The organism is Rhodovulum bhavnagarense, assembly GCF_004343505.1.
In the GTDB taxonomy this organism is placed as follows: domain Bacteria; phylum Pseudomonadota; class Alphaproteobacteria; order Rhodobacterales; family Rhodobacteraceae; genus Rhodovulum; species Rhodovulum bhavnagarense.
Window position 1 is genome coordinate 219,396 of the sequence record NZ_SLXU01000001.1, and the last position, 110,496, is coordinate 329,891.

At 64.3% G+C, this 110,496-nt stretch carries 116 protein-coding genes, 1 tRNA gene and 2 riboswitches (2 of these 119 running past the window's edge); of the genes, 75 read left to right on the plus strand and 42 right to left on the minus strand.

The window, feature by feature from the left end; translation table 11 throughout:
- The 4 genes from mgtE to EV663_RS01135 form a co-directional block, all read left to right on the plus strand.
- Positions 1–195, plus strand: partial view of a magnesium transporter gene (gene mgtE / locus EV663_RS01120; RefSeq protein ID WP_132949921.1) — the final stretch only. Its footprint begins 1,191 nt before the window's first position; the window shows 195 of its 1,386 coding nt (coding positions 1,192–1,386); its start codon lies beyond the left edge, outside the window; it ends in the stop codon at positions 193–195.
- Positions 192–743 carry a 5-formyltetrahydrofolate cyclo-ligase gene (locus EV663_RS01125; RefSeq protein WP_279432530.1) on the plus strand — a complete coding sequence of 184 codons (552 nt, stop codon included), beginning with the start codon at positions 192–194 and terminating at the stop codon, positions 741–743. Before mgtE ends, EV663_RS01125 begins: the two co-directional genes overlap by 4 nt.
- Before the next feature lie 63 nt (positions 744–806).
- Entirely contained in the window at positions 807–1,619 is an 813-nt protein-coding gene (locus EV663_RS01130) for a TIGR00282 family metallophosphoesterase (RefSeq protein ID WP_132949923.1), read from the plus strand.
- 86 nt (positions 1,620–1,705) lie between these two features.
- Positions 1,706–3,484, plus strand: coding sequence for an SLC13 family permease (locus tag EV663_RS01135; protein ID WP_132949924.1), 1,779 nt, complete (start codon positions 1,706–1,708; stop codon positions 3,482–3,484).
- A gap of 78 nt (positions 3,485–3,562) precedes the next feature.
- Here EV663_RS01135 and EV663_RS01140 read toward each other — a convergent pair whose 3' ends face one another.
- The gene (locus tag EV663_RS01140) at positions 3,563–5,344 is read right to left on the minus strand and encodes an SLC13 family permease (RefSeq protein ID WP_132949925.1); all 1,782 of its coding nucleotides are present in this window, start codon (positions 5,342–5,344) and stop codon (positions 3,563–3,565) included.
- 124 nt (positions 5,345–5,468) lie between these two features.
- Between EV663_RS01140 and EV663_RS01145 the strand changes: the two genes are divergently transcribed.
- The 4 genes from EV663_RS01145 (at position 5,469) to EV663_RS01160 (ending at position 8,166) form a co-directional block, all read left to right on the plus strand.
- Positions 5,469–6,209 (plus strand): YebC/PmpR family DNA-binding transcriptional regulator, encoded by a 741-nt coding sequence (locus EV663_RS01145; protein ID WP_132949926.1) that lies wholly within the window; start codon positions 5,469–5,471, stop codon positions 6,207–6,209.
- A gap of 100 nt (positions 6,210–6,309) precedes the next feature.
- Positions 6,310–7,227: a DMT family transporter gene (locus EV663_RS01150; protein WP_132949927.1), complete on the plus strand. Its 918-nt coding sequence runs from the start codon at positions 6,310–6,312 to the stop codon at positions 7,225–7,227.
- Positions 7,228–7,269: 42 nt separating this feature from the next.
- Complete coding sequence (locus tag EV663_RS01155) at positions 7,270–7,836, plus strand: hemerythrin domain-containing protein (RefSeq protein ID WP_132949928.1); 567 nt, start codon at positions 7,270–7,272, stop codon at positions 7,834–7,836.
- 84 nt (positions 7,837–7,920) lie between these two features.
- Complete coding sequence (locus EV663_RS01160) at positions 7,921–8,166, plus strand: HP1242/YdcH family protein (RefSeq protein ID WP_132949929.1); 246 nt, start codon at positions 7,921–7,923, stop codon at positions 8,164–8,166.
- Between the two features lie 41 nt (positions 8,167–8,207).
- Here EV663_RS01160 and EV663_RS01165 read toward each other — a convergent pair whose 3' ends face one another.
- Entirely contained in the window at positions 8,208–8,693 is a 486-nt protein-coding gene (locus EV663_RS01165; protein WP_132949930.1) for an SRPBCC family protein, read from the minus strand.
- Positions 8,694–8,751: 58 nt separating this feature from the next.
- Positions 8,752–10,155, minus strand: coding sequence for a helix-turn-helix domain-containing protein (locus tag EV663_RS01170; RefSeq protein ID WP_132949931.1), 1,404 nt, complete (start codon positions 10,153–10,155; stop codon positions 8,752–8,754).
- Between the two features lie 468 nt (positions 10,156–10,623).
- Between EV663_RS01170 and EV663_RS01175 the strand changes: the two genes are divergently transcribed.
- The 6 genes from EV663_RS01175 (at position 10,624) to EV663_RS01195 (ending at position 16,417) form a co-directional block, all read left to right on the plus strand.
- Positions 10,624–12,156, plus strand: a complete 1,533-nt coding sequence (locus EV663_RS01175; protein ID WP_132949932.1) for an acyl-CoA carboxylase subunit beta — start codon at positions 10,624–10,626, stop codon at positions 12,154–12,156.
- Between the two features lie 11 nt (positions 12,157–12,167).
- A complete protein-coding gene (locus EV663_RS01180; protein WP_132949933.1) occupies positions 12,168–12,926 on the plus strand; it encodes a class I SAM-dependent methyltransferase in 759 nt (252 codons plus the stop codon).
- A 286-nt stretch (positions 12,927–13,212) separates the two neighbouring features.
- Positions 13,213–13,344 (plus strand): hypothetical protein, encoded by a 132-nt coding sequence (locus tag EV663_RS15935; RefSeq protein ID WP_279432531.1) that lies wholly within the window; start codon positions 13,213–13,215, stop codon positions 13,342–13,344.
- 69 nt (positions 13,345–13,413) lie between these two features.
- Positions 13,414–13,773: a hypothetical protein gene (locus EV663_RS01185; protein WP_132949934.1), complete on the plus strand. Its 360-nt coding sequence runs from the start codon at positions 13,414–13,416 to the stop codon at positions 13,771–13,773.
- Positions 13,774–14,083: 310 nt separating this feature from the next.
- A complete protein-coding gene (locus EV663_RS01190) occupies positions 14,084–14,284 on the plus strand; it encodes a hypothetical protein (RefSeq protein WP_132949935.1) in 201 nt (66 codons plus the stop codon).
- Between the two features lie 132 nt (positions 14,285–14,416).
- Positions 14,417–16,417, plus strand: a complete 2,001-nt coding sequence (locus EV663_RS01195) for an acetyl-CoA carboxylase biotin carboxylase subunit (RefSeq protein WP_132949936.1) — start codon at positions 14,417–14,419, stop codon at positions 16,415–16,417.
- 70 nt (positions 16,418–16,487) lie between these two features.
- Here the strand turns inward: EV663_RS01195 and EV663_RS01200 are convergent, their stop codons facing one another.
- Entirely contained in the window at positions 16,488–16,949 is a 462-nt protein-coding gene (locus tag EV663_RS01200; RefSeq protein WP_132949937.1) for a DUF4174 domain-containing protein, read from the minus strand.
- Positions 16,950–17,045: 96 nt separating this feature from the next.
- Here EV663_RS01200 and scpA point away from each other — a divergent pair, with 96 nt between their 5' ends.
- The gene (gene scpA, locus EV663_RS01205) at positions 17,046–19,178 is read left to right on the plus strand and encodes a methylmalonyl-CoA mutase (protein WP_132949938.1); all 2,133 of its coding nucleotides are present in this window, start codon (positions 17,046–17,048) and stop codon (positions 19,176–19,178) included.
- A 136-nt stretch (positions 19,179–19,314) separates the two neighbouring features.
- Here the strand turns inward: scpA and ygfZ are convergent, their stop codons facing one another.
- Positions 19,315–20,073: a CAF17-like 4Fe-4S cluster assembly/insertion protein YgfZ gene (ygfZ, locus tag EV663_RS01210; RefSeq protein WP_132950395.1), complete on the minus strand. Its 759-nt coding sequence runs from the start codon at positions 20,071–20,073 to the stop codon at positions 19,315–19,317.
- Between the two features lie 60 nt (positions 20,074–20,133).
- On the minus strand, positions 20,134–21,939 hold the full coding sequence (locus EV663_RS01215; protein ID WP_425057099.1) for an ABC transporter ATP-binding protein: 1,806 nt from the start codon (positions 21,937–21,939) through the stop codon (positions 20,134–20,136).
- Positions 21,940–22,093: 154 nt separating this feature from the next.
- Here EV663_RS01215 and EV663_RS01220 point away from each other — a divergent pair, with 154 nt between their 5' ends.
- The gene (locus EV663_RS01220; RefSeq protein ID WP_132949940.1) at positions 22,094–23,293 is read left to right on the plus strand and encodes a pyridoxal-phosphate-dependent aminotransferase family protein; all 1,200 of its coding nucleotides are present in this window, start codon (positions 22,094–22,096) and stop codon (positions 23,291–23,293) included.
- Between the two features lie 69 nt (positions 23,294–23,362).
- Here EV663_RS01220 and EV663_RS01225 read toward each other — a convergent pair whose 3' ends face one another.
- Both EV663_RS01225 and EV663_RS01230 read right to left on the minus strand, forming a co-directional pair.
- Positions 23,363–23,755, minus strand: coding sequence for a DUF6858 family protein (locus tag EV663_RS01225; protein WP_132949941.1), 393 nt, complete (start codon positions 23,753–23,755; stop codon positions 23,363–23,365).
- A gap of 209 nt (positions 23,756–23,964) precedes the next feature.
- Positions 23,965–25,071, minus strand: coding sequence for a pyridoxal phosphate-dependent aminotransferase (locus EV663_RS01230; protein WP_132949942.1), 1,107 nt, complete (start codon positions 25,069–25,071; stop codon positions 23,965–23,967).
- A gap of 119 nt (positions 25,072–25,190) precedes the next feature.
- Between EV663_RS01230 and EV663_RS01235 the strand changes: the two genes are divergently transcribed.
- Positions 25,191–25,940: an alpha/beta hydrolase gene (locus EV663_RS01235; RefSeq protein ID WP_132949943.1), complete on the plus strand. Its 750-nt coding sequence runs from the start codon at positions 25,191–25,193 to the stop codon at positions 25,938–25,940.
- A gap of 76 nt (positions 25,941–26,016) precedes the next feature.
- Here EV663_RS01235 and phaZ read toward each other — a convergent pair whose 3' ends face one another.
- A complete protein-coding gene (gene phaZ, locus EV663_RS01240; protein WP_132949944.1) occupies positions 26,017–27,285 on the minus strand; it encodes a polyhydroxyalkanoate depolymerase in 1,269 nt (422 codons plus the stop codon).
- A 98-nt stretch (positions 27,286–27,383) separates the two neighbouring features.
- Here phaZ and EV663_RS01245 point away from each other — a divergent pair, with 98 nt between their 5' ends.
- The 4 genes from EV663_RS01245 to EV663_RS01260 all read left to right on the plus strand — a co-directional run bounded on the left by EV663_RS01245 (position 27,384) and on the right by EV663_RS01260 (position 31,451).
- A complete protein-coding gene (locus tag EV663_RS01245) occupies positions 27,384–29,186 on the plus strand; it encodes a PHA/PHB synthase family protein (RefSeq protein WP_425057100.1) in 1,803 nt (600 codons plus the stop codon).
- Positions 29,187–29,313: 127 nt separating this feature from the next.
- Positions 29,314–29,757, plus strand: a complete 444-nt coding sequence (locus tag EV663_RS01250; protein ID WP_132949945.1) for a phasin family protein — start codon at positions 29,314–29,316, stop codon at positions 29,755–29,757.
- Positions 29,758–29,909: 152 nt separating this feature from the next.
- A complete protein-coding gene (gene phaR, locus EV663_RS01255; RefSeq protein WP_132949946.1) occupies positions 29,910–30,458 on the plus strand; it encodes a polyhydroxyalkanoate synthesis repressor PhaR in 549 nt (182 codons plus the stop codon).
- A 27-nt stretch (positions 30,459–30,485) separates the two neighbouring features.
- On the plus strand, positions 30,486–31,451 hold the full coding sequence (locus EV663_RS01260) for a LysR family transcriptional regulator (RefSeq protein WP_132949947.1): 966 nt from the start codon (positions 30,486–30,488) through the stop codon (positions 31,449–31,451).
- A gap of 9 nt (positions 31,452–31,460) precedes the next feature.
- Here EV663_RS01260 and metG read toward each other — a convergent pair whose 3' ends face one another.
- The gene (gene metG / locus EV663_RS01265; protein WP_132949948.1) at positions 31,461–33,176 is read right to left on the minus strand and encodes a methionine--tRNA ligase; all 1,716 of its coding nucleotides are present in this window, start codon (positions 33,174–33,176) and stop codon (positions 31,461–31,463) included.
- Positions 33,177–33,527: 351 nt separating this feature from the next.
- Here metG and EV663_RS01270 point away from each other — a divergent pair, with 351 nt between their 5' ends.
- The 8 genes from EV663_RS01270 to EV663_RS01305 all read left to right on the plus strand — a co-directional run bounded on the left by EV663_RS01270 (position 33,528) and on the right by EV663_RS01305 (position 38,533).
- On the plus strand, positions 33,528–34,031 hold the full coding sequence (locus EV663_RS01270; RefSeq protein ID WP_132949949.1) for a type III secretion system chaperone family protein: 504 nt from the start codon (positions 33,528–33,530) through the stop codon (positions 34,029–34,031).
- Positions 34,032–34,062: 31 nt separating this feature from the next.
- Complete coding sequence (gene proC / locus EV663_RS01275; protein ID WP_132950397.1) at positions 34,063–34,884, plus strand: pyrroline-5-carboxylate reductase; 822 nt, start codon at positions 34,063–34,065, stop codon at positions 34,882–34,884.
- Positions 34,881–35,219 (plus strand): tRNA-binding protein, encoded by a 339-nt coding sequence (locus tag EV663_RS01280; protein WP_132949950.1) that lies wholly within the window; start codon positions 34,881–34,883, stop codon positions 35,217–35,219. Before proC ends, EV663_RS01280 begins: the two co-directional genes overlap by 4 nt.
- A complete protein-coding gene (locus EV663_RS01285; protein WP_132949951.1) occupies positions 35,219–36,169 on the plus strand; it encodes a 2-hydroxyacid dehydrogenase in 951 nt (316 codons plus the stop codon). Before EV663_RS01280 ends, EV663_RS01285 begins: the two co-directional genes overlap by 1 nt.
- A gap of 36 nt (positions 36,170–36,205) precedes the next feature.
- Entirely contained in the window at positions 36,206–36,604 is a 399-nt protein-coding gene (gene crcB, locus EV663_RS01290; RefSeq protein ID WP_132949952.1) for a fluoride efflux transporter CrcB, read from the plus strand.
- Positions 36,601–37,074, plus strand: a complete 474-nt coding sequence (locus tag EV663_RS01295) for a fluoride efflux transporter FluC (RefSeq protein ID WP_132949953.1) — start codon at positions 36,601–36,603, stop codon at positions 37,072–37,074. Before crcB ends, EV663_RS01295 begins: the two co-directional genes overlap by 4 nt.
- A gap of 3 nt (positions 37,075–37,077) precedes the next feature.
- Complete coding sequence (locus EV663_RS01300; RefSeq protein ID WP_132949954.1) at positions 37,078–37,428, plus strand: DUF190 domain-containing protein; 351 nt, start codon at positions 37,078–37,080, stop codon at positions 37,426–37,428.
- 139 nt (positions 37,429–37,567) lie between these two features.
- Positions 37,568–38,533 carry a calcium/sodium antiporter gene (locus EV663_RS01305; protein WP_132949955.1) on the plus strand — a complete coding sequence of 322 codons (966 nt, stop codon included), beginning with the start codon at positions 37,568–37,570 and terminating at the stop codon, positions 38,531–38,533.
- On the opposite strand, the gene EV663_RS15785 is transcribed toward EV663_RS01305, so the two are convergent.
- The 8 genes from EV663_RS15785 to bhcR all read right to left on the minus strand — a co-directional run bounded on the left by EV663_RS15785 (position 38,513) and on the right by bhcR (position 44,766).
- Positions 38,513–38,830, minus strand: a complete 318-nt coding sequence (locus EV663_RS15785) for a hypothetical protein (protein WP_243697844.1) — start codon at positions 38,828–38,830, stop codon at positions 38,513–38,515. The two genes, EV663_RS01305 and EV663_RS15785, sit on opposite strands and share 21 nt — an antisense overlap.
- Positions 38,831–38,840: 10 nt before the next feature.
- A complete protein-coding gene (locus EV663_RS15790) occupies positions 38,841–39,182 on the minus strand; it encodes a hypothetical protein (RefSeq protein ID WP_243697845.1) in 342 nt (113 codons plus the stop codon).
- 89 nt (positions 39,183–39,271) lie between these two features.
- Positions 39,272–39,400 carry a hypothetical protein gene (locus EV663_RS15940; RefSeq protein ID WP_279432532.1) on the minus strand — a complete coding sequence of 43 codons (129 nt, stop codon included), beginning with the start codon at positions 39,398–39,400 and terminating at the stop codon, positions 39,272–39,274.
- A 39-nt stretch (positions 39,401–39,439) separates the two neighbouring features.
- Entirely contained in the window at positions 39,440–40,123 is a 684-nt protein-coding gene (locus EV663_RS01320; protein ID WP_132949956.1) for a substrate-binding domain-containing protein, read from the minus strand.
- 279 nt (positions 40,124–40,402) lie between these two features.
- Positions 40,403–40,891: a lytic transglycosylase domain-containing protein gene (locus EV663_RS01325; RefSeq protein ID WP_132949957.1), complete on the minus strand. Its 489-nt coding sequence runs from the start codon at positions 40,889–40,891 to the stop codon at positions 40,403–40,405.
- A 117-nt stretch (positions 40,892–41,008) separates the two neighbouring features.
- Positions 41,009–42,850: a dihydroxy-acid dehydratase gene (gene ilvD / locus EV663_RS01330; protein WP_132949958.1), complete on the minus strand. Its 1,842-nt coding sequence runs from the start codon at positions 42,848–42,850 to the stop codon at positions 41,009–41,011.
- 103 nt (positions 42,851–42,953) lie between these two features.
- Positions 42,954–43,868, minus strand: a complete 915-nt coding sequence (locus EV663_RS01335) for a LysR substrate-binding domain-containing protein (RefSeq protein WP_132949959.1) — start codon at positions 43,866–43,868, stop codon at positions 42,954–42,956.
- Positions 43,869–43,920: 52 nt separating this feature from the next.
- The gene (gene bhcR / locus EV663_RS01340) at positions 43,921–44,766 is read right to left on the minus strand and encodes an HTH-type transcriptional regulator BhcR (RefSeq protein WP_132949960.1); all 846 of its coding nucleotides are present in this window, start codon (positions 44,764–44,766) and stop codon (positions 43,921–43,923) included.
- A 187-nt stretch (positions 44,767–44,953) separates the two neighbouring features.
- Here bhcR and bhcB point away from each other — a divergent pair, with 187 nt between their 5' ends.
- The 3 genes from bhcB to bhcD all read left to right on the plus strand — a co-directional run bounded on the left by bhcB (position 44,954) and on the right by bhcD (position 48,187).
- A complete protein-coding gene (gene bhcB, locus EV663_RS01345) occupies positions 44,954–45,925 on the plus strand; it encodes a beta-hydroxyaspartate dehydratase BhcB (protein ID WP_132949961.1) in 972 nt (323 codons plus the stop codon).
- A gap of 22 nt (positions 45,926–45,947) precedes the next feature.
- Complete coding sequence (bhcC, locus tag EV663_RS01350; RefSeq protein WP_132949962.1) at positions 45,948–47,111, plus strand: 3-hydroxy-D-aspartate aldolase BhcC; 1,164 nt, start codon at positions 45,948–45,950, stop codon at positions 47,109–47,111.
- A gap of 110 nt (positions 47,112–47,221) precedes the next feature.
- On the plus strand, positions 47,222–48,187 hold the full coding sequence (gene bhcD / locus EV663_RS01355) for an iminosuccinate reductase BhcD (RefSeq protein WP_132949963.1): 966 nt from the start codon (positions 47,222–47,224) through the stop codon (positions 48,185–48,187).
- A 245-nt stretch (positions 48,188–48,432) separates the two neighbouring features.
- Here bhcD and EV663_RS01360 read toward each other — a convergent pair.
- The 5 genes from EV663_RS01360 to fabA form a co-directional block, all read right to left on the minus strand.
- A tRNA-Arg gene (locus EV663_RS01360) sits at positions 48,433–48,509 on the minus strand.
- 42 nt (positions 48,510–48,551) lie between these two features.
- On the minus strand, positions 48,552–48,863 hold the full coding sequence (locus EV663_RS01365; protein WP_132949964.1) for an ETC complex I subunit: 312 nt from the start codon (positions 48,861–48,863) through the stop codon (positions 48,552–48,554).
- Between the two features lie 78 nt (positions 48,864–48,941).
- Positions 48,942–49,730: an enoyl-ACP reductase FabI gene (locus EV663_RS01370; protein ID WP_132949965.1), complete on the minus strand. Its 789-nt coding sequence runs from the start codon at positions 49,728–49,730 to the stop codon at positions 48,942–48,944.
- A 6-nt stretch (positions 49,731–49,736) separates the two neighbouring features.
- On the minus strand, positions 49,737–50,966 hold the full coding sequence (gene fabB, locus EV663_RS01375; RefSeq protein WP_132949966.1) for a beta-ketoacyl-ACP synthase I: 1,230 nt from the start codon (positions 50,964–50,966) through the stop codon (positions 49,737–49,739).
- 21 nt (positions 50,967–50,987) lie between these two features.
- Positions 50,988–51,497, minus strand: coding sequence for a bifunctional 3-hydroxydecanoyl-ACP dehydratase/trans-2-decenoyl-ACP isomerase (gene fabA, locus EV663_RS01380; RefSeq protein WP_132949967.1), 510 nt, complete (start codon positions 51,495–51,497; stop codon positions 50,988–50,990).
- A gap of 155 nt (positions 51,498–51,652) precedes the next feature.
- Here fabA and irrA point away from each other — a divergent pair, with 155 nt between their 5' ends.
- Entirely contained in the window at positions 51,653–52,099 is a 447-nt protein-coding gene (irrA, locus tag EV663_RS01385) for an iron response transcriptional regulator IrrA (RefSeq protein WP_132949968.1), read from the plus strand.
- 96 nt (positions 52,100–52,195) lie between these two features.
- On the opposite strand, the gene EV663_RS01390 is transcribed toward irrA, so the two are convergent.
- Positions 52,196–53,068 (minus strand): glycosyltransferase family 2 protein, encoded by an 873-nt coding sequence (locus tag EV663_RS01390; protein WP_132949969.1) that lies wholly within the window; start codon positions 53,066–53,068, stop codon positions 52,196–52,198.
- A 125-nt stretch (positions 53,069–53,193) separates the two neighbouring features.
- Between EV663_RS01390 and miaB the strand changes: the two genes are divergently transcribed.
- The 9 genes from miaB to trmB all read left to right on the plus strand — a co-directional run bounded on the left by miaB (position 53,194) and on the right by trmB (position 61,948).
- On the plus strand, positions 53,194–54,525 hold the full coding sequence (gene miaB / locus EV663_RS01395) for a tRNA (N6-isopentenyl adenosine(37)-C2)-methylthiotransferase MiaB (protein ID WP_132949970.1): 1,332 nt from the start codon (positions 53,194–53,196) through the stop codon (positions 54,523–54,525).
- Positions 54,526–54,749: 224 nt separating this feature from the next.
- A complete protein-coding gene (locus EV663_RS01400) occupies positions 54,750–55,271 on the plus strand; it encodes an OmpA family protein (RefSeq protein WP_132950398.1) in 522 nt (173 codons plus the stop codon).
- Between the two features lie 13 nt (positions 55,272–55,284).
- The gene (locus EV663_RS01405) at positions 55,285–55,584 is read left to right on the plus strand and encodes a hypothetical protein (protein ID WP_132949971.1); all 300 of its coding nucleotides are present in this window, start codon (positions 55,285–55,287) and stop codon (positions 55,582–55,584) included.
- Between the two features lie 150 nt (positions 55,585–55,734).
- Complete coding sequence (locus EV663_RS01410; RefSeq protein WP_132949972.1) at positions 55,735–56,745, plus strand: PhoH family protein; 1,011 nt, start codon at positions 55,735–55,737, stop codon at positions 56,743–56,745.
- A gap of 120 nt (positions 56,746–56,865) precedes the next feature.
- A complete protein-coding gene (ybeY, locus tag EV663_RS01415) occupies positions 56,866–57,387 on the plus strand; it encodes an rRNA maturation RNase YbeY (RefSeq protein WP_132949973.1) in 522 nt (173 codons plus the stop codon).
- 24 nt (positions 57,388–57,411) lie between these two features.
- Complete coding sequence (locus EV663_RS01420; RefSeq protein ID WP_132949974.1) at positions 57,412–58,302, plus strand: hemolysin family protein; 891 nt, start codon at positions 57,412–57,414, stop codon at positions 58,300–58,302.
- A gap of 49 nt (positions 58,303–58,351) precedes the next feature.
- Positions 58,352–59,821 carry an apolipoprotein N-acyltransferase gene (gene lnt / locus EV663_RS01425; RefSeq protein ID WP_132950399.1) on the plus strand — a complete coding sequence of 490 codons (1,470 nt, stop codon included), beginning with the start codon at positions 58,352–58,354 and terminating at the stop codon, positions 59,819–59,821.
- A 41-nt stretch (positions 59,822–59,862) separates the two neighbouring features.
- A riboswitch (SAM-SAH riboswitch) is annotated at positions 59,863–59,912 on the plus strand.
- Positions 59,913–59,919: 7 nt separating this feature from the next.
- Positions 59,920–61,086: a methionine adenosyltransferase gene (gene metK / locus EV663_RS01430; protein ID WP_132949975.1), complete on the plus strand. Its 1,167-nt coding sequence runs from the start codon at positions 59,920–59,922 to the stop codon at positions 61,084–61,086.
- Between the two features lie 145 nt (positions 61,087–61,231).
- The gene (gene trmB / locus EV663_RS01435) at positions 61,232–61,948 is read left to right on the plus strand and encodes a tRNA (guanine(46)-N(7))-methyltransferase TrmB (protein ID WP_207904387.1); all 717 of its coding nucleotides are present in this window, start codon (positions 61,232–61,234) and stop codon (positions 61,946–61,948) included.
- A gap of 109 nt (positions 61,949–62,057) precedes the next feature.
- On the opposite strand, the gene rpmB is transcribed toward trmB, so the two are convergent.
- The 3 genes from rpmB to meaB form a co-directional block, all read right to left on the minus strand.
- Positions 62,058–62,345 carry a 50S ribosomal protein L28 gene (rpmB, locus tag EV663_RS01440; RefSeq protein WP_132949976.1) on the minus strand — a complete coding sequence of 96 codons (288 nt, stop codon included), beginning with the start codon at positions 62,343–62,345 and terminating at the stop codon, positions 62,058–62,060.
- A 103-nt stretch (positions 62,346–62,448) separates the two neighbouring features.
- Positions 62,449–63,198 carry a glutamine amidotransferase gene (locus tag EV663_RS01445; protein WP_132949977.1) on the minus strand — a complete coding sequence of 250 codons (750 nt, stop codon included), beginning with the start codon at positions 63,196–63,198 and terminating at the stop codon, positions 62,449–62,451.
- Positions 63,195–64,178 carry a methylmalonyl Co-A mutase-associated GTPase MeaB gene (gene meaB / locus EV663_RS01450; RefSeq protein WP_132949978.1) on the minus strand — a complete coding sequence of 328 codons (984 nt, stop codon included), beginning with the start codon at positions 64,176–64,178 and terminating at the stop codon, positions 63,195–63,197. Before meaB ends, EV663_RS01445 begins: the two co-directional genes overlap by 4 nt.
- 111 nt (positions 64,179–64,289) lie before the next feature.
- On the opposite strand from meaB, the gene hrpB reads away from it, so the two are divergent.
- Positions 64,290–66,740 carry an ATP-dependent helicase HrpB gene (gene hrpB, locus EV663_RS01455; RefSeq protein ID WP_132950401.1) on the plus strand — a complete coding sequence of 817 codons (2,451 nt, stop codon included), beginning with the start codon at positions 64,290–64,292 and terminating at the stop codon, positions 66,738–66,740.
- Positions 66,741–66,910: 170 nt separating this feature from the next.
- On the opposite strand, the gene argF is transcribed toward hrpB, so the two are convergent.
- The 3 genes from argF to EV663_RS01470 form a co-directional block, all read right to left on the minus strand.
- Positions 66,911–67,837, minus strand: a complete 927-nt coding sequence (gene argF, locus EV663_RS01460; protein ID WP_132949979.1) for an ornithine carbamoyltransferase — start codon at positions 67,835–67,837, stop codon at positions 66,911–66,913.
- On the minus strand, positions 67,834–69,027 hold the full coding sequence (locus EV663_RS01465; RefSeq protein ID WP_132949980.1) for an aspartate aminotransferase family protein: 1,194 nt from the start codon (positions 69,025–69,027) through the stop codon (positions 67,834–67,836). The genes argF and EV663_RS01465 overlap by 4 nt, the downstream gene beginning before the upstream one ends.
- 206 nt (positions 69,028–69,233) lie before the next feature.
- Positions 69,234–70,007, minus strand: coding sequence for a ZIP family metal transporter (locus tag EV663_RS01470; protein WP_165910104.1), 774 nt, complete (start codon positions 70,005–70,007; stop codon positions 69,234–69,236).
- Between the two features lie 121 nt (positions 70,008–70,128).
- Here EV663_RS01470 and EV663_RS01475 point away from each other — a divergent pair, with 121 nt between their 5' ends.
- The 10 genes from EV663_RS01475 to trpB all read left to right on the plus strand — a co-directional run bounded on the left by EV663_RS01475 (position 70,129) and on the right by trpB (position 79,265).
- Positions 70,129–71,292: an alpha-hydroxy acid oxidase gene (locus EV663_RS01475; RefSeq protein ID WP_132949981.1), complete on the plus strand. Its 1,164-nt coding sequence runs from the start codon at positions 70,129–70,131 to the stop codon at positions 71,290–71,292.
- Positions 71,293–71,397: 105 nt separating this feature from the next.
- Complete coding sequence (locus EV663_RS01480) at positions 71,398–72,024, plus strand: 50S ribosomal protein L25/general stress protein Ctc (RefSeq protein ID WP_132949982.1); 627 nt, start codon at positions 71,398–71,400, stop codon at positions 72,022–72,024.
- Positions 72,025–72,172: 148 nt separating this feature from the next.
- Positions 72,173–73,525, plus strand: coding sequence for a 3-phosphoshikimate 1-carboxyvinyltransferase (gene aroA / locus EV663_RS01485; RefSeq protein WP_132949983.1), 1,353 nt, complete (start codon positions 72,173–72,175; stop codon positions 73,523–73,525).
- Positions 73,522–74,130, plus strand: coding sequence for a (d)CMP kinase (locus EV663_RS01490; RefSeq protein WP_132949984.1), 609 nt, complete (start codon positions 73,522–73,524; stop codon positions 74,128–74,130). Before aroA ends, EV663_RS01490 begins: the two co-directional genes overlap by 4 nt.
- A 222-nt stretch (positions 74,131–74,352) precedes the next feature.
- Complete coding sequence (gene rpsA, locus EV663_RS01495; protein ID WP_132949985.1) at positions 74,353–76,035, plus strand: 30S ribosomal protein S1; 1,683 nt, start codon at positions 74,353–74,355, stop codon at positions 76,033–76,035.
- Between the two features lie 280 nt (positions 76,036–76,315).
- A complete protein-coding gene (ihfB, locus tag EV663_RS01500) occupies positions 76,316–76,597 on the plus strand; it encodes an integration host factor subunit beta (RefSeq protein ID WP_132949986.1) in 282 nt (93 codons plus the stop codon).
- Positions 76,598–76,613: 16 nt separating this feature from the next.
- The gene (locus EV663_RS01505) at positions 76,614–76,964 is read left to right on the plus strand and encodes a lipopolysaccharide assembly protein LapA domain-containing protein (protein ID WP_132949987.1); all 351 of its coding nucleotides are present in this window, start codon (positions 76,614–76,616) and stop codon (positions 76,962–76,964) included.
- 22 nt (positions 76,965–76,986) lie between these two features.
- Positions 76,987–77,643 (plus strand): phosphoribosylanthranilate isomerase, encoded by a 657-nt coding sequence (locus EV663_RS01510; RefSeq protein ID WP_132949988.1) that lies wholly within the window; start codon positions 76,987–76,989, stop codon positions 77,641–77,643.
- A gap of 79 nt (positions 77,644–77,722) precedes the next feature.
- Entirely contained in the window at positions 77,723–77,977 is a 255-nt protein-coding gene (locus EV663_RS01515) for a hypothetical protein (protein ID WP_132949989.1), read from the plus strand.
- A gap of 58 nt (positions 77,978–78,035) precedes the next feature.
- The gene (trpB, locus tag EV663_RS01520) at positions 78,036–79,265 is read left to right on the plus strand and encodes a tryptophan synthase subunit beta (RefSeq protein WP_132949990.1); all 1,230 of its coding nucleotides are present in this window, start codon (positions 78,036–78,038) and stop codon (positions 79,263–79,265) included.
- Positions 79,266–79,285: 20 nt separating this feature from the next.
- Here the strand turns inward: trpB and pth are convergent, their stop codons facing one another.
- A complete protein-coding gene (gene pth / locus EV663_RS01525) occupies positions 79,286–79,963 on the minus strand; it encodes an aminoacyl-tRNA hydrolase (RefSeq protein WP_132949991.1) in 678 nt (225 codons plus the stop codon).
- A 209-nt stretch (positions 79,964–80,172) separates the two neighbouring features.
- On the opposite strand from pth, the gene EV663_RS01530 reads away from it, so the two are divergent.
- The gene (locus tag EV663_RS01530) at positions 80,173–80,652 is read left to right on the plus strand and encodes a copper chaperone PCu(A)C (RefSeq protein WP_132949992.1); all 480 of its coding nucleotides are present in this window, start codon (positions 80,173–80,175) and stop codon (positions 80,650–80,652) included.
- A gap of 13 nt (positions 80,653–80,665) precedes the next feature.
- Here the strand turns inward: EV663_RS01530 and EV663_RS01535 are convergent, their stop codons facing one another.
- On the minus strand, positions 80,666–81,358 hold the full coding sequence (locus EV663_RS01535; protein ID WP_132949993.1) for an NAD-dependent deacylase: 693 nt from the start codon (positions 81,356–81,358) through the stop codon (positions 80,666–80,668).
- A gap of 42 nt (positions 81,359–81,400) precedes the next feature.
- Here EV663_RS01535 and EV663_RS01540 point away from each other — a divergent pair, with 42 nt between their 5' ends.
- The gene (locus EV663_RS01540; protein ID WP_132949994.1) at positions 81,401–81,883 is read left to right on the plus strand and encodes a low molecular weight protein-tyrosine-phosphatase; all 483 of its coding nucleotides are present in this window, start codon (positions 81,401–81,403) and stop codon (positions 81,881–81,883) included.
- A 42-nt stretch (positions 81,884–81,925) separates the two neighbouring features.
- Here EV663_RS01540 and EV663_RS01545 read toward each other — a convergent pair whose 3' ends face one another.
- Both EV663_RS01545 and trhA read right to left on the minus strand, forming a co-directional pair.
- Positions 81,926–82,222, minus strand: a complete 297-nt coding sequence (locus tag EV663_RS01545; protein ID WP_132949995.1) for a hypothetical protein — start codon at positions 82,220–82,222, stop codon at positions 81,926–81,928.
- A gap of 111 nt (positions 82,223–82,333) precedes the next feature.
- The gene (gene trhA, locus EV663_RS01550) at positions 82,334–82,981 is read right to left on the minus strand and encodes a PAQR family membrane homeostasis protein TrhA (RefSeq protein ID WP_132949996.1); all 648 of its coding nucleotides are present in this window, start codon (positions 82,979–82,981) and stop codon (positions 82,334–82,336) included.
- 97 nt (positions 82,982–83,078) lie between these two features.
- Positions 83,079–83,173: riboswitch (TPP riboswitch) on the plus strand.
- 48 nt (positions 83,174–83,221) lie between these two features.
- On the opposite strand from trhA, the gene thiM reads away from it, so the two are divergent.
- The 11 genes from thiM (at position 83,222) to EV663_RS01605 (ending at position 94,175) form a co-directional block, all read left to right on the plus strand.
- The gene (gene thiM / locus EV663_RS01555) at positions 83,222–84,010 is read left to right on the plus strand and encodes a hydroxyethylthiazole kinase (protein WP_132949997.1); all 789 of its coding nucleotides are present in this window, start codon (positions 83,222–83,224) and stop codon (positions 84,008–84,010) included.
- Positions 84,007–84,615 (plus strand): thiamine phosphate synthase, encoded by a 609-nt coding sequence (gene thiE, locus EV663_RS01560; RefSeq protein WP_132949998.1) that lies wholly within the window; start codon positions 84,007–84,009, stop codon positions 84,613–84,615. The genes thiM and thiE overlap by 4 nt, the downstream gene beginning before the upstream one ends.
- Complete coding sequence (gene thiD, locus EV663_RS01565; protein WP_132949999.1) at positions 84,612–85,418, plus strand: bifunctional hydroxymethylpyrimidine kinase/phosphomethylpyrimidine kinase; 807 nt, start codon at positions 84,612–84,614, stop codon at positions 85,416–85,418. Before thiE ends, thiD begins: the two co-directional genes overlap by 4 nt.
- A gap of 146 nt (positions 85,419–85,564) precedes the next feature.
- On the plus strand, positions 85,565–86,635 hold the full coding sequence (locus tag EV663_RS01570) for a Hint domain-containing protein (RefSeq protein WP_132950000.1): 1,071 nt from the start codon (positions 85,565–85,567) through the stop codon (positions 86,633–86,635).
- 176 nt (positions 86,636–86,811) lie between these two features.
- On the plus strand, positions 86,812–87,432 hold the full coding sequence (gene rpsD / locus EV663_RS01575; protein WP_132950001.1) for a 30S ribosomal protein S4: 621 nt from the start codon (positions 86,812–86,814) through the stop codon (positions 87,430–87,432).
- 188 nt (positions 87,433–87,620) lie between these two features.
- Positions 87,621–88,706, plus strand: a complete 1,086-nt coding sequence (hisC, locus tag EV663_RS01580; protein WP_132950002.1) for a histidinol-phosphate transaminase — start codon at positions 87,621–87,623, stop codon at positions 88,704–88,706.
- Positions 88,703–89,623 carry a prephenate/arogenate dehydrogenase family protein gene (locus tag EV663_RS01585; RefSeq protein WP_132950003.1) on the plus strand — a complete coding sequence of 307 codons (921 nt, stop codon included), beginning with the start codon at positions 88,703–88,705 and terminating at the stop codon, positions 89,621–89,623. The genes hisC and EV663_RS01585 overlap by 4 nt, the downstream gene beginning before the upstream one ends.
- Positions 89,620–90,573 carry an extensin-like domain-containing protein gene (locus EV663_RS15795; RefSeq protein WP_243697846.1) on the plus strand — a complete coding sequence of 318 codons (954 nt, stop codon included), beginning with the start codon at positions 89,620–89,622 and terminating at the stop codon, positions 90,571–90,573. The genes EV663_RS01585 and EV663_RS15795 overlap by 4 nt, the downstream gene beginning before the upstream one ends.
- Positions 90,574–90,659: 86 nt before the next feature.
- Entirely contained in the window at positions 90,660–91,199 is a 540-nt protein-coding gene (locus tag EV663_RS01595; RefSeq protein ID WP_132950004.1) for a gamma-glutamylcyclotransferase, read from the plus strand.
- A 66-nt stretch (positions 91,200–91,265) separates the two neighbouring features.
- On the plus strand, positions 91,266–92,465 hold the full coding sequence (locus EV663_RS01600) for a biopolymer transporter ExbB (protein WP_132950005.1): 1,200 nt from the start codon (positions 91,266–91,268) through the stop codon (positions 92,463–92,465).
- A 3-nt stretch (positions 92,466–92,468) separates the two neighbouring features.
- The gene (locus EV663_RS01605) at positions 92,469–94,175 is read left to right on the plus strand and encodes a peptidoglycan -binding protein (RefSeq protein WP_132950006.1); all 1,707 of its coding nucleotides are present in this window, start codon (positions 92,469–92,471) and stop codon (positions 94,173–94,175) included.
- Here EV663_RS01605 and EV663_RS01610 read toward each other — a convergent pair whose 3' ends face one another.
- The 3 genes from EV663_RS01610 to gloB form a co-directional block, all read right to left on the minus strand.
- Positions 94,176–95,138 (minus strand): M23 family metallopeptidase, encoded by a 963-nt coding sequence (locus tag EV663_RS01610; RefSeq protein WP_132950007.1) that lies wholly within the window; start codon positions 95,136–95,138, stop codon positions 94,176–94,178.
- Positions 95,135–97,462: an ATP-dependent Clp protease ATP-binding subunit ClpA gene (gene clpA, locus EV663_RS01615; RefSeq protein WP_132950008.1), complete on the minus strand. Its 2,328-nt coding sequence runs from the start codon at positions 97,460–97,462 to the stop codon at positions 95,135–95,137. The genes EV663_RS01610 and clpA overlap by 4 nt, the downstream gene beginning before the upstream one ends.
- Positions 97,463–97,622: 160 nt before the next feature.
- A complete protein-coding gene (gene gloB, locus EV663_RS01620; RefSeq protein WP_132950009.1) occupies positions 97,623–98,390 on the minus strand; it encodes a hydroxyacylglutathione hydrolase in 768 nt (255 codons plus the stop codon).
- A 67-nt stretch (positions 98,391–98,457) separates the two neighbouring features.
- Here gloB and EV663_RS01625 point away from each other — a divergent pair, with 67 nt between their 5' ends.
- The 7 genes from EV663_RS01625 (at position 98,458) to EV663_RS01655 (ending at position 104,836) form a co-directional block, all read left to right on the plus strand.
- Positions 98,458–99,204, plus strand: a complete 747-nt coding sequence (locus EV663_RS01625) for a class I SAM-dependent methyltransferase (protein WP_132950010.1) — start codon at positions 98,458–98,460, stop codon at positions 99,202–99,204.
- A 251-nt stretch (positions 99,205–99,455) separates the two neighbouring features.
- A complete protein-coding gene (locus EV663_RS01630; RefSeq protein WP_132950011.1) occupies positions 99,456–100,016 on the plus strand; it encodes a F0F1 ATP synthase subunit delta in 561 nt (186 codons plus the stop codon).
- Positions 100,017–101,555: a F0F1 ATP synthase subunit alpha gene (gene atpA, locus EV663_RS01635; RefSeq protein WP_132950012.1), complete on the plus strand. Its 1,539-nt coding sequence runs from the start codon at positions 100,017–100,019 to the stop codon at positions 101,553–101,555. It begins immediately after the preceding gene.
- 21 nt (positions 101,556–101,576) lie between these two features.
- Positions 101,577–102,452 carry a F0F1 ATP synthase subunit gamma gene (locus EV663_RS01640; RefSeq protein WP_132950013.1) on the plus strand — a complete coding sequence of 292 codons (876 nt, stop codon included), beginning with the start codon at positions 101,577–101,579 and terminating at the stop codon, positions 102,450–102,452.
- Positions 102,453–102,470: 18 nt separating this feature from the next.
- Positions 102,471–103,895, plus strand: coding sequence for a F0F1 ATP synthase subunit beta (atpD, locus tag EV663_RS01645; RefSeq protein ID WP_132950014.1), 1,425 nt, complete (start codon positions 102,471–102,473; stop codon positions 103,893–103,895).
- A gap of 57 nt (positions 103,896–103,952) precedes the next feature.
- Entirely contained in the window at positions 103,953–104,363 is a 411-nt protein-coding gene (locus tag EV663_RS01650; protein ID WP_132950015.1) for a F0F1 ATP synthase subunit epsilon, read from the plus strand.
- A 122-nt stretch (positions 104,364–104,485) separates the two neighbouring features.
- Complete coding sequence (locus EV663_RS01655) at positions 104,486–104,836, plus strand: H-type lectin domain-containing protein (RefSeq protein WP_132950016.1); 351 nt, start codon at positions 104,486–104,488, stop codon at positions 104,834–104,836.
- Positions 104,837–104,840: 4 nt separating this feature from the next.
- Here the strand turns inward: EV663_RS01655 and EV663_RS01660 are convergent, their stop codons facing one another.
- A complete protein-coding gene (locus EV663_RS01660) occupies positions 104,841–105,860 on the minus strand; it encodes a ribose-phosphate pyrophosphokinase (RefSeq protein ID WP_132950017.1) in 1,020 nt (339 codons plus the stop codon).
- Between the two features lie 255 nt (positions 105,861–106,115).
- Entirely contained in the window at positions 106,116–106,985 is an 870-nt protein-coding gene (gene metF, locus EV663_RS01665; protein WP_132950018.1) for a methylenetetrahydrofolate reductase [NAD(P)H], read from the minus strand.
- Positions 106,986–107,087: 102 nt separating this feature from the next.
- Here metF and EV663_RS01670 point away from each other — a divergent pair, with 102 nt between their 5' ends.
- Positions 107,088–107,996: a LysR family transcriptional regulator gene (locus tag EV663_RS01670; protein ID WP_132950019.1), complete on the plus strand. Its 909-nt coding sequence runs from the start codon at positions 107,088–107,090 to the stop codon at positions 107,994–107,996.
- Positions 107,997–108,115: 119 nt separating this feature from the next.
- Positions 108,116–108,904, plus strand: coding sequence for an inositol monophosphatase family protein (locus tag EV663_RS01675; protein ID WP_132950020.1), 789 nt, complete (start codon positions 108,116–108,118; stop codon positions 108,902–108,904).
- Positions 108,905–108,907: 3 nt separating this feature from the next.
- Here EV663_RS01675 and EV663_RS01680 read toward each other — a convergent pair whose 3' ends face one another.
- The 3 genes in view from EV663_RS01680 to putA are tightly spaced (at most 31 nt apart) and all read right to left on the minus strand, a layout consistent with a single transcriptional unit that may run on beyond the window.
- A complete protein-coding gene (locus EV663_RS01680; RefSeq protein ID WP_132950021.1) occupies positions 108,908–109,276 on the minus strand; it encodes a GFA family protein in 369 nt (122 codons plus the stop codon).
- Entirely contained in the window at positions 109,273–110,013 is a 741-nt protein-coding gene (locus EV663_RS01685; protein WP_132950022.1) for a rhomboid family intramembrane serine protease, read from the minus strand. Before EV663_RS01685 ends, EV663_RS01680 begins: the two co-directional genes overlap by 4 nt.
- Before the next feature lie 31 nt (positions 110,014–110,044).
- Positions 110,045–110,496, minus strand: the 3' portion of a protein-coding gene (putA, locus tag EV663_RS01690) for a bifunctional proline dehydrogenase/L-glutamate gamma-semialdehyde dehydrogenase PutA (protein ID WP_132950023.1). 3,010 nt of this gene lie beyond the right edge of the window; 452 of the gene's 3,462 nt are visible here — the last part of the coding sequence; its start codon lies beyond the right edge, outside the window; the stop codon is at positions 110,045–110,047.

The window sequence follows — 110,496 nt, forward strand, 5'->3', positions numbered from 1 at the left end:
GCGCTCGGTGGGGTGATCGCGGCGGCAATGGTGATCAACCTTGGGGTCGCGGCGCTGGCGGGTATCCTGATTCCCGTGACGCTGGACCGGCTTGGGGTCGATCCCGCCCTGGCCTCTGGAACATTCGTGACCACGGTTACCGACGTGGTCGGCTTCTTTGCCTTTCTCGGGTTGGCCTCGGTGGTTTTGTTGTGAGCGCGGAAAAGGCAGCGCTGAGGCGCATGGCACGGGAACGCCGCGCTGCGGCGCATGGTGGGGTGCGGGGGGCGGCGGCCTGTGCGCGGCTGATCGATCACCTGGGCCCCAGCCTGGGTCGGCCCATGGCGGGTTACATGCCGATACGCACCGAACTGGACCCGCGTCCGGCAATGGTCAAACTTTCCGCTTGCGGCGTCGTTGCCCTGCCGGTGATCGAGGCAGCGGCGAAGCCACTGCGATTCCGACGCTGGACGCCCGGCTGTGCCACGGTCGCCGGGCCTTTTGGCGTCGAGGTGCCCGTCGAGGGGCAAGACATCGTGCCCGAGGTGTTGATCGTGCCGTTATTGGCCTTTGACAGGACCGGCGCGCGGCTGGGCTATGGCGGCGGGTTCTATGACCGCACGCTGGCCCAACTGCGGTCGCGTGGTCCGGTTCTGGCGGTGGGCCTGGCCTATGCGGCGCAGGAATTGCCGCACCTTCCCTCGGAACCGACCGATCAGCCGCTGGATGCGATCGTGACCGAGGAGGGGGTGATCGCGTTCTGAGCGACACGGAAACAGACAGCTTCCTCTTGCCAGCGTCCGCGTCGCGGCCTAGGCCTGCATCTCATGAAAATGATGTTTCTCGGTGATGTGATGGGCCGCGCGGGCCGGGTCGCAGTGGCAGAGCACCTGCCGCGCCTGCGCGCGGAATGGGGGCTCGATTTCGTCGTGGTCAACGGCGAAAACGCCACGTCGGGCGCGGGGCTGACGCCGGCCCATGCTCAGGCAATCCTGGCGGCGGGGGCCGATTGCGTGACACTCGGCGATCATGCCTTTGATCAGAAGGACATGCTGTCCTTCATCGACAAGGAACCGCGCATCCTGCGCCCGCTGAACTATGCCAAGGGCGCGCCGGGCAGTGGGGGGCGCCTGTTCGCGGCCACGAGCGGGCGCAAGGTGCTGGTGACGCAGGTCCTGGGGCAGGTTTTCATGAAGCGGCCCTTTGACGATCCGTTCTCCGCGATGGACCAGGTGCTAAGGGCGCATCCGCTGGGCGGGCTGGCCCAGGCCGCGATCGTCGACATGCATTGCGAGGCCACCTCGGAAAAGATGGCGATGGGTCATTTCTGTGACGGTCGTGCCAGCCTGGTGGTCGGCACCCATACCCATGTGCCCACGGGCGATGCCCAGATCCTGTCCGGCGGCACGGGCTATCTGACCGATGCGGGGATGTGCGGCGATTACGACTCCGTCATCGGCATGGACAAGGCCGAACCGATGCGCCGCTTTGTCACCGGCATGTCCAAGGGGCGCTTTACCCCCGCGATGGGCGAGGCGACACTGTCGGGGGTCTATGTCGAGACCGACGACCGCACCGGGCGGGCCACCCGCATAGCCATGGTGCGCCAGGGTGGACGGCTAGAGCAGGCAGGCCCCTGAAACCTGTGGCTTGCGTGAACTGTTCGCTTGTGCCCCCTTCGAGCGAAGGTAAAGATGCCGTCTGACGGAAACCCAAGGGCCCGCCGATGATCTCATTGCCCCTTTCGGAAACCGGCATGGCGATCATGTCGCTTGTTGTCGTGGCCGTGATGTTCGTCCTCTTCGTGCGCGAACGTTACCCTGCCGAGGTGATCGCGCTGTCGGGGGCGACGGTGATGCTGGTGCTCGGCATCTTGCCCTATGAGCGGGCGCTTGAGGTTCTGTCCAACCCCGCTCCGTGGACCATCGCGGCGATGTTCTTGGTCATGGGGGCATTGGTGCGCACCGGCGCGCTGGATTGGGTGACGCAGGCGGCAGAGCGCAATGTGCGCCGCAGCCCCCGCCGGGCGATCGCGGGATTGATGGCCTTTGTCATCGGCGCCTCGGCGGTGGTGTCGAACACGCCCGTCGTGGTGGTGATGATCCCTGTTTTCGTGCAATTGTCGCGCAGCCTCGGGGTTTCGGCCTCCAAGCTTCTGATCCCGCTGAGCTACGGGGCGATTCTTGGCGGGACGCTGACGCTGATCGGCACCTCGACCAACCTTCTGGTCGACGGGGTGGCGCGCGCCTACGGGCTGGCGCCTTTTACCATCTTCGAGGTCACGCCCCTGGCGGTGATCCTCGTGGCCTGGGGAATGATCTACCTGCGCCTGTTCGGCCCGCGCCTGTTACCCGACCGCGACAGCATGGCGAACCTGTTATCCGACAAGTCCAAGATGAAATTCTTTACCGAGGCGGTGATCCCGCCCGACAGCAACCTCATCGGTCGGGAGGTTCTGGGCGTGCAACTGTTCAAGCGCGAGGGCGTGCGCCTGATCGACGTGATCCGGGGCAATGAATCGCTGCGCCGCGACCTTGCAGGGGTCACGCTCCAGGTTGGCGATCGGGTTGTCCTGCGTACCCAGATGACCGAGTTGCTGTCGTTGCAACGCGACAAGAGCTTGCGACGCGTCGACCAGGTCTCGGCGGTTGAAACCTCGACGGTCGAGGTGCTGATCTCGCCGGGCTGCAAGATGATCGGCCAGACGCTGGGCACGCTTCGCCTGCGCCGCAGATATGGCGTCTACACGCTGGCCGCGCATCGGCGTAACCAGAATATCGGGCAAAAGCTGGACGATCTCGTCGTGCGGGTGGGCGACACGTTGTTGCTGGAGGGGGCGCCGGCCGATATCAAGCGTCTGGCCGCGGATATGGGCCTGGTCGATATCTCGCAGCCCTCGGGCCGGGCCTACCGGCGCAAGCACGCGCCGATCGCGATCGTAGCGCTGTTCGGGATCGTGGCTCTGGCCGCGCTGGGCGTGGCACCGATCCTGATGCTGGCGGTTCTCGCGGTGGCCTTGGTTCTGTTGACGCGCTGCGTGGATGCTGAAGAGGCATTTTCCTTTGTCGACGGACGGCTGCTGGCACTGATCTTTTCGATGCTGACGGTGGGGGCGGCGCTGGAAGCCTCGGGCGCGGTGCGGCTGATCGTTGATGCGGCCGCGCCCGCGCTGGACGGTTTGCCGCCGTTTTTCATCGTCTGGGCGATCTACCTGCTGACCTCGGTCTTGACCGAGCTGGTGTCGAACAACGCGGTGGCCGTGGTCGTTACGCCTGTGGCCATCGGGCTGGCCCAGGCCCTGGGGGTCGATCCCAGGCCGCTGGTGGTGGCGGTGATGGTGGCGGCCTCGGCCAGTTTCGCAACGCCGATCGGCTATCAGACCAACATGATGGTCTATGGGCCGGGCGGTTATCGTTTTGTCGATTTCATGCGTGTGGGCATCCCGTTGAACCTGAGCGTCGGGATTCTGGCCTCGGCGCTCATCCCGCTTTTCTGGCCGCTGTGAAGCGCCTCTTACCGGTGCCGGACCGTAGGGCGAGGCCGGGATCTGGGTATTTGGGCCAAGAAGAAGCGCAGGGCCGGTTTACAAGGGCCAGAAGACCAGGATAGCGGGCACCGAGACCGCGACGACCAGGAGTTCGAGCGGCAGCCCCATGCGCCAGTAATCGCCGAAACGATATCCGCCGGGCCCCAGGATCAGGGTGTTGTTCTTGTGGCCGATGGGCGTGAGAAAGGCACAGGAGGCCGCGACCGCCACCGCCATGAGGAAGGGATCGGGATCGACGCCGAGGCCTTGGGCCATCTGGATGCCGACCGGGGCGGCGACCACGGTGGTGGCGGTGTTGTTGAGCACGTCCGACAGCGTCATCGTCACCACCATAAGCACCGTCAGGATCGCCCATGCGGGCCAGCCCGCGGTGAGTGCGACGAGGCTGTTGGCGATCAGTTGCGTCCCGCCCGAGGCATCCAGCGCGGTGCCAAGCGGGATCATCGAGCCCAACAGGACCACAACCGGCCATTCCACATGGTCATAGACCTCGGAGAGCGGCAGGATGCGGAATGCCATATACCCCACCACCACCAGCCCGAGTGCAATCGGCAGGTAGACGATACCGAGACTGGCCGCCGCCACCGCGGCCACAAACAGGCCCACCGCGATCCAAGTCTTGCGCGTATCGGTCACGGCCAGGCCGCGATCGGCAAGTGTCAGGCAGCCCAGCCAGTCGACCACGTCATGCGCCGTATCCTCTGGTGTCAGCAACAAGAGGATATCGCCCGGGCGGATGCGGGTTTTGCGAATCTGCTGGCGGATCGGTCTGCCCTTGCGGGATATGCCCAGTAGTACCGTGCGTTGGCGCCAGGCCAGCCCGATGGATTGCGCAGTCTTTCCGGTAATGCGCGACTGGTCGGGCACGACCACCTCGACGATGGACAGGCCGGCCGCCTCGGCGCGCAGTTTCTCTGCGCCCTCGCGATCGACGAAATCGAGTGACATCGCGTTGCGGAACTCGTCCAGCGCGTCGGGCGTGGCCTCTATGACCAGCGCATCGCCCGCCCTGAGCGGCGTCGCCCGTTGTGGCCCGTAGCGGCGTTTGCCGTCTCGTACCAGGCCCAGGATCGCGACATCGTCCTTTTCGGCCTGATCGTCGAGGTCGCCCAGCCTCTGGCCGATCAGCCTGGACTCCGCCGGCACGGTCAGTTCGGCGATATACTGCGCGAATTCCGCCATCGGGTCCTTGGCATGGGTGATGTGTTCGCCTCGCGGGATCAGCCGCCAGCCGATCAGCGCCACGAAGACCAGCCCGGCCAGGGCTGCCGCCCCGCCCACCGGGGCGAAGTCGAACATCTTGAACGGGGCGCCCAGGCTGTCCTCGCGGATGCCGGAAATGATGATGTTGGGCGGCGTGCCGATCAGCGTGACCATGCCGCCCAGGATCGTGGCAAAGGCCAGCGGCATCAGGGACAGGCCCGGTGCGCGCCCCGCCTTGCGCGCGGTGGCGATGTCCACCGGCATCAGCAGCGCCAGTGCCGCCACGTTGTTCATGAAGGCCGACAGGACCCCGCCGATCCCCCCCATGATCGCGATATGGCTGCCCAGGCCCCGGGCGCTGTCCACCAGCGTGCGGGTGATCAGGTAGACCGCGCCGGACCGCACCAGCCCCGCCGACACGATCAGCACCAGTGCCACCACCAGCGTGGCCGGGTGCCCGAAGCCGGCGAACGCGTCGGCCGCCGGCAACACGCCCAGCACGACGGCCACCAGAAGCGCGGTAAAGGCCACCAGGTCATAGCGCCACCGGCCCCACAGCAGTGCGGCAAAGACGGCGCCGAACAGCGCGAACAGGATGATCTGGTCGTGGGTCATGGGCGGGCCTCCCGCCCCAGCCAAGCGGATCGGCGCGGCAATTGCAACGGCGCGCGGGCTTGCGGGGGCGGGTGGCCCTGACATATAGAGACCCCCGTCGATTTCAGCCGTCAAAGAGGGTTCCATGGCAGGCCATTCCAAATGGGCGAATATCCAGCACCGCAAGGGCCGTCAGGATGCGGCGCGCTCCAAGCTGTTCTCCAAGCTCAGCAAGGAGATCACCGTCGCGGCCAAGATGGGAGACCCCGATCCCGACAAGAATCCGCGCCTGCGGTTGGCGATCAAGGAAGCCAAGGCCAGTTCGATGCCCAAGGACAATATCGAACGCGCCATCAAGAAGGCGACCGGAGGCGAGGGCGAGGCCTATGAGGAAATCCGTTACGAAGGCTACGGGCCGAACGGGGTTGCGGTGATTGTCGAGGCGATGACCGACAACCGCAACCGCACCGCGTCCAACGTGCGTTCGACCTTCACCAAGAATGGCGGCAACCTAGGCGAGACCGGCTCTGTTGCCTTCATGTTCGAGCGCAAGGGAGAGATCGTCTATCCGGCCTCGGCGGGCGATCCGGACACGGTGATGTTGGCCGCGATCGAGGCGGGCGCGGAAGATGTGGAAAGTTCCGAGGACGGTCACACCGTCTATTGCGCCGATACCGACCTCAACGAGGTCTCGACCGCGCTGGAGGCCGAACTGGGCGAGAGCGAGTCGACCCGGTTGATCTGGAAGCCCTCGACGACCACCGAGCTTGACCTCGAAGCCATGCAAAAGCTGATGAAGCTGGTCGATGCGCTGGAGGATGACGATGACGTGCAGCGCGTGACCACCAATTTCGAGGCCAGTGACGAGGTTCTCGCCCAGCTTTGAGCCAGCCTTGAGCCCGCGCGGGGGTGAACGCGCGCACTGTTTGGCGGGATATTGTCCATGGCCCCTTGCGTCCGGGCTGCGCTTGCGATCACATCGCGCCATGGCCGATAATGTGGGACCAGAACAGGGGCAAAGCCCCCTGAACGGCATCCTGTGGATGCTGGCGACGGGTGCAAGCTTTGTCGGTGTTCTGGTTTGCGTCAAGATCGTGGGCGATGCCGTGCCCGCGCCCGAAGCGGCGTTCCTGCGGTTTCTGTTCGGGCTTGTCTTTCTGGTGCCGACGTTGGTCGCGCTTATGCGGGATGGTATCGGCCGCGGGGCGCTGATGCTGCATGGGTGGCGGGGGCTGGTCCATGCGGCTGGCGTGATCTGCTGGTTCTACGCGATGACCCGCATCCCGTTGGCCGAGGTGACGGCGATGAATTATCTCAATCCGGTCTATGTCACCATCGGTGCCGCGCTGGTCTTTGGCGAGCGGCTGGCGCTGCGCCGGATAATCGCCATCGTCGTTGCGTTCGCGGGGGTTCTGGTGATCCTGCGGCCGGGATTTCGTGAGGTCTCTGACGGGCATATCGCGATGCTGTTCACTGCGCTGTTCTTTGGGGCCTCCTACCTTTTGGCCAAGAAGCTGAGCGAGCGTGAAAGCGCTGCGGTCGTGGTGGCGATGATGTCGGTGACGGTGACGGTGTTGCTTGCGCCGATTGCGATCGCGGTCTGGGTCTGGCCCACGCCGGGCCAGGCGGTATGGCTTTTTCTGGTCGCTGCATTCGGGACGGCAGGACATTACACCATGACGCGCGCGTTTCGCGCCGCGCCGCTTACGGTGACCCAGCCGGTGACGTTTTTGCAACTGGTCTGGGCGGTGCTGCTGGGGTGGCTGGTGTTCGAGGAACCGGTGGATATCTGGGTTCTGCTGGGGGGTGTGATGATCGTGGGGGCGGTGGTGTTCATCACCTGGCGCGAGGCGGTGACGCGCCGGCAGACCCGCACGCCGCCGCCCGAGGCCACAAAGATGTGAATATGGCTTGCCGTCTGCCCGGCGGTGACCTAGTTGCCGGCGATGCCCGACGACCTGTCCCTTTCCGTCCGCGATGGCCTGCCCGATGCACTGTGTGTCTTGCTGCGCGAATATCCTCGCGACCTGTGGGAAAGCCATGTGCGCTTCGACGGGCTGACGCGGTTCTGGCTGGAGCGGCACATGATGTTCCGCCGGCTGCTTGACGGGATGACCGCGCAGACACAGGGGTTACTGGATCGCCGCATCGCGCCAGAGCGGGCGCGACATGCGGCCGGGCGGCAGGCGCAGATGTTGCTGACGCAGCTTCATGCGCACCACAAGGTCGAGGATATGCATTATTTTCCTCGCCTCTCGGCTTTGGCGCCTGGGCTGGCACGCGGTTTCGACATGCTGGACCACGATCACCATGTTTTGGATGTCTGCTTGCATGGGCTGGTCGATACCACCAACCGGATGCTTCGGGCCGAACCGATCCGTTTGCATGACCGCGCCGGGGCCTTGAATGACGACCTGGTCCGGTTTTCCCTGTTCCTTGACCGCCATCTTCTGGACGAAGAAGAGCTGGTGGTGCCGATTATCCTTGAAAACGGCGCAGTTCTAGACGGTTAAGGCCCGCGGTTTGATCGGTATCAAGGACGCCTGCGGACGCGGTTTCATACCCTAGAACGCAACCATGGATGACAGGAGTCCCGCATGACCCACACCCCGCACGAACTGGCCGTGGATTTCCCCGACAAGGTGGACCAGATTCACCGGCTCAAGGTGGATGATCCGCATTTCGCGCGTCTCTTCGATGAATATCACGAGATCAACGGTGCGGTGCATCGTGCCGAAACCGATATCGAGCCGACCGACGATTTGCACCTCACCGAGATGCGCAAGAAACGCATGCACCTCAAGGATCAGATCGCGCAAGTCCTCGCGCGCGCACCCGCCTGAACCTGACGCGACGATCCTCCCGCCAGGGGCCGGACGTGCCGTCAGCCCTTGGCGGTTTCGGTCTCTGGCGGCCCGGCGGGTTCTGGCGGACCTTCCACGGCGATCTGTAAATTCTCGAAAAACTGGTCGGCCAGTTTTTTCGCGGTGCCGTGGATCAGCCGCGAACCAAGCTGGGCAAGCTTGCCGCCGACCTCGGCGTGAACGTCGTAACTCAGCTCGGTACCCTCTTCGGTTGAGTTCAGCCGTACATCGGCCCGCCCCTTGGCAAAGCCTGCGACACCGCCCTTGCCTTCGCCAGCGATGCTATAGCTTTGCCCGGTTACGATATCCGAGACCGTAACGACGCCTTTGAAGGTGGCTTTTACCGGGCCGACCTTCTGTTTCACAACCGCGTCGAACCCGTCCTCGAACGTGCCCTCCAGTTCCTCGCAGCCGGGAATGCAAGAGCGCAGTGTTTGCGGGTCAGTGAGTTGCGCCCACACCGTCGTGCGGTCTGCCGCGATGACGCGGCTGCCGGTCAGTTCCATTCATGTCCTCCCTGGTCTCCCAGGGCAGAGTAGGGCCGGGCCGGGGCAGAGGTCAAAACTATTCGGCAACCTCGTAGGGCAGCACGCCGCGCCGGTCGGCATACACACTCAGGCGCCGCTCCAGTGGCGGCACCGCGCGCTGATGGCAGTGGCGCCTTTCGCAGATCCGGCAGGAAATCCCGATCGGCTCGAACGCGGCGGCATTGTCGAGATCCAGGTCGTCGGTATAAACCAGTTCATGCGCGTGCCGGACCTCGCAGCCCAGCCCGATAGCAAAGCGGCGCACCGGTGCGCCCCAGGCCCCGCCGGGTTTGCTGACTTCGCGGGCGAGGCAGAAATAGCGTACCCCATCCGGCGTTTCGGCCAGTTGGCGCAGGAACCGCCCCGGTGTTTCAAAGGCGCGGTGCACGTTCCATAGCGGGCATGCCCCCCCGTAGCGGGCAAATTGCAGCGGCGCGGCAGAATGGCGCTTGGTGATCGTGCCGGCTTGGTCGACCCGGACGAAATAGAAGGGTAATCCCTTCGCGCCGGGCCTTTGCAGGGTGGATAACCGATGCGCCACCTGTTCGATCGATGCGCCAAATCGGTCAGCCAGCAATTCCAGGTCATGCCGGGTGACCCGCGCCGCCTCAAGAAACCGTGTATAGGGCAGCAATGCCGCCCCGGCGAAATAGTTGGCCATGCCGATGCGTGCGATTGCGCGTGCCTCGGGGCTTTGGAACCGCGCCAGGTCAAGCGTGGCCTCCAAAAGCTTTGATTGCGTCAATAGTGCAAGCTGGTGAAGAAGCTGAAAGCGCCGTGTGGGGCCGCTGAGCCGCGAGGACAAGATCAATGTCCGGCTATCCGCATGATAGTCTCGCAGCCCATCAATATCTTGGTATCTTAGGGTTATACCAGATTTCTCAAGCTCTTTGGCGGCGCGCTGTTCGGGGTCTGGATCGCGGTCATCCGGTCGCATGAAATGCTCTGCGGCATGGTCGACTGCATCTATGTAATTATCGCAATAGTGAAAGAAATCGCGCACCTCTTCCCACGGCGAGGGGCTCAGGGCGGCATCCTCACGGCCCAGTGCCTCGTCTAGCGAGGCAAGGCGTTCATGGCTTTGCCGATAGGCGCGATGCAGTTCCAGGAAGGCGCGAGCCAGTGCGGGCGCATTCGAGGCGGCAAGACGTAGATCGGCCAGCGGTGGCGCGGTGTCGCCAAAGACCGGGTCGGCAAGGGCCTCGCGCATGTCGCTGACCAACCGCTCGCCGTCGCCCGCCGATAACTCGGTCACGTCAAATCCGAATTCCGAGGCCAGCGCCAGAAGGACAGCCGAAGAGACCGGACGGTTGTTGTTTTCCATCTGGTTGAGATAGGGCAGGGACACGCCCAGTTTCGCGGCGAATGCCTTTTGCGTGAGGCCTAGGCGCGTGCGCGTTTCGCGCAGTTTGACCCCGGCATAGAGTTTTCGGACCGGCACAGCACGAGCTCCGGGTTTGCGGATTAGCTAACGGTGTGCCTATCCTTTGCAAATCTCCTGCGCAAGAGATCAGGGTCCTGGCTGGGTGTGCGGCCCCTGCGCGGCGTGCAATCCGGTGTCAAAAGGCGATACTCGGCCATCGCGCCAAACGAGACGGCCAGCGTCTTCGCCAAGGGTGGTCGGGCGCCACCTTGCATAGCCAGTAGCGCGCCAGCCCATGTCGACGCATGTCACCGCCCCGACCGCGCCACATAACGGGCGCGAGGACGCGCGGCCTGGAACCGGCCATGATGAGGCGGGTTGCCCATCCCCGGGGGCATGTCTGCCAGGCGCGTTTGCAGGAAATTTTGCAATTTTGCATTTTGCGGCAAGAGTTGTGTCAAGTATTTGCAAATATTCCGAAAGCTTCTTTTATGTCGCGATGCCCCCCGTTAGGTTGCCGCAAATTTCCGAGAGGGGCCAGCACCGATGAAGGATATCCTGAACGAGCTTGAACGCCGCCGCGAGATCGCGCGCCAGGGGGGTGGCGCGAAACGTGTCGAGAGTCAGCACAGCAAGGGCAAGCTGACCGCGCGCGAGCGGGTCGAACTCTTGCTCGACGAAGGTAGTTTCGAAGAATTCGACATGTTCATGGCCCATCGCTGCACCGATTTCAGCATGCAGGATAACCGGCCCTATGGCGATGGTGTCATCACCGGCTGGGGGACGATCAATGGCCGCCAGGTCTATGTCTTTTCCCAGGACTTTACCGTGCTGGGCGGATCCGTATCGAACACCCATGCGCAAAAGATCTGCAAGATCATGGATATGGCGGTGCAGAACGGCGCCCCGGTGATCGGCATCAACGATTCTGGCGGCGCACGCATCCAGGAAGGCGTCGATAGCCTGGCCGGCTATGGCGAGGTGTTCCAGCGTAATATCGAGGCGTCTGGCGTCGTGCCCCAGATCAGCCTCATCATGGGGCCGTGCGCGGGTGGTGCGGTCTACAGCCCGGCGATGACCGATTTCATCTTCATGGTGCGGGATTCGTCCTACATGTTCGTGACCGGGCCTGACGTGGTGAAAACCGTTACCAACGAACAGGTCACCGCCGAGGAGCTGGGCGGTGCCTCGACCCATGCCAGGAAAAGCTCGGTCGCCGACGGGGCCTTTGAAAACGATGTCGAGGCGCTTTACGAGGTGCGCCGGCTGGTCGATTTCCTGCCGCTGAACAACCGTGAAAAGCCCCCCGTCCGGCCCTTTTTCGACGATCCCGAGCGCATTGACGCCAGTCTCGACACGTTGGTGCCCGACAATCCCAACGTGCCCTATGACATGAAGGAACTGATCCTCAAGATCGCTGACGAGGGCGATTTCTTCGAGATTCAGCAGGAATTTGCGGGTAACATCATTACCGGGTTCATCCGCCTCGAGGGGCAGACCGTGGGCGTGGTGGCCAACCAGCCGATGGTGCTGGCGGGTGTTCTGGACATCGACAGTGCGCGCAAGGCGGCCCGGTTCGTCCGGTTCTGCGATGCATTCGAAATCCCGATCCTGACGCTGGTGGACGTGCCGGGCTTTCTGCCGGGGACCAGCCAGGAATATAACGGTGTCATCAAGCACGGTGCCAAGCTCTTGTTCGCCTATGGCGAGGCGACGGTGCCAAAAGTCACGGTCATCACCCGCAAAGCCTATGGCGGGGCCTATGTCGTGATGAGTTCCAAGCACTTGCGCGGTGACATCAACTATGCCTGGCCCACCTCGGAAATCGCGGTGATGGGGGCAAAGGGTGCGACGGAAATCCTGTATCGTTCGGAGTTGGGCGATGCCGACAAGATCGCCCAGCGGACCAAGGAATACGAGGATGCCTTTGCCAATCCTTTCGTCGCGGCCGAGCGCGGGTTCATAGACGAGGTGATCCAGCCCCGTTCCACCCGTCGCCGGGTCAGCCGGGCCTTTGCCGCGCTGCGCGGCAAGAAACGGCAGATGCCTTGGAAGAAACACGACAACATTCCGCTTTGAGGAATTGGCGCATGGCGTTGCAGCATGATATCGAACAGGCTCTATCAGAGCCCGAGATCACGGGCCTGGATGTCTCTGTCCTTGAGCAGGGCGATCTGCTTAACATCGTGCTCCAACGCTCCGAGGTGCTGTTCGACGTTCCGCGCGCCGGGCAGGTGATCCGGGCCTGGCGCGAGGGTGACGAGGGGCCGATCCGTGCGCAGGTGGACCGCCTTGGTGGGGATATCGCGCGCCGGGCGGCCGCGGTGATCTGGCGGGAATTTCAGGCGCTGCGCCCTGATCTTGACCAGATCCGGCCCAAGCGGATCGCCGATATCGGCGCGGGATATGCCTTTTTCGACCTGTTTGCAGCAAGGGCATACGGTGCAAGGCTTTTGCTGATTGACCTTGAAAGCAACGAGGCTCGGCACTTCGGGTTCCAAAAAGAGGGCGCGGCCTATTCCTCGCTGGCGGTAGCGCGTCGGTTTCTGGAATGCAATGGCGTCGCCGCCGACGATATCCGCACGCTCAACCCGCGCGATGCAGATCCGCTTGCGGCGGGCGAGGTGGACCTTGCGGTCAGTTTTCTGTCCTGCGGGTTCCACTATCCCGTCGATACCTATCTCGCCTTTTTCGAGCAGGCCGTGAAGCCGGGCGGGGCGGTGATCGTGGACTTGCGCGATCGTGCGGCGGCTGAGCAGGCCGAGGCCCTTGCCGCGCTTGGCCATCTGCGTGATCTCTCCGCGCCGGACAAGGCGCGGCGGGTCATGCTGATCCGCGGCAGTGCCTGAGAGGGATGTCTGGTGCGATGCCCGCCTTGCCTTTTCTTCCCGCCGACCGGCGCTGCGTCCTCACTCATCAGCCGGAAAGGTTTCTGACCATGAGGCAATATCTTTCGGTGGGATGCTCACCCATGGGGGGGGCTGCGTTTTTTTCGCCACAGCGGGGCAGGCAGCGCGATGAAAAGCGTGCATTGCTTGCACGTTTGGGTATCATCGCGAAAGGTTACGGAAGTGTGACCTGTATCTTGACCGGGGTGGAATGCGTGTCCGCCCTTAACAGTAACGGGAGTTTCGGATGTCCAAGAGCATCAAGACCCTTCTGGCTGTGTCCCTCGTCGCCTTCGTGGCGGCCTGTGCCCAGCAGGAAGAAGTCGTTTACGTCGAGCCCGCGCCGATCCCGGCCGAGCCGACCTACAACAAGTACTGACCGGGGTCAGGGGCGGGTCTTTCCCGCCCCGCCTTCCGGCATGTCCTTCTCTGTTACGGGGGAAGTGGCATGCTGAAGCATCGCGGGTTTCCGGGGCGCCTGCCCGGCACCGATTTCCAGTTTACCATCCGCCGCGCGAACAAGGACGGGGCAACCCCCCTGGTTGCGCGAGAGAGATACGCCGACCGCCGCGCGCCTGACCGGCGTGCCGATTCCGCCTTTCTCGCGGCTCTTTGGGAACATTTCGGAGATGAACCTTTCGCGCGCGGCAATCTCGATGCCGGTCGGCTGTCATGGTTTTTCGGTCGCGAGGTCGTTCCCGCCGAGGACCCCTTTGATCCCCAAAGCTATGACGCCTTGCTGCGTATCGACGTGGCCCGCGCACGGGCCAGCTTTCCCGATCTGTTCGAAGGGGAGGATTGGGCGTGATCCTGCTGAGCCAGATCCACAACCGGCGGGAATGTGCCGAAACCTCGGAATCGCGCAGTCGGGGTATTTTGCCGTCCACTGAATGGCGTCATTCTCGCGGCAGGGATCGGGGCGCCCTCCCCGGTATCCCCGCGGTCAAAATCGGCCGCACCCCTTCCCCAACTGCCTGGCTCGCCCCCCGGCGGGTCAGGCCTTTGGCTGCCAGTGCATATTGGCGGGGCGCTGCTGGTCTGCATCTGCCCCGTTCCCCTTTTGCCCGGCGCGCGCTAGACTTCAGTTCCGTGCAAAATGCCATAGGAGGCAGGGTAGAATGGGTTATTTCAAAGCGATCGGAGCAGTATGCGCCCTGGCGCTGCTGGGGGGCTGCATGTCCAATGACGGCGAACGCGCGCTGGCCGGGGCCGCGGCGGGGGCCGTTGTCGCCGATGTCCTGGATGAAAGCGCGCTGGTCGGCGCCGCGGTTGGTGCGGCGGTCGGGGCGACTTGCGACGACATGGGCGTGTGCAACTGATCTGAACCGGCGGGCCTTCGGGCTGGCCGAGCACGAGTATGACAGGGTCACCGGGGCCAAGAACCCCGGTGGCCCTTTGTTTTGTGAGCGCCGGGGCGGCGACGCCCGGGCGAAACGCTGGAAGGGACTGACATGTTCGACAAGATCCTGATCGCCAACCGGGGCGAGATCGCCTGCCGGGTCATCAAGACCGCCCGCAAGATGGGCATCAAGACGGTGGCGGTCTATTCCGACGCCGACCGCCATGCGCTGCACGTCCAGATGGCCGACGAGGCCATTCATATCGGCCCACCCCCGGCGAACCAGTCCTATATCGTGATCGACAAGGTAATGGCCGCGATCAAGGAAAGTGGCGCGCAGGCGGTTCATCCTGGCTATGGCTTCCTGTCGGAAAACAAGCTGTTCGCCGAGGCGCTTGAAAAGGCCGAGGTGGCCTTTATCGGGCCGCCCGCGAATGCGATCGAGGCGATGGGCGACAAGATCACCTCGAAAAAGCTGGCGCAAGAGGCCGGGGTTTCGACCGTGCCGGGCTATATGGGCCTGATCGAGGATGCCGACGAGGCGGTGAAGATTTCCGGGGAAATCGGCTACCCGGTGATGATCAAGGCCTCCGCGGGCGGCGGCGGCAAGGGCATGCGCATCGCCTGGAACGACGACGAGGCGCGCGAGGGCTTTCAGTCGTCCAAGAACGAGGCCGCGAACAGCTTTGGCGACGACCGCATCTTCATCGAGAAATTCGTCACCCAACCGCGCCACATCGAGATCCAGGTGCTGGCCGACAGCCACGGCAACTGCATCTACCTGGGCGAACGCGAATGCTCGATCCAGCGCCGCAACCAGAAGGTCATCGAAGAGGCGCCCAGCCCCTTCCTTGACGAGGCGACGCGCAAGGCGATGGGCGAACAGGCCTGCGCGCTGGCGCGTGCGGTGGGCTATGCGTCCGCCGGTACCGTCGAATTCATCGTGGATGGCCAGCGTAATTTCTATTTCCTGGAAATGAACACCCGGCTGCAGGTGGAACACCCGGTGACCGAACTGATCACCGGCATCGACCTTGTCGAACAGATGATCCGCGTCGCCGCCGGCGAGAAACTGTCGATTACCCAGGACGACGTGAAACTGAACGGCTGGGCGATGGAAAGCCGGCTTTACGCCGAAGACCCCTATCGCAACTTCCTGCCCTCCATCGGGCGGCTGACGCGCTATCGCCCGCCGGCGGAATCGGCGCATGACTCGGCGGTGGTGCGCAACGATACCGGCGTCTACGAGGGCGGCGAGATCAGCATGTATTACGACCCGATGATCGCCAAGCTGTGCACCTGGGCGCCCACCCGCGCGCAGGCCATAGAGGAAATGCGCACCGCGCTGGATGCCTTCGAGGTCGAAGGGATCGGTCACAACCTGCCGTTCCTCAGTGCCGTGATGGATCACCCGCGTTTCTGTTCGGGCGAGATCACCACCGCCTTTATCGCAGAGGAATATCCCGAGGGGTTTGCCGGTGTGACCTTGCCCGCCCCGGAACTGCGCCGCGTGGCCGCGGCTGCGGCCGCGATGTTCCGCGTGGCCGAGATTCGTCGTGCGCGCATCTCGGGGCGGATGGACAATCACGAGCGCACCGTGGGCAAGGATTGGGTCGTGGTCGCGCAAGGCGCGCGTTTCGAGCTGAGCATCGACGCCGATCGGGAGGGCGCGACCGTGAGCTTTGTCGAGGGCGACAGCCTGCGTGTCACCTCGGACTGGACGCCGGGACAGTCGCTCGCACGTCTCGAACTTGACGGCGACCCGCTGGTTCTCAAGGTAGGCAAGGCATCGAACGGATTCCGCATCCGCACCCGCGGGGCGGATATGAAGGTGGCGGTCTATACCCCCCGCCAGGCGGAACTGGCCGCGTTGATGCCCGAGAAACTGCCGCCCGACACCTCGAAACTGCTGCTCTGCCCGATGCCGGGCCTGATCGTGAAGATCGACGTCGAAGAGGGCCAGGAGGTGCAGGAGGGCCAGGCACTATGCACCGTCGAGGCGATGAAGATGGAAAATATCCTGCGCGCCGAGCGCAAGGGAATCGTCACCAAGATCAACGCATGTCCCGGCGACAGCCTTGCCGTGGATGACGTGATCATGGAGTTCGAGTGAGCGATGCGGCCTCTCCAGCACCGCGCCTTGTGCGCGGCTTTCCGGGGCGGCCGGTGCGCGACCGGCAGGTTCAACGCCGGTCGCGTATTTCCTGCTGGCGGAGCGGCATCTTGTCGATCGAGCGGGACAATTCGCGCACATCCCAAGGGAAGGGTTTGCGCAACCTCACATCCCCGTCCTTGCCTATCAGCACCAGCATGAAGCCGCGTGGCCGCAGCCCCGTGCGCAGCGCGCTGGGCGCGGAAGGGTCGGTATCTACGATCACGACGACATCGCGCAGGGCCAGGTCATCGATACGTTCCGTCAGCAATGCCATCTGCTGGCGGTATCTCGGGTCCGCCGGGCTGTCGGCGAAAACCACGACGGGACGGGCCAGCCAGTGGAAATCCTCGATGGCGATATCCTGCGCCTCGAGCACCACCGTGGGATCGGCCTGCCAGCGGGCGAGCGGCGTGGCCTCCTCTGCGGCTTGGGCCCTTGGCGAAATGGCCGCGAGCGCGGCGATGGCGAGTGATGCGAGACGACTGTTCATGACCCCTCCTGACGGGCCTCATATAGGCCACCGGGGGCGGAAAGCGAAGGCTGACCCTGCCTTTGTCGCAGGGCCACGAAAAGAAGGAACGATCCGATGACGGACAAGACAGACCGCTGGGCCGCGATGGCCGGTAAAGAGTTGCGCGGCCGCAGCCTGGACGAGCTGAACTGGGACACGCCAGAGGGCATCGCCGTCAAGCCCCTGTACACCGAGGATGATGTCGAGGGGCTGGCCCATATGGGCAGCCTTCCGGGCGAGGCGCCCTATACCCGTGGTCCAAAGGCCACGATGTATGCCGGCCGCCCCTGGACGATCCGGCAATACGCGGGCTTTTCCACGGCCGAGGAAAGTAATGCCTTTTACCGAAAGGCGCTGGCCGCCGGGCAACAGGGGGTTTCGGTGGCCTTCGACTTGGCCACGCATCGCGGCTATGACAGCGATCATCCGCGCGTCGTGGGCGATGTTGGCAAGGCGGGCGTGGCCATCGACAGCGTCGAGGACATGAAGATCCTCTTTGACGGCATCCCGCTCGACCAGGTCAGCGTCTCGATGACCATGAACGGCGCCGTGATCCCGATCATGGCCAATTTCATCGTCGCGGGCGAGGAACAGGGCGTCGACCGCGCACAATTGTCGGGCACCATTCAGAACGACATCCTCAAAGAGTTCATGGTGCGCAATACTTACATCTACCCGCCTGAACCCTCGATGCGGATCATCTCGGATATCATCGAGTATACCTCGACCGACATGCCGCGCTTCAACTCGATCTCGATCTCGGGCTACCACATGCAGGAGGCCGGCGCGAACCTGGTGCAGGAGCTGGCCTTTACGCTGGCCGACGGCAAGGAATACGTGAAAGCCGCGTTGGATCGCGGGCTGGATGTCGACGCCTTTGCCGGGCGGCTGAGCTTCTTCTTTGCCATCGGCACGAATTTCTTCATGGAAATCGCCAAGCTGCGGGCCGCACGGTTCCTGTGGCACAAGATCATGTCCGAGTTCGGCCCCAAGAACCCCAAGTCGCTGATGCTGCGGACCCATTGCCAGACCTCGGGCGTGTCGTTGCAGGAGCAGGACCCCTACAACAACATCGTGCGAACCGCCTACGAGGCGATGAGCGCGGTTCTCGGCGGCACCCAGTCACTGCATACCAATGCCTTCGACGAGGCGATCGCCCTGCCGACCGAGTTCTCGGCCCGGATCGCGCGCAACACCCAGCTGATCCTGCAAAACGAGACCAAGGTGACCAAGGTCGTCGATCCGCTGGCAGGGTCCTATTACGTCGAGAAGCTGACCGCCGATCTGGCCGATGCTGCGTGGAAGATCATCGCGGAAATCGACGAGATGGGCGGCATGACCAAGGCGGTGGCCTCGGGTATGCCCAAGCTCAGGATCGAGGAGGCCGCCGCGAAATGGCAGGCGCGCGTCGACCGAGGCGAAGAGGTGATCGTGGGGCTCAACAAGTTCCGACTGGATAAAGAGGACGAGATCGACATCCTCGATATCGACAACGTCAAGGTGCGCGAGTCCCAGATTGCCCGCCTGGAAAAGATCCGCGCGACCCGGGACCAGGGTGCCTGCGACAAGGCACTGGCCGATCTGGAAGCGGCCGCGCGCGGCGGCGATGGCAACCTGTTGCGTCTTGCGGTCGAGGCTGCGCGCGCACGCGCCACGGTAGGAGAGATCAGCATGGCGATGGAAAAGGCGTTCGGACGGCACCGGGCCGAGGTCAAGACCCTGTCGGGCGTCTACGGTGCGGCCTACGAGGGTGACGAGGGCTTTGCCGCGATCCAGAAGGCGGTCGAGGATTTCGCCGAGGCCGAGGGGCGCCGCCCGCGGATGCTGGTCGTCAAGATGGGCCAGGACGGCCATGACCGCGGCGCCAAGGTGATCGCCACGGCCTTTGCCGATATCGGTTTTGACGTCGATGTGGGGCAATTGTTCCAGACCCCCGAAGAGGCTGCGCAGGATGCCATTGACAACGATGTGCATGTCGTCGGCATCTCGTCGCTGGCAGCGGGCCACAAGACGCTGGCGCCCAAGCTGATCGAGGCGCTCAAGGACCAGGGCGCCGAGGACATCATCGTGATTTGCGGCGGTGTGATTCCGCAGCAGGATTACGAATTCCTTTACAAGGCGGGGGTCAAGGCGATCTTTGGGCCGGGCACCAACATCCCGACCGCGGCGCAGAACATCCTGCGCCTGATCCGTGAGGCGCGGGGATAACAGGCAGCGTCGGTCACCGCCCTTGCCCGCGCGGCGCGCGGGCACCGGGCGGTGCGCCATGGGTATTGGGGCCAAGAAGAAGGGCCGCGGCGTGCCTGGGCCTTCGGCATGGAGACGGATGAGTGCCGGGGCGGTCTCAGGCGGGATCGAGGTGCAGCACCGCATCGCCCGCCTGCATCGGTCCGCTTGCCCTGTCAAAGCGCAGGTAGGCAAGCGCCCGGCCGTCGGATTGGGTAAACAGGGTGCCGGCCGGTTTGCCCTGTGCCATGATCGCGGTGCCGACCGGGGCGGCACCTTCGATCCTGACGGTCGCCAGGCCCTTTTTCAGGTCGGTCTTGTGTTTCATCCGGGCGGTGACCTCTTGGCCGACATAGCAGCCCTTGTGAAAATCGACGCCGTTGAGCCGTTCGAATCCGGCCTCAAGGATGTAGGTTTCGCCTGGGATCAGTTCGATCCCCGTCTCGGGGATGCCATGGGTCACGCGCAGGCCATCCCAGTCGGTGGTTTCGGGGCCCGCGGCGGCGATGCGGTAAGCGCGCCAGCCCAGTGCCGGCGCGCGCGGGTCGGCGAGGGCATCGGCAGGCGCGGGGCCAAGGCCGCGGATCACGTGCAGGCCGGTTCGTGCGATTTCGACTGCCGAGCGCAGCCTGTACATTGACAGGCGTCGGGCCAGATCCTCGGCCAGGCAGGTTTTCACGTCCAGCAGGAGCGCGTCCGCGATTGCCGTGACGAAGAAATCGGCGATGTATTTTCCCTGCGGTGTCAGCAACGCGGCATAGACCAGCCGTCCGTCGAGGTCGCGCATGTCATTGCTGACCAGCCCTTGCAGGAAATGCACCCGATCCTCGCCGGTGATGCGGAACACGGTGCGGTCGGTGGCGGTTTCGCCCTGCATGTCGCCCTCCATATCGGTTTCGCTGTCGCGGCCCGGCCCTTTTGCAGATCGGGCCACCGCTCAGGTTTCCGAGGCGAATTGCAGCTTGTAAAGCCCTGCGTAAAGTCCGCCCCGGGCAAGCAATGCCTCGTGTGGACCTTCCTCCACGACGCGGCCCTTGTCCATCACCACGATCTTGTTGGCGTTGCGCACGGTTGCCAGCCGGTGCGCGATGACCAGCGTCGTGCGGCCTCTTGCGAGACGGTCCAGCGCCTCTTGCACCGTCTTTTCCGATTGTGCGTCAAGTGCCGAGGTCGCCTCGTCCATCAGCAGGATCGGGGCGTCGCGCAACAGCGCGCGGGCAATCGCGACGCGCTGGCGCTGTCCCCCCGACAGGTTGGAACCACGCGGACCGGCGGGGCTGTCGATGCCATCGGGCAGTGCGCCCAGGAAGTCGCGGACATGAGCGGCGCGCAGCACAGCCTCGAGCCGTGCGGGCGGCACGTCCTGGCCGAGGCAGATGTTTTCGCGGATGGTTTCGTCGAAGAGCGGTGCATCCTGGGTGACGACCGAGAAGAGGTCGCGCAGGTCGTTCAGGTCCAGCCGGTCGATCCGGGTGCCGCCCAAGGTGATTTCGCCGCTTTGCGGGTCCAGAAGACGGGTCAGAAGCCCGAAAACCGTGGTCTTGCCCGCCCCCGACGGGCCGACCAGCGCGGTCACCTCGCCCGCCCGCGCGGTAAGGTCGAGACCTTGCAGAACGGGCTGTTCGCCGTATGAGAACCCGACATTGCGCAACCTGATCTCGGTCGATGCCGGGCCGCGGTGCTGGACGGGGCTGGCCGGGCTGGTGATGCGCGGCGGCATGTCGAACAGCCGATAGAGCCGTTCGAGGCTGGCTGCCGCTGTCTGCCACTGGCCGGAAATGTTGCCGAGCTTGCGCAGGGGCTGGAAGGTCAGCGCCATCGCGGTGAAAAAGCTCATGAACTCGCCTACCGTGCGTTCGCCGGCCAGGATTTCGCGCCCGCCGACCATCAGCACCAGGAAAAAGCCCAGGCCCGTCACGATGTCGATCATTGCCGGGATGGAGGTTGTGATGGCGCGGATCTTGACCTGGGCGATCACGATGGCCTCGACGATCCGTTCGAACCGGGTCATCTGGTAGTCTTCCATCCGGTTCAGCTTGATCGGGATGATCCCGTGGAATATCTCGTCCAGCCGCGTGGTGCGGTCGCTGGATTGCGCGCGCATCGTCGCGGTCTTGCGCCGGACATAGCGCTGGGCGAGCAGGGCTGGCAGGATCAGAAGCGGCACGCCGATCATCGCCATGAACGTCCAACTCGGGGCGACGGACACTGCCACCGCAAAAAGCGCGATAAGCGCGACGCTGTCGCGCCCGGCGCCGGTGATCAGCAGGGTCCAGACCTGTTGCACGGCCAGCGTGTCGCCCTGGACCCGTTCGATCAGGGCGCCCGGGGGATTGTCCTGGAAAAACCGCCCGTCAAGGGCAAGCAAGTGACGCAAAAGGTTGACCTGCATGGCCGAGGAACTGCGCATCGCCACATCGGCAAGGAGTGTCTGGTGCAGGATCGTCGTAATCGCGCGCAAGAAGAACAACCCGAGGATGCCCAGCCCGACCCAGAGAATGAGTGCAGCCTCGCCGCCCACGAAGACCCGGTCGAAAAGGGGTTCGAGCATCCAGCTAAGAAAGCCCAGCGTGCTACCCTCGATGGTCAGCAAGAGAAAGGCAATGGCGATCTTGCCGATATGCTGGCGCAGGTAGTCGCGCCAAAGCCGTGCGAACAGCCGCGACGAGCGGTAATCGCCCGCGATATCCTCGGGTCTGCGTGGAAAGGGGGCGCGGTCGGGGATGATGCTGGGATCGGTCAAGAGCTGGGCCGGGTTCGGGACGCGCCATCGGGGACGCCTGAACCCGATAGCCCGAAAGCCGCGCCCGGCGCAAGTATTCGGCCAGCCGGGCCGATTGACGGGCCAGTCGGGCGGGCCTAACAGGTTGGTGTCTCGCCCATCCCCGGAGAACGACATGCCCCTGAGCCACGGCCGCCCCTACCTTGCCATTCCCGGCCCCTCGGTAATACCCGACCGGGTTTTGCAAGCCATGCATCGCCCCGCCCCCGAAATCCATGGCGGCGCGATGGTGCAGTTGCTGGAAAGCCTTCTGCCCGATCTGCGGGCGGTGGCGCGGACCCGGCACAAGGTGGCGATGTATATCTCGAACGGACATGGCGCTTGGGAGGCGGGTTTGGTCAACGTTCTGGCACGCGGCGACAAGGTGCTGGCGCTTGCCACGGGGCGGTTCGGTCATGGCTGGGCCGAACTGGCCGCAGGTCTGGGCGCCGATGTCGAGGTAATGGATTTCGGCAATCGCGCCCCGGTCGACATGGATCGCGTCGCCGCCAGGCTGGCCGAGGATCGCGCCCATCATATTCGCGCCATCATGGCCGTTCATGTCGATACCGCCACCAGCGTCAAGAACGATATCGCGGGTTTGCGCACGGTCCTGGATGCGGCCGGTCACCCGGCCCTTTTGATGGTCGATTGCATCGCCTCGCTGGCTTGCGACCGGTTCGAAATGGATGGCTGGGGCGTCGATGTCATGGTCGCGGCCTGTCAGAAGGGTCTGATGGTGCCACCCGGTCTGGGCTTTGTTTTTTTCAATGACAAGGCAGAGGCTGCGCGCGCCCGCGCCGACATGGCAACGCCCTATTGGGACTGGCGGATGCGCGCCGATCCCGAGGAATTCTACCAGTATTTCTGGGGCACTGCGCCGACACATCACCTTTATGGGCTGCGCGCGGCTCTCGACATGCTGGTACACGATGAGGGAATCGAGGCCGCCTGGGCGCGGCACGAACGGCTTGCCCGTGCCGTCTGGGCGGCGATCGGGGCCTGGGGGGCGGGCGGCCCGATGCAGGCCAATATCGCCGCGCCCGCGCAGCGCAGCCATGCAGTGACCGCGGTTCAGCTTGGCGCGCCCGCCGGGACCGCCCTGCGCGACTGGCTCAGCGGGACGGCGGGTGTGACGCTGGGGATCGGGCTTGGGATGGCTGCCAGGGACGATCCAGCCTGGCACGGCTATTTCCGCATCGCCCATATGGGCCATGTCAATGCGCATATGGTGCTGGGCGCCCTCGGCAGTATCGAGGCGGGCCTGGTGGCACTCGACATCCCCCATGGCAAGGGTGCGCTCGAGGCTGCGGCGGCCGTGGTTGCGGGCGGCTGAGGCGTTTTGCAACTGCAAGGGCCGCACCCTCTGGATGCGGCCCTGAACGCAGTCGGTCGGCGGGGAGTATCAGGCCTTGTCGACCAGGTCGCGGCACCAGGTTTCCATTTCCCTGGTGGCCACTTCCATCGGCGGTTCCATGAACGAGATATGGAAGCGATCGCCCAGGTCGGCCACCCCGATAGAACGCGGGCGCACGGCCAGGACATGGGCATTGGGCAGGGCCACGCCAAAACAGAACACGATATTGCGCGCGTCCTTGATATCCTCGGCGATGGTGCCGTCGATGCTCTTGGTGTGGCTGTAATGGTCGAATGTGGCGATGTAGGCCACCTTGGGATGGGCGTCGATCCGCGCCTTCAGGCGATCGAGGATGTCGTCCACGCTGGTGCAGGTGGTTTCAGACTTGTCCAGGTCCAGGTCGAAGACCGGGTATTTCTCCATCAGAAGGGTCTGTCTCATGTCATGTCCTGACTTTTGGTGGGTCGACAGGCGGGCTTGGCCACCCTCGGGCCATTACTTGCATCTTTTAGTCAGGTTTTGCGATGGGGGATCGGCCTCCATCACGGGGATGTGAGGGCGTTTCCACCGCCCGCTTCGACCGGGCCGGCACCTGCCAAAAGATCCCCCGCTCGCGGAAACAGGCGCGCGGGTCCGACATCACGCGTGCCTCATCCGCGTGCCGCGGCCAGAGCCTTGGGCAGTTCCTCTTCGAGAACGTCGAGCTGGTCCTCGGGGCCTGCCGAAACGCGAATGCAGCGGTCGAGCGTTGCCACCCCCGGCATCCGCACGAACACGTCCAACTCTGCCAATTCGCGCAATACACGGCGGGCGAATTCGCCATCTGCGTGGCAATCCACAGCCACGAAATTGGTGGCCGATGGCAGCGCGCTCAGCGCGTTGTCAGAGGCGATGCGCGCGATCCGGGCGCGGGCATCTGCGACCTGCGCGCAGACTTCGGCCAGCCAGGCCTTGTCCTGCAACGAGGCAAGCGCACCGGCCTGGCTGATCCGGCACATGCCGAAATGATTACGCACCTTGTCGAAGGCCGCGATCAGCGGCGGCGCCCCGATCGCATAGCCCACCCGCGCGCCGGCCAGCCCGTGCGCCTTGGAAAAGGTGCGAAAGCGGATCACGCGCGGATCGTCAGCGTCGATCGGGGGCGCGGTGCCCTCGGGGGCGAACTCGATATAGGCCTCGTCCAGGATCATCAGCGTGCCCTCGGGGACCGCCTCGATCATTGCCCGGATCTTCTCGGCGCCGTGCCAACTTCCCATCGGGTTGTCGGGATTGGCCAGGTAGACAAGCTTTGCCCCCACCTCGGCCGCCTTGTCCAGCAGGGCCTGTCCATCCTCGTGATCGCCTGCGTAAGGAACCTTGTGCAGCACGCCCCCAAAGCCCGTGACATGGTAGTTGAAGGTCGGATAGGCACCCGCCGAGGTCACCACGGGGTCGCCCGGCGCCACCACCATGCGCACGAGATAGCCCAAAAGGCCGTCGATCCCTTCGCCCACCATGATGTTTTCCGGCGTCACGCCCAGATCGGCGGCGAGCGCCGCACGCAAATCGTGGTTCTGGGCATCGCCATATTTCCAGACCTCCCGGGCGGCCCGCGTCATCGCTGCCAGCGCCAGGGGCGAGGGTCCGAACAGGCTTTCATTCGCGCCCAGGCGCGCGCGAAACGGCCGGCCGCGGGTGCGTTCCTGTGTTTCAGGGCCGACAAAGGGCACGGTGGCGGGCAAGCTGGCGACAAGCGGGGTATAGCGAGGTCCGGTCATGGATCAGAGATGACCTCGAATCGTGCCGCTCCGCAAGGCCGCGTCTTGCGGTCGGGCAGGTCTTGCGGTCGGGCAGGGGCCTGCCTACCCTTGCGCGCAACACCGCAAAGGAGTCCGACATGACAGCACCAGCCTATCTCGATACGCCCTCGGGCCGCAGGCTGGCCTATCACCGCTTGCCGGGCAAGGGGCCGGGCGTGGTGTTCCTGGGCGGGTTCATGTCCGACATGGAGGGCACCAAGGCCCGGCACCTCGAAACCTGGGCTCGCGGCTGCGGCCGTTCCTTCCTGCGCTTTGACTATTCCGGGCATGGCCAAAGTTCGGGCGCGTTTGCCGACGGGTGCATCGGTGACTGGGCGCAGGATGCCGGGGCCGCGCTGAGCGCGCTGACCGAGGGGCCGCAAGTCTTGGTGGGGTCATCCATGGGGGGCTGGATCGCGCTCTTGCTGGCGCGCGCGCTGCCCGAGCGGGTGGTTGGCATGGTGGGCATCGCCGCCGCCCCCGATTTCACAGAGGACAGCATGTGGGCGGGCTTCGCGCGGGATCAGCGCGCCGCGCTTATGGCCGACGGCCGGATCGAGATACCCTCGGGCTATGCCGACAGCCCCTACACGATTACCCGTCGCCTGATCGAGGAGGGCCGCGAAAATCTCGTGCTGCGCGATCCCTTGCGGCTGCCTTTCCCGGTTCGGTTGTTGCAGGGCACGGCAGACGAGGATGTCGAGATGACCACCGCCCTGCGCCTGCTGGCGCATATCGACTGCGCGGATGCGCGGCTGACCTTGGTCAAGGGCGCCGATCACCGGTTTTCCGAGCCTGCCGACCTGGCCCTGGTCGAGCAGGCGATCACGGAGATCCTGCCAGACTGAGACCGGTCCGCCTTCTTCTTCTTGGTGCAAATACCCATGCGCCGCAGGCGCGCCGCGCCTTGGCGCGGCCTCCCGCTCAGACCGGCTTGAACTGCGCCCGTCGTTCTTCGGGGGCGGCGGAATTGCCATCGATGAAGTCCAGCACCAGCGGACGGATGTTGTTGCGCCAGCTCTTGCCCGCGAAGATGCCGTAATGGCCTGCGCCGGGCTCCAGGTGGCTGGCTTTCTTGTCATCGGGCAGCCCGGTGCAAAGCTCCAGCGCCGCGATGCACTGGCCCGGCGCCGAAATGTCGTCATTGGCCCCCTCGACGGTCTTGACCGCCACGTCGGTGATCGCGCCGATATCGACGCGTCGACCCGCCACGGTGAAAGCGTTCCTCGCGATTTCGCGCCGCTTGAAGATGCGTTCGACGGTTGACAGGTAGAATTCTGCCGGCATGTCCATCACGGCGAGGTACTCGTCATAAAAGCGGTTATGCTTGTCGTGATCGCCCGCCTCGCCCTTGGCCACCTTCAGGATCTGTTCCGAGAAGGCGCGCGAATGGCGGTCGCTGTTCATCGACATGAACGAAGCAAGCTGAAGCAGGCCGGGATATACCAGCCGCCCGGCGCCGGCGTATTTGAAACCGACGCGCTGGATCGCAAGCTGTTCGAGCTGTCCCATCGTGATGCGGCGGCCGAAATCGGTCACATCCGTAGCGGCGGCGTCGGGATCGATCGGGCCCCCGATCAGCGTCAGCGAACGTGGCTGGGCCGCCGGTTCCTCGCCCGCCAGGTAGGCGGTGGCCGCCAGCGTCAGGGGCGCGGGCTGGCAAACCGCGATCACATGGGTGTCAGGGCCGAGATGTTTCATGAAATCGACAAGGTAAAGCGTGTAATCCTCGACATCGAACTTGCCCATCGAGACGGGAATATCGCGCGCATTATGCCAGTCGGTGACGAAGACTTCACAATCGGGCAAGAGGCTGGCCACCGTGGATCGCAGCAAGGTCGCGTAATGTCCCGACATCGGGGCGACCAGCAAGACGCGGCGGGGTTTTTGCGGGCGGCCATGCACCTGGAACTGGATGAGATCGCCAAAGGGGCGTGTTACTCTTTTTTCCACCGACACGATATGATCACGACCGTCTTCGCCAACGACGGTATTGATGTTCCAGTCGGGCTTGGCCACCATGCGGGCAAAGGTGCGCTCGGCGACCTCGCCCCATGCGGCAACCATCTTGAACAGCGGGTTCGGCCACAGGCTGAGCGCGGGATAAGACCCAAGGGCCAGCGCCGAGGCACCCAGCCACTGGTTGGTGTTACGCGCCGTTTCCATCAGGTCGTAGGTCGCCATGTATTTCATTCGCCACTCCTTTTCCGATAGTGTATCGGAGACGCGAGACAGCGATGGCCGGGGAGGCGGCCTTGCTGCGCCTGCAAAGGTAGGGGGGAACGCACGCCGTGACAACAGATGATCCTTCGGCCGGGACAGAACTGCCCGGCGCGAACCTCGAGCGGATGAACGCCAATCTGGCAAGGGTCGAGGAATTGACCGAGAGGCTGGTTTCGGCCGTTTCGCGAAAGCGGCGTATCGATCCCAACCTCCAGGGGCCTGGGCATGAACTCTACATGAAGGCTGCGGCGGCCTATGTCAGCGAGGTTTTACACAACCCTTCCAAGCTGATCGAGCACCAGGTCGCGTACTGGGGCAAGGCGCTGAAACATTACGTCGAGGCTCAGCAGGCGCTGGCGCGGGGCACGTTGCAGGCCCCGCCGGACGAAACCCCCCATGATGCGCGCTTTTCCAACCCGTTGTGGAAGACCCATCCCTATTTCAACTTCGTCAAGCAGCAATACCTGATGAACGCCGAGGCCATCGGCCGCGCGGTCGATGACATAGAGGGGTTGGACCCCGTTGATGCCAAGCGCCTGAAATACTTTACGCGGCAGATCGTCGACCTGTTTTCCCCTTCGAATTTTCTCGGCACCAACCCCGAGGCCTTGGCCCGCGCGGTCGAGACCGAGGGCCAGTCGCTGGTCGACGGGTTGGAAAACCTTGTGCGCGACATCGAGGCCAACGAGGGCGAGGTCCTTGTGTCGCTGGCCGATAAGAATGCCTTCCAGGTGGGCGCCAATCTCGGGACGGCGCCGGGCAAGGTGGTCTTTCGCAATCGCCTGATGGAGCTGATCCAGTATACGCCCGACACGGACGAGGTTCATGCCACGCCGCTGATCATCTTTCCCCCGTGGATCAACAAGTTCTACGTGCTTGACCTGACACCGCAGAAATCGATGATCCGGTGGCTGGTGGGGCAGGGCTACACGGTTTTTGTCGTCTCCTGGGTAAACCCGGATGCCTCTTATGCCGAGGTCGGGCTGGACGATTATGTCCAGGAGGGCTATCTGGCCGCGATCGGCGAGGCCAAGGCATTGACCGGCGAAGACAAGGTCAACGTCGCGGGCTATTGCATCGCGGGTACCACGCTGGCGCTGACGCTTGCCTTGATGCGCAAGCGCGGCGATAATTCCGTGCGTTCTGCCACGTTCTTTACGACGCTTACGGATTTTTCCGACCAAGGCGAGGTGGGGGTCTTTCTGGACGACGATTTCGTTGACGGGATCGAAAGGGAAGTGACCGAGAAGGGCTATCTTGACAGTTTCTTCATGTCGCGCACCTTTTCCTACTTGCGATCCAACGATTTGATTTATCGCCCGGCGATCCGTAGCTACATGATGGGCGAGGCGCCCCCCGCCTTTGATCTGCTGTTCTGGAACAGTGATTCGACCAACCTGCCCGCAAAGATGGTGATCGAGTACCTGCGCGGGCTGTGTCAGCAGGACCGGTTTGCCCGTGACGGTTTTGAAATCTGTGGCGAAAGCGTCAGGCTTTCGGATGTTCGGGTGCCGGTCTGTGCCGTGGCCTGCGAAACCGATCACATCGCGGCCTGGGCGTCCTCTTACGAGGGTGTGCGACAGATGGGGGCACGTTCTCGATTGTTCATCCTGTCGCAATCGGGCCATATCGCGGGCATCGTGAACCCGCCCGGGCGCAGGAAATACGGCCATTATGTCAGTGATGCCCCGATGGCGGGGCTTGACGCCGAGGACTGGCGCGCCACCACCACGTTTCACGAAGGGTCGTGGTGGCCACGATGGGATGACTGGTTGAAACGCCGCTCGGGTCGCAAGGTTCCAGCGCGTGATCCGGGCAAGGGGCTTTGCGATGCGCCCGGTATCTACGTGACAGGCGAAAAAGATATTTGAATGTCGACTTTTGCGAGAAAAATGCTGCGGTGCAGCAATAAATCTTGAAATGCTGCGGTGCAGCATGTATGTTCTTCCCATGATCAAGGCCAAGGCCCGCCCCGGCCGCCACCAAGGAGACAGACAAATGGCTGACGCCCAGGACTTTACCAAGATGATGCAGGACATGATGTCGGCGTTCTCGATGGATCCGACCGCCATGCAGGACGCGTTCAAGACCCAGGCGACGCTCGCCGAGAAGATGTCGAAAGTTGCGCTCGAGGCCGCCGAGAAATCGACAGAGATCTCGGCCAAGTGGACCAAGGACACCATCACCAAGTTCGGTGATGTGGCCACCGTCAAAGACGAGCCGACCGATTACACCAAGGCCATGACCGATTTCGCCTCGGCCACCGCCGAGATGGCCGCCGAGAACATGGCCGCTTTTGCCGAGGTCGCCAAGAAGGTTCAGATGGAAACGGTCGAACTGATGCTGGCCGCCGGCAAGGACTTTTCCGAGGATGCGACCTCTGCCATGAAAAAGGCCACCACCGAGGCGACCAAGGCCGCCAAGAAGGCCACTGCCGTCTGATCGGCGGTCAGCCAAGAGTTTCCCGCGACTCCTCCTCCCTGTCGACGGGTTTCCTGGGCGGGCGCGTTGCGCCTGCCCTTTTTTTTTGCCAGCGCAGCGCGTAATGTTCATTTCACTGCATCTGCGGCAATGCCATGAGGAGGAACCGGCCTGTGACCGACGCGAAAAAGCCGCTGCTGATCAAGCGCTACGCCAGTCGTCGTCTCTACAACACCGAGACAAGCGATTACGTCACGCTTGAAGATATAGCGCGCGTGATCCGCGAGGGGCGCGAGGTGCAGATCGTCGACCTCAAGAGTGGCGATGACCTGACCCGCCAATACCTGTTGCAGATCATCGCCGAACACGAAAGCAAGGGCGAAAGCGTCCTGCCGATCAATGTGCTGACCGATCTTGTGCGCAGCTACACCACCTCGGCGCAAAGCGTGGTGCCGCAATTTCTTGCCGCCAGCTTCGAGATGCTGCGCGAGGGGCAGTCCAAGGTGATGGAAAACATGACTGCCATGAGCCCGATGGCTGCCATGCCCGGCTTTGAGGCGATGCGCGCGCAGCAAGAGGCCTTCATCAAGGCGATGACCGCGGGCTGGACCGGAGGCAATGCCGCACCCGCCCCGAAATCCGCCGAGGGCGCGGACGAGTTGAACGAGATCAAACGTCAGCTTGCCGAGTTGCAGAACAAGCTGTCCAGGATCAACGACTGACACCGGCCCGGCCGGACAGGGGGGAGCATGGCCCAGCCGTCCGGCCGTTTCACGCTCTGGGGGATAGAGGTCTTTGTCGCCGCTGTAGAAGAGGGCACGCTCTCGGCCGCGGCGCGCCGTCTTGGGGCGAGTGTCTCGGCGGTCTCGCAGCAGCTTTCGACACTCGAAGGCACACTCGGGGCGACCCTGATCGACCGGGGGACGCGGCCCATGATCACCACGCCCGCAGGCGAGATGTTCTTGCGCCGTGGTCGCGCCATCCTGTCCGAGGCCAGCCAGGCGCGAGCCGAGATCGCGGCGCGCGATCTCGCGGCGCTGCCACTGCTCCGACTGGGGATGATCGAGGATTTCGAATCGGACGTGACGCCGCGGCTCTTATCCGAAATGGGGGGGGAGCTGACGCGTAGCCATTTCCAGTTGGAAACCGGCCCCAGCCACCGTTTGCTGGGCCTTCTGGATACGCGCGCGCTGGATATCGTGGTCGCGGCAAGTACGGGCACGCCGCAGGACTGGATGGAGGTGCATCCGCTTTTGTCCGAACCATTCGTGGTTGCCGCGCCGCGGGGGCGGATCGACCCCGGCGGCGATGTCCTGGGGCAACTCATGGCGCTGCCTTTCGTGCATTACACGCCGCGTCACCAGATGGGGCGCCAGATAGCCGACCACCTTGCCGCGCAGGCCCTGCACCCGATTTGTCGGTACGAGTTGGACAGCTATAACGCGATCATCGCCATGGTGGCGCGCGGCGCGGGCTGGTCGATCCTGACGCCGCTGGGCTGGCTTCATGCACGGCGCTTTTTCGACGCGGTCGATATACTGGAACTGCCGCTTGCGCCGCTGTCGCGCCAGATCGCGTTGACCGCCCGCGCGGGCGTTCTGGACGACATGCCCGCCCGGATCGCCGGGCGGATCAGGTTGCTTTTGACCGAGATGGTGGTTGGCCCGGCGGTGGCGCGATTGCCATGGCTTGGCGGCGCGCTGAGGCTGCTTTGAACGGGCCGTTCAGCGTTGTCCGGCGAAATCCGCCTGCCACTGTGCGCGTTCCTCGTCGCTGATCTTGCGAAACAGGTTCTCGGGCACAGCAAAGGCGTGGCCGGAGGCCAGTCTTTCCAGCGCGGCGGTGACATCGGTCGGCCAATCCGCGTTTGCCATCTTCATCGCCTCCAGCATGGTCGCGCTGGCATCCGGGATGAAAGGGGCCGAAAGCGTCGCGTAGAATGGCACCAGGTTCAGGGCAAAGCGCACGATGGCGGCGGCGGCGGCGGGATCGTCCTTGTAAACGGCCCAGGGGGCGGCGGCTTGCAGGTATTCGTTACCCGCCACCCATATCGCGCGCAGTTCGGTTGCGGCCTTGCGGATCTCGATTGCCTCCATATGCGCCTGGTAGGCGGTCAGCCGCGTCCCGAGTTCCTCGATCACCGCCTGTTCACGCTCGCCCCAGGCGCCGCCCGCAGGCACCTCTTCGCCGAATTTCGAGCGGCAGAACTTGGTCACCCGGCTGACGAAATTGCCCAGCACATCGGCCAGGTCCTTGTTCACGGCTTGCTGGAAATTCTCCCACGTAAATTCACTATCCGAACTTTCGGGCGCGTGGGACAAAAGCCACCAGCGCCAGTAATCGGCTGGCAGGATCGCCAGCGCCTGATCCATGAAGACGCCGCGCCCCTGGCTGGTCGAGAACTGGCCGCCGTCGTAATTCAGGTAGTTGAACGACTTGATATAGTCGACCAGCTTCCAAGGATCGCGCGAGCCCATGATCGTCGCCGGGAAGCTGAGGGTGTGGAAGGGCACGTTGTCCTTTCCCATGAATTGCACATATCGAACATCCGCCGCACCCTCGTCGGTGCGCCACCAGCGCCGCCAGTCGGCCTCGGACTTGCCGTTGGCCTCCGCCCATTCGGCGGCGGCGGCGATATATTCGATGGGGGCGTCGAACCAGACGTAGAAGACCTTGCCTTCCATCCCCGGCCAGTCCTGATCGCCCTTCTTCACCGGGATGCCCCAATGCAGGTCGCGGGTGATGCCGCGATCCTGCAAACCGTCGCCGTCATTCAGCCATTTCTTGGCGATCGAGGTCGTCAGCACGGGCCAGTCGGTTTTCGAGTCGATCCACGCCTCCAGTTCGTCCCGCATCAGCGACTGGCGCAGGTACAGGTGCTTGGTCTCGCGCACCTCCAGGTCGGTGGACCCGGAAATCGCCGAGCGCGGATTGATCAGGTCGGTCGGGTCAAGCTGTTTCGTGCAGTTCTCGCACTGGTCGCCGCGGGCCTTGTCATAGCCGCAATTCGGGCAGGTGCCCTCGATATAGCGATCGGGCAGGAAGCGGTTGTCGGCCCTTGAATAGACCTGCTTTTCGGTGACTTCCTGTATGTAACCGTTTTCCGCCAGGCGGCCCGCGAAATATTGAGTCAGCCGATGGTTCTGTGGGCTGGACGAGCGGCCGAAATGATCGAACGACAGCCGGAACCCCCGCGCAAGGTCCGCCTGCACCTGATGCATCTCGGCGCAATAGACCTCGACCGGTTTCCCGGTCTTGGCGGCGGCCAGTTCGGCGGGGGTGCCATGTTCGTCGGTGGCGCACAAGAACATCACCTCGTGCCCCCGCGCGCGGGCATAACGGGCGTACAGATCGGCCGGCAACTGGCTGCCGACAAGGTTGCCCAGATGCTTGATCCCGTTGATGTAAGGGATCGCCGAGGTAATGAGGATACGTGCCATGATGCGGGTCTGCCTGTGCTTCGGGTCTGGCGCCTCGTTTAGCGCAGGGGGGGCGCGGATGAAAGCGCGCCGTTCGGGCCGTGCAGGGGCGACGCCTTGTGCTGGCATGGCGTGACGCCCTGGGGCGTTGCAAGCCTCGTGGTTAGGTCTGCCCCTTTGCGGCGATATCTTGGCTTTTCCACAACATATTGCGGGTTGTCCCCCGGCTGTTACAAAAATTCCGCTTTACAGCCTGTGGCTTTGCCCGCACGATATATTGTGAGGGCCCGTGGGGAGAGCCCCGGTCCTAGAGCTGGCACCAAAGCCTAGCGGGTTGGCACCCGCACCACGCTATAACCGAAGAGGCCGGGCATGTCGCTTTCCGAAGATTTCCTTCAAACCGAGGAATTGCACCCTATCGACATCGTCGAGCATCTGGCCGAGCACCGCGAATGGGAATTCGACCGTGTTGCCGATGACCAGATCGCCATGGCGGTCGAAGGGCAGTGGCGGACCTATTCGATCACGCTGGCCTGGTCGGCCTATGACGAGACGCTGAGGCTGATTTGCACCTTCGAGATGGAACCGCCCGAGGACAGGCTTGCCGCGCTTTACGAGACGCTGAACCTTGCAAATGACATGTGCTGGGGCGGCGGATTCACCTATTGGCGGGACCAGCGCCTGATGGTCTGGCGCTATGGGCTGATGCTGTCGGGCGGGCAGGTGGCCGCGCCCGAACAGATCGAGCGGCTGATCTCGACCGCGGTCTTGACGGCAGAGCGGTTCTACCCTGCCTTCCAACTTGTTGCCTGGGGCGACCAGGGGCCCCAACAGGCAATACAGGTCGCCATTGCAGAGGCTTACGGCCGCGCCTAACCTGCCCCCGGAGATGACAGGGGAACAGGTGATGGACATGGATGATCTCGCGGACCGGGGGCTGGTTCTGCTGGGCTGCGGCAAGATGGGTTCTGCGATGCTTGAGGGGTGGCTGGCCGGGGGGCTGCCCGCGCGATCGGTCTGGGTGATGGACCCGTACCCTTCGCAATGGCTCCGCGAGAGGGCTGTCGAGGGGCTGAACCTCAACGAATCCCTGCCCGACGCCCCGGCGATCGTGCTGTTGGCGGTCAAGCCGCAGATGATGGACGATGCCTTGCCGCAGGTGGTGGGGTTTGCCGATGGGCGCACCCTGTTTCTGTCGGTGGCGGCGGGCAAGACGCTTGGATACTACGCCGAACGGCTGGGCGACGCGGCTCCGGTCGTGCGCGCGATGCCGAATACGCCGGCTGCCGTGGGCCGGGGTATCACGGCGCTGATCGGCAATGATCGGGTCGATGAAGCAGGGCTGGCACTGGCCGAGAGGCTGCTTTCCGCGGTGGGCCAGACCGTGCGCTTGGAAGCCGAGGCTCAGATGGGCGCGGTCACGGCGATTTCCGGCTGCGGGCCTGCCTATGTTTTTCACCTGATCGAAACCATGGCTGCCGCCGGGGTGGCGCAGGGTTTGCCAGCCGATATGGCGATGCGGCTTGCCAAGGCGACGGTGGGCGGGGCCGGGCAACTGGCTGAACTGGCGGCCGAGGACCCGGCGCAGTTGCGCGTGAACGTCACCTCGCCGGGGGGGGTGACCGCCGCTGCGCTGACGGTGCTGATGGACCCGGACAAGGGCTTTCCGGCACTGCTGTCGCGGGCGGTAGACGCGGCAATGACCCGCGACAAGGAGTTGGGATCGTGAGCGCGATCAGCTTTGACGATTTCCTGAAGGTCGATATCCGGGTGGGCAGGATCACCCGCGCCGAGCCCTATCCCGAGGCGCGCAAGCCCGCGATCAAGCTGTGGGTCGATTTCGGCCCAGCGATCGGCGAAAAGAAAAGCTCGGCGCAGATCACGGCTCATTACACGCCAGGGGATTTGCTAGGCAAACGGGTGCTGGCGGTGGTCAATTTTCCGCCGCGCCAGATCGGCAGGTTCATATCCGAGGTTCTGGTTCTGGGTTTGCCCGATGCCGATGGCGAGGTTGTCCTGGCGACCCCGGACAAGGATGTGCCTTTGGGTGGGCGGATGTTCTGATGCGCCTTCTGATCACCCGCCCGCTGCCAGAGCGCGTGGTCGAGGCGGCAAGCGCGCTGGCCGAGGTCGAATTGCGCACAAGGACCCAACCACTTGACAGCTCCGAGTTGCGTCGTGCCCTGCGTGAATTCGACGTGGTTCTGCCGACGCTTGGTGACCGATTCTCGGCCGAGGTCTTTGCCGATATACCCGCGCCGCGCGCCGGTCTGCTGGCCAATTTCGGCGTCGGTTACAATCATATCGACGTGGGCGCGGCGCGGGCTGCCGGGGTTGCGGTGACCAACACGCCCGGCGCGGTGACCGACGCGACCGCCGATATCGCGGTTCTGCTGATGCTGATGAGCTGTCGGCGGGCCGGCGAGGGCGAGCGGCTGTTGCGTGCGGGCGGTTGGGGAGGCTGGCATCCGACGCAGATGCTGGGTCTGCATGTTACCGGCAAGCGGCTGGGTATCGTCGGCATGGGCAATATCGGGCAGGCCATCGCGCGGCGCTGTCATCATGGTTTCGGGATGCCGATCTCTTACGTCACGCGCACCCCGCCTGTCCTCGATATCCCGGCGCAGGCCTTTGACAGCCTGACCGGTCTGGCAGGGGCGGTGGACGTCCTGGTATGCTGTGTACCGGGGGGGACGGCGACCCGGCACCTGATCGGCGCAGAGGTCTTTGCCGCGATGCGTCCCCATGCCCATTTTGTCAATATTTCACGCGGCGACGTTGTGGATGAGGCGGCGCTGATCGCGGCGCTTCGGGCGGGCCGGATCGCGGGGGCGGGGCTGGATGTCTACGAGTTCGAACCCGAGGTCCCCGAGGCGCTGCGCGTCATGGAAAACGTCGCGCTGTTGCCGCATCTTGGGACCGCGGCGCTTGAGGTGCGCGAGGCGATGGGGTTGATGGCGGTCGACAATATCCGCGCCCACCTCGCCGGAAAGGCACTGCCGAACCCGGTCTGAACGACGTGGCGTCAACGGATGAAAGGGGGCAATCGAATGACCCAGATCGCGGCATTCATGGGGTTTGTCGCCATGGGAAGCGCGCTTGGCGGCATGGCGCGCTATGCCGTTTCGGGTCTTGTCGTCCGCCTGATCAGTGAGACCTTTCCCTGGGGCACGCTTGTCGTGAACGTGTCGGGGGCCTTCGCGGCCGGTTGCCTGGGGTGGTTGGTTGTGAACGGGCATCTTGCCGATTGGCCCGATCTGTGGCCCGTCGTGGTGACGGGGTTTCTTGGAAGTTACACAACGGTGTCGTCCTTCAGTCTGCAGACCCTCGCCTTGATGCGGGATGGCGAGTGGTGGCGGGCGGGGGGCAACGTGGTGCTGTCGCTTTCCCTGTGCTTGGGCGCGGCAGTGGCGGGCGGGTTGGCGGCGAGCGCGGCGGTCGGCCAATGACCACTGTGATATCCATCCGAGGACGCGAGCTGGCCGAGCGGCTGGCCATGTACCTGGCGATTGCAGCCGGGGCCGCAATCGGCGGGGTGCTGCGCGCGGGTCTCTCGATCGGGACCGTCGCCTGGCTGGGGCCGGGATTTCCCTGGGGAACACTGTTGGCCAATATCCTGGGGTCTTTTGCCATTGGCCTTTACGCCGCGTTGACCGGGCCCGATGGCCGTCTACTGGTCAGCGCGCGCCAGCGGCAATTCGTGATGACCGGGCTGTGCGGTGGTTTTACCACCTTTTCGCTCTTCAGCCTGGAAAATGTCACACTCCTTGGGGGAGGGGAATACCGCCTTGCGGCGTTCAACATCGGCGGATCGGTCCTGGCCTGGCTTGTCGCGGTCTGGGCAGGGTTTGCGCTGGGATCTCGCCACGGCAGATTGAGGCGCGGACCGGCAAGCGATCGCCACCAGGAAAGGACCTGAACCATGCAGATACCGTCGCGTGCGATCGCGCTGCGCATTTTCATCGGCGAAGACGACCGCGATGACGGTCGTCCGCTTTACGAGTCGATCGTGCTCAAGGCGCGCGAGATGCGGCTTGCCGGTGCCACCGTGCTGCGGGGACCGCTGGGTTATGGCCATTCCAGTCGCCTGCATAGCGCCAAGGTCCTGCGCCTGTCCGAGAATTTGCCCATGGTGATCGAGATCGTCGACAGTGAAGAGCGGATTGACGCCTTCCTGCCGGAACTTGATCGGCTGATGACAAGCGGTCTGATCACCATGGAAGCCGTTCGTGTTCTGCAATACGGCAAGACGCGCGGGGATAGGCCTGACTGAACGCGGGCCGATCTGTCTGATTTGACCGGTCGTCGAATAAATCGGCCGAATTCGCGGGTCAGAGCTTACTTCCCTGTGCAATTCATCCTAGATCGGTCCTGAATGCGCCACGAATGGCTGTGACTATGCAGGATGTAAGATGCTTCACGATCTGGCTCTTGTGGCCGCGGGCCTCGTTCTTCTTTTCCTCGGTGGCGAGGGGCTGGTGCGCGGCGCGGTCGCCATTGCCGAACGGCTGGGCATATCCAAGCTGCTGATCGGTCTCGTGATCGTCGGTTTCGGTACGTCGATGCCGGAACTCCTGGTTTCGGTCAACGCCGCCCTTGGTGGCGCATCCGAGATCGCGCTTGGAAATGTCGTGGGTTCCAACATTGCCAACGCCCTGCTGATCGTCGGCGTGGCCGCGGTCATTGCGCCGATCATCGGTTGGGAACGAACTGCGGTGCGCGAGGCGCTGGTGGCGACCGTCGTTGCGCTGGCGGCTTTTGCGCTGGTCAAGGGCGCGGTCATCACCCGGATCGAAGGGATCGCGATGCTGGTGGTTCTCGCCGGCTACCTGTTTTCCAGTTATTGGCTGGAAAAGCGTGACCGCGAGGCAAAGACGTTCCAGCACGAGGCCGAGGAATTCGAGGATATCCCCCTTACCCGACCGTGGCTTGCGCCGGTTCTCGCCGTGGCCGGCATCGGCGCGCTGGTCTTTGGGGCGGATATGCTTGTCGAGGGGTCGGTGAACATCGCGCGCGTATTCGGCGTGCCCGATGCGGTTATCGGTCTGTCGCTGGTGGCGATCGGCACCTCGCTGCCGGAACTGGCCACAGCGATAGTTGCCGCGATCCGGCGGCATTCCGACGTGATTCTGGGAAACGTGATCGGCTCGAACATCTTCAATATCCTGGCCATTCTGGGGGTCACGGTGGTGATCCAGCCCATCGAGGTCAGCGCGCGGTTTCGCGAGGTCGACGCGCCCGTCATGTTGACGTCGTCGCTCTTGCTGCTGGTGTTGCTGTTTGCCGCGAAAAGCATCGGGCGCGGCCTGGGCGTAATGATGTTGGCGATCTATGCCGGTTATATGGTCCTCTTGTTTTCAAACGGCATGACAGGCTGATCCGGGGGCGCGATCCCCGGCGGACGTTTCGCTTTGGTGCCACGCAGCGCCGGTTTCGCCTGTCAGCGTCGCCGTACCGGGTTCGACCAGGCACGCCGCCCCGCGCGGTGGAGCCATGTCCATCATCGCCCGGATATGGTCCCATTTCGCGCTGCCCATGGGGGCGCGGGCCTGCGCGATCGTGGCCTTGATCCCGAATTCCGCAAAGGCCCTGACGAACACGCCGATGGGCGCAAAAGAGCCAAAGTCAATCCTCGTGCCTGCCCAGTCAAAGACAGCGGCCTTGAATTTCCTCATCTCTGCCTCCTCAGCTTGCCAGTTTCTTGTGTTCTTCCAGTGCCGCGGCGGGCGGGGCCGCGCGATTGACGCCCATTTCCGCCAGAACCTCCCCGGCGGCGGCCACCACCCGGCGCATCACATGCACGTCCAGCTGCCCGATGCAGCCGATGCGGAAACTGTCCACCACCGTCAGTTTGCCCAGGTAAAGGATGAACCCCCGCGCCTTCATCGCGTCAGCCCCTAGCTTGATGCGCGGGGCCAGACACGCCCGCAGGATGTCGGAGACGAAATTCATGAACACGATCATGAAAGTCAGCAGCAGCATCGTGACGATCATTCCGACGAAGCGTTCAGCGGTGAACCGCAGCATGGGCCTTGTTCTTGCACTATCACATTGGGTGCGGTGTGGTCCGGGCGCGGAGGCGCCCGGAGCCTTGCGTCAGATGTGCGAGGGCGCGCTTACTGCTCCAGCCTCCACCGCTGCGGGCGGTAGGGGGAGGTCCAGTAGTAGTCGTAAGCCTTGGCCGGCAGCGCGGGCAGGGCCATTGCCATGCGGGCACAGCCGGAGAGGAGAAGAGCTTTCGTCATGGTGGGGCTCCGTGATACGAAACGACCCCCGCCTGTTGGCTATATTCTAGCTGTCGTCGCGGAACCGTTACCCTGTACGCAGGTCTTGGCAAGAAAGGCCTCGACTACGGCGACATGGGCCATGTGTTTTTGACAGACAACGAAATGGCGCGCGATCAGGCGGCCATCCGCAATACGCACAGGCACCAATTCGTCCGTCGCGGACAGTTCAGCGGCAAAGGCAACGCCCAGCCCGATCCCGGCGCGCACCATGGTCACGATTGATCGCCAGGGCCCCAGCGCCAGAACGGTATCGGGCTCGATCTGGGCCAGGTTTGCCGCGCGTTCGAAAATCTGGCGCGTCCCCGAGCCCTTTTCGCGCTGTATCAACGAAAACTGCGCAATTTCCGACCAATCCGCATGGCCTTTGATCGCGAGGGGATGATCGGGGCGGGCGACCAGAACCACGGGTGTTTTGACCAGCTTCATTCCCTGCATCCCGTCAGGCACTTCGCGGGCGGTGATGAAACCTATATCCAGCCGTCCGGCCTCTATCCCGCTCAGCACATCGGCAGAGGCCTTTGCGCGGGCTTCGATTTCTGTGCCGGGCTGAGCCTGCATGAACCGCCCGATCACCGGAATCGCAAGCTGGTAGGTCGAGTGGCAGATCCTCAAAGTCACGATCGCCAGGTCGCGTGCGGCGACAAGTTCGCGTTCCAGATCGGCACAAAGCACGCGCAACACGTGGATTCGGGGCGAAAGCGCCTCAAGCGCCGGATGGAATGCACATGACGGATAAACAGTATCGCGCGGGATTGCCGTTCCACCGCGGCGATGTGGTTTGAAATCGATGGCTGCGATACTTTCGAAGATTGGCCGCCGCCGAAGAGGTTCCCAACCGTACCACTGCCTCGAGTGCCCGCAACTGAGGAACGGTCAGTCCCTTCAGCGGGCTCTTTTTCATGGTGGCGTCATCGCCTCCTCAAGGCCCGGTATGCCCGCGCGGGCGAATGCTTGCCCGCCCTAGCGGCAATGTCGCGCGATTTCTCGGGTGTTGAGGGCGGTTTCGACCAGCAGGCAACGGTCGCGCGCCTCGTAGTAATAGCCGCGTGCGTACCAGTTTACGGCCTCGTCCATGTCGCCATCCGAAACGATCCACGCCCCGCGCAGGTATTTCACCGCGTAGCGCAGGTTCGTTTCGGCATCCAGCAGATCGCCTGGCTGTCCCTCGAATCCCATGCTTTGCGCGGTTTGCGGCAGGATCTGCATCAGCCCGTAATAGGGCCCGTTGCGTGCCTCTGGGCGATAGTCGCTTTCGCGCTGTATGACCTTGTGAACCAATGGGCGAGGCACATCGTGCAGGTCGGCGTACAGGTTGATAAGAGACCGCAATTGCGGCGTCTCGTTGGGATAAAGAGGGGCCTGGCGCGATGCCTGTTCGGGCGGTGTGCCGCCAGAACAGGCGCCAAGCGCGACACTCATGGCAGCACAGAACAGAGCGAGCCTGGCCATGTGGCTCTCCGGGTCGTTTTCCATCCCGATTTAACCCCGCCCGGAGGGCTGCAGGCAAGGCCTCCGGGCGGATTTGGCAAAATGCGGCCGAGCCCCTCGCGCACGGCACGGGGCGTGTCAGTCGGTTTCGGGTACCCTTCGCACCGCGCCCTGCGCCGCGCTGGTGGCCATCGCGGCATAGGCCTTCAGCGCCGATGTGACGCGACGTGTCCGCGGTTGGGCCGGTTTCCAGCCGGCGGCATCCTGCGCGGCGCGGCGCGCGGCAAGTTCCGCGTCGTCCACGGCCAGCCGGATCGCGCGGCCCGGAATATCGATCTCGATCCGGTCGCCCTCGCGCACCAGGCCGATGGTGCCACCATCCGCGGCCTCGGGCGAAACATGCCCGATCGACAGACCCGACGTGCCCCCCGAGAAGCGCCCGTCGGTGATCAGTGCGCAGGCTTTGCCCAGCCCCTTGGATTTGAGGTAGCTGGTGGGATACAGCATTTCCTGCATACCCGGCCCGCCTTTTGGACCCTCATAGCGGATCACCACCACGTCGCCGGCCTGCACCTTACCGGTCAGGATCGCGCTGACCGCGGCATCTTGGCTTTCGAAAACGCGGGCGGGTCCGGTAAAGACCAGGATGCTCTCATCCACGCCCGCCGTTTTCACGATGCAGCCATCGGGGGCAAGGTTGCCCGACAGCACCGCCAGCCCGCCATCGGGCGAAAACGCATGTTCGACGTCGCGGATCACGCCAGTTGCGCGGTCGGTATCCAGGCTGTCCCACCGCCGGTCGGTGCTGAATGCCGTCTGGGTCGGCACGCCCCCCGGCGCGGCGCGGAAAAAGGTTTCCACCTCGTCGTCAATGCCCCGGCTGATGTCCCAGGCGTCGATGGCCGCGCCCAGCGTGGGGGAATGGATCGTGGGAACGGTGCGGTCCAGCAGCCCCGCCGCATCCAGCCGGCCAAGGATCGCCATGATCCCGCCGGCGCGGTGGACGTCCTCCATATGCACATCGTTCTTGGCAGGGGCGACCTTGCACAGTACCGGCACCCTGCGCGACAGCGCATCCACGTCCTCCATGGTGAAATCGACCTCGCCCTCATGGGCGGCGGCGAGGATGTGCAGAACGGTGTTCGACGAGCCCCCCATCGCGATATCCAGTGTCATCGCGTTCAGAAAGGCCGCGCGCGTGGCGATGCCCCGCGGCGTGGCGGTTGCGTCATCGCCCTCGTAATAGCGTTTCGCCAGTTCGACGACGCGGTGACCGGCCTCTTCGAACAGGCGGCGGCGGTCGGCATGGGTGGCCAGGACAGACCCGTTACCCGGCAGCGACAGGCCCAGAGCCTCGGTCAGGCAGTTCATCGAGTTGGCGGTGAACATGCCAGAGCACGACCCGCAGGTCGGGCAGGCCGAGCGTTCTATCGCCTGCACCTCCTCGTCGCTGATCCGGTCGTCGGCGGCGGCAACCATCGCGTCCACCAGGTCCAGTGCCTGGGTCTTGCCGTTCAGTACGACCTTGCCGGCCTCCATCGGGCCGCCGGACACGAAAACGGCCGGGATGTTCAGGCGCATCGCCGCCATCAGCATACCCGGCGTGATCTTGTCGCAATTCGAGATGCAGACCATCGCGTCGGCGCAATGGGCGTTGACCATGTATTCCACGCTGTCGGCGATCAACTCGCGAGAGGGCAGGGAATAAAGCATCCCGTCATGGCCCATCGCGATGCCGTCATCCACGGCGATGGTGTTGAATTCCTTGGCGACCCCGCCGGCCTTTTCGATCTCGCGGGCGACCAGTTGGCCCATGTCCTTCAGGTGCACATGGCCCGGCACGAACTGGGTGAAGGAGTTGACCACCGCGATGATGGGCTTGTTGAAATCCGCATCCGTCATGCCGGTTGCACGCCACAGGCCGCGGGCGCCGGCCATGTTGCGGCCATGGGTAGAGGTGCGGGAACGGAGGGCTGGCATGGGGCATGTCCTTTGCTGACGGCTTTGAGGGGAAATCGCAGGTTGGCGCGGAAAAATCAATCTCTGGCAAGATCGTTGCGCGGGTCGTGCCGCGCGGGACCGATCATGTTGCGCGGCGTGTCGTGGCCAGGTCGCGGGCGATGTCGCGCACGGCCTCGGCGATGCGCTGAAAGCGGCTGGCCAGCGGGCTTGCCTGACGCCATACCAGACCGATGGTGCGTTCGGGGCGCGGTGCGTCGAACCGGGCGACCGCGACATCGGCCGAGCGCGTCTCGACCGGGACGGCCATTTCCGGGATCAAGGTCACCCCCATGCCCGCCCCCACCATCTGCACGAGGGTCGACAGTGAACTGCCGTCCATCAATTCACGCGGGCGTGCGGAGGGGGCTGTGCAAAACGACAACGCCTGGTCGCGAAAGCAATGCCCCTCTTCCAGCAACAACAGGCGCATCCGATGCAGGCTGTCGGCCCTCGGCACCGGCAGGTCTGCCTCGGCCGCGGGCCGGACAAGAACGAATTCCTCGGTAAAGAGCGGCACTTCGGTCAGTGCCGGTTCGGAGACGGGCAGGGCGACGATCGCGGCGTCAAGCCGGCCTTCGTCCAGTTCCCGCAACAGCCGGGGCGTAACGGTTTCCCGCACCCTCAGGTCAAGACCGGGATAGTCGCGCATCAGGCGCCCGATCACCGCCGGCAACAGGTAGGGTGCAATGGTCGGGATAACGCCCAGCCTCAGCCGGCCGGTCAACTCGCCTTGCGCGGCGCGCGCCATGGCTTGCAGGTCGTCGACCGCACGCAGGATGGTGCGGGCCTGCGCACGCACCTCTTCGCCAAAGCCGGTCAGCCGCACATGGCGCGGGCCTCGTTCGAAAAGCGGCGTGCCGAGGATCGTCTCAAGTTCCTTGATCTGCATCGAAAGCGCCGGCTGCGAAATCGCGCAGGTCTCTGCGGCATGGCCGAAATGGTTGTGCCGGGCGACCGCCTCGAAATAGCGGAGCTGTTTCAGCGTCGGAGAGGGCATAAGTGTTTCTTTCAAAATGCGATCAGATAGGCAAGTTTTTCTGACTCCGGGGTTATTGCCCCGGCCGGATGCCGCCGCCGATGCCCTCGGTGATCCTTTGCGCGGCGCGGACGACCTCGCGGGCGAGTTCAGGCAGGCCATCCTCGGGAAGGCGCAGCGCGGGGCCGGAAACCGATACGCCGGCCACGGCCTCGCCATGCATGTCGAAAATCGGCGCAGCGACGCATCGCATGCCGTCGTTTTTCTCTTCGGAATCAATTGAATATCCGCGTGCGCGCGTTTCAGCGAGATCCCTGGACAAGGCTTGCGGATCGGTCAGCGTGGTGGCGGTGAACCGGTCCAGCCCGTGACGCCTGACGACGGCCTCGACCCGGCGGGGCGGCATCTGTGCCAGCAATGCCTTGCCTATTCCCGAACAATGCATGGGCGACAGCGTGCCCGGCGGAAAAAACGCGCGGATCGCGGCATGGGTCTCGACCTGGCTGACAAAGAGAACCTGCCCGTCACGCTCGACGCCGAGATTCGCAGTCTCTCCAGTGGCCTCCATCAGTGCACGCAGTGCGGGGCGGGCGCGTTCGGCCAAAGAGGACCGACGCAAAAAGCGCGAACCGATCAGGAAGGCGCCCGCGCCAATATTCCAGGTCTGGCTGTCAGGGTCGAAATCAACCATCCCCCGCGCCTCGAAGGTGAACAGCACCCGGTAAACAGAGGCGGGCGGCTGGTTCAATGCCGTGGCAAGCTCCGAAAGCGTGCTGGCACCCATCTCGCCCAACCGCTCCAGCACCTCTATGCCACGGTCGAGCGACTTGATCACGTTCTGCCCGCTGGTGTCGGACCAGGCGCGAGGGCGGCCGCGCGCGCGACGGTCGGAGGAGCGTGCGTCGGATGTTTCAGCCATTGGTGTCCTGATGTGAAAATGTTTTTCATAATGTGAAAAAAGCAACGGCTTGATGCAACGAGTTTTTCTGTTCCTATCCATTTTTGAAAAACGTTTTCAAAAAAATTGAGGTCACCGGGGCCTGCCGCTAGCCTCTGGATCGAAGTTTGACGCGTCGCCGCAGTGGCGCCGCGCAGGAGGCAGCGAGATGAAGGACATGGTGACGCCGACGATGCCGGTTTTCGAAGACATGCTTGCGGCGCATGACCGGATCGCGCCCCATATCCACCGAACGCCGGTCTTGACCTCGGCCTACCTGAACGGCCTGAGCGGGGCCGAGCTGTTCTTCAAGTGCGAGAATTTCCAGAAAGCGGGTGCATTCAAGGTGCGCGGGGCCTGCAACGCGGTGTTCGGTCTGGATAACGAGACGGCGAGGAGGGGCGTGGCGACCCACAGTTCGGGCAATCACGCGCTGTCGCTGTCCTACGCGGCCGGCCGGCGCGGTATCCCCTGCCACGTGGTGATGCCGCGCACGGCCCCGCAGGCGAAAAAGGATGCGGTCCGAGGCTATGGCGGACTCATCACCGAATGCGAGCCCTCGACCAGTTCGCGCGAGGCGGTCTTTGCCGAGGTGCAGGCCGCGACCGGCGCGGAATTCGTTCACCCCTATGACGACCCGCGGGTGATCGCAGGGCAGGGAACCTGTTCGCGCGAGTTGATCGAACAGACTGGCGGTCTGGACGCGGTGATCGCCCCCATCGGTGGGGGTGGCATGGTGTCGGGCTGTTGCCTGACCTTGTCGCGGCTTGGGCCCGGTACGCTGATTTTCGCGGCCGAGCCGGAACAGGCCGATGACGCCTGTCGCAGCCTGCGCGCGGGCCGCATCATCGCCGATGATGCCCCCGAGACCGTGGCCGACGGGCTAAAGGTGCCGCTCAAGGACAATACCTGGCATTTCGTGTCGCGCCACGTGACCGACATCCTGACCGCTTCGGAACAGGAGATCGTCGAGGCCATGCGTCTGGCCTGGCAGCGGATGAAGATCGTGATCGAGCCGAGCAGCGCCGTGGCCCTGGCCGCGATCCTGAAAAACCCCGAAATCTTCCGCGGCAAGCGTGTCGGTGTGATCGTCACTGGCGGCAACGTGGATCTCGACCGCCTGCCCTGGAGCGCAGGCTGAGCCCCGAGAAGGAGGACGAAGCATGAAAGATCTCAACCGGCTAGACACCCTCGACGTGGGCTATGACGTGCCTGCACTGCCCGGCATGGACGAGGCCGACATCCAGACGCCCTGCCTTGTGCTGGATCTTGATGCCCTTGAACGCAACATTCGCAAAATGGGCGATTATGCCCGCGCCCACGGCATGCGTCACCGGGTGCATGGCAAGATGCACAAGTCGGTCGATGTGGCGCGGCTCCAGATCGAGATGGGCGGTGCCTGCGGCCTGTGTTGCCAGAAGGTCAGCGAGGCCGAGGTCTTTGCCCGTGGCGGTATCCGGGATATTCTGATCTCGAACCAGGTGCGCGACCTGGTCAAGATCGACCGTTTGGCGCGCCTGCCGTTACTGGGCGCGCGCACGATCGTTTGTGTCGACGACCTCGACAACATCCCTGACCTGTCGGCCGCCGCGAAGCGGCATGGTACCGTGATCGAATGCCTGGTCGAGATCGACTGCGGTGCGGGCCGCTGTGGTGTCACGACGACGCGAGATGTGGTCGAGATCGCCCGCGCCATCAATGCCGCGCCGGCGCTGACATTCGCGGGCCTACAGGCCTACCAGGGGGCGATGCAGCACCTGGACCTTTACGAGGACCGCAAGGCGAAGATCGACATCGCGGTGGGGATGGTTCGAGAGGCGGTCGAGGCATTGAAGGCCGAGGGGCTGGACTGCGCCATAGTGGGCGGCGGTGGCACTGGCAGCTATCAGTTCGAAACAGCCTCGGGTGTCTACAACGAGCTGCAATGCGGGTCCTATGCTTTCATGGATGCCGATTACGGGCGCATCCTGGACAGGAACGGTGTGCGCATCGACCGGGGCGAATGGGAAAACGCGCTGTTCATCCTGGCCGGGGTTATGAGCCATGCCAAGCCTGACAAGGCCATCGTCGATGCGGGCCTCAAGGCGCAGTCGGTCGATAGCGGTTTGCCGGTCGTGCATGGCCGCGACGACGTGGCCTATGTGAAATGTTCGGACGAGCACGGGGTCGTGTCCGATCCGGAGGGCCGTCTCAAGGTGGGTGACAAGCTCAGACTGGTGCCCGGCCACTGCGACCCGACCTGTAATCTTCATGACTGGTATGTCGGTCTGCGTGGCGGCAAGGTCGAAGCACTCTGGCCCGTTTCGGCCCGCGGCAAAGCCTATTGAGGAAAGCCGCCCATCGGGCGGCTGCCTCCGGCGGGGATATTTCGCCCAAAGCAGGACGGCGCGGGCGCACATTTGTCCGCTTTGGGAGATGACGACAAGGAGGGACGGGGATGATCATCGTGCCCGAGAGCGAGATTGCCGCGCTGATCTCGGCGCAGGACTGTTTCGAGGCCGTGGAAGCGGTCCTTGCCGCGATGGCGCGCGACCAGGCCGTCAATTTCCCGGTCATACGCGAGGCGCTCGGGCATGCGGATGCGCTTTACGGGTTCAAATCGGGTTTTGACCGCGAGGCGGCGGTTCTGGGCGTGAAATCAGGTGGCTACTGGCCGGCAAACGCGGCAAGGGGGGTGGCCAACCACCAGTCCACCGTGTTGCTGTTCGATCCCGATACCGGACGGCCGCGCGCGCTGGTCGGAGGCAACCTGTTGACCGCGCTACGCACGGCCGCCGCTGCCGCAGTCTCCATCCGCCACCTGGCGCGCGCCGATGCGCGGGTTCTGGGGATCATCGGTGCGGGCCACCAGGCCCCGTTCCAGTTGCGCGCGGCGGCGGCTCAACACCCCTTTGAAAGAGTTGTCGCCTGGAACCGCACGCCGGAACGTTTGCAGGGACTGGCGGAGATCGCTGCCGAGCTTGGGCTGCCCTTCGAGGTGGTGTCACTGGAACGGCTGGGCGCGGAGGCGGAGGTGATCGTCACGATCACCTCGAGCTTTGCCGCGATCCTGCGCGATGCGCATTTGCGTGCGGGCACGCACATCGCCTGTATGGGGACCGATACACGGGGCAAACAGGAATTGGAACCCGAGATCCTGGCCCGCGCGCGTGTCTTTACCGACGAGATCGCCCAGTCCATCAGCATCGGCGAGGCGCAACATGCCGTGGCGCATGGGATGATCGGGCCGGCAGACATTACCGCGATCGGCGCGGTCATCACCGGGGGGCATCCGGGGCGATGCGTGCAAGACGAGATCACGCTGTTCGACGGAACGGGGATCGCGTTGCAGGATCTTGCGGTTGCGAGCCGCGTTGCCAGGCTCGCACGTGAGAGGGGGGTGGCGCAGCAGGTGGGTGTCTAGGTGGCGGGCCGCTGTCCATGGGCCGCAAGCGAGCGTCGCAAGACGATTCTGTCGGAAGTGGCACCTTGTTTGCGTGTTACATAACAGTAGCCCAGGCGGGGACACGTATCTTCTTCCAGCGTCACCTTGCGCACTGGCGCCACAAGATCGCATGGCCCGTGCCGTGCGCCCTGCCACGAAAAAGCCCGCATATGGCGGGGCTCCGGGCATCGCGATTTTCCTGGGATCAGCGAAAATGGATAAGGTGGCGACCCCTGAAGGATTCGAACCCTCGACCTGCCGATTAGAAGTCGGCTGCTCTATCCAGCTGAGCTAAGGGGCCGCTGGCGGCGTATTGCCTGTCGGCGCCGCGTTCTGCAAGCGTTCAGTGGGTCCAGGCGCCACGGCGGTCGGTGGCGAAATTCTCGGCATAGCCGGCCGGGCGGATATTATGCTTGCGCGGGGTGGGGCGCAGGACGACCGCGTCGATCCCGTTGCGGCGGGCATAATCCAGCGCGGCATCGCGGCTTTCGAATGTCAGTCGCACCTGCGCATGCGTGTCCGACGATCCGGTCCAGCCCATCAGGGGGTCAAGTTCGCGCGGCGCGGCAGGGGCGAATTCCAGCACCCAGTGGTGGGTCTTTGCCTGGCCGGACTGCATGGCGGTTTTCGAGGGCTGGTAGATGCGGGCGCGCATGTGGTCATATCCTCCCGGGAAATCGTCATCTTTTTATGGGGCCGAGATACGGCCGGATCAAGACCGGGTCGCCGGGCCTCAGATATTCTCGAAACGCGGCATGCCCAGGACGTGATAGCCACCGTCCACGGTGATGATTTCGCCCGTGGTACAAGCGCCGTGGTCAGAGGCCAGGTAGACGGCGGTGCCGCCGATGCATTCCAGTGTCGCGTTCTGGCGTAGCGGCGCATTGCTTTCGGCGTGGCGGTAGGTCTTGCGGCCACCGGCGATCGCGGCACCGGCCAGGGTCTTCATCGGGCCGGGTGAGATCGCGTTGACCCGAATGCCCTCGGGACCAAGGTCGGAGGCGAGGTAGCGCACGGTCGATTCCAGCGCCGCCTTGGCCACGCCCATCACGTTGTAGAACGGCGTCACCCGGTTCGACCCCTGGTAGGTCAGGGTCAGGATCGTGCCGCCATTGGGCATCAGGGGCTGGGCGCGTCGGGCCACGTCGATCAGAGAATAGCAGGAAATGGCGAGGCTGTTCTTGAAGTTCTCGCGCGTGGTGTTGATGAACCGGCCGGTCAGTTCGTTCTTGTCGGAATAGGCGATGGCGTGGACCACGAAATCGAGGCTGCCCCATTCCTGTTCCAGCCGCCCGAAACAACGTTCCAGCGAGGCGTCATCGTTCACATCGACGTCGACAAGGAAGTCCGATCCAACGCTTGCGGCCAGCGGTTCTACCCGCTTGCCGAAATTCTCGCCCTGGTAGGAAAAGGCAAGCTCTGCGCCCTCGTCGGCCAACGCCTTGGCAATGCCCCACGCGATGGAGCGGTCATTGGCAACGCCCATGACCAGCCCGCGCTTTCCCTTCATCAATTCAGGCATCGGCGCTTATCCCTGATACTTGCTCATTACCAGCGAGGCGTTCGTGCCGCCAAAGCCGAAGCTGTTGGACAGCACGCTGTCGATCTCGACGCCCTCGCGCAGTTCGGTGACGATCTCGCCCTCGTGGATCTCGGGGTCCAACTGGGTGATGTTGGCCGAGGCCGCGATAAAGCCCTTTTCCATCATGATCAGCGAATAGATCGCCTCGTGCACGCCGGTCGCGCCCAAGGAATGCCCGGTCAGCGACTTGGTCGAGGCGATGGGCGGCACGTTGCCCTCGCCAAAGACGTTGCGCACGGCCTTGATCTCGGTCGCGTCGCCCGCCACGGTCGAGGTGCCATGGGCGTTGATATAGTCGATCTTGCGGCCCTCGGGCAGAGTGGACAGCGCCAGTTTCATCGACCGCTCGCCGCCCTCGCCGGCGGGTGCCACCATGTCATAGCCGTCCGACGTGGCGCCATAGCCCGTCACCTCGGCATAGATCTTGGCGCCGCGCGCCTTGGCGTGTTCCAGTTCCTCCAGCACGACGGTGCCGCCGCCGCCCGCGATCACGAAGCCGTCGCGCGTGGCGTCGAACGGGCGCGAGGCAGTCTCGGGCGTGTCGTTGTATTTCGACGACAGCGCGTTCATCGCGTCGAACAGGCAGGACAGCGTCCAGTCCACCTCTTCGCCGCCGCCGGCGAAGACGATGTCCTGCTTGCCCATCTGGATCAGCTCGACGCCGTTGCCGATGCAATGGGCCGATGTCGAGCAGGCCGAGGTGATCGAGTAGTTCACGCCCTTGATCTTGAACGGCGTGGCCAGGCAGGCCGAGTTCGTGGACGACATGCAGCGCGTCACCATGAACGGGCCCATCCGCTTCGGGCTGCCCTTTTCCTTGACGATCTGGTGCGCGGTGAAGAAGTTCGAGGTCGACGGCCCGCCGGACCCCATGATCAGGCCGGTGCGCTCGTTCGAGATGTCGGAGGCCTCGAGCCCGGAATCGGCAATGGCCTGTTCCATCGCGATGTAATTATAGGCCGCACCCGCCCCCATGAATCGAAGCTGGCGCTTGTCGATCGTGGCGGCCAGGTCGATCTGGGGGATGCCCGCGACCTGGCTGCGAAAGCCGTTCTCGGCATAGACGGGTTCGAACCGGATGCCGGATGTCCCGGCGCGCAGGGCGGCCTCGACTTCGGCGGCATTGTTGCCGATGGGGGAGACGATGCCGAACCCCGTGATGACGACGCGGCGCATGGGCGCTCCTTTCGTTTTGAATCAGCTCTCGGACAAGGCGACCTTCATGTCTTTGACATGATAGATCGTTTCGCCATCCGCTTCGACCCGGCCATCGGCCACACCCATGGTCAGGCGGCGGGTATGGATGGCCTTGGTGAAGTCGACGTAATAGGTCAGCATCTTGCGGTCCGGTCGCACCATGCCGGTGAGTTTCACCTCACCCACGCCCAGCGCATAGCCACGCCCCTGCCAGCCGCGCCAGCCCAGGTTGAAACCCGTCAATTGCCACAGCCCGTCCAGGCCCAGGCAGCCCGGCATGATCGGGTTTCCGGGGAAATGGCAGGAAAAGAACCAGAGATCTGGGTGGATGTCGAACTCGGCCACCACGTGCCCCTTGCCATGTGCCCCGCCATCGGCGCTGATATCGGTGATGCGGTCCATCATCAGCATGGGCGGTTCCGGCAGTTGTGCGTTGCCGGGGCCGAAAAGCTCTCCCCGCGCGCATTTCAGAAGCTGGTCGCGATCAAAGCTCGTCGGGAAATCACTCATCCGGGCCCTGTCCCCTTTTGGTTGGGTCATGTTTTGTACGCCTCCGTCTATCACTCTGCCTCGCAGAGTGGCAATAGTGCCGGCATGCTGCGCCAAACCGCCGCCTCGACTTAAATTTATTTGAATTCGGATCTTGCAGTGACCATATAGTCGTCATGACACAATTCAACGCACATCCCGATACTCCCGACGCGGTGGAACGCAGCAGCCGTTGGTTATCCAAGGCTGGCCTGCGCCCGACCCGTCAGCGTGTCAGCCTTGCCGCCCTGTTGATCGGAGATGGCAAGAACCGGCACGTCACGGCCGAAAGTCTGTACGCGGCCTCTTGCACGAGCGACGAAAAAGTGTCGCTCGCGACTGTCTACAACACGCTGCGCGCATTTTGCGATGCGGGCCTGATGCAGGAAGTGATGGTCGACGGGACCAAGAGCTATTTCGATACCCGTGTCGACGATCATCCGCATTTCTTTTGGGAAGATGAGGGCAGGCTGTCCGATGCGCCTTCTGACCAGCTTGAAATCGCGCGCCTTCCCGATGCCCCGCAGGGCGCCGAAATCACCAAGGTAGAGGTGGTCATCCGCCTGCGGCGTGCCGACACCTGACACTGGCCCTTTCCGATGAGCCTGCTTGGCGGAAAGGGCCGCACCGGTCGCCCGTCGTGAAAACGCGGCATCGGTCGGGATGCCCTTGTTATGGCGTCAGAACCACTGGCCCGGTTCCATCAGGCCCAGATCCAGCAATTGCTGTGAGTTCCAGTCGAATGGCACAGAGTTGTGCCACTTGAAATCGTGGATATCGAACCGCGAGCCCGCATTGGTTTTCAATGCCTTGGCGGTGCGAAAGGAACAGATTGCCGCAGTCAGGTTGTGGTGCCAGGGGCAGGCATAGGTGTTGTATTCCTCATCGTTGAAGAGGTGATTGTCGCCCAACCGCAGCCCTGGCTTGGCGCGAAACAGTCCGATCCGGTCGATATGGCGCCGCGTCTTGGGAATGTGTTCCTCGAATCGCCAGCGAATCCCGCCGAAAAAATCGAGTTGCCTGTCCTTGGGGGCCCCGTTCGCATCGGTCCGTGCCAGCGCGTAATAGCCAGATCGATCGATCATCGCCGTCTCAAGCGAGACAGCATCGGGGAACGTGTCGAGGTCGCCCGCGTAAAGGTCGATCACGTAGGTCAGCATCGCGTCGCGCCTTTCCTCGGTGTGAAAGGCAAGCATTTCGCCGACAGAGCGCGTCTCGCAGAACGGAAAGAACAGGAATTCCGCGTTGTAACAGTAGTAAAACCAGCTTCCCGGAGCGGCTTCGATCATCCGGTTGACCGTGTCGGGCACCGCGTTGTCGGCCAACGTGTCATGGCGCACGCGGTGGATGGTGGTGGTGATGTCCTCGGGCAGGTCAAGCGCATCCGGGGCAAAAACCACGATGCTTTGAAACCCGAGTTGCGCGTGGTGTCGGATCGTGGTGTCGACCTCGATGAGATCCTCGACCATGATCAATGCGACCGGCCCCTTGGCCAGTGCCGCCTGTCCGCGTTCGAGGAAATCCTTCAGCCCGTCATAGCGCTTCCCCGCCATCGGTTTCGTTCTCCTTGTGCGGCCTGTCTGTGCGTCAAGCTCTGACAATTGCGGGGGGGATGCAAGCGTTGCGGCGGCCCGCCGCATTGTGTAGGACACGCCCCATACCCCCGGATGTCAGGCCCATGCCCAAGAAACTCTATATCAAGACCTATGGCTGTCAGATGAACGTCTATGACAGCGAGAGGATGGCCGAGGCGCTGGGCGCGTCGGGCTACGTCACCACCGACACGCCCGAAGCCGCCGACATGATCCTGCTTAACACCTGCCACATCCGCGAAAAGGCCGCCGAAAAGGTCTATTCGGAACTGGGGCGCCTCAAGGGGCTCAAGGCCGCCAATCCCGAGTTGAAGATCGGCGTGGCGGGCTGCGTCGCCCAGGCCGAGGGTGCGGAAATCCTGCGCCGCCAGCCGCTGGTCGACCTGGTGGTCGGCCCGCAAAGCTATCACCGCCTGCCCGAGATGGAGGCCAAGGCGCGGGGCGGCGAAAAGGCGCTGGATACCGATTTCCCCGAAGAGGACAAGTTCGACCGGCTGGGCGGCCGCCCCAAGGCCAGCCGCGGCCCGACCGCGTTTTTGACCGTGCAGGAAGGCTGCGACAAGTTCTGCGCCTTCTGCGTGGTGCCCTATACCCGCGGCGCCGAGGTCTCGCGCCCTGCCACGCGCATCCTGGACGAGGCGCGCGACTTGGTGGAGCGCGGCGTGCGGGAACTCACGCTTCTGGGTCAGAACGTCAACGCCTATCACTGGGACGGGCCGGATGGCACCTGGGGCCTTGCCCGGCTGATCCGTGAACTGGCGAAGATCGACGGGCTGGACCGGCTGCGCTATACCACATCGCACCCCAACGACATGGAAGACGACCTGATCGCCGCCCACGGCGATTGTGCGGAACTGATGCCCTACCTGCACCTGCCGGTGCAGTCGGGGTCCGACCGCATCCTCAAGGCGATGAACCGCAAGCATACGGCCGAGCAGTATCTGCGCCTGATCGAACGCATCCGCGCCGCCCGCCCCGATATCCTCATCTCGGGCGATTTCATCGTGGGCTTTCCCGGCGAAACCGATGCCGATTTCGAGGATACCCTCGCGCTGGTGCGCGCGGTCGGCTACGGCCAGTGCTATTCCTTCAAGTATTCGCCTCGCCCGGGCACCCCCGCGGCGGAACGCGCGGAACAGGTGCCCGAAGATGTCATGGCCGACCGGCTGGCGCGGCTCCAGGCGTTGTTGCACCACCAACAGGAGGCCGCGCAAAAGGCCATGGTCGGGCGGCGTGTTGGCGTGCTGTTCGAAAAGCAGGGGCGAATGCCCGGCCAGATGGTCGGCAAGTCCGACCACCTCCAGGCGGTTCATGCCGAGGCCGGGCCGGACTGGCTGGGCCGGATTGCCGAGGTCGAGATCGTCGCCGCCGCGCCCAACTCGCTATCCGGGCGCCTCGTGACGTCGGTGGACGCCTGATCGCCGACAATTCGTTGCGAGAAAGGGTAGCTGTTTCTTTTCCGCCTACAATATCTGGTAAAAGAATCTTCACAAGCTAGCCGAATTTGGTAATCTCTTGTCGTATACGGTGGGTGCGTGTGTCTCCGGCACCGCCTTTTCCGTTTTTGCAAGGGCAGGGGGCGACAGCCGTGATCAAAGGATTTTTCGACAAGGCAAAGCGAGGGCTTGCGGGCGCGGCAATCATGACGGGGGCTGTGGCACTGGCCGGCATTCCCGCCGCTCAGGCGCAGCAGAAGGTCATCCAGGGCGAACGCTATGTGCCCACGATCTGGGTCGATCCCGACGGATGCGAACATTGGGTGATGGATGACGGCTGGGAGGGGTACATGACGCCCCATGTCACCCGCGAAGGCATTCCGGTCTGTCGTCGAGGCAATACTTGCGGGGTTATGAATTCCGACCAGCTTTTCGCTACTGACAGCGCCACGGTAACAGCCGCTGGCCGGGCCCGTTTGCAGGAATTTTTCCGCGCGACGACTGCGCGTGCCTTTGTCATAGCCGGCCACACCGACAGCCGTGCGAGTGCAGAATACAACATGGCATTGTCCAAACGCCGTGCGGATGCCGTCGCCAGGATCGCTCAGCAATCGGGCGCGCGCATCGCCGATGTGCGCGGCTATGGCGAGCATATGCCGCGCGCAACCAACCAGACCGCGGCCGGGATGCAGCAAAACCGCCGTGTCGAGATCATCTGTCTTCGTTGAAGGGGCGAGCACTATGAAAAAGGCCAAGATCATCGCGATTGCCGCTCTCGCCGTTTCGGTCGCGGGCTGTGTCGATAACAAGGTTGACAAGACGGTCGACCGGTTCATCGACTCCAAGGATCTCAGCCAGCTTCGCGCAGGCATCTGGGTCGATCCCAACGGGTGCGAACACTGGATCATCGATGACGGGATCGAGGGCTACCTGTCGCAGCGCCTGGACAAGTATGGCAAGCCGGTCTGTTCAGGTATCGCGCCGCCCAATACCGCGATCGGGCCTTACAAGTCCGGCTCTGGCGTTACCGATCCGATCTGACGCGGGGCGTCCTTGCACGACATCTGACCGCCGTGGCTGGTCCCGGCGGTCATTTTTGTATCAATCGGGTAAAACATTTCACCGAGAGCTTGCGGTTTGATCCGTCGGTTGGCACCATATCTTGGCAGGCTTTCACCGACGGAGTCCTTATTGGCCATCAGCGCTCTGCCCCCCCCGCCGAAAGATGCGGATATCGCCGAGACCCGGCTGGAATTCGCAGATAATCGCCTGTTGATCGACCTCTGCGGCGAGTTCGATCGCAACCTTGCCCAGATCGAGCACCGCCTCGGGGTGCATATTCTGCGCCGGGGAAACCAACTTGCAATCGTAGGCGAAGATCCGCCGCGTGCGCAGGCCGCGCAGGTTCTGGGCCAGCTTTACGCGCGGCTCGAAAGTGGCAAGGGGGTCGAGGCGGGCGATATCGACGGCGCGATCCGGCTGGGCGATTCCGCCGATGGAACGGGCGCGCGCGATGGCGATCAACTCGAGATGTTCCAGCGCGGACGGGTTGAAATTCACACCAGGAAGAAACTGGTCGAGCCCCGAACCGAGGCCCAGCGCAGCTATGTCCGTTCACTATATGAACACGAGCTGGCCTTTGGTATCGGGCCCGCAGGCACTGGCAAGACCTACCTTGCCGTGGCGGTCGCGGTGAACATGTTCATCGGCGGCCATGTCGACCGCATCATTCTCAGTCGTCCCGCTGTCGAGGCCGGCGAGCGGCTGGGCTTTCTGCCCGGCGACATGAAGGAAAAAGTCGATCCCTACATGCAGCCGCTTTACGACGCGCTGAACGATTTCCTGCCGGGCAAGCAGGTGGCCAAGCTGATGGAGGAAAAGCGTATAGAGATCGCGCCGCTCGCGTTCATGCGGGGACGGACGTTGTCGAATGCCTTCGTAGTGTTGGACGAGGCGCAGAATGCAACCACGATGCAGATGAAGATGTTTCTCACCCGCCTGGGCGAGGGGTCGCGCATGGTCGTCACCGGCGATCGGTCGCAGGTGGACCTGCCGCGCGGCGTGGCCAGCGGGCTGGCGGATGCGCAGCGCTTGCTTTCCGGCATCGAAAGGATTTCGTTCAATTACTTTACCTCGAAAGATGTCGTGCGTCATCCCCTGGTGGCCAGGATCATCGAGGCCTATGACGCGGACGAGGCCTGAGCGCGTCGGCCATGCCGGGCGCGTGCGTCATCGCCCTTGCCTGAGCGGCTTGCATGGTCTTCCATGCGATTTGGCCCGCCCCCCCTTACGGGGCGCCGTTTCACGCGCTAGATCGTGACGATGAGCACCGATACCACCGATACCCTTGTCGAAGATCCCCGTTGGAACACGCTTGGGCTTGAGGCCCTGGCCGAAACCGCCGCGCGTGCCACCCTTGACCATCTGGGGCTGGTTCCCGAGGCCTGCGAGATCGCGATCCTGGCCTGTGACGACGCGCGTATTGCCACGCTGAACGCGGAATTCCGCGACAAACCCGGCCCCACCAACGTGTTGTCCTGGCCTGCCGAGAATCTGGCCCCGCAACGCGATGGCGCCGCCCCTGACAGGCCCGCGGCTGCGTTGCCCGGCATGCCCCTGGAACTGGGCGATATCGCGATTGCCTATGATACCTGCGCCCGCGAGGCCCGCGAGCAAGCCAAGCCGATGGCCGATCACGTCACCCACCTGATCGTCCATGGCTGTCTGCACCTGTTGGGTTACGATCACATTCGGCCGAAAGATGCAGAAGTAATGGAACGTATCGAGGTCGAAATACTTGCAAAACTGGGGCTGTCCGACCCATATGACGATCACGGACCGTGAGTCCGGGTTATTCGGTAAGGATTTATGGGCGACGAGATCGACGGATCGTCTAGCGCCGCGCAGGGCGCGCTTGAGACAGACACTCTTGAAGGGCGGGGCCTTCTGGGCCGGCTTGTAGGGGCGATCATGCCCAACGCGAATTCTCCATCGACCGGACAGGATCAGGCGAGCGAGGGCGCGGACCCGCCCACAGGCGCATTGCCGCCGGGGATGCTGAACCTGCGGCGGATGCGTGTTGATGACGTGGCGATCCCCAAGGCAGAGATCGAGGCGGTGCCGCTGGATATCGGCAAGGATGACCTCGTTCAGGTCTTTCGCGAAACGGGCATGACCCGGCTGCCTGTCTATGACGGCACCTTGGATACCCCCGTGGGGCTGGTGCATCTCAAGGATTTCGCCTTGCGCCATGGGTTCAACGGCAAGGCAGGCTCTTTTGACCTCAAAGAAATGATCCGCCCGCTTCTTTATGCCCCGCCGTCGATGCCGATCGGGGTCTTGTTGCAAAAGATGCAAAGCCAGCGGATGCACATGGCGCTGGTGATCGACGAATATGGCGGGGTTGATGGGCTTGTGACCATCGAAGACCTGATCGAACAGGTCGTGGGCGAGATCGAGGATGAGCACGATATCGATGAAGGCACGCTCTGGTCCTTGGAAAAGCCGGGCATCTTTCTCGTTCAGGCCCGCGCCCCGCTGGACGAATTCGAGGCCGAGATCGGCCTGCGGCTGGCCGATCCGGATGACGAGCAGGAAATCGATACGCTGGGCGGGCTGTTGTTCATGATGATCGGTCGCGTCCCTGCGCGTGGCGAGGTGATTCGCCAGCGTGACGGTGTGGAATTCGAGGTGATCGACGCCGATCCCCGCCGCATCAAGCGGTTGCGCGTCCGTCTCCCCGGCCGCGAAGAGGCCTGAGCCCTTGCGCGCGCGGCCGGCGCTATCGTGGCGGTCGCGCGGCGTGCCGATGGCGATGGCCTTCGGGCTGGGCCTTTTGCTTGCGCTGGGGCAGGTACCTTTCGCGTTTTGGCCCCTGGGGTTGGCCGGGCTGGCAGGGCTGACGATCCTCGTTGCACGGGCCGGTGGCGCGCTTGCTGCCGCGCGGCTGGCATGGGCCGGGGGTGCGGGGCATTTCGCGCTGAGCCTTTCATGGATCGTCGAACCCTTTCTCGTGGATATTCGCGTCCATGGCTGGATGGCGCCCTTTGCCCTGGTCGCGATGGCGGGGGGGCTGGCGCTGTTCTGGGGGGCGGCGGGTGCATTCGCAGGCTGGGCGGGGCAGGGGGTGCGAACACGTGCGCTGGCCTTTGCGCTGGCGCTTGCGGCGGTGGAACTTGCCCGCGGCTATGTGTTGACCGGTTTTCCCTGGGCGCTGCCGGGTCATATCTGGATCGGTACGGCCCCGATGCAGATTGCCGCGCTTGGCGGGCAATACGGCCTGACGCTGATGACGACGCTTGCCGTGGCGTTGGCGGTGATTTTGCCAATTGGGCCGGGGCGCGCGCTTGGCGCGGTGCTGGGTGCGATGTTGTTGGGCGGGGCGATGTTTTGGGGAATGGCGCGACTGTCGGCGCCTTTGCCCGAACGGCCGGACGCGCCTTTGATCCGCGTGATCCAGCCCAATGCCGCGCAGCATCTGAAATGGCGTCCGGACATGGTGCCGCTTTTCTGGAACCGCCAGCTGGATTACACCGCCGCGCGGGCCGATCCGGCGCCGGACCTGGTGATCTGGCCTGAAACCGCGATCCCCTTCATGCTGGAACGCGCGGGCGGCGCGCTGGGGGCGATTGCCGATGCGGCTGGCGGGGTGCCGGTGATGGCCGGCATCCAGCGCCGGGAGGGCTCGCAGGCCTTTAACAGCCTCGTCGTGATCGGGTCCGGCGGGCAGGTTGTTCAGCTTTACGACAAGCACCATCTCGTGCCCTTTGGCGAATATATCCCCTTGGGTGGTTTGCTGGGCCGGTTCGGGATCAGGGGGCTGGCGGCCACCGATGTATTTGGCTATGCGCCCGGTCCCGGTCCGCAGGTTCTCGATCTTGGTCCGCGGCTGGGCGCGGCTGTGCCGCTGATTTGTTATGAGGCGGTGTTCCCGCAGGATGTTCGCACCGATAGCCGCGGGGACTGGCTGGTACAGATTACCAATGACGCGTGGTTCGGCGCCGGTTCCGGCCCGTACCAGCACCTGTCGCTTGCCCGGCTGCGCGCGGTCGAAACCGGCCTGCCGATGGTGCGTGCAGCCAATACCGGTGTCTCGGCCTTTATCGATCCGATGGGACGCATCACCGCCAGCCTGCCGCTGAATGCCGAGGGCGCGCTGACGGCTCCCCTGCCGCCAGCGCTGGCCGCAACACCCTATGCGCGGCTCGGTGACTGGCCCGTTGCACTGGTGATCGCTCTGTCCCTCGCTGCTTTGGTCGCAGCAAGAGCACGGAAATAGCGATTGATTCCCGCGCTTGCCGGGCGTAAGCCGCAAGTCATGAACCGCCACAACGGCTTCCTGGCGTGGCGGGGATATTCATAACGGAGCACCTTCACATGACCCGCCAAAACTACGTCTTCACCTCCGAATCCGTTTCGGAGGGCCACCCCGACAAGGTCTGCGACCGCATTTCCGACGCGATCCTGGATGCCTTCCTCGCCGAAGAGGCCAATGCCCGCGTCGCCTGCGAGACTTTCGCGACGACCGGCATGGTTGTCATTGGCGGCGAGGTGGGGTTGTCGGACCAGGACAAGCTGAAGAATTACATGGGGCGCATCGGCGAGATCGCCCGCGACTGCATCAAGGATATCGGCTACGAGCAGGAAAAATTCCATTGGAACACCTGCCACGTTCTGAACTTCCTGCATGAACAATCCGCCCATATCGCGCAAGGCGTCGACAAGGACGGCGCCGGCGACCAGGGCATCATGTTCGGCTATGCCACGAACGAAACGCCCGAACTGATGCCCGCGCCGATCCAGTATTCCCACGCGATCCTGCGCCGCCTGACCGAGGCGCGCAAATCCGGCGCAGAGCCGACCCTGCGCCCCGACGCCAAGTCGCAGCTTTCGGTGCGTTACGAGGGCGGCAAGCCGGTGGCGGTCGACTCCATCGTCTTGTCCACCCAGCACGAGTTCGAAAGCCAGACCTCGGACGATATCCGCCAGATCGTGGAACCCTATATCCGCGAGGTTCTTCCTGACGGCTGGATTCACGATGGCACCGAATGGCATGTGAACCCCACCGGAACCTTCGTGATCGGCGGGCCGGATGGCGATGCGGGCCTGACGGGCCGCAAGATCATCGTCGATACCTACGGCGGGGCCGCACCGCATGGTGGGGGTGCCTTCTCTGGCAAGGATCCAACCAAGGTGGACCGCTCGGCCGCTTATGCCGCGCGGTATCTTGCCAAGAACATCGTGGCTGCCGAGCTGGCGGATCGCTGTACGCTGCAACTGTCCTATGCCATCGGCGTGGCCAAGCCGCTATCGATCTATGTCGATACCTATGGCACCGGCAAGGTGCCCGAGGAGTTGATCGAACAGGCCGTGGCCAAGGTCATGGACCTGACCCCGCGCGGTATCCGTGAACACCTGGCGCTGAACCGCCCGATCTATGCACGGACCGCAGCCTACGGCCATTTCGGTCGCGCCCCAGAGGCCGATGGTGGATTTAGCTGGGAACGCACCGACCTGGCCGCCGAATTGAAAGCGGCTATCTGAGCATCGGTGCCGGGGGCTGTCCCGGCGTAATTTGCGGGTGCGCATCTCGTGATGCGCACCCGTTCGTGTTTCCGGAACACGTTACCCAGACTGTCTCTTGTGCGGGGCCTTGACCCCGCGATCCCCGCATCCTATGGCGCGCGGCATGATCGATAGCCCCACTCCCCCGTACCGTGCCTGGCGAAACTTTTATGGCCGCCGCCACGGCAAGACCCTGCGTGACGGTCAGAAAAGCGTTCTTGACCAGGATCTGGCGCGGCTTTCGCCCGGACCTGTCGATTGGGACGAAAACCCCCTGCGCGAGCCGTTGGACCTTGCGGCACGGTTCGGGGAAGGGCGCGAGATCTGGCTTGAGATCGGCTTTGGCGGGGGGGAACACATGGTCCACCAGGCCGCCGCCAATCCCGAGGTTGCGATCATCGGATGCGAGCCGTTCATCAACGGTGTCGCCATGTTGCTGGGCAAGTTGCGCGCGGCGGGGGTAAACAATGTCGCGGTGCATCCGGGTGACGCGCGCGACCTTTTCGATGTCTTGCCCGAGGCCAGCCTTTCGCGGGCGTTCCTGCTCTATCCCGATCCCTGGCCCAAGAAGAAACACCACCGGCGCCGTTTCGTCACCCCCGAACACCTGGCCCCGCTCGCCCGCGTGATGAAGCCCGGTGCCAGCCTGCGCATTGCCACGGATATTCCCGACTATGTTCGCCAGTCCTTGCTGGAGGTGCCGCGTGCGGGGTTTGACTGGCTGGCCGAGGGGCCGGCGGATTGGCGCAACCCATGGGATGACTGGATATCCACCCGTTACGAGAAAAAGGCGCTGCGCGAAGGCCGCACGCCCCATTACCTGAGCTTTAGCCGCCGCTGAGTGTTCGTTGCCATATGCCTTGGGGACGGGGCTGGCACGGACCGACGGCGCAAACACGAAAACCCCGCGTACTATGCACGCGGGGCCGATATCACAAACGCGACAGGGATCAGGCGGTGGCCTGGGCCTTGGCGATATCTTTCTTGATTTTCAGCGCCTTCTCGGACAGTTCCGCGTCGCGCGCCTTGGCAAGGAAGGCGTCCAGCCCGCCGCGATGGTCCACTGTGCGCAGTGCCGAGGCAGACACGCGCAGCTTGTACGAACGGCCAAGTACGTCCGAAATCAGCGTCACGTCATTGAGGTTCGGCAGGAACCGGCGCCTGGTCTTGTTATGGGCGTGGCTGACATTGTTGCCCGTCATCGGCCCTTTTCCGGTCAGTTCGCAGACACGCGACATGGGTTTTTTCCTTGTCTCGACTAATAGGATCGGCGCCGCAAGCCGCAGCGCCGCGAATTCAGTCCGGGTCAGATACGGGCAATCGACAGGGGCGTCAAGCGATTCATCGCCGCCGCTCGCGGGCATATCGCGCCACGAAGCGTTGCAGGATTGCCTCGGGCACATGCACGTCCTCGACCCGACACATCGCAACCAACCCGGCCGCGGTCTCGGGCGGGAAATAGCCGCGATCCTTGTAGATGCGAATCCGCACCTCGAAACCGTCGCTATCCGCCTCGGGGTGGAATTGCGTGGCATAGACGTTTTGTCCGAACCGGATCATCTGGAACGGGCAGGGGGCAGAGGCCAGAAGATGCACACATCCCGCAGGCAGGGTCTGCACCGCCTCCTTGTGGCCGACAAAGGCGCGGAACGCCTCCGGCAATCCCTTCAACAGCGGGTCGGCCCGGCCCTCCGGGGTCAGCAGGCAGGTTGTCGCGCCCACGGCTTCGGCAAATTTCTCTTTCGTGACCGTCGCGCCCAGGTGGTGGGCAAGGATGCCGATCCCGTAACAACAGCCCATGAAGGGAAAATCGCGTGTCGTGATCTCGGGCATCAGCCCCAGCACCGCCGCCTCTATGCGCGCCTCGACATCGGTCTTCTTGTCCGGCGGATCTGATACACAGCCCGGTCCGCCCCCCACGATCACGCCGGAATAGTCGTCCAGCGATATCTCGTCGGGCAGGTCTTGCCGATCCAGCCGGATGCGGTGCGCCTGGTCGGCGCGCAGGCCGCCCTTGCGCAGGATCGCGGCGAACTCGTCATCCGAGGCCTCGGTCTCGGGACGCAACTGGAGGATCAGAAAGGGTTTCAGGAGGTTATTCCCAAGGTTTCGAGCATCTCGGAGGTGGCGCGCGCGACGCTCAGATCGCCCCTTGCCACCTGGTCGCCCAGTGCGGCCATCCGCGCGCGCGCCGCCGCGTCACGTTCCAGCCGCGCGAGGAGCCCGCGCCGGACCTCTTCCCCGAACCAATAGCGCGCCTGTTCGGCCCGTCGGGTGTCGAAATGCCCCTGTTCGCGCCGCCACAGGGCCAGTTGCTGCATTTCGTCCCAGGCCCGCTCAAGGCCTGCTTCTTCCAGCGCCGACACGCACATGGCCTTGGGAAAGCCCTCTGGGTCTTGCGGACGGCGGCGCAACAGTCGCAATGCGCCCGCGTAATCGGCCCGCGTGCGTTCCGCCGCCGGTTTCAGGTCACCATCGGCCTTGTTGACAAGGATCAGGTCCGCCATTTCCATGATGCCGCGCTTGACCCCCTGCAACTCGTCGCCGCCCGCCGGTGCCATCAGCAGGATAAACAGGTCGGTCATCTCGGCCACCATCGTTTCCGACTGGCCCACGCCCACCGTCTCGATCAGCACGATGTCAAACCCGGCCGCCTCGCACAGGCTTACCGCCTCGCGGGTACGCCGCGCCACGCCACCCAGCGCCGACTGGCTGGGCGAGGGTCGGATGAAAGCGGCCGGATCGCGCGAGAGACGTTCCATCCGCGTCTTGTCGCCGAGGATCGACCCGCCCGATCGCGCCGAGGAAGGGTCAACCGCCAAGACCGCCACCTTGTGGCCCATCCCGGTGAGAAGGATGCCGAAACTCTCGATAAAGGTCGACTTGCCCACACCGGGCGTGCCTGACAGCCCCAGCCGCAGCGCCTGTCCCGGTGTCGCGGTCAACGCATCCAGCAACGCCCGGGCCTGCACCCGGTGATCGGCCCGGCCGCTCTCGACCAGGGTAATCGCGCGGGCAAGCGCCCGGCGCTCGCCGTTGCGGATACGGCTGGCCAATTCGTCTGTCTGCATTGCCACCTCCGGTCCATCGGGCCGTCGCCTCTTGGCGCGTGTCTTGCCGCGTGCGCGCGGGGCTGTCCAGCCCTCTGGCGTGCGCGGATGATTTCGCCCATAACCCGGCTCATGACGCCGCTACCCATCGATGCCGTTTTGCCAGAGCTCGCACAGGCCCTTGCCAGTGCCGGCCGCGCGGTGTTGCAAGCGCCCCCCGGCGCGGGCAAGACCACTCGCGTGCCGCTGGCCCTGCTCGAGGCTGGGCTGGTAGAGGGGCGCATCGTGATGCTGGAACCCCGGCGACTGGCTGCCCGTGCGGCTGCCGAGCGCATGGCTGAAATGCTGGGTGAAAAAGTCGGACAGACCGTCGGCTACCGCATCCGGGGCGAGTCGAAACTTGGCAAGGCCACGCGGATCGAGGTGGTGACAGAGGCCGTCCTGACGCGCATGATCCAGTCCGATCCCGCGCTTTGTGGCATTGGCGCGGTGATCTTCGACGAGTTCCACGAACGCTCCCTCAATGCCGATCTTGGCCTTGCCCTGACATGGGAGCTGCGCGAGGCCCTGCGCGACGATCTGATCGTTCTGGTGATGTCGGCCACGCTTGATGCCGCGCCGGTCGCCGCGCTGATGGACAATGCGCCCGTGATTACCTCGCAGGGGCGCAGCTTTCCGGTCGAAACCCGCTGGCTGGACCGGCCCCTGCCCAAGGGCGCGCGCCTGCCCGAGGCCATTGCCGACCTGGTGGCGCACGCCCTGGCCGAGACCGAGGGGGGCGTGCTGGTCTTCCTGCCCGGCGAGGGTGAGATCCGGCGCACCGCAACCGCGCTGGCTGGTCGCCTGCCGCCCGGCTGCCATATCCGCCCGCTTTATGGCGCGCTTTCCCTTTCCGAGCAACGCGCCGCGATCCGTCCCGCGCCGGACGGGCGCAAGCTGGTACTGGCTACAGCCATCGCCGAAACCTCCCTGACCATCGAAGATGTGCGCGTCGTGGTCGATTCAGGCCGCGCCCGCCGCGCCCGGTTCGACCCCGGTTCGGGGATGTCGCGGCTGGTGACCGAACGCGTCACCCGTGCCGAGGCAGACCAGCGTCGCGGCCGTGCGGGCCGAGTGGCGCCGGGCACCTGCTACCGGCTCTGGACCCGCGGCGAAGAAGGCGCCTTGGCGCCTTATCCACCCGCCGAGATCGAGGTGGGCGACCTGACGGGGCTCGCGTTGGACCTTGCGCTCTGGGGCACCGACGATCCGGCCGAGATGGCTTTCCTGACTGCTCCCAATCCCGGTGCGCTGGCCGGGGCGCGTAGCCTTCTGGCCCGGTTGGGGGCGCTTGACGGGAGCGGGCGCATCACCGATCACGGCCGCCGACTTGCCAGCCTGCCGGTGCACCCTCGCCTCGGTCACATGCTGGAGATCGCGGGAAAACAGGCCGCGCCCCTGGCAGCGGTGCTGACAGATCGCGACCCTTTGCGCGGTGCTGGAAGTGATCTTGCCTTGCGTCTTAAGACTATCGCGGATCCCGGGGCGCCCTGTCCCGTTCCGCCCGACCGGGGCGCCCTGGCCCGCATCCGGGACGAGGCCCGGCGGCTGGCCGCGCTTGTCCCCGACGGCCCCCGCCCGATGCCGCCGGGGGAAATGGCCGCCCTTGCCTATCCCGACCGGGTGGGCTTGCGGCGCAAGGGGGACGATGCGCGCTATGTGCTGTCGGGCGGCAAGGGGGCGGTTCTGGATGCGGAAGACGCGCTGGCCGGGCAGCGCCTGGTCGTGGCGCTCGATCTTGACGGCGACGCGCGCGAGGCGCGCATCCGCCTGGCCGTGGCTTTGGGCGAGAGCGAATTGCGGGCAAGCCATTGTCATGCCATCCGCTGGTACGATCTCTGCATCTGGTCGCGCCGCGAAAACCGCGTGATCGCGCGTCGGCAGGAACGCTTCGGTGCGCTGGTGCTGGAGGACCGGCCCTGGACAGATGCGCCGCCCCAGGCGATCGCCGCCGCCATGGTCGAGGGTGTCCGCCTGCTGGGCCTGCCCTGGTCAGAGGCCGCCCGCCGCTTGCAGGCACGCGTGGAATTGCTGCGCCACGAGGGCGTGCAACTGCCCGATTTTTCCGACACGGCCCTGATGGGCCGACTGGAAGAGTGGCTGTTGCCGGTCCTCGACGGGGTGAAAACCGCCGAAGACCTGAAACGCTTCGACATGTTGCCCGCCCTCAAGGCAATGTTGAGCTGGGAAGACCAACACGCCCTCGACCGTCTTGCCCCGGCCTGTTTCGAAACCCCGCTTGGCCGCCGTGTCCCGATCGATTACAACGGTGCCGTTCCCGCGATCGAACTCCGGCTCCAGGAACTGTTCGGCACGACCGAACACCCGGTAATCGGCCCCAGACGCCTGCCGCTCAGGATCACGCTGCTGTCGCCCGCGCATCGACCGGTTCAGGTCACCATGGACTTGCCGGGCTTCTGGGCCTCGTCCTATGCCGAAGTGCGCAAGGACATGCGCGGGCGCTATCCCAGGCATCCCTGGCCAGAAGATCCGACCCGCGCCGATCCGACCCTGCGCGCGCGCCCGCGCGGTTCGCGCGGCTGACGGCACTGCCCGCGCGCAGTTCGCGCGTTGGATCTGCTGGCCTGAGGTGTGACGCCTTCGGCGAGGATATTTTTCCCAAAGCAGGGTCAGGTGCCGTGCGCTGTCCAGATGCTTTGGTTGAAATATCCCGGGGGAGTCGCCCGGTGACGGGCGACGGGGGCAGAGCCCCCTCAGACCCCGAGGCAGTGGCGCATGATCGCCTTTTGCGCATGAAGACGGTTTTCCGCCTCGTCGAACACGACCGAGGCCGGGCCGTCCATCACCGCGTTGGTCACCTCTTCCTCGCGATGGGCGGGCAGGCAGTGCATGAACAGAGCGTCAGGCTTGGCCGCGGCCATGAGCCGCTCGTTCACCTGGTAGGGGCGCAACTGGTTGTGTCGCCTTTCGCGCGCGGATTGGGCGTCATGCATCGATATCCATGTGTCGGTGACGACCAGGTCGGCGCCCTCGACCGCTCTAAGCGGATCGCGCTCGATCTCGGCCTTGACGCCGGATATGCGCGCTTCGTTCAGAAAGCCCGGTTCCGGGTCCAGCATCGGCGGGCCCGTGAAGGTGATGTCGAAGCCGAAGCGCCCGGCCGCCTGGATCAGCGACGCGCAGACATTGTTGCCATCGCCCGACCAGACCACCTTGCGCCCGGCGATCGGGCCGCGATGTTCCTCGTAGGTCAGGATATCTGCCATGATCTGGCAGGGATGGGTGCGGTTGGTCAGCCCGTTGATCACCGGCACCGTGGCAAATTCGGCCATTTCCAGGAGCGTTGCCTCCTCGAAGGTGCGGATCATGATCAGGTCGACATAGCGCGACAGCACCCGCGCGGTGTCGGCGATGGTCTCGCCATGGCCGAGCTGCATGTCGCTGCCGGACAGGACCATGGTCTGCCCGCCCATCTGGCGCACGCCAACATCAAAGCTGACGCGTGTCCGGGTAGAAGGTTTTTCGAAGATCAGCGCGACCATCCGCCCGGCCAGCGGCTGTTCATCGTCTGGACTGCCCTTGGGGCGTCCCGCGCGGGCCTCTTTCATCCTGCGTGCCTGGTCGATCATCGCCCTGAGCGCCGCGGGATCGGTGGAGTTGATGTCGAGGAAATGGGTCATTGCCCGGTCTCCTTGCCTGAAAGTGCCGTTGCTGCGGCGTCCAGCCGGGCTACGGCCTCGGCGATTTCATCGTCGGTGATGGTCAGCGGCGGCAGCAGGCGCACCACGTTGTCGGCGGCCGGAACCGTCAGCAGGCGCTGCGCATACCCCGCATGCACCACGTCGGTATTCGTCACCTTGCATTTCAGCCCCAGCATCAGGCCCTGACCGCGCACCGTTTCGAACACCTCCGGGTGCGAGTCGACCAAACCCTCCAGCCTCTGCCGCAGAAGGCCAGCCTTGCGGCCCACCTCTTCAAGGAAGGCCGGCTCGGCCACGATATCCAGAACCGCCTTGCCCACCGCACAGGCCAGCGGATTGCCGCCATAGGTCGATCCGTGGGTTCCCGCCGTCATGCCGCTGGCGGCGTTTCCGGTCGCCAGAACCGCGCCCAGTGGAAAGCCGCCCCCGATCCCCTTGGCAACCATCATGATGTCGGGTGCCGCGCCCTCGGCCCATTCATGGGCGAACAACCGCCCGGTCCGGCCCATTCCGCATTGCACCTCGTCATAGATCAATAGTGCCCCGGTTGCATCGCAAAGCTCGCGCAGGCCCCTCAGGCAGGGGGCGGGCAGGGGACGAATGCCGCCTTCGCCCTGGACGGGTTCGACCAGGATCGCGGCGATGGTATCGTCCATGGTATTCTGCAAGAGCGCGTCATGGGTGCCGAAGGGAAGGTGGATGAAGCCGGGCAGGAGCGGGCCGAAGCCCTTGGTCATCTTGTCAGACCCGGCCGCAGCGATCCCCGCCGACGACCGGCCGTGGAACGCGCCCGAAAAGGTGACGATGTTGACCCGATCGGGTTGGCCCTTGTCGTACCAGTACTTGCGGGCCATCTTGACCGCCAGCTCGCACGATTCCGTGCCTGAATTGGTAAAGAACACCGTGTCGGCAAAAGTCTTTTCCACCAGCGCATCGGCCAGCGCCACCTGTTCGGGGATCTGGTAGAGGTTGGACAGGTGCCAGAGCTTGCCGGCCTGTTCGGTCAGCGCGGCGACCAGGGCGGGGTGCGCATGACCCAGCGCGTTGACCGCGATTCCGGCGCCCATGTCCAGGTATCGGGCTCCATCCGTTGCGATCAGCCAGGTGCCTTCGCCCCGGTCAAAGGCGAGGGGCGCGCGGTTGTAGGTCGGCAGGACGGAGGGGGTCATGGGAAGAAATCCTGGGATGTGGAAACCAAAGGGGTGCCCCAGCCACGGGGGCAAGTCAATGCAGGTCGGGGGGACGCGTTGGCGCACGCGCGGGCGGCCGGTCCTCAGGACCGGCGGGGACGTCGCAGTGCGCGAATGTGAAACCCGTGTTTCATGACGCTGTGCCTTAACCGGGACCGGGGCGCTTGTCCAGTGTGATCGCGGGTTTAGCCCAGCGTCACGTCGAGGATCATCATCAGGATCAGCCCTGCGGTCAGGCCCGTGGTCGCGCGGTTCTGATGGCCGTGGCGATGGGTTTCGGGGATGATCTCGTGACTGATGATATAGATCATCGCCCCCGCCGCAAAGGCCAGCCCCCAGGGCAGCAGGTGTTCCGAGACCGAGACCGCCGCCGCGCCCAGCACACCGCCCACCGGTTCGATCAGGCCGGTGGCCAGCGCGATGAGGAAGGCGCTCTTGCGCCGATAGCCTTGCCCGCGCAGCGCGACGGCCACCGCAAGTCCTTCGGGGGCGTTCTGCAATCCGATTCCGGCGGCCAGTGACAGCCCGTTGGCCACGTTTCCGCCGCCAAAGCCGACGCCAACGGCCATGCCTTCGGGGAAGTTGTGGATCGTGATGGCGAAGACGAAAAGCCATATCTTTGCAAGTGCGGCGGCCTCGGCGCCTTCGCGGCCGGCAATGAAATGTTCGTGGGGCACGTGTTCGTTCAGCGCGGCGACCGCCACTGCGCCCAGCGCGATTCCCGTGCCCGCGATCAGCGCGGCCAGCAGCACGCTGTTGTAAAGGTCGCGGGCGGCATCGATCCCCGGCAGGATCAGCGAGAAGAACGAGGCCGACAGCATCACCCCGGCCGCAAAGCCGAGCATCGTGTCATTGGACCTGCGCGAGACCGTGCGACCGAACAAAACCGGAAGAGCCCCGACGCCGGTCATCAGGCCGGCGGCAAGCGAGGCGATGAGGCCAAGGGCGAGAATGCTCATGGCGCCTGAATGACCGATGGACGCGTCCCGAGCAATAGGCAAGCACCGTTGCGGGGCAAGCACCGTTGCGGCATCCTTTCGGGATTGGTAAGGGAACCTGACCAACGCAAGGATCCCAGCCATGCCCGTGATCACCAGTATCGAAGACTTGCGACGCCTCTATGAACGCCGCGTGCCGAGGATGTTTTACGACTATTGCGAAACGGGCAGCTGGACGGAACAGACATTCCGCGAGAACAGCTCTGATTTCGCCGATATCCGCCTGCGCCAGCGCGTCGCCGTGGACATGGAGGGACGCAGCACCGCGTCACGCATGATCGGGCAGCAGGTGGCAATGCCGGTGGCGCTGGCGCCCGTCGGCCTGACGGGCATGAACACCGCCGATGGCGAGATAAAGGCGGCCCGCGCCGCCGAGAGGTTCGGCGTGCCCTTCACGCTGTCCACGATGTCGATCTGTTCGATCGAGGACGTGGCGGCGCATACCGAAAAACCCTTCTGGTTCCAGCTTTACGTGATGCGCGACCAGGAATTCGTCGAAAACATCCTTGATCGCGCGCGCAACGCGGGATGCTCGGCGCTGGTGCTGACGCTAGACCTTCAGATCCTGGGCCAGCGCCACAAGGACCTCAAGAACGGGTTGTCTGCCCCGCCGAAACTGACGCTGCCCACGATGGTGAACCTCGCCACCAAGTGGCGTTGGGGGGCGGGGATGCTGGGCACGAAACGGCGGTTTTTCGGCAATATCGTCGGGCATGCGCGCGGCGTCACGGATGCCTCAAGCCTGATGACATGGACGGCGGAACAGTTCGATCCCCGGCTCGACTGGGACAAGGTGCGAAAGCTCAAGGACATGTGGGGCGGCAAGCTGATCCTCAAGGGCATCCTGGATGCCGAGGACGCCCGCCGCGCCGCCGATGTGGGGGCCGATGCGATCGTGGTGTCGAACCACGGCGGTCGGCAACTGGACGGGGCGATTTCGGCGATCCGGGCATTGCCGGGGATCGTGCGCGCGGTGGGCGACCGGGTCGAGGTGCATTTCGACAGCGGCATCCGGTCCGGGCAGGACGTGCTCAAGGCAATCGCTCTGGGGGCAAAGGGCACCTATATCGGCCGATCCTACATTTATGGGTTGGGCGCGATGGGCGAGGCGGGCGTGACCCGCGCGCTGGAGGTGATCCACAAGGAGCTGGACACCACCATGGCGCTGTGCGGGCGCAAGTCGATCGCGGGGCTGGACCGCGACATCCTGCTGGTTCCGCAGGATTTCGAGGGGAAATGGGCCTGAGCGGCCTTTTTGTCCCTTTCCATTTGTTCCGTGCTCGGCTAAGGGCACGGCTTCATCCGGGCATACACCCTTGGAGGATGCCCATAACCCAGGAGACCGAACAACATGGCTGGTGAGATTCCCGATCTTCACGCCACGGAACGGACGAGGACAGGCAAGGGGGCCGCTCGTCAGTCGCGCCGCGATCAACTCGTTCCGGGCATCGTCTATGGTGGCGGGGCAGATCCGCTCCCGATCGACATCAAGTATAATGAACTTATCAAGCGTCTCAAGGCAGGCCGGTTCCTGTCGACGCTTTTCAACCTCAAGGTCGAAGGCCAGGAGGACGTGCGCGTGATCTGTCGCGGCGTGCAACGCGACGTTGTCAAGGATCTGCCGATCCATGTCGACCTCATGCGCCTGCGCCGTATCTCGCGGATCAACCTGTTCATTCCCGTTGAGTTCGTTGGCGAGGAAAAGTCGCCTGGCCTCAAGAAGGGTGGCGTGCTGACCGTGGTGCGCCCCGAGGTGGAACTGGTCGTGACCGCAGGCGACATTCCCGAAAAGATCACCGTCGACTTGTCGGGCCTCGACATCAACGACATCGTCCATATCAACGATGTCGTACTGCCCGAAGGCGCGACACCGACGATCACCGACCGGAACTTCGTGATCGCCAACATCTCGGCACCGTCGGGGCTGCGCGCCGCGGGCGATGAGGATGGCGAAGGCGAGGAGGGCGGCGAGGCCTGAGGCCTGCCCTGACCTGGCAATCGGAGCGGGGCCCCAATCGGGGCCCCGTTTTCGTTGTGGCGCGCCATTCCTACGCTGGCTTGGTGCTGGACCGGGCCGCGCACATGCGCTAGGCCCCGGCTGCCGGAACCCTGCAAGGAGGCGCCCGATGTCCGCCCATGGCGACCCGATCCCGATGACCGCCCGCTGCGCCGGCCCGTTGCGTGGCACTGCCCATGTGCCGGGCGACAAGTCGATCAGCCACCGCGCGCTGATCCTGGGCGCGCTGAGCGTGGGCGAAACCCGGATCACCGGCCTTCTGGAGGGGCAGGACGTTCTGGACACCGCCCGCGCGATGCGGGCCTTCGGTGCCGAAGTCGCGCATCTGGCCCCCGGCGAATGGGTCGTTAACGGTGTCGGCACGTGCGGTTTTGCCGAACCCGAGGACGTGATCGATTGCGGCAATTCGGGAACCGGGGTGCGGCTGATCATGGGGGCGATGGCGACCTGCCCGATCACGGCGACCTTTACCGGCGATGCCTCGTTGCGCAGCCGGCCGATGGGGCGCGTCACCGACCCGCTGGCGCTGTTCGGCGCGCGGGCCCATGGGCGCGGGGGCGGGCGGTTGCCGATGACGATCGTCGGCGCGGCAGACCCGGTGCCGGTGCGCTATGCGGTGCCGGTGCCCTCGGCGCAGGTGAAATCCGCGGTGCTGCTGGCGGGCCTCAACGCACCCGGCGAAACCGTGGTGATCGAGCGCGAGGCGACGCGCGATCATACCGAGCGGATGCTTGCCGGGTTCGGCGCGGCCCTGCGGGTGGAAGAAGCGGCCGAGGGCCGGGTCATCACGCTCATCGGCCAGCCCGAGTTGAAACCCCAGGCCATCGCCGTGCCACGCGATCCAAGTTCGGCCGCCTTCCCGGTCTGCGCGGCGCTGATCGTCGAGGGCTCGGACGTGCTGGTGCCGGGCATCGGGCTGAACCCCACCCGCGCGGGGCTGTTCACGACGCTGCGCGAGATGGGGGCCGACCTGACCTATGAAAACGAGCGCGAAGAGGGCGGCGAGCCGGTTGCCGACCTGCGCGCCCGTTTCTCGCCCGACATGAAGGGCATCGAGGTCCCGCCCGAGCGCGCGCCCGCCATGATCGACGAATACCCGATCCTGGCCGTGGTCGCGGCCTTTGCCGAGGGGCCGACCGTGATGCGCGGCATTCGCGAATTGCGGGTCAAGGAAAGCGACCGCATCGCCGCGATGGCCGACGGTCTGACGGCCTGTGGCGTGCGGGTCGAAACCGGCGAGGACTGGATGATCGTGCACGGGATGGGCGCGGGCGGGATGCCGGGCGGGGCTATCTGCGCCACCCACCTCGACCATCGGATCGCGATGTCCTTCCTGTGCGCGGGGCTTGCGGCGGTGGCGCCGGTTACGGTGGATGATGTCGGGCCGATTTCGACCTCTTTCCCGGTGTTCGACCCCTTGATGGAAGGGCTTGGCGCGCAGTTCGAGCGGGCCGAGACATGAGTTTCACCGTTGCTATCGATGGCCCCGCCGCTGCGGGCAAGGGCACCATCAGCCGCGCGGTTGCAGCGCATTTCGGCTTTGCCCATCTTGATACCGGGCTTTTGTATCGCGCGGTGGCGGCGCGTATGCTGGACGGGTTTGACCCGGTCGTTGCGGCGCAGGGGCTGGACCCGGCCCATCTTGAGCGGGGCGATCTGCGTAGTCCCGCCGTCAGCCAGGCCGCCAGCAAGGTGGCCGCCATTGCCGAGGTGCGCGCCGCGCTCGTGGATTTTCAGCGCGCCTTTGGTGCGCGGGCGGGCGGGGCGGTTCTGGACGGGCGCGATATCGGCACCGTGATCTGCCCCGAGGCCGAGGTTAAGCTGTTCGTGACCGCATCTGACGAGGTGCGCGCCGAACGGCGCTGGCGTGAATTGGCGGCCGGCGGTGTCGACACCACCCCGGCCGATGTGCTGGCCGAGATTCGCGAACGTGATCGCCGTGATAGTGCGCGCGCCACCGCACCCTTGCGCCCTGCCGAAGATGCCTTTGTTCTGGACACGTCGCGGATGTCGATCGACGAGGCCGTGGCGGCTGCCATCTCGGCGATCGGCGAAAGGCAGCGCTGACGGGCCGGTTGGCCGTGCGCCCCCTTGCGGGATGGCGCGTCAGCCTGTATAGGGCACCCGTCGAAAGGCCGAAAGAGCCACAGGGACTCCGGGCAGGGTCGGGCAAGCACCGGCCCTTCTTGTTTTTTTCCTTGTTGCTACGCGCCACGCAGACCAACCCAAGACCGGCGGAGACAACCGCCCGGCCGGAAAAAACGACTTGTAAAGGAAACACGAGACCACATGGCTCAGATCGCATCCATGGAGGAATTCGAAGCCCTCCTGAAAGAAAGCTTCGAGATCGACACGCCCGAAGAGGGCAGCGTCGTCAGGGGCAAGGTCATCGCCATCGAGGCGGGCCAGGCCATCATCGATGTCGGCTACAAGATGGAAGGCCGCGTCGATCTGAAAGAATTCGCCAATCCGGGTGAGGCCGCCGAGATCGAGATCGGCGACGAGGTCGAGGTGTTCCTCGATCGTGTGGAAAACGCCCGCGGCGAGGCCGTCATCAGCCGTGACAAGGCCCGCCGCGAAGAAGCGTGGGATCGCCTGGAAAAGGCCTATGCCGAGGATGCGCGCGTCGAGGGTGCAATCTTTGGCCGCGTCAAGGGTGGCTTTACCGTCGATCTGGGCGGCGCCGTGGCCTTCCTGCCCGGCAGCCAGGTCGATGTGCGCCCCGTGCGCGATGCCGGCCCGCTGATGGGTCTGAAACAGCCCTTCCAGATTCTCAAGATGGATCGCCGCCGCGGCAATATAGTGGTCTCGCGCCGCGCCATCCTGGAAGAATCCCGTGCCGAGCAGCGCGCCGAGATCATCGCCAAGCTGACCGAAGGCGACGCGGTGGATGGTGTCGTCAAGAACATCACTGAATACGGTGCCTTCGTGGACCTGGGCGGTGTGGACGGCCTGCTGCACGTCACAGACATGGCCTGGCGCCGCGTCAACCACCCGTCGGAAATCCTGTCGATCGGCGAGACCGTCAAGGTTCAGGTCATCAAGATCAACAAGGAAACCCATCGTATCAGCCTGGGCATGAAACAGCTTCAGGCCGATCCGTGGGATGCGGTCGAAGCCAAGTTCCCGATGGGCACCGTCCACAAGGGCCGCGTGACCAACATCACCGATTACGGTGCATTCGTGGAGCTGGAGCCGGGCGTCGAGGGTCTGGTCCATGTCAGCGAAATGTCCTGGACCAAGAAGAACGTCCATCCCGGCAAGATCGTGTCCACCTCGCAAGAGGTCGATGTCATGGTGCTGGAGATCGACACCGCCAAGCGCCGCGTGTCGCTGGGTCTGAAACAGACCATGCGCAACCCGTGGGAAGTCTTCGCCGAGACCCACCCGGTCGGCACCGAGGTCGAGGGCGAGGTCAAGAACATCACCGAGTTCGGTCTGTTCATCGGTCTGGATAACGACATCGATGGCATGGTGCACCTCTCTGATCTCAGCTGGGACCAGCGTGGCGAGGATGCGATCCAGGACTATCGCAAGGGCGACATGGTCAAGGCCGTCGTCACCGAGGTGGATGTCGAGAAAGAGCGTATCTCGCTGTCCGTCAAGGCCCTGGAAGGCGATCCCTTTGCCGAGGCTGTCGGCGGCGTCAAGCGCGGTTCGATCATCACCGTGACCGTGACCGCGATCGAGGAAGGCGGGATCGAGGTGGAATACGAGGGTATGAAGTCCTTCATCCGCCGCTCCGACCTCAGCCGCGACCGTGCCGAACAGCGCCCCGAGCGGTTCCAGGTCGGCGATCATGTCGATGTGCGCGTGACCAATATCGACAGCAAGTCGCGCCGCCTGGGCCTGTCGATCAAGGCCCGCGAGATTGCCGAAGAGAAAGAGGCCGTCGAACAGTATGGCAGCTCTGACTCGGGCGCGTCGCTGGGCGACATCCTGGGCGCCGCCCTCAAGGGCGACGACAAGTAACAGACCGTTCGAGGTCTGAAACAGAACGGCCCCGCCAGCTCGGCGGGGCCGTTTTCGTGTCAGCGAATCATGGATGCCCCGGGCTGCGTGCGGAGGTGAACCTTATGGCGATTCCCGCGGTCAAGAACAAAAAGCGCGCCGAAACAGCGCATAAAAGGCTGGCGTGCCCATGTTTTTTCCGCCTTTTCAAGGCTTTCTGTTTCTTCGTGGTGCAATTCGTGGCTATAGTCTCGACAGCTTCTCCGAGGGGTTTATTGGTGTTGAACAGGGACAGGGCCGCATGATCCGCTCCGAATTGATACAGAAGATTGCCGACGAGAACCCGCATCTCTATCAGCGTGATGTCGAAAAGATCGTGAATACCATCTTTGAAGAGATCATCGCGGCAATGGCCCGTGGTGACAGGGTCGAATTGCGGGGCTTTGGCGCGTTCTCGGTCAAGAGGCGCGACGCGCGCACCGGGCGCAATCCGCGCACGGGGGAATCGGTCGAGGTCGATGAAAAGCACGTGCCCTTCTTCAAGACCGGCAAGCTCCTTCGGGACCGGCTGAACGGAAAATAAAAGAGACAGAGCCAACATGCGTTACATTCGCCTACTTTTCCTGCTTGTTCTCGCGCTGTGCCTGGTCGTGGTCGCGATGGCCAATAATGTCATGGTCACGCTGACGCTCTTGCCGCAGGAGCTTGCGACCTTCTCGGGCGTGTCACAGTCGATTGACCTGCCGCTATACGTCGTTGGCTTTGGCGGGGTGCTGGTGGGTCTGCTGGTCGGTTTCATCTGGGAATGGATGCGCGAGAGTAAATACCGCTCGACCGCGTCCCGCCAGAAACGCGAGAATGCCAAGCTCAAGCGCGAGCTTGACAAGGTCAACGCCGAGAAACACCGCAACGAAGGCCGCGACGAGGTTCTGGCCCTCGTCGAGAAATAGGCGCGCTGTACCATCCCGCGCCATGGGCACGGATATCCGCATAAAGATCTGCGGCCTGCACACACGGGCCGCCATCGCCCAGGCGGCAAGCCTGGGCGTTGCCTATATCGGCCTTGTCTTTTTTCCCAAATCCCCCCGCCACCTCGATATCGAAGAGGCTCGCGCGCTGGCGCTGGATACGCCGCCGGGGATGGCCAAGGTCGCGCTGACGGTCAATGCCGAGGATGCCGCGATCGAGGCAATCCTGAACCGCGTGCCGATAGACATGCTGCAACTGCACGGCGCTGAAACGCCGGGGAGGGTTGCAGAGGTTCGCGCCCGGTTCGGTTTGCCGGTGATGAAGGCGGTGGGCGTTGCCGGGGCAGAGGACCTGCCCGCTCTTGATGCCTATGCACGCGTGGCCGACCAGATCCTCGTCGATGCCAAGCCGCCAAAGGGCGCCGATCTGCCCGGCGGCAACGGGCTTGCCTTTGACTGGCAACTGATTGCGAAGCGCAGATGGGCGGTGCCCTGGATGCTTGCCGGTGGTCTCACGCCCGAAAACGTCGCGGCGGCGATCCGGTTGACCGGGGCGCGGCAGGTTGATGTTTCCTCGGGGGTCGAATCGGCGCCGGGGATCAAGGATGCCGACAAGATGGCCCGGTTCGTGGCTGCTGCGCGGGGGGAAACGGACGCATGAGAATGCTGTTGAGCCTGGTCCTTCTGCTAGGGGGGCTGGCGCTTGCCGCGGCTTTTACCAAGCAACCCGGCCCGATGCCGTGGCCGAGATAGAGGCACGCCTGCTGACGCAGATCGATGCGGCCCGGATCGACGAAGAGACCGATCCCCCGCGGGCGGTTCTGTTGGCCGCGTGCAAGCTGGGGCGCGGCCAGTGCGTTCAGGTCCTGCGTTCGATGCTATCGGTGACATACGAAGACCGGGTGCTCTATTCCCGGGTGACGGTCGAGACCGCCGGCGGGGAACCGGCCACCTGCCTGGGCCTGTTCACAAAGATCGTCTGCACCCGTCCCTGACCCCTTGCCGCGCCGCGCCCGCCCGGCTAGGCAAGGCGGAAACTGGCGGGAGGGCAGCATGGCCGACGATCTTTTCAATTCCTTCATGACCGGCCCGAACGACAAGGGCAGGTTCGGCGATTTCGGCGGGCGGTTCGTGTCGGAAACGCTGATGCCGCTGATCCTGGAGCTTGAGGCGCAATACGAGCACGCCAAGACCGATCAGAGTTTCTGGGACGAGATGAACCATCTCTGGACCCATTACGTTGGCCGTCCCTCGCCGCTTTATTTTGCCGAACGCCTGACCGAGCGGCTGGGCGGGGCCAAGATCTATCTCAAGCGTGACGAGTTGAACCATACCGGCGCCCACAAGATCAACAATGTGCTAGGCCAGCTCTTGCTGGCGCGGCGGATGGGCAAGACCCGGATCATCGCCGAAACCGGCGCCGGACAGCACGGGGTGGCCACTGCCACGGTCTGTGCCAAGTTCGGGTTGAAATGCGTGGTCTACATGGGGGCGCATGACGTCGAACGCCAAAAGCCCAACGTCTTTCGGATGCGGCTTCTGGGGGCGGAGGTGGTTCCGGTCACCTCGGGTCGCGGCACGCTAAAGGATGCGATGAACGACGCGCTGCGCGACTGGGTGACCAATGTCCGCGATACCTTCTACTGCATCGGCACGGTGGCCGGGCCGCATCCTTACCCCGCGATGGTGCGCGATTTCCAGGCGATCATCGGCAAGGAGACCAAGGAACAGATGCTGGCGGCCGAGGGCCGGTTGCCCGACACGCTGGTCGCCGCGATCGGCGGAGGGTCGAACGCGATGGGGCTGTTTTACCCGTTTCTCGACGACAAGGACGTGCGGATTATCGGGGTGGAGGCCGGCGGACGCGGCGTGAACGAGAAAATGGAACATTGCGCCTCGTTGACCGGTGGGCGGCCTGGCGTGCTGCACGGCAACCGGACCTACCTGTTGCAGGACGAGGACGGGCAGATCCTTGAGGGGCACTCGATTTCTGCGGGGCTGGATTACCCCGGTATCGGACCGGAACATGCGTGGCTGCATGACACGGGCCGGGCAGAATATGTCGCGATCACCGACGATGAGGCGCTTGGCGCATTCCAGTTGTCTTGCGAAACCGAGGGCATCATTCCCGCGCTGGAGCCCAGCCATGCGCTGGCCCATGTGGCCAAGATTGCGCCGGACCTGCCTGCCGATCACCTGATCTGCATGAATATGTGTGGCCGCGGCGACAAGGATATCTTTACCGTTGCCCGGCACCTGGGGCACGATATGAACGGCGCATGACCTCTTGACCGCATGGTCGGCTATCGGAAACGGTCGGCCAGTTTTTGCAGCGGCGTGCGGTTGTCGGTCGCGGTCTGGGGGGATGTCGGGGCCGGCGTCGGGGTCACGGCGGCGCTTGCGGATTTGCGCGGCGGTGCCATGCGCAGGGCCAGTTTGTTCAGAAAACCGGTAGTGTCCCGCTCTGCCAGTGCCACCGCCCCGTCGGAAATCCCGCGCATGAGGTCGTCCAGCCAGGCGCCATCGGCCTTGGCGAAATCACTCAGGACATAGGCGGCAACCTGGTCCTTGTGCCCCGGATGCCCGATGCCAAGCCGCACGCGACCATAGTCGGCGCCCAGATGCGAATGGATCGACCGCAGACCGTTATGGCCGGCATGTCCGCCCCCCTGTTTGACACGGCATTTGCCCGGCGCCAGATCCAGTTCGTCGTGAAAGACCACTACGTCGTCGGGGGTCAGCTTGAAGAATTGCACCGCCGCAGCCACCGCGTCGCCAGAGCGATTCATGTAGGTTTCGGGCTTGAGCAGAACGACTTTTTCCCGCCCAAGCCGTCCCTCGGCCACCTGTCCCTGGAACTTGGTCCGCCAAGGGCTAAACCCGTGATCCGCTGCGATCCGGTCCACAGCCATGAAACCGATATTGTGGCGGTTCCCGCCGTATTTTGCCCCGGGATTGCCCAGCCCGACGAAAAGACGCATTGGTGAAGTCCTCGCGCTTGCAGTTTGGGCCTTGATGCCCTGAACCGGCATGGAAAACCAGCCTTGCACGGCAAAAGCCAGGACATGCCGCCGTCGCGCGGGAACTTGGTTTTGATGCGGGGCCTGACACAGGAATGACGGCGATCATGGCTTGGCGTTTGACGCCGGGGTGCCTAGAAAGAACGGACCAACAAGCGGAGGAGGGGACGATGCGGCCGAAAGGTGGTCTTTTTGCTGGGGCGTTGGTCCTGTGCGGGGCGTTGCCTGTCTGGGCCCAGGATATCATGGTCTCTGACGCTTATGCGCGTGCCTCGACGATGATGTCGCAATCCGGCGCGGCCTTCATGGTGATCGGGAATGGGGGCTTACAAGACGACCGGTTGGTTCGGGCGGCCTCGGACGTGGCCGCCAAGGTGGAACTGCACACTCACGCCGAGGACGCCAATGGCGTGATGCGCATGATCGAGGTCGAGCAAGGTTTTGCCATTCCCGCGGGCGGACAGCATGTGCTGCGCCGTGGTGGCGATCACGTCATGTTCCTGGGTTTGACCCGGCCGCTGGCCCATGGCGACACCGTGTCGGTCACGCTGCATTTCGAAAAGGCGGGCGAGATGGTGATCGAGGTGCCTGTCGACCTGGAACGCGGCGCTGCGGGTGCGATGGGCGGCCAGATGAAAATGGGCGAGTGAGGCGTATAGCGGCTCATGCCCCCAGGAGTTCGGCGACCCAAGCCGGGACGATAGCCGAGGCGCGTCCATGTCTTGCCTCGGTGAAGTCCGACACTGTCTGCGAAGGTTCCAGGTTGAGTTCCAGCGTGTGGGCCCCCGCCCGCCGCGCATCCTGCACGAAGGCCGCGGCGGGATAGACGCTGCCCGAGGTGCCGATCGCCACGAACAACTCGGCTGCGCGGATCGCAGCCCAGATCTCTTCCATGTGATAGGGGAATTCACCGAACCAGACGATATCGGGCCGCGTGGCTTGTGCAGCGCAGGCCGGGCAGGGGGTATCGGCATGGAGCTCTGCCGGGGCGGACCAGCCATGGCCGCAGGCCGCACAACAGGCGCGGGTGAGTTGTCCATGCATGTGCAGGACGTTTCTGCTGCCGGCGCGTTCATGCAGGTCGTCGATATTCTGGGTGATGATGAGCACCTCGCCGGGGCGGGCGGCCTCTAGCCGGGCAAGGGCGGCATGGGCGGCATTGGGGATCGCCTCGGCGGCGTTGCGCCGCCGCGCGTTGTAAAACTCATGCACCAACGCCGGGTTGCGCGCGAAACCCTCGGGCGTGGCGACCTCGTCCAAGTCGTAGCGCGACCAGAGTCCGTCAATGTCGCGAAAGGTGCCCAGCCCGCTTTCGGCAGAGATACCCGCCCCGGTCAGAATCACGATCTTGGTCATCGCGCCCTCCTTCGTTATCAGTGTGGCGCAAAGGAGATACCCATGACTACCCGTATCCTGTTCGTCTGTCTTGGCAATATCTGTCGTTCCCCAACCGCCGAAGGCGTGTTCGCGGCGCTGGCCGCGCGGGCGGGTGCGGCGGTCGAGATCGACAGCGCGGGCACGGGCGGTTGGCATGTGGGCGATTCGCCCGATGCCCGCGCCCAGGCCGCCGCGATGGCGCGCGGTTACGACCTCGGCGGACTGCGCGCTCGCCAGGTCCTGCCCGAGGATTTCGAGCGCTTTGATCTCATCCTCGCGATGGACCGGTCCAACATGGCCGCGCTTGAACAGATGCGTCCCGCGGGCAATGCGACGCCCGTGCGGTTGTTTCTGGATTATGCCGACAGCACTTATGAAGAAGTGCCCGACCCGTATTACGATGGAGGATTCAACCTTGTCCTGGACTTGGTCGAACAAGCCGCGCGCGGAGTTTTGACCGAGATCGCGAAAGCGCCGACGGGGCGGTATACAAGCTGGGAATAGGCGGGGCAGGAACGTGCGCCCCGGCGCCGCGATGCCCGGCCGCTAGCCGCAATAGGCCTCTGCCGTGGCGCCAAAGCGTTGGTAGCGTTGCCAGAAATCCTCATCGCTGGGGCGGTCCGACTGGCGCACGACCTGGGCCTCGTGGGGTTCCGAAAAGAAACGGGTCGCGCGGCGCTGATCGCTTTTGGTCAATGTCAGGTCGGCGGCCTGCTGGATACAGGCGCACAGCCCGCGATTGACGCCGGGCCGGTCAGACCCCAGGCAGGCCCTTTCGATGGGGCCTGCGGCAAGGGGGGTCGCACACATGGCGAAAAACGCCGCGGTCAAAACGGGTTTCATCGATCTGCCTCATTCCTTGGCCGTGACGGTTTGCCCGTTCTGGCGGCCCGGTTATATTGATGCAGACCACTATGCCACGGTCGCGGCAAAATTCAAAGCTCTCTGCCCGGATCACGCGGTCTGGACAAGGTGCAGCGTGACCGCGGCAAAGAAAATCCCGCTGGCAACCAGTACGAACAGGTGCCAGATCGTGTTGTGATAGGGCAGGCCGCGCCAGAGATAAAAGGTCATGCCGACCGTATAAATCACACCGCCCGCGACGATCAGGCCCAGCACCACGGGGCTGAGCGTTGCAAACAGGCCCCAGCCCGCGACCAGCCCGGCCCAGCCCATCGCCGGGTAGAGCGCCAGGTTGACAACACGAAAGCGGTGCGGTGCTAGCACCCTCAGCCCCGTTCCCGCCAGTGCCGCCGCCCAAAGCCCGGTCACCAGCGCGGCGCCCTGTCCGCCCGACAGCACGGTAAAGGGCGTATAGGTGCCCGCGATTTTCCAGTAGATCGCCGAGTGGTCGAGCCTGCGAAAGATCGGCGTCCAGCCGGGATGCCGGACCATGTGATAAAGTGCTGAAAAGCCGATCATCGCGGCCAGTGCCACGGCATAGACCGAAATTCCGGCGAGTGCCGCGCCGCCGCCATGCAGGGCAACCCCCAGCGCGATCAGCACCGGCACACCGACTGCCACCCCGGCCAGGCCGGTCACATGGACGACGGCGTCACTCAACCGCTCGGCGCGGGTATAGGAGGGGTAGTCGGTGACCATGGCGTGATGATAGCGCGCCGCGTCGACGCGGCCAACTCACGACCAGATCAGGGACATGCGCGGGGCTTTTCTCGGGGCGGGCGATGGTGTAAATCCGTTTTGCCGACAGGGGCGTCCGGGCATCCGGGCTGAGAAGCACCCTTTGAACCTGAACCAGATCATGCTGGCGGAGGGAGTCGCGGACCCTTGGCCCCAAACGGGCGATGGCCGTCATTCCTGCCGCCTCGGAAGGAGCGATGAATGGCCGACTGGGGCAGCCACCTTTCCACCATGCGCAGCACTGCGCCGCTGGTGTTGAACATCACCAACTTCGTGGCCATGAATGTCATGGCAAATGTTCTTTTGGCCACGGGGGCATCCCCGGCGATGGCCCATGCAGAGGAAGAAATCGCCGAGATCACGGCGCTGTCGGATGCCTTGACGATCAATTTCGGTACTGCCGATGCGGGCTGGATGCGCGGGATATTCCGTGCCGTCGAAACCGCGCGCGGGCAAGGCATCCCATGGGTGCTCGATCCGGTGGCGGTTGGCGTCAGCACCCTGCGAAAGCAAACTGCGGCGCGATTGATCGAGATGGGGCCAGCGGTCATTCGCGGGAATGCCTCTGAAATCCTCGTGCTCGCCGGGCAGGGGGCGGGCGGCAAGGGGGTCGATGCCACCGATGGCGTGACCGAGGCCGCGGCGGCGGCCCGCGCGTTGGCGAGTCGGACGGGTGCCGTGGTGGCCGTGACCGGGGCGGTGGATTACGTCACCGACGGATGCCGGGCGTTCAGCGTGGCAAATGGTCATCCGTTGATGCCGCGCGTCACGGCCCTGGGTTGTTCGTTGACAGGTGTGGTCGGTGCGTTCCTGGTTGGCCAGCCCACGCTTGAGGCCGCGACGGCCGCGTTGGCCTGTTATGGGGTCGCGGGCGAGCGCGCGGGCAAGTGCGCCTCTGGGCCCGGCAGTTTCGCGGTGGACTTTCTCGATGCGCTGGCCGCGTTGACGCCGGACGAGCTGTCGCAGATGGCAAGGGTGACGCCGGCATGAACCTTTCGGTTTATTTCGTTACGCCGGACGGGGCTGACGATGCGCTGGTTCTGGCCGCGCTGAAAGGCGGGGCGACGGCGATCCAGTTGCGTGACAAGACGGCAACCGACGCCGAGATGATGGCTCAGGCGCGCCGGCTGATACCCCGGCTTGCCGAGGCGGGCGTGGCGTTAATCGTGAATGACCGGATCGAGGTCGCCCGTGCGGCTGGGGCGGCGGGGCTGCATATCGGGCAGGGCGACGGCGATCCGCGCGTGGCGCGCGCCGCGATCGGCCCCGACTTGCTATTGGGGCTTTCGGTCGAGCAGGCGGCGCATGTCGCGGCGATCCCCCATGGCATCGTTGACTACCTGGGCGTCGGCCCGGTTCGTGCAACCGCGACCAAGCCAGACCACGCCGCGCCCATCGGGTTGGACGGGCTTGCCCGCCTGGTTACCGCCGCCGCCCCGGTGCCGTGCGTTGCCATCGGCGGTGTTACCGCCGCCGATATCCCCGATATCAAGCGCAATGGCTGCGCCGGCATCGCGGTCGTTTCGGCCATTTCCGCCGCCGCCGATCCCCAGGCCGCCACCCGGTCCCTTGTCGATGCATGGAGGATAGCATGATCCCGACCATCCCCAACATCCTCGCGATAGCCGGTTCCGACCCCTCGGGCGGGGCCGGGATACAGGCCGATATAAAGGCGATCTCGGCCAATGGCGGCTACGCGATGGCCGCGATCACCGCGTTGACCGTGCAAAATACCCTTGGGGTGCGGGCGGCCAGCCTGATGAATCCAAGCTTTGTCGCCGAGCAGGTAGCCGCGGTTTTCGATGATATCCGCGTGGATGCGGTCAAGATCGGAATGCTGGGCGATGCAGCGATCGTCGAGGCCGTGGCGCAGGTGCTGGCCGGCCGCGATGTGCCGGTCGTTCTGGACCCGGTGATGGTGGCCAAGGGGGGCGATCGGCTGTTGGCCGGTGACGCCGTTGCCGCGCTGCGCGACAGGTTGGTGCCGCTGGCCACAGTCATCACCCCCAACCTGCCCGAGGCCGCCGACCTGCTGGGCTGTGCCGAGGCCACCACCCGCGATGACATGCGCACGCAGGCCCAGACGCTGCTGGCGCTGGGCTGCGGTGCGGTGCTGTTGAAAGGCGGGCACCTTGCGGAAGATGATAGCCCGGACCTTTTGCATGCGCCCGCGCGCAGCGAGTGGCTTGAGGGGCCACGCCTGCGCACGGTCAATACGCATGGCACGGGGTGTACGTTGTCGGCCACGCTCGCCACCCATCTGGCCCTGACCGGCGACCCTCTGGCGGCGGCCCTTGCGGCAAAGGCATACACCGCCGGCGCGATCGCCGGCGCGTCGGCGCTGACCGTGGGGCGCGGGCACGGACCGACTGATCATTTCTTTGCCTCGCGCAGGTGAGGGTGTTCCGGGACCGTTGCGTTTTCGCATCGCTTTTCGAAAAAGCGTCACTGTATACCCACATGTGGTAAATCATTATACTTCCAAAGGTTAAAAGTTGATGCTAACGTCCTGCTAATAATAATGAACTGAGGCAGGCTACAGGTATGAAAACGTGCTTTCGCGGCGCGTTCGTCATTTCCTGGGCACAGACGGAACTGGATGGGGTACGGGGCGCTGCGCCCGAGGCTTTGGCCGTTGGCGCGTCCTGGCGCTGGATCGGCGAGGCCGTTCGGGTGGACGGGCCCAAGGGTATCATGGTTCTGGACGGCGTCCGGGAAGAGGGCGATCTGCGCCGCCGCGCAGCACAATCGGTGCGTCGGCTGGTGGGCGCGGCACTGGATCGCGCGGTGTCGCCTCTTGCGCCGGCAGAGGACCAGATGCCGGACCGCGGGTTCGTGGTGACCGACGGTGTGACAAGCTTTACCGTGACCGAAATCGACACCGGACAGGGCGGCGCCCCGTTGCTTATGTTTGTCAATGACATGCCGCCGCCGAACTGCGACTTGTGGGTGGTGCGGCGGATTGCCGAAGGCCCGGTCACCAACCGCATCGGCGACATGGAACGCGGTGTGATCTGTTTCGTGCAAGGCACCCGGATCGCGACGCCACGTGGCGCGCTACCGGTCGAGGCTCTGCGTCCGGGGGACCGTGTCGATACACTGGATGACGGGCCCCAGGAAATTCTTTGGGTTGGTCGGCGAAGGATGACCGGTGCGCGGCTTTACGCCATGCCGCACCTGCGGCCGGTGCGCATCCGGGCTGGTGCATTGGCCAGCGGGCGGCCCGAGGACGATTTGCTGGTGTCGCCGCAACACCGCGTCTTGCTGCGCGGCAGAAAGGCAGAGCTGCTGTTCAATGCGTCCGAGGTTCTGATCGCGGCAGAAGATCTTTTGAACGACCGTTCGATCACCTACGATCACGGTCTGCGCGAGGTTACCTATATCCACCTGATGCTGGAACGGCACCAGGTTCTCTGGGCCAACGGGGTCGAAACCGAGAGCTTTCATCCCGCCAATACCGCGCTTGATGCGGTCCAGGAAGATCAGCGCAGGGCGTTGCTGGATCTCTTTCCGGCGATTGGCGATGATCCCCACAGCTATGGCGCCTTTGCCCGTCGAAGCCTGACGGGATCAGAGGCCGCGATCTTGGCCCACGAGGGCGGGCTGGGGCATTGACACCGCCGCGCGCATCCGTATAAGCACATCGTCCCCGGCCTTTGTGGTCGGGGTTTTCATTGGTGTTGGTGGCCCCCGCAAGGGGATGCCTGTCGGGATGACGCGCAAGCGGAATGCCAAAGGACAACGCCCTTCATGGCCGCGCGGCGCGCGGCGCCTAAAGAAGGAGATCAGCCGTGACCAAACGCACGTCTGCCAAGTACAAGATCGACCGCCGGATGGGTGAAAACATCTGGGGCCGCGCTAAATCCCCCGTCATTCGCCGTGAATACGGCCCCGGTCAGCATGGCCAGCGCCGCAAGGGCAAGATGTCCGATTTCGGCCTGCAACTGCGCGCCAAGCAAAAGCTGAAGGGTTATTACGGTGATCTGACCGAGAAACAGTTCCGCCGCATCTATGCCGAGGCCGAACGCGTCCGTGGCGATACCGGCGAAATCCTCATCGGCCTGCTGGAGCGGCGCCTTGATGCGGTCGTTTACCGTGCCAAGTTCGTACCGACGATCTTTGCCGCGCGCCAGTTCGTGAACCATGGTCATGTTACCGTGAACGGCAAGCGTGTGAACATCCCCTCTTACCGCGTGCAGGAAGGTGACGTGATCGAAGTGCGTGACCGATCCAAGCAGATGGCGGTCTTGCTGGAGGCCGTGCAACTGACTGAGCGTGACGTTCCCGATTACATCGAGGCCGATCATTCCAAGATGACCGCGAAATTCGTGCGTACGCCGGGCTTGGCCGATGTGCCTTACCCGGTGCACATGGAACCCAACCTCGTCATCGAATTCTACGCGCAGAACTAAGCCTGCGCCAAAGGCTGGGAATAGTGGCCCGTCCCGGCAAAGGGGCGGGCCTTTTTCATGCTCTGCAGGGGCTTTGGCCCCCCGTCGGTTATTTGCGCAACACTGCCCATCCCACAGGTTGCGGGCCTTTCGTTTCCCGCTGGCCTTGCTTGGGGGGCACGGCTAGGTATGCGGCGAAGGAGACGTTGATGGCCCGCATCATTCCCCAACCCGGAATCCTGGAAATCGCGCCCTATGTGGGTGGTCAGTCCAGGATCGAGGGCATGGCCGAGGTGGTGAAACTCTCGTCCAACGAGAACCCGTTCGGCCCCTCTGACAAGGCGCGCGCCGCCTTTGCGCGCACGGTTCACACGCTGCACCGTTATCCCTCGACCGACCATGCCGAATTGCGCGCCGCGATCGGCGAGGTTCATCGCGTGGACCCGGCCCGTGTGATTTGCGGTGTCGGTTCGGACGAGATCATTTCGTTCCTGTGCTATGCCTATGCGGGGCCGGGAACCGAGGTGATCCACACCGAGCACGGGTTTTCGATGTATCGCATCTCGGCGCTGGGTGCGGGCGCGACCCCGGTCGAGGTGCCGGAAAAGGCGCGCGTCGTCGATGTTGATGCGATTCTTTCCGCCTGTACCGACCGTACCCGGCTTGTATTCATCGCCAATCCTGGCAACCCGACCGGCACGATGGTTCCCATGCACGATATCGAGCGTCTTGCCGCGTCGCTTCCGGGCCAGGTGCTGCTGGTTCTGGACGGGGCCTATGCTGAATATGCCGAGGGTTTCGATGGCGGCGCACGCCTGGTAGAGTCGCGCGACAACGTTGTGATGACGCGCACTTTTTCCAAGCTTTACGGCTTGGGCGGGCTGCGTATCGGGTGGGGCTATGGCCCGGCGCCGGTGATCGATGTTCTCAATCGCATCCGCGGGCCGTTCAACCTCAGCCAGACCCAGCTTGAGACCGCCGAGGCCGCCGTGCGCGACACCGACTATGCAGAACGGTGCCGGTCGGAAAACGCGCGGCTGCGAGCCTGGATGGTCGAGGCGCTGAACAGGCTCGGCGTTGCGACCGATGCCTCTTTCGCCAATTTCGTGTTGGCCCGGTTTGCCGGGCAGGCGCAGGCAGAGGCGTGCGAGGCCTATCTTCAGACGCAGGGGCTGATCGTGCGCAAGGTCGCAGGTTACAAGCTGCCGCAGGCGCTGCGGATCACGGTGGGTGACGAACCGTCCTGCCGGCGGGTGGTTCATGCCATCGGCCAGTTCCTAGAGGGCGAGGAATGAGCTTGGTCTACAAGCGTGTCGCGTTGATCGGGATGGGGCTGATCGCAGGGTCCATGGCGCTGGCGATGCGCCGTGGCGGGTTGGCCGGTGAAATCGTCGGTACCGCACGCTCGGCAGAAACGCGCCGCATTGCCGCCGAGATCGGCCTGGTAGACCGGGTGGCCGAAACCGCTGCCGAGGCCGTGCGAGGCGCAGACCTGGTGGTTCTGGCCGTCCCGGTCGGAGCAATGGACCAGATTGCCGCCGAGATCGGGCCGCATCTTGAACCGGGCGTGACGGTGACCGATGTCGGCTCGGTCAAGCGCGCGGTGATCGAGGCCGTGGGCCCAAAGCTGCCCGCAGGTGTACATTTCATCCCCGGCCATCCCCTTGCCGGGACCGAGCATTCCGGCCCGCGCGCGGGCTTTGCCGAACTGTTCGACAACCGCTGGTGCCTTCTGGTGCCGGTCGAGGGCACTGACCCGGCTGCCACCGCCCGGCTGCGGACGCTTTGGGAAGGTATGGGCGCCCATGTCGAAGAAATGGATGCCGACCACCACGACCTCGTGCTGGCGGTGACCAGCCATGTGCCGCACCTGATCGCCTATACGATGGTGGGTGTGGCCGATGATCTGCGCCGGGTGACCGATAGCGAGGTGATCAAGTATTCCGCTGCGGGGTTTCGCGATTTCACACGCATCGCGGCCTCGGACCCCACGATGTGGCGCGATGTTTTCCTGACCAACAAGGAAGCAACGCTGGAAATCCTTGGCCGGTTCACCGAGGAACTCTTCGCCCTGCAACGGGCGATCCGCACCGGGCAGGGAGAACAGCTTTTCGACTATTTCACCCATACCCGCGCCATACGCCGCGGGATTATCGAGGCAGGTCAGGATACAGACGCGCCCGATTTCGGGCGCGGCAAGGCGCGGTCATGATCGCGCCGCTGGCATTCGCGCTGTTTTCTGCGATTGCCGTTGCGCCGGCTTTGGCATCCCTCGATCAAGAGGGGCCGCGGCCGGTGCCGCGCCCCTTGGCGGGGGCTTACGCGCGGGCCGAGATGTTGCCACGTGTTCCGCTTGCCCCTGTCCATTACAACGCCACGATCCGGCCCGCACCGCGTCCGGGATCGGGGCCAGGAACCGGAGCGGGGCTGATCCTGTTGGTGCCGGTGCATTACTCGGCGGCGATCCGGCCCGCCCCCCGGCCGCTGCGCCCGCCGTTGCCCGGCCGGGTGCTGGAAATTCAGACGGGTGCGGGGCTGGCGCGCTCGGCTCGACCGGTGGCGCGCCCGCATGTCATGTCGGCCACGCCCGTACCGACCCTGGTGCAAACCCGGCCTGCCATCATGGCGCATGGATCAAGCGGCACGATCTGCGGCGATCCCGCCATCCAGGGCGAGGCATTGCCGCCCATCGAGGGCCGGATAGCGGGCTGTGGTGTGGCCCGTCCGGTACGTGTCTCATCGGTGGACGGTGTCGTCCTGGCCCAGCCTGCCACGATGGAGTGCGACACCGCGCGCGCCCTGCGGGATTGGGTGAATGCGGGCGTCAAGCCAGTGATCGGTCGGCTTGGCGGCGGGGTCGCCTCGTTGCGGATCGTGGCCGGCTATGCCTGTCGGCCGCGTAACAACAAGCCCGGCGCCAAGCTGTCGGAACATGCCGCGGGGCGCGCGGTAGACGTCGCTGCGATCGATCTGCGCAATGGCGTATCGCTCAGCGTGCTGAACGGCTGGTCCGACCCGGTGCAGGGCAAGCTGTTGCGCCGGATGCACGCCTCGGCCTGCGGTCCGTTCGGCACCGTTCTGGGGCCGGATTCCGACGGCTATCACCGGGACCATTTCCATCTCGATACCGCGCGTTACCGCGCCGGACCCTATTGCCGCTAGGCATCGAGATGCCGGGCGCATGACGCGCCCTTTCACTTTGCGTGCCGTTGGAGTTTACAGCGGACGGCTGAAAAAGGACCAGACGGATGCGCGACGGGCTTTGGGTCTTTGGATACGGATCGCTGTTGTGGAATCCCGGCTTTCCGGTGGCGGATCGGCGGCTTGCGCGGCTTGACGGCTGGCACCGCAGTTTCTGCATGCGATCGATCCATCATCGAGGAACCGAGCAAGAGCCGGGGCTGGTGCTGGCGCTCGATGCAATGGCGGGGGCGGCGTGTCATGGGCTTGCACTGCGGGTCGCAGCGGGCAGCGAAAAGCCGACGATTGCCTATCTGCGCGAGCGCGAACTGGTTTCCTCGGCATATCTCGAAACCGAGCTTGAGGTAGAGGCCCAAGGCCTAGGCCCGCTATCCGTTCTGGCCTATGTCATCGACCCCGAACACGGACAGTATTGCGGTGGTCTGCCGCTCGAGGAACAGGCGCGTATCATCGCCCGTGCCCACGGCGGGATGGGGCCGAACGATGCCTATCTCTACAACACCGCCGCGCACCTGGCCGAGCTTGGCATCGCCGATCCCGACCTTGAATGGCTGGCCGCGCGGGTGCGCGCACTGTCACGGGATTGAATGTTGTCCGCCTGGTGGCCTTGGCCTAGTGTCACGACCAGGAACAAGCGCGTCAGGACCCGACCAATGGACATGACCGACCGCGAGGCCGCGCCGCAATTTTCCCAGCCCTTGCGCCAGGTGGTGCTGATGCTTCTGGCCGTGGCGCTGTTCGCGGCGGGGGCCTACATGGCCTATCCCCAGGTGGCGCCGGTCTTTCTCGCCAACCCTTATCTGAACGGCGTCATCGTCTTCGTTTTCGTGGTTGGGGTTGCGGCCTGCTTTCTTCAGGTGGTGCAACTCATCGCCTCGGTGCGCTGGATCGAGGAATTTACCGCCGATCTCGGGGGGCAGGCGCCTAGCCGCGCGCCGCGCCTGCTGGCCCCCCTAGCGGCCCTTTTACGCAAGCGCGGCAAACGGATGCAGATCGGCACCGCCTCGGCGCGGTCGATCCTGGACTCGGTTGCCACCCGTATCGAAGAGGCGCGCGATATCACGCGCTATATAACCAGCCTTTTGATTTTCTTGGGCCTTCTGGGCACCTTTTACGGGCTGGCCACAACGGTTCCGGCGGTGGTCGAAACCATCCGATCGCTTGCTCCGCAAGAGGGTGAGGGCGGGGTGCAGGTCTTTGGTCGGCTGATGAGCGGTCTGGAGGCGCAACTGGGCGGCATGGGGACCGCCTTTGCTTCGTCGCTATTGGGACTGGCAGGGTCGTTGGTGGTGGGGCTTCTGGAACTGTTTGCAGGCCACGGGCAGAACCGGTTTTACCAGGAGCTGGAGGAATGGTTGTCCTCGATCACCCGGCTCAGCTTTTCGACCGGAGAGGGCGAAGGCGAAGCCGGCGCCGAGGCGGGGCTTCTTGCGGCCACGCTGGACCAGTTGGCCGACCAGATGCAGGGTCTTCACGCATTGTTTTCCAAGTCTGACGCCGAACGTCATGCCCTTGCACAGCGCGTCGGCGCGCTGGCCGATGCTGTTGAAACACTTGGCGCGGCGATGGAGGCGCAACTTGGCGATTCCCATGCGATGACCGAGGCCCTGAGTCGGGTCGCACAGGGCCAGGAACGCGCGGCCATGGCGATCGAGGCGCGCATGGGTGACGAGGGCGCGTTGGCCGATGCCGAGGCGCGGATGCGCCTGCGATCGATCGACGTGCAACTCTTGCGCATCCTCGAGGAAATCTCTGCTGGGCGGCAGGAAACCGTGACCGATCTGCGCGGTGACCTGGTCGACCTGGGCCGAGTGTTGGCGCGACTGGCCCCGCCAGACGGGCGTGGGGTCTAACCCATGGCCCTGAGCCGTCGAAGCGGGCAGCGGCTCCAGGCCTCGATCTGGCCGGGATTCGTCGATGCGATGACGGCATTGTTGCTGGTGCTGATGTTCGTGCTGTCGATCTTCATGATCGTGCAGGTCATGTTGCGGGACACCATTACCGGGCAGGAAACCGAACTGTCGCAACTCAACGCGGAACTTGCCGCGCTGGCCGATGCGCTTGGAATGGAACGCCGCCGCAGTGCGGAGCTGACGGCCGAGATCGGCACCCTGGACAGCGCCCTGACCGAGGCGCGCGCCCGCGCCGAAGAACGCGAGGCGCTGATCGGGTCGTTGCAGTCTCGGGTTGCGGCGCAGGCGGGCGATCTGGACGCCGCGCGCGCCACGATCACCGAGTTCGAGGCGCAGGTCGGCCGACTTCTGGCCGAGCGCGATGCGGCGCGCCGTCAGGGCGCGGCCTTGGAACAGGAGGTCACGGCGCTGCAACAAGCGCGCGCGGCGCTCTTGTCCGAACAAGACCAGTTACAGGCCGCGCTTGCCTTGGTGCGCGAGGAAATCGATACGCAGACCGAGGCCGCCCGCCTTGCCGCTGCCCGGCGCGAGGCGCTTGAGGCGCTGGTGGCCGATCTGCGCGCGCGAAATGACGAGGGCGCGGCCACACTTGCGGCGCTGACAGGCGAGGTCGAGGCGCTGAGATCGGCGTTGTCCGAGGCAGAGGTCGCGCGCCTCGCCGAAGCCGCCGCGGCACAGGCGTTGCGCGACAGGCTGAAAGGGGCGGAGGACGAGTTGACCGCGATGACCTTGTCGCTGGAAAATCAGCGCAAGCGGGCCGAAGAGACATTGACCATGCTGGCTGCCGCCGAGGCAGCGCGCGACGATCTGGACCAAAGGCTTGCCGCGGCGCAGAGTGCGCAAGAGGCGGCCCTGACCCGTGCCGAGGAACGCGCGGCCCTTTTGGCCCAGTCCAACGCGGTACTGGAACGCCAAGAGGCGAAGTCGGCAGAGAGCCAGCGCAAACTCGCGCTCTTGAACCAGCAGCTTGCCGCGTTGCGCACGGAACTGGGCGGTCTTCAGGCGCTCTTGGACGAGGCGGCCGCCCGCGATGCCAAGGCGACAGTGCAGATCGAGTCGCTTGGCCAGCAGTTGAACGCCGCGCTGGCGCGCGTGGCTGCCGAGCAGCGCGCCCGCGCCCAACTGGAAGAGGCAGAGCGCAAACGTCTGGAAGAAGAGGCGCGTCGGCTCGCCGAGGAGGCCCGCAAGCTAGAGACCTATCGTTCCGAATTCTTCGGAGAATTGCGTCGCCTTCTGGCCGGGCGCCAGGGGGTTAGGGTGGTCGGCGACCGTTTTGTCTTTTCCTCGGAAGTTCTGTTCGAACCGGGGAGTGCCGAGCTTGCCCGTGAGGGCGAGGCACAGATCGCCAACGTGGTCGCCATCCTGCGCGACGTGGCCGATGACATCCCGCCCGAGATAGACTGGATCTTGCGGGTGGACGGGCATACCGACAACGTGCCGCTCGCCGCCGGGGCGGATTATGCTGATAACTGGGAACTTAGCCAGGCGCGAGCGCTGTCGGTGGTGCGCTTCATGGTCGATGAGATGGGGTTCTCGCCCCGGCGGCTTGCGGCGGCCGGGTTTGGCGAGTTTCAGCCGGTGGTTGCGGGCGACAATGCGCAGGCACGCGCACAGAACCGCCGGATCGAACTGAAACTGACCGAGCGCTGATCAGCGGACCGTTACAGCCACGGTGATCGTGTCGATGGTCTGTCCCGCGCGGATCAGTGCGATCTTGGCCTCGTAGGCGCCTTTTGGCCATCCGCCTGGCGGATGGCGCTTGCCAAAGGCGCGGTAAATCCGGGCCTGGGTGCGGTCAATCGTCTGCGCATGCTCGGCGAACCGGCCCTCGGGCCCGGTCAGCGTGAATTCAATCCTGTCGCCGGCCTGCGCGCCGAAAAGGTGAACCCAGGCGACCAGCGCGGTGGCCCCGGAGGGCAGCGCGTCAGGCATGGCCGGCCCGGCCTTGACCGCGTCGAAACTGGGCACCTCGGTTGTCAGGCCCGCGCCGATCAGCCCGCTGGCGCGATAATCGGGCGGATTTTGCCAAAGTGTTTCGTCGGGGGCGGAGGGCGTGGTGCATGTCACGGGTGCCCCGGGTTGGAACGGGTCGATGACATTGCCGTCCTGCCGGACCGACAGGTGCACATGGGGAAAGGCGGTGCGCCCGCTCAGCCCGACCCGGCCCAGTACGGTGCCCTTTGCAACGCGCTGGCCGGGCTGCACCGCGACGCTGCCCTCGGCGAGGTGGCAATACTGGGTCTGCCAGCCGGCGCCATGGTCGATCACCACGCCATTGCCACAGTCCATGCCCTCGGGCGGTGCGGTGCGCGGGCCGTTATCCGGCATCCCGTCGCGGATCGCGCGCACCGTGCCCGGGGCCGCGGCCAGCACCGCCACCCCGCGCATCATCTCGGCCTCTGTCGCCAGCGCGAAATCGGTGCCCTTGTGCCCGTCATAGCTGAGCGCGCCACAGGTGAAATCGGCAGCCCCCGGGCCGGGATCGCGGTCAACGTAATTCTGGATGAAGCAGGTATCGCCGGGAATGCAGTCGATGGGCAGACCCAACAAGATATCCCCCCCGGCCGGCGCGGCCGCGAGGGATATCAAGAGGGCCGCGGCCCGCAGTTTCATTCCGCGGTCAGAAGCGGCGGCTTTTTCGTCCCGAGGCGCGGCTTTTCGGGCTCGGAAATGCGCAGGTCGATCTTGCCGTCCCTGACCCCGACCTTGACCAGTCCGCCGCCCGCAAGCTTGCCAAAGAGCAGTTCCTCGGCCAGCGGCTTCTTGATGTGCTCCTGGATGACGCGGCCCAGCGGACGGGCGCCCATCCGGTCGTCATAGCCCTTGTCGGCCAGCCATTCTGCGGCGGGACGGGTCAGTTCGATGCTGACCTGCCGATCCATGAGCTGTGCCTCAAGCTGGAGGACGAATTTCTCGACCACCTGGAGGATGACCTCTTTGGGGAGCGGCGCAAACGAGATGACGGCATCCAGCCTGTTGCGGAACTCGGGCGTGAAGGTGCGTTCGATCGCGGCGGTATCCTCGCCCTCGCGCCGCTCGCGGCCGAAACCGACGGCGGCCTTGGCCTGTTCGGCGGCGCCCGCGTTCGAGGTCATGATCAGGATCACGTTGCGGAAATCCACCGTCCGGCCGTTATGGTCGGTCAGTTTCCCGTGATCCATGACCTGCAACAGGATGTTGTAGACATCCGGGTGCGCCTTTTCGATCTCGTCCAGGAGCAGCACGCAATGGGGGTGCTGATCCACGCCGTCGGTCAACAGGCCCCCCTGGTCAAAGCCGACGTAACCGGGCGGGGCGCCGATCAGGCGGGAAACCGCGTGCTTTTCCATGTATTCGGACATGTCGAAGCGCAGCAGTTCGACGCCAAGCGTGGAGGCCAGTTGTTTTGCCACCTCGGTCTTGCCCACGCCGGTGGGGCCGGCGAACAGGTAGTTGCCGATGGGTTTCTCGGGCTCGCGCAGGCCCGCGCGGGCCAGCTTGATCGCCGAGGCCAGCGCCTCGATTGCCTTGTCCTGGCCAAAGACCACGCGCTTGAGCGAAGTTTCGAGATCCCGGAGCACCTGTGCATCGTCTTTCGAGACATTTTTCGGAGGAATGCGCGCGATCTTTGCGACCACGCCCTCGATCTGGTCGGTGTCAATGGTCCGGGTGCGGTCCTGCTCTGCCAGCAGGTGCTGGGCCGCGCCGGCCTCGTCGATCACGTCGATGGCCTTGTCTGGCAGTTTGCGGTCATGGATATAGCGTGCTGACAGTTCCACCGCGGATCTGATCGCGTCGGATGTGTAACTGACGCTGTGATGCTTTTCGAAATAGGGCTTGAGCCCTTCGAGGATCTTGATGGAATCCTCGACAGTCGGCTCGGTCACGTCGATTTTCTGGAACCGCCGCGACAGGGCGCGATCCTTTTCGAAATGCTGGCGGAATTCCTTGTAGGTCGTCGATCCCATGCAGCGCAGCTTGCCGCCCTGAAGCGCAGGTTTCAGCAGGTTGGAGGCGTCCATCGCGCCCCCCGAGGTCGCCCCGGCACCGATCACGGTGTGGATTTCGTCGATGAACAGGATCGCGTCGGGGTGATCCTCAAGTTCGGTCACAACCGCCTTGAGTCGCTCCTCGAAATCGCCGCGATAGCGCGTTCCGGCCAGAAGTGCCCCCATGTCGAGCGAAAAGATCGTGGTCTTTGACAGCACCTCTGGGGTTTCGCCCTGCACGATCTTGCGCGCCAGCCCCTCGGCAATGGCGGTCTTGCCGACACCGGGATCCCCGACAAGGAGCGGGTTGTTCTTGCGCCGCCGGCACAGCACCTGGATACAGCGTTCGACCTCTTGCGCGCGCCCGATCAGGGGGTCGACATCGCCCTTGGTCGCCTTGGCATTGAGATCGACGCAATATTTCCCGAGTGCGGATTCGCGGGTATCCTCTTCCACCTGCGGATTGCCTTGGGCTTCTTCGTCGAATTCGGGAGCGCCGGTGACCGGACGATGTTCCCCGAAAGAGGGATCCTTGGCGACGCCATGGGCGATGAAGTTCACCGCGTCATAGCGGGTCATGTCCTGTTCCTGGAGGAAATAGGCCGCGTTCGATTCCCTTTCGGCGAAGATCGCGACCAGGACGTTGGCGCCGGTCACCTCGGTGCGGCCGGAACTTTGGACATGGATCGCCGCGCGCTGGATCACGCGCTGAAAGGCGGCGGTCGGTGCGGCCTCTGACCCATCGATATCGGTCACGAGTGTCGAGAGTTCCTCCTCGATGAAATCGGTCAGGGTCTGGCGCAACTGTTCCAGGTCGACCGAACAGGCGCGCATGACTTTGGCGGCGTCAGGCTCGTCGATCAGCGCGAGGAGCAGGTGTTCGAGAGTGGCCAGTTCGTGCCGGCGGGAATTGGCCAGCGCGAGAGCCGCGTGAATGGCTTGCTCGAGAGTGTTCGAAAACGACGGCACCTTGCGTGCTCCTTTCCTCCTTAGCCCGATAACGGTGGCGCGTTCCGAGCATGGTCCTTTGAGTTTAAGTTTTGGTGTTTGTCGCGCCGCTTCAAGTTTTTTCTGTTCAAATCTTCCGGGGCTTTTGAAACTGCCTCGTTTTTCGGCATTGGCGCGGGGCTCAGAACCTGTCCTTGCGGGCGCGGATCTCTGCAAAGACCGCCCAATCGGGGCTGTCGAGCATGCCGAGCGCGGCCTTTATCTCGGGCAGTCCCGCGCGCAGGAAGGGATTGGTCGCCAGTTCCTCGGACAGGCGTACCGGCACGGTGGGGTGTCCCTCGGCACGGGCTGCTTCGATCCGGCCTGCGCGGGATTGCAGGGCGGGATTGTCGGGGTCGATGGTCATCGCGAAACGAGCGTTGGAAAGGCTGTATTCGTGGCCCGAACAGACCAGCGTCTCGGGCGGCAGGGTGGCGAGCCTGGAAAGACTGTTCCACATCGCGGCGGCATCGCCCTCGAACAGCCGCCCGCAGCCCAGGCCCATCAGGCTGTCGCCGGTAAAGACCGCGCCGCTTGAGGCAAAGTGATAGGCGACATGGCCCAGGGTATGGCCGGGCACTTCGATCACGGTGGCCGTTTCACCGTCGATCTGCACCTTGTCGCCCTCGGCCACCGCCAGGTCCAAGGGTGGCAGCCGGTGCGCATCGGCGGCTGCGCCAACGACCCGCGCGCCATGGGCCTCGCGCAGTGTCTCGACGCCCTCGACGTGATCATGATGGTGATGGGTCAGCAGGATATCGCTAAGGTGCCATCCGCGCGCGGTTAGCGCGGCCAGGATCGGCGCGGCCTCTGGGGCGTCGATCACCGCCGTTGCGCCGCTTTGGGCGTCATGCAGCAAGTAGGCGTAATTATCGGCGCGACATGGCAGGGTGACGAGTTCAAGGGGCATGGCTTTCTCGCTTTTGTCTTCGTATCCTCGGGCGCGGAAACCTTGGCCCGGGGCAAGGCGCGCGACAATGCATCTCGATGTTCTCGACTTGAGAAACTTCTACTACCGTACCAATCTGGGGCGCGTGGCGCAGCGGGCAATTCGCGATCGCGTGGTTGACCTGTGGCCCGAGGCCAAGGGCCAGACTGTGGTGGGGTTCGGGTTCGCGGTTCCGCTGTTGCGACCCTTTCTTGCCGATGCCCGGCGCGTGATCGGACTGATGCCGGGGCAACAGGGGGTCATGCCCTGGCCCGCGGGGCAGGCCAATGTCTCGGTTTTGTGTGAGGAAACGTCGTGGCCGCTGCAAGACGGCTTCGTGGACAAGCTGGTTTTGCTGCACGGGCTCGAGACCAGCGAGAATCCCTCGGCCGTGCTGGCGGAATCGGCGCGCGTGCTGGGGCCGGGGGGACGGGCGCTGTTCATCGTGCCGAACCGGTCGGGGCTATGGGCGCGGCGGGACGGGACTCCTTTCGGCTTCGGGCGCCCCTACAGCCCCGGTCAGCTTGAGGCACAGTTGCGTGCGCATGGTTTCGAGCCCCAGAGAAACCTGGCCGCGCTGTTCGCACCGCCGACCGACAGGCGATTCTGGTTGCGCAGCGCGGGGATGTGGGAAAACGCGGGTCGGCGCATGTCTGCCCATTTCGCGGGCGGTGTGCTGCTGGTCGAGGCAACCAAGCGGCCCTATCGCCCCACGGGTGTGGTGGTTCGCGATGGGATGCCGCGTCCGTTGCGGGTGTTGGACGCACTGCCGCAGCCAGGGGCCGAACCCGCCTGAGACCCACGCTGGCAAGGGTTTGATCCGCCCTTTTGACGGCCGGGCCGCGGTTCGGCGCCGACGCGTCGTGGCGTCGCCTCGCCGGACCGGTGCAGCCCGTGTCACACTAGCTCGCAGAATGGTGTTCTAGGCGGTTGCGAGGTGCCCCTTGCTCTGCTACACCCACGCCGATTTCGGAGCGTGCCCGTCCGGGTGCGCCGCTTGATCTGCCCCGTTTTTTTGTCGGGGCTTCAGACATCGGAAGGGTTGACGTGTCCGAACCAGCATCGATTTCGTCCGGCATCGCCCAGCGCTATGCCACCGCCTTGTTCGAGATTGCCAAGGAAGCCAAAGCCCTCGCCGCGCTTGAGAACGACGTTGCCTTGCTCGACGCCGCGCTCGCCGAAAGCGAGGATTTTCGTGTTCTCATCTCGTCGCCGGTCTATTCGCGCGAGGCGCAGGGCAAGGCGATTACCTCGCTTGCACCAAGGATCGGCCTTGGCGCGACGACGGCGAACACGCTGGGCCTCATGGCTACCAAGCGCCGCCTCTTCGTGCTTCCTCAGCTTGTCGCCGCGCTGCGTATGCTGATCGCCGAGGAAAAGGGCGAGATCACCGCCGAGGTCGTTTCTGCCAGCCCCCTGAGCGAGGCCCAGAAACAGAAACTTGCCGCCGCGCTGAAGGTCAGCGCCGGCAAGGATGTCAAGATCAACGCCGCCGTGGACGAAAGCCTGATCGGCGGCCTGATTGTCAAACTGGGCTCGAAGATGATCGACACCTCGATCCGCGCGCGGCTCAATGCACTCCAGAACACCATGAAAGAGGTCGGATAAATGGGTATCCAAGCAGCTGAGATCTCTGCGATCCTCAAGGAGCAGATCAAGAACTTCGGCCAGGAGGCCGAGGTTGCAGAGGTGGGCCGCGTCCTGTCGGTCGGTGACGGTATCGCCCGTGTTCACGGCCTCGACAACGTGCAGGCCGGCGAGATGGTCGAATTCCCGGGCGGTATCATGGGTATGGCGCTGAACCTGGAAATCGACAACGTCGGTATCGTGATCTTCGGCTCTGACCGGGACATCAAGGAAGGCGACACCGTCAAGCGCACGAACTCGATCGTGGACGTTCCATGTGGCGAGGCGCTGCTTGGTCGCGTGGTCGACGGCCTTGGCAACCCGCTGGACAACAAGGGCCCGATCGCCACGACCGAGCGCCGGGTTGCGGACGTCAAGGCGCCGGGCATCATCCCGCGCAAATCGGTGCATGAACCGATGGCCACCGGCATCAAGTCCGTCGACGCCATGATCCCGATCGGCCGTGGTCAGCGCGAACTGGTTATCGGTGACCGTCAGACCGGCAAGACCGCCGTCGCGCTGGACACCATCCTGAACCAGAAAGTCTATAACGAGGCCGCTGGCGACGACGAAAGCAAGAAACTTTACTGCATCTACGTTGCGGTGGGGCAGAAACGTTCGACCGTCGCCCAGCTTGTGAAGAAGCTGGAAGAGACCGGCGCGATGGCCTATTCGATCGTGGTCGCCGCCACCGCGTCGGACCCCGCGCCGATGCAGTTCCTGGCCCCCTATTCGGCGACGGCCATGGCCGAATACTTCCGCGACAACGGCCGCCATGCACTGATCATCTACGATGACCTGTCCAAGCAGGCCGTCGCCTATCGCCAGATGTCGCTGCTTCTGCGCCGCCCGCCGGGGCGCGAGGCCTACCCGGGCGACGTGTTCTACCTGCATTCCCGTCTGCTGGAACGTTCGGCCAAGATGAACGAGGATCACGGCGCCGGGTCGCTGACTGCCCTGCCGATCATCGAGACCCAGGCTGGTGACGTGTCGGCCTATATTCCGACCAACGTGATCTCGATCACAGACGGGCAGATCTTCCTTGAAACCGACCTGTTCTACCAGGGCATCCGCCCGGCCGTGAATACCGGCCTTTCGGTGTCGCGCGTGGGCTCTGCGGCGCAGACCGACGCGATGAAATCGGTGGCCGGCAAGGTCAAGCTGGAACTGGCGCAGTATCGCGAGATGGCGGCCTTTGCGCAGTTCGGCTCCGACCTCGACGCGGCGACGCAGAAACTTCTGAACCGTGGCGCGCGCCTGACCGAACTGATGAAGCAGCCGCAATATTCGCCGCTGACCAACGCGGAAATCGTCTGCGTCATCTTTGCCGGCACGCAAGGTTATCTCGACAAGGTCGCGGTCAAGGATGTCACCCGCTACGAGGCTGATCTTTTGACCTTCCTGCGCACGCAAAAGCAGGACTTGCTGGACGATATCACCAACAACGACCGCAAGGTGAAGGGCGAGCTGGAGGAAAAGATCCGCGCCGCGCTTGACGAATTCTCCAAGAACTTCGCCTGAGCCGGAAGCGGGATCGGATAGATGCCAAGCCTCAAGGACCTCAAAACCCGGATCGGAAGCGTCAAGAACACGCGAAAGATCACGAAGGCCATGCAGATGGTCGCGGCGGCCAAGCTCCGCCGTGCCCAGGAAGCTGCTGAAAATGCCCGGCCCTATGCCGAGCGTATGGAAAAGGTGATGTCGGGGCTCGCCGCCTCGGCCACCGGCGCGGCGAACGCGCCCAGGCTGTTGATCGGCTCGGGCTCGGACAAGGTGCACCTGCTGGTCGTGATGACCGCCGAGCGGGGGCTTTGCGGCGGCTTCAACTCGTCGATCGTCAAGCTGGCGCGCACCCGCATCAACGAGCTCAGGGCCGCGGGCAAGACGATCAAGATCCTGACCGTTGGCAAGAAGGGCCGCGAGCAGCTCAAGCGCGAATTCGGCGATCTGTTCATCGGTCATGTGGATCTGAGCGAGGTCAAGCGGCTTGGCTATTCCAACGCGCAAGAGATATCGCGGGACATCATTGGCCGTTTTGATGCGGGCGAGTACGATGTCGCGACGATCTTTTACAGCCGCTTCCAGACGGTGATCAGCCAGATCCCGACCGCACAGCAGATCATCCCCGCCGTCTTTGACGAAAGCAAGGCCGAGGAAGCGGGCGCGCTATACGATTACGAGCCCACCGAGGGCGAGATCCTGGCCGAACTGCTTCCCCGCGGTGTTGCGACCCAGATCTTTACCGCGCTCCTTGAAAATGGCGCCTCCGAGCAGGGCGCGCGCATGTCCGCGATGGATAGCGCGACCCGCAATGCCGGCGACATGATCAACAGGCTGACGATCGAGTATAACCGTTCGCGGCAGGCCGCGATCACCAAGGAACTCATCGAAATCATTTCGGGCGCCGAGGCGCTCTAGAGGAACCGGAGAAACGACATGGCAAATGCTGTAGGCAAAATCACTCAGGTGATCGGCGCCGTCGTCGACGTTCAGTTCGACGATCAACTGCCCGAGATCCTGAACGCCCTGGAAACCGAGAATAACGGCAAGCGCCTCGTGCTTGAGGTCGCTCAGCACCTGGGCGAGTCCACCGTTCGCACCATCGCCATGGACGCCACCGAGGGTCTTGTGCGCGGCGCCAAGGTGACGGATACGGGCCGCCCGATCTCGGTTCCGGTTGGCGATGCCACGCTTGGGCGCATCATGAACGTGATCGGCGAGCCGATCGACGAAAAGGGTCCGGTCTCGGCGACCGAAACCCGCGCGATTCACCAGCCCGCCCCCGATTTCGCGGCGCAGGCGACCGAGTCCGAAATCCTGGTCACCGGCATCAAGGTCATCGACCTTCTGGCTCCCTATTCCAAGGGCGGCAAGATCGGCCTGTTCGGTGGCGCCGGCGTGGGCAAGACGGTTCTGATCATGGAGCTGATCAACAACATCGCCAAGGTTCACTCTGGCTATTCGGTGTTTGCCGGCGTGGGTGAACGTACCCGCGAGGGCAACGACCTCTACCACGAGATGATCGAGTCGAACGTCATCAAGCCCGATAACCTTGGCGAAAGCCAAGTGGCCTTGGTCTACGGCCAGATGAACGAGCCTCCGGGGGCCCGTGCGCGCGTCGCCCTGACCGGCCTGACGCTTGCAGAACAGTTCCGTGACCAGTCCGGCACCGACGTTCTGTTCTTTGTCGACAACATCTTCCGCTTTACCCAGGCGGGTTCCGAGGTGTCGGCGCTTCTGGGTCGTATTCCTTCGGCCGTGGGCTACCAGCCGACGCTGGCCACCGACATGGGCGCGATGCAGGAACGCATCACCTCGACCAAGCAGGGCTCGATCACCTCGATCCAGGCTGTTTACGTGCCCGCGGACGACCTGACCGACCCCGCACCCGCGACCACCTTTGCCCACCTCGATGCAACGACCGTGTTGTCGCGCGCGATCTCGGAACTGGGTATCTACCCGGCCGTGGACCCGCTCGACTCGTCGTCCCGGATTCTCGATCCCGCGATCGTCGGCGAAGAGCATTACCAGGTTGCCCGCGACGTGCAGGGCATCCTGCAACGCTACAAGTCGCTTCAGGACATCATCGCGATCCTCGGCATGGATGAACTGAGCGAGGAGGACAAGCTGACCGTGTCGCGCGCCCGCAAGATCCAGCGCTTCCTGTCGCAGCCCTTCGACGTGGCCAAGGTGTTCACCGGTTCGGACGGCATCCAGGTGCCGCTTGAAAAGACCATCGCCTCGTTCAAGGCCGTGGTCGCCGGCGAATACGATCACCTGCCCGAGGCCGCCTTCTACATGGTTGGCGACATCGAGGAAGTGATCGCCAAGGCCGAGAAAATGGCGGCCGAGGCTGCCTGATCAGGCTGACGGCGCCGGACGGGTTCCGCCCGGCGCCCCCCGTTCCAAGGAGGCATTATGGCCGACACGATGCAATTCGACCTGGTGGCGCCAGAGCGCCGCGTTGCCTCGGAACAGGCGACACAGGTCGTCATTCCGGGCTTCGAGGGTGATCTCACCGCCATGCCCGATCACGCCCCTCTGATCACCACCCTGCGACCCGGTGTGCTGGAAGTGTTCACCGCGAAGGGTAGCCAGAAATATATCGTTACCGGCGGCTTTGCCGAGATCACTGCCGATAGTGCCACGGTTCTGGCCGAGCGTTCGCACCCCGTCGAGGAAGTAACGCAAGCCATGATCGACGAGATGGTGGCCGAGGCCCGCAAGGCCCATGAAATCGCGCATCCCGATGTTGTCGACGCCTCGGCCAAGATGCTGGCCGACATGGTGGCGATGGGTACACATGTCGGGTTCGAGCCGCAGGGCTGATCGCGCAACACGCCAAACCGGACCAGAGGGGCCTCGCGCTGCGCGGGGCCCCTCGCTGTTTTAACGTTGCCGTAATTTCGCCGGGATTATCTGGCACCCAAGGGCCGGAAAGGGGCGTAGCGATGAAGAAAATCGAGGGCAGGCTGCTTGGAATTGACCAAGGCAGCGTGCTGATGTTCTCGGATTTTGAAACTGGCGGGATCATGTGGACCGGTACAGGCCCACGTGTAAGCCGCCGGAAAATTGCATTCAGCGAGGCCTATGGCGTGCCGCCCGCGGTCTGGGTCGGTATATCGATGTGGGATCTCGATCAGAAAACCAATCAACGCGCCGATATACAGGCCGAACGGATCACCTGCGAGGGGTTCGAACTTGTGTTTCGGACCTGGGCCGATACGCGTGTTGCACGCATCCGGGCAGACTGGATAGCGATGGGGCCGGTGACCGGCCCCGATGACTGGCAACTTTACTGATGGATCACGCCGGTGCGTAGAGACCCTCGTAAATCGGGGCAAGCGTCGCATGTTCGAACAACGATGACACCGAGGTTCCCTGCCAGATATTCATGATCGCCTGCGCGAATAGAGGGGCGGTCGGAACGATGCGGATATTCTGCGCGGCCTGCACATCGGGGCTGGCATGTATCGAATCCGTGACCACCACGGTTTTCAGTTGCGAATTGGTGATCCGCTCGACCGCCGGGCCAGAGAATACACCGTGACTGATATAGGCATGCACCTCGCGCGCGCCCTTTTCCATCAGCTTGTCGGCGGCCTTGCACAGGGTGCCGGCGGTATCGCATAGATCGTCCACGATCAGGCAGATCTGGTCCTCGACATCGCCGATCACGGTCATCTCGGCAACTTCGCCGGGCCGGACCCTGCGTTTGTCGACGATGGCCAGCCCGGATTCGATGCGCTGCGCCAGTTCGCGCGCACGGGCCACGCCGCCGACATCGGGCGAGATGACGGTGATCTGGTCCATGCGGCCCTTGAAATTATGTTCGATATCGAGGGCAAAAATGGGGGCTGCATAAAGGTTGTCCACGGGGATATCGAAAAAACCCTGGATCTGGGCGGCGTGCAGGTCCATCGTCAGCACCCTCTCGATTCCGGCCTCGGTCAGCAGGTTCGCGACCAGCTTGGCGCTGATCGGCGTGCGTGCCTTGGAACGGCGGTCTTGGCGTGCATAGCCGAAATAGGGAATGACGGCCGTGATGCGGGCCGCCGATGACCGGCGCAGCGCGTCGGCCATGATCATGAGTTCCATCAAGTTGTCATTGGCCGGGTTCGAGGTCGGCTGGATCACGAACATGTCCTCGCCGCGCACGTTTTCGAAAACCTCGACAAAGATTTCCTGGTCGTTGAACCGTTCGACACGCGCATCGACCAGCTTGACCGCGACGCCGCGATGCATCGACATCCGTCGCGCGATGGCATTGGCAAGCGGACGGTTCGCGTTGCCCGAAATGAGCTTCGGTTCATGGATATTGTGCATGGCAGATGTTCCCGGGAGCGGCGGATTCGTAACGGGGCTGTGACGATGACAGCGCTTATCACCCGGTTTCGGTCTTGAAAACCTCGATCCGGCAAAGGTGGGGCGGTATGGGCGATAACGGCGTTTTTTTCCGACCGAAGCCCCGCTTCGTAGCAGGCAACGGCCCCGGTCGACGGGTGTTCGTCGGCCGGGATACAAGATGGGGTTGATATTGCCTTGTTTTTATCCGCGGCGCTGGTGGCGTCCGCGGGCGGATCAGGCGACTTTTTCGAGATGCCCGTCAGGCTGCACGCCCAGCGCGTGACAAATATCGCGGGTCAGGTGCGGCTTGTTCAGCGTGTAGAAATGGAAATCGCGCACACCGCCCTCCATCAATTGGCTGCACAGTTCCGTCGCCATCGCCTGGCCCAACATCTCCTCGCGCCCGTCGCGGCGTGCCGTTTCAAAGGCTTGATCGACCCAGCCCGGGATATGCGCGCCGCAACGTTCGGCAAAGCGGCGCACGCCGCCCCATTTTTCGATCGGCAGGATGCCGGGTATGATCTTCGAGCCGTCGATCCCCTCGGCCTCGCACTCGTCGCGAAAGCGGAAAAAGGTATCGGCCTCGAAAAAGAACTGCGTGATCGCCGAGGATGCGCCGGCCTCGAATTTGCGTTTCAGCCATCGCACATCGGCGCCGGGCGCTTTCGCCTCGGGGTGCGGGTCGGGATAGGCGCCGACGCGGAGCTTGAACTTACCTGTCTCAGCCAGCGCAGCCACCAGTTCGCAAGAATTGGCAAACCCGTCGGGATGGGGGGTGAACTGTCCCTGGCCCTTGGGCGGATCGCCCCTGAGCGCCACGATCTCTGTCACGCCCGCCTTGGCATAGGCGGCGGCGATTTCCATCGTTTCGTCCCGGCTTGCCGCAACGCAGGTCAGGTGCGCGGCCACGTTAAGGCCGTAATGCGTGTGAATCGTTTCTACCGCCTCGTGGGTCAGTTGCCGCGTGGTCCCGCCGGCGCCATAGGTTACCGACACGAAACCCGGTTTCAGGGGCGCAAGCGCCTGGACTGTTTCCCAAAGGCGGAAACTGGCCTCAAGAGATTGCGGCGGGAAGAACTCGAAAGAGACGCGGGGGGCGGACATGGCGGGCGCTCCGATCAGACACGGCATTTCGATGCTTGTCGCATGGTGCAATCTGTGAAACAAATTCATAATTCTCAAGATGAATATGAAGATCGCGACAATATGCATCTGGAACTGCGCCACCTTCGCACGATCAAGGCCATACATGATGCGGGCGGGCTGGCCCGCGCTGCGGATCGGTTGAACATCACCCAATCGGCGCTGTCGCACCAGGTGAAAGGCCTCGAAGACCAGGTCGGGATGGAACTGTTCGTGCGCCGGACCAAGCCGCTGCGATTATCGCCCGCCGGGCTAAGGCTGCTGCGCGTTGCCGAGAGGGTGCTGCCCGAGATCGCCATGCTGCAAGAGGAGTTCGAGGGTCTGAAATCGGGCAAGTCGGGTCGGCTGCATATCGCGCTGGAATGCCACGCCTGTTTCGACTGGCTCTTGCCGGTGCTGGAGCTGTTTCGCAAGGCATGGCCCGAGGTCGATGTCGATATCCGCCCCGGCCTGTCCTTCGAGGCGCTGCCCGCGCTTGCGCGCGAGGAGGTCGACCTGGTCATCTCCTCCGATCCCGAGGACATTCCCGGTATCGGCTTTGCCCCGCTGTTCGACTATGCCCCGGTCTTTGTCTGCGCGGCGGGTCACCCGCTGGCCGAAAAAACCTTTGTCGAGGCCGAGGATTTTCGGGGCGAGACGCTGATCGCCTACCCGGTGGAGCGAGCGCGGCTTGACGTTTTTACGGGCCTGCTGGGCCCTGCGCGCGTCGAGCCGCTGGCGGTTCGTCCGGTTGAACTGACCGCGGTGATCCTGATGCTGGTGGCCTCGGGGCGTGGGGTAACGGTGCTGCCCGACTGGGTTGTGCGCGAGGTGCGCGCGGGTGGCGATCTTGCAATCCGTCCGCTGACCGAGCGCGGGCTGACCCGCCGCATCCATGCCGCCACCCGCGAAGAGGATGCGGCCAAGCCCTACATGGCCCATTTCATCCGCCTCGCGCGAAGCGAGCCGGTCAAATTGCAGCGAACCGGCTGAGTGGCATTTCCGCGCCGGATTCGTGCCGGCACCGCCCAGAAAAGCCTCGTGGCCTGCGCCTACCTCTTGGCAGCGCGGTCTACCCCGTGTATGGCGCCCCCAAGCCAAGGAGAACCCGGATGCAAGGCAGCGCCAATCTCAACATCATGATCAAGGCCGCGCGCAAGGCGGGGCGGAGCCTGGTAAAGGATTTCCGCGAGGTCGAAAACCTTCAGGTCTCGATGAAGGGGGCGGGCGATTTCGTCAGTCGCGCCGATATGGCCGCCGAAAAGATCATCCGCGAGGAATTGCGCACAGCCCGCCCGACCTATGGTTGGCTGGGCGAGGAAACCGGCGAAGAGGCGGGCGAAGATCCGACGCGCCGCTGGATCGTCGATCCGCTGGATGGCACCACCAATTTCCTGCACGGTCTGCCGCACTGGGCGGTGTCGATCGCGCTGGAACACAAGGGCGAGGTCGTCGCGGGCGTGATCTTCGACGCGGCCAAGGACGAGATGTTCTACGCCGAAAAAGGCGCGGGCGCGTGGATGAACGAAAGTCGCCTGCGCGTTTCGGGTCGCGGCCGCATGATCGAATGCATCTTTGCTACCGGGGTGCCCTTCGGCCATAAAAAGACACTGCCCGCCACGATGCAGGATCTTGCACGTCTCATGCCGGTCTGTGCGGGCGTGCGGCGCTGGGGGTCGGCGGCCCTTGATCTGGCTTATGTCGCGGCGGGCCGCTACGATGGTTACTGGGAACGGGAACTGAATGCGTGGGATATCGCCGCGGGCCTGATCCTCGTGCGCGAGGCTGGCGGTTTCGTTGGCCCAGTGCGCGAGGGGCACCAGCCGCTTGACCATGGCGATGTTCTGGCCGCCAACGCCACCATCCATGACGAGTTCGTCCGCATCCTCCGCAAGGAGTGAGTATTAGTGGCGGTCGCAGGGGTGATTGACCCCGTCTGACCATGGCACCGAGTCCAGTTCACGGGGGTTGACGCCCTCCAGCGCGCCTAGGTTGATGGCATATTCGTTCGGATCGGTGCGGCGGCGGTGGTGGGTGTAGATGCCGCAGATCGGACAGAAATGGTGTTCGGCGGTCATCGTGCCGAATTGGTAAAGTGCGACGCGATCCGCCCCTTTGACGATCCGCAGCGCGTCTAGCGGTACGCCAGCCATGACAGCGCCGCGCCGCCGGCAAAACGAACAGTCACAGCGGCGCGCGTTTTCCAGCGCCCCCTCGGGCAGGTCCACTTCGATCTCGATGGCACCGCAATGGCAGGTCAGGCGACGGGTCATCGGCGCCTGCGGACAGTTGGGATCGTGGTCGTGCGATAGCTGACCTCTGGATGGGGCGGCTGACCATGGGTGCGCGCCCAATAGGCCGCTCCGCCCCGCCGTCGCCAGAGCGGCAGTGCCAGAAGCAGCCCCGCGGCGAACCCGCCCGAATGCGCCCAGTAGGCGATGCCGTCCTCGGCCCCGGTCGTGCCGGCCCCCGCCAGGAGTTGCAGCCCGAACCATGCACCCAGCATGAGCCAGGCGGGTATCGGGATCACCTTGAAGAATACAAGGAAGACGAACAGGATATCGACTCGCGCCTTGGGGAACATCAAGAGATACCCCCCCATCACGCCGGCGATCGCACCCGAGGCCCCGACCATGGGAACCATCGACAGCGGGTCAGCGAGGTATTGGCCAAGGCCCGCGGCAATCCCGCATGCCAGGTAGAACAGCGCAAAACCCGCATGGCCCATCTCGTCTTCGAGATTGTCGCCAAAGATCCATAAGAACAGCATGTTTCCGCCCAGGTGCAACAGCCCCCCATGCAGGAACATCGAGGTCACGACGCCCCCCGCCTGATAGCCCTCCGTGATCGCCGCGGGCACCAGCCCCCAGCGCGTGAAAAAGAGATCTACTTCTTGCGGGTCGGAAAAGAGCGGCCAATAGGACAAGAACACCGCCACGTTGATCGCGATTAGCGCATAGGTAACGTAAGGTGTCCGGTTCGAGGGGTTGTGATCGCGTAGCGGAAACATGGCCTCAACGCTAGCCGGTCCCCGCCCTTGGTCAAGCGGAACCGACCGCTGCCAGCAGCGCCGCATTCCCGCCCGAGGCGGTTGTGTCGATGCACAGGTGCCGCTCGGCCCGGACATGGGCGGTGTCGGGCTGGCCGGTGATCAGCGGAAGGATCGGCCCCGGCCGCCGGGCCAGCGCCCGCTCATAGGCCCGGGCCCTGTCCGCGTCGCCCCACCACAGAACCCCGCCCAGGGGGCGCAGCGTTTCCAGCGCCTCAGGCTCCAGCGCGCCGCCGGCCTCTACCGCCGCCCCGCCCTGGGCGCGAACCGCGTGCGCCTGCGCCGCAGCAGCCCCCGCACCGGGGCCAAGGCACAGGATCGGCGGGCGGGGCAGGGTGGTCAGCCGGTTGGATTCGCCCGTGGGACCGGGCAACGCCTGCGTCTCCGGCCCGCGGGCGGGCGTGGCCGCGGCCAGCGCCAGGGTCAGCCCCGCAGCGGTTGCCG

What these genes read in the sequence shown, in the direction of transcription:
- irrA (WP_132949968.1), top strand. Translation starts at nt 51,653, where the DNA reads ATGACACAATTCAACGCACATCCCGATACTCCCGACGCGGTGGAACGC.
- metK (WP_132949975.1), top strand. Translation starts at nt 59,920, where the DNA reads ATGACCCGCCAAAACTACGTCTTCACCTCCGAATCCGTTTCGGAGGGC.
- EV663_RS01250 (WP_132949945.1), top strand. Translation starts at nt 29,314, where the DNA reads ATGGCTGACGCCCAGGACTTTACCAAGATGATGCAGGACATGATGTCG.
- EV663_RS01475 (WP_132949981.1), top strand. Translation starts at nt 70,129, where the DNA reads ATGCCCGTGATCACCAGTATCGAAGACTTGCGACGCCTCTATGAACGC.
- EV663_RS01175 (WP_132949932.1), top strand. Translation starts at nt 10,624, where the DNA reads ATGAAGGATATCCTGAACGAGCTTGAACGCCGCCGCGAGATCGCGCGC.
- EV663_RS01660 (WP_132950017.1), bottom strand. Translation starts at nt 105,860, where the DNA reads ATGCACAATATCCATGAACCGAAGCTCATTTCGGGCAACGCGAACCGT.
- EV663_RS01650 (WP_132950015.1), top strand. Translation starts at nt 103,953, where the DNA reads ATGGCCGACACGATGCAATTCGACCTGGTGGCGCCAGAGCGCCGCGTT.
- EV663_RS01540 (WP_132949994.1), top strand. Translation starts at nt 81,401, where the DNA reads ATGACTACCCGTATCCTGTTCGTCTGTCTTGGCAATATCTGTCGTTCC.
- EV663_RS01190 (WP_132949935.1), top strand. Translation starts at nt 14,084, where the DNA reads ATGGGTTATTTCAAAGCGATCGGAGCAGTATGCGCCCTGGCGCTGCTG.
- proC (WP_132950397.1), top strand. Translation starts at nt 34,063, where the DNA reads ATGGACATGGATGATCTCGCGGACCGGGGGCTGGTTCTGCTGGGCTGC.
- EV663_RS01625 (WP_132950010.1), top strand. Translation starts at nt 98,458, where the DNA reads ATGCATCTCGATGTTCTCGACTTGAGAAACTTCTACTACCGTACCAAT.
- EV663_RS15940 (WP_279432532.1), bottom strand. Translation starts at nt 39,400, where the DNA reads ATGACGAAAGCTCTTCTCCTCTCCGGCTGTGCCCGCATGGCAATGGCC.
- EV663_RS01160 (WP_132949929.1), top strand. Translation starts at nt 7,921, where the DNA reads ATGACCCACACCCCGCACGAACTGGCCGTGGATTTCCCCGACAAGGTG.
- EV663_RS01365 (WP_132949964.1), bottom strand. Translation starts at nt 48,863, where the DNA reads ATGCGCGCCCGCATCTACCAGCCCTCGAAAACCGCCATGCAGTCCGGC.
- trpB (WP_132949990.1), top strand. Translation starts at nt 78,036, where the DNA reads ATGGCCGACGATCTTTTCAATTCCTTCATGACCGGCCCGAACGACAAG.
- EV663_RS01680 (WP_132950021.1), bottom strand. Translation starts at nt 109,276, where the DNA reads ATGACCCGTCGCCTGACCTGCCATTGCGGTGCCATCGAGATCGAAGTG.
- EV663_RS01230 (WP_132949942.1), bottom strand. Translation starts at nt 25,071, where the DNA reads ATGACCGGACCTCGCTATACCCCGCTTGTCGCCAGCTTGCCCGCCACC.
- ybeY (WP_132949973.1), top strand. Translation starts at nt 56,866, where the DNA reads ATGAGCACCGATACCACCGATACCCTTGTCGAAGATCCCCGTTGGAAC.
- EV663_RS01535 (WP_132949993.1), bottom strand. Translation starts at nt 81,358, where the DNA reads ATGACCAAGATCGTGATTCTGACCGGGGCGGGTATCTCTGCCGAAAGC.
- phaZ (WP_132949944.1), bottom strand. Translation starts at nt 27,285, where the DNA reads ATGAAATACATGGCGACCTACGACCTGATGGAAACGGCGCGTAACACC.
- EV663_RS01225 (WP_132949941.1), bottom strand. Translation starts at nt 23,755, where the DNA reads ATGAGACAGACCCTTCTGATGGAGAAATACCCGGTCTTCGACCTGGAC.
- EV663_RS01260 (WP_132949947.1), top strand. Translation starts at nt 30,486, where the DNA reads ATGGCCCAGCCGTCCGGCCGTTTCACGCTCTGGGGGATAGAGGTCTTT.
- EV663_RS01130 (WP_132949923.1), top strand. Translation starts at nt 807, where the DNA reads ATGAAAATGATGTTTCTCGGTGATGTGATGGGCCGCGCGGGCCGGGTC.
- EV663_RS01670 (WP_132950019.1), top strand. Translation starts at nt 107,088, where the DNA reads ATGCATCTGGAACTGCGCCACCTTCGCACGATCAAGGCCATACATGAT.
- EV663_RS01685 (WP_132950022.1), bottom strand. Translation starts at nt 110,013, where the DNA reads ATGTTTCCGCTACGCGATCACAACCCCTCGAACCGGACACCTTACGTT.
- EV663_RS01610 (WP_132950007.1), bottom strand. Translation starts at nt 95,138, where the DNA reads ATGAAACTGCGGGCCGCGGCCCTCTTGATATCCCTCGCGGCCGCGCCG.
- ygfZ (WP_132950395.1), bottom strand. Translation starts at nt 20,073, where the DNA reads ATGCAGGGCGAAACCGCCACCGACCGCACCGTGTTCCGCATCACCGGC.
- EV663_RS01480 (WP_132949982.1), top strand. Translation starts at nt 71,398, where the DNA reads ATGGCTGGTGAGATTCCCGATCTTCACGCCACGGAACGGACGAGGACA.
- EV663_RS01400 (WP_132950398.1), top strand. Translation starts at nt 54,750, where the DNA reads ATGACGGGGGCTGTGGCACTGGCCGGCATTCCCGCCGCTCAGGCGCAG.
- EV663_RS15790 (WP_243697845.1), bottom strand. Translation starts at nt 39,182, where the DNA reads ATGCTGCGGTTCACCGCTGAACGCTTCGTCGGAATGATCGTCACGATG.
- EV663_RS01145 (WP_132949926.1), top strand. Translation starts at nt 5,469, where the DNA reads ATGGCAGGCCATTCCAAATGGGCGAATATCCAGCACCGCAAGGGCCGT.
- EV663_RS01370 (WP_132949965.1), bottom strand. Translation starts at nt 49,730, where the DNA reads ATGCCTGAATTGATGAAGGGAAAGCGCGGGCTGGTCATGGGCGTTGCC.
- metF (WP_132950018.1), bottom strand. Translation starts at nt 106,985, where the DNA reads ATGTCCGCCCCCCGCGTCTCTTTCGAGTTCTTCCCGCCGCAATCTCTT.
- gloB (WP_132950009.1), bottom strand. Translation starts at nt 98,390, where the DNA reads ATGCCCCTTGAACTCGTCACCCTGCCATGTCGCGCCGATAATTACGCC.
- EV663_RS01655 (WP_132950016.1), top strand. Translation starts at nt 104,486, where the DNA reads ATGAAGAAAATCGAGGGCAGGCTGCTTGGAATTGACCAAGGCAGCGTG.
- EV663_RS01295 (WP_132949953.1), top strand. Translation starts at nt 36,601, where the DNA reads ATGACCACTGTGATATCCATCCGAGGACGCGAGCTGGCCGAGCGGCTG.
- EV663_RS01545 (WP_132949995.1), bottom strand. Translation starts at nt 82,222, where the DNA reads ATGAAACCCGTTTTGACCGCGGCGTTTTTCGCCATGTGTGCGACCCCC.
- EV663_RS01605 (WP_132950006.1), top strand. Translation starts at nt 92,469, where the DNA reads ATGGCCCTGAGCCGTCGAAGCGGGCAGCGGCTCCAGGCCTCGATCTGG.
- fabB (WP_132949966.1), bottom strand. Translation starts at nt 50,966, where the DNA reads ATGCGCCGCGTCGTCATCACGGGGTTCGGCATCGTCTCCCCCATCGGC.
- EV663_RS01200 (WP_132949937.1), bottom strand. Translation starts at nt 16,949, where the DNA reads ATGAACAGTCGTCTCGCATCACTCGCCATCGCCGCGCTCGCGGCCATT.
- ilvD (WP_132949958.1), bottom strand. Translation starts at nt 42,850, where the DNA reads ATGCCAGCCCTCCGTTCCCGCACCTCTACCCATGGCCGCAACATGGCC.
- EV663_RS01530 (WP_132949992.1), top strand. Translation starts at nt 80,173, where the DNA reads ATGCGGCCGAAAGGTGGTCTTTTTGCTGGGGCGTTGGTCCTGTGCGGG.
- EV663_RS01180 (WP_132949933.1), top strand. Translation starts at nt 12,168, where the DNA reads ATGGCGTTGCAGCATGATATCGAACAGGCTCTATCAGAGCCCGAGATC.
- EV663_RS01490 (WP_132949984.1), top strand. Translation starts at nt 73,522, where the DNA reads ATGAGTTTCACCGTTGCTATCGATGGCCCCGCCGCTGCGGGCAAGGGC.
- EV663_RS01335 (WP_132949959.1), bottom strand. Translation starts at nt 43,868, where the DNA reads ATGCCCTCTCCGACGCTGAAACAGCTCCGCTATTTCGAGGCGGTCGCC.
- EV663_RS01155 (WP_132949928.1), top strand. Translation starts at nt 7,270, where the DNA reads ATGCCCGACGACCTGTCCCTTTCCGTCCGCGATGGCCTGCCCGATGCA.
- lnt (WP_132950399.1), top strand. Translation starts at nt 58,352, where the DNA reads ATGGCGATGGCCTTCGGGCTGGGCCTTTTGCTTGCGCTGGGGCAGGTA.
- EV663_RS01390 (WP_132949969.1), bottom strand. Translation starts at nt 53,068, where the DNA reads ATGGCGGGGAAGCGCTATGACGGGCTGAAGGATTTCCTCGAACGCGGA.
- argF (WP_132949979.1), bottom strand. Translation starts at nt 67,837, where the DNA reads ATGACCCATTTCCTCGACATCAACTCCACCGATCCCGCGGCGCTCAGG.
- EV663_RS01305 (WP_132949955.1), top strand. Translation starts at nt 37,568, where the DNA reads ATGCTTCACGATCTGGCTCTTGTGGCCGCGGGCCTCGTTCTTCTTTTC.
- ihfB (WP_132949986.1), top strand. Translation starts at nt 76,316, where the DNA reads ATGATCCGCTCCGAATTGATACAGAAGATTGCCGACGAGAACCCGCAT.
- fabA (WP_132949967.1), bottom strand. Translation starts at nt 51,497, where the DNA reads ATGAGTGATTTCCCGACGAGCTTTGATCGCGACCAGCTTCTGAAATGC.
- bhcB (WP_132949961.1), top strand. Translation starts at nt 44,954, where the DNA reads ATGAAGGACATGGTGACGCCGACGATGCCGGTTTTCGAAGACATGCTT.
- EV663_RS01570 (WP_132950000.1), top strand. Translation starts at nt 85,565, where the DNA reads ATGAAAACGTGCTTTCGCGGCGCGTTCGTCATTTCCTGGGCACAGACG.
- EV663_RS01505 (WP_132949987.1), top strand. Translation starts at nt 76,614, where the DNA reads ATGCGTTACATTCGCCTACTTTTCCTGCTTGTTCTCGCGCTGTGCCTG.
- EV663_RS15785 (WP_243697844.1), bottom strand. Translation starts at nt 38,830, where the DNA reads ATGAGGAAATTCAAGGCCGCTGTCTTTGACTGGGCAGGCACGAGGATT.
- EV663_RS01220 (WP_132949940.1), top strand. Translation starts at nt 22,094, where the DNA reads ATGCCCCTGAGCCACGGCCGCCCCTACCTTGCCATTCCCGGCCCCTCG.
- EV663_RS01300 (WP_132949954.1), top strand. Translation starts at nt 37,078, where the DNA reads ATGCAGATACCGTCGCGTGCGATCGCGCTGCGCATTTTCATCGGCGAA.
- thiD (WP_132949999.1), top strand. Translation starts at nt 84,612, where the DNA reads ATGATCCCGACCATCCCCAACATCCTCGCGATAGCCGGTTCCGACCCC.
- crcB (WP_132949952.1), top strand. Translation starts at nt 36,206, where the DNA reads ATGACCCAGATCGCGGCATTCATGGGGTTTGTCGCCATGGGAAGCGCG.
- EV663_RS01470 (WP_165910104.1), bottom strand. Translation starts at nt 70,007, where the DNA reads ATGAGCATTCTCGCCCTTGGCCTCATCGCCTCGCTTGCCGCCGGCCTG.
- EV663_RS01165 (WP_132949930.1), bottom strand. Translation starts at nt 8,693, where the DNA reads ATGGAACTGACCGGCAGCCGCGTCATCGCGGCAGACCGCACGACGGTG.
- atpA (WP_132950012.1), top strand. Translation starts at nt 100,017, where the DNA reads ATGGGTATCCAAGCAGCTGAGATCTCTGCGATCCTCAAGGAGCAGATC.
- aroA (WP_132949983.1), top strand. Translation starts at nt 72,173, where the DNA reads ATGTCCGCCCATGGCGACCCGATCCCGATGACCGCCCGCTGCGCCGGC.
- rpmB (WP_132949976.1), bottom strand. Translation starts at nt 62,345, where the DNA reads ATGTCGCGTGTCTGCGAACTGACCGGAAAAGGGCCGATGACGGGCAAC.
- meaB (WP_132949978.1), bottom strand. Translation starts at nt 64,178, where the DNA reads ATGCAGACAGACGAATTGGCCAGCCGTATCCGCAACGGCGAGCGCCGG.
- EV663_RS01405 (WP_132949971.1), top strand. Translation starts at nt 55,285, where the DNA reads ATGAAAAAGGCCAAGATCATCGCGATTGCCGCTCTCGCCGTTTCGGTC.
- EV663_RS01270 (WP_132949949.1), top strand. Translation starts at nt 33,528, where the DNA reads ATGTCGCTTTCCGAAGATTTCCTTCAAACCGAGGAATTGCACCCTATC.
- bhcD (WP_132949963.1), top strand. Translation starts at nt 47,222, where the DNA reads ATGATCATCGTGCCCGAGAGCGAGATTGCCGCGCTGATCTCGGCGCAG.
- hisC (WP_132950002.1), top strand. Translation starts at nt 87,621, where the DNA reads ATGGCCCGCATCATTCCCCAACCCGGAATCCTGGAAATCGCGCCCTAT.
- EV663_RS15935 (WP_279432531.1), top strand. Translation starts at nt 13,213, where the DNA reads ATGTCCAAGAGCATCAAGACCCTTCTGGCTGTGTCCCTCGTCGCCTTC.
- EV663_RS01135 (WP_132949924.1), top strand. Translation starts at nt 1,706, where the DNA reads ATGATCTCATTGCCCCTTTCGGAAACCGGCATGGCGATCATGTCGCTT.
- thiM (WP_132949997.1), top strand. Translation starts at nt 83,222, where the DNA reads ATGGCCGACTGGGGCAGCCACCTTTCCACCATGCGCAGCACTGCGCCG.
- trmB (WP_207904387.1), top strand. Translation starts at nt 61,232, where the DNA reads ATGATCGATAGCCCCACTCCCCCGTACCGTGCCTGGCGAAACTTTTAT.
- EV663_RS01640 (WP_132950013.1), top strand. Translation starts at nt 101,577, where the DNA reads ATGCCAAGCCTCAAGGACCTCAAAACCCGGATCGGAAGCGTCAAGAAC.
- EV663_RS01600 (WP_132950005.1), top strand. Translation starts at nt 91,266, where the DNA reads ATGGACATGACCGACCGCGAGGCCGCGCCGCAATTTTCCCAGCCCTTG.
- pth (WP_132949991.1), bottom strand. Translation starts at nt 79,963, where the DNA reads ATGCGTCTTTTCGTCGGGCTGGGCAATCCCGGGGCAAAATACGGCGGG.
- EV663_RS01325 (WP_132949957.1), bottom strand. Translation starts at nt 40,891, where the DNA reads ATGGCCAGGCTCGCTCTGTTCTGTGCTGCCATGAGTGTCGCGCTTGGC.
- EV663_RS15795 (WP_243697846.1), top strand. Translation starts at nt 89,620, where the DNA reads ATGATCGCGCCGCTGGCATTCGCGCTGTTTTCTGCGATTGCCGTTGCG.
- scpA (WP_132949938.1), top strand. Translation starts at nt 17,046, where the DNA reads ATGACGGACAAGACAGACCGCTGGGCCGCGATGGCCGGTAAAGAGTTG.
- EV663_RS01675 (WP_132950020.1), top strand. Translation starts at nt 108,116, where the DNA reads ATGCAAGGCAGCGCCAATCTCAACATCATGATCAAGGCCGCGCGCAAG.
- trhA (WP_132949996.1), bottom strand. Translation starts at nt 82,981, where the DNA reads ATGGTCACCGACTACCCCTCCTATACCCGCGCCGAGCGGTTGAGTGAC.
- metG (WP_132949948.1), bottom strand. Translation starts at nt 33,176, where the DNA reads ATGGCACGTATCCTCATTACCTCGGCGATCCCTTACATCAACGGGATC.
- atpD (WP_132950014.1), top strand. Translation starts at nt 102,471, where the DNA reads ATGGCAAATGCTGTAGGCAAAATCACTCAGGTGATCGGCGCCGTCGTC.
- thiE (WP_132949998.1), top strand. Translation starts at nt 84,007, where the DNA reads ATGAACCTTTCGGTTTATTTCGTTACGCCGGACGGGGCTGACGATGCG.
- hrpB (WP_132950401.1), top strand. Translation starts at nt 64,290, where the DNA reads ATGACGCCGCTACCCATCGATGCCGTTTTGCCAGAGCTCGCACAGGCC.
- EV663_RS01595 (WP_132950004.1), top strand. Translation starts at nt 90,660, where the DNA reads ATGCGCGACGGGCTTTGGGTCTTTGGATACGGATCGCTGTTGTGGAAT.
- EV663_RS01150 (WP_132949927.1), top strand. Translation starts at nt 6,310, where the DNA reads ATGGCCGATAATGTGGGACCAGAACAGGGGCAAAGCCCCCTGAACGGC.
- EV663_RS01420 (WP_132949974.1), top strand. Translation starts at nt 57,412, where the DNA reads ATGGGCGACGAGATCGACGGATCGTCTAGCGCCGCGCAGGGCGCGCTT.
- EV663_RS01510 (WP_132949988.1), top strand. Translation starts at nt 76,987, where the DNA reads ATGGGCACGGATATCCGCATAAAGATCTGCGGCCTGCACACACGGGCC.
- EV663_RS01140 (WP_132949925.1), bottom strand. Translation starts at nt 5,344, where the DNA reads ATGACCCACGACCAGATCATCCTGTTCGCGCTGTTCGGCGCCGTCTTT.
- EV663_RS01285 (WP_132949951.1), top strand. Translation starts at nt 35,219, where the DNA reads ATGCGCCTTCTGATCACCCGCCCGCTGCCAGAGCGCGTGGTCGAGGCG.
- EV663_RS01585 (WP_132950003.1), top strand. Translation starts at nt 88,703, where the DNA reads ATGAGCTTGGTCTACAAGCGTGTCGCGTTGATCGGGATGGGGCTGATC.
- bhcC (WP_132949962.1), top strand. Translation starts at nt 45,948, where the DNA reads ATGAAAGATCTCAACCGGCTAGACACCCTCGACGTGGGCTATGACGTG.
- miaB (WP_132949970.1), top strand. Translation starts at nt 53,194, where the DNA reads ATGCCCAAGAAACTCTATATCAAGACCTATGGCTGTCAGATGAACGTC.
- bhcR (WP_132949960.1), bottom strand. Translation starts at nt 44,766, where the DNA reads ATGGCTGAAACATCCGACGCACGCTCCTCCGACCGTCGCGCGCGCGGC.
- EV663_RS01185 (WP_132949934.1), top strand. Translation starts at nt 13,414, where the DNA reads ATGCTGAAGCATCGCGGGTTTCCGGGGCGCCTGCCCGGCACCGATTTC.
- EV663_RS01195 (WP_132949936.1), top strand. Translation starts at nt 14,417, where the DNA reads ATGTTCGACAAGATCCTGATCGCCAACCGGGGCGAGATCGCCTGCCGG.
- EV663_RS01465 (WP_132949980.1), bottom strand. Translation starts at nt 69,027, where the DNA reads ATGACCCCCTCCGTCCTGCCGACCTACAACCGCGCGCCCCTCGCCTTT.
- rpsA (WP_132949985.1), top strand. Translation starts at nt 74,353, where the DNA reads ATGGCTCAGATCGCATCCATGGAGGAATTCGAAGCCCTCCTGAAAGAA.
- EV663_RS01235 (WP_132949943.1), top strand. Translation starts at nt 25,191, where the DNA reads ATGACAGCACCAGCCTATCTCGATACGCCCTCGGGCCGCAGGCTGGCC.